The 115,343-nt window shown below is 44.4% G+C and carries 69 protein-coding genes (2 of these 69 running past the window's edge); 66 read left to right on the top strand and 3 right to left on the bottom strand.

From position 1 onward, the window contains the following. From H8B17_RS03355 to H8B17_RS03565, 43 genes are all read left to right on the top strand, one after another. Positions 1–1,288, top strand: the 3' portion of a protein-coding gene (locus H8B17_RS03355; RefSeq protein WP_190307736.1) for a SusC/RagA family TonB-linked outer membrane protein. 1,832 nt of this gene lie to the left of the window's left edge; 1,288 of the gene's 3,120 nt are visible here — the last part of the coding sequence; its start codon lies off the left edge, out of view; the stop codon is at positions 1,286–1,288. Positions 1,289–1,327: 39 nt separating this feature from the next. Beyond that, complete coding sequence (locus H8B17_RS03360; protein ID WP_190307737.1) at positions 1,328–3,211, top strand: RagB/SusD family nutrient uptake outer membrane protein; 1,884 nt, start codon at positions 1,328–1,330, stop codon at positions 3,209–3,211. A gap of 108 nt (positions 3,212–3,319) precedes the next feature. Next, a complete protein-coding gene (locus tag H8B17_RS03365; RefSeq protein ID WP_190307738.1) occupies positions 3,320–4,873 on the top strand; it encodes a pectate lyase family protein in 1,554 nt (517 codons plus the stop codon). A 395-nt stretch (positions 4,874–5,268) separates the two neighbouring features. Next, positions 5,269–8,478, top strand: coding sequence for a SusC/RagA family TonB-linked outer membrane protein (locus H8B17_RS03370; RefSeq protein WP_223816334.1), 3,210 nt, complete (start codon positions 5,269–5,271; stop codon positions 8,476–8,478). Between the two features lie 17 nt (positions 8,479–8,495). After that, on the top strand, positions 8,496–10,559 hold the full coding sequence (locus tag H8B17_RS03375; RefSeq protein WP_190307739.1) for a RagB/SusD family nutrient uptake outer membrane protein: 2,064 nt from the start codon (positions 8,496–8,498) through the stop codon (positions 10,557–10,559). A gap of 211 nt (positions 10,560–10,770) precedes the next feature. Then, positions 10,771–13,902 carry a DUF6298 domain-containing protein gene (locus tag H8B17_RS03380; protein WP_223816335.1) on the top strand — a complete coding sequence of 1,044 codons (3,132 nt, stop codon included), beginning with the start codon at positions 10,771–10,773 and terminating at the stop codon, positions 13,900–13,902. A 1-nt stretch (position 13,903) separates the two neighbouring features. Then, entirely contained in the window at positions 13,904–15,322 is a 1,419-nt protein-coding gene (locus H8B17_RS03385) for a glycoside hydrolase family 140 protein (protein ID WP_190307740.1), read from the top strand. 4 nt (positions 15,323–15,326) lie between these two features. After that, entirely contained in the window at positions 15,327–16,247 is a 921-nt protein-coding gene (locus tag H8B17_RS03390; protein WP_190307741.1) for a glycoside hydrolase family 43 protein, read from the top strand. A gap of 7 nt (positions 16,248–16,254) precedes the next feature. Then, the gene (locus H8B17_RS03395) at positions 16,255–18,078 is read left to right on the top strand and encodes an exo-alpha-sialidase (RefSeq protein WP_190307742.1); all 1,824 of its coding nucleotides are present in this window, start codon (positions 16,255–16,257) and stop codon (positions 18,076–18,078) included. A 20-nt stretch (positions 18,079–18,098) separates the two neighbouring features. Then, complete coding sequence (locus H8B17_RS03400) at positions 18,099–20,876, top strand: glycoside hydrolase family 2 protein (RefSeq protein WP_190308332.1); 2,778 nt, start codon at positions 18,099–18,101, stop codon at positions 20,874–20,876. A 74-nt stretch (positions 20,877–20,950) separates the two neighbouring features. Next, positions 20,951–23,680, top strand: coding sequence for an alpha-L-rhamnosidase (locus H8B17_RS03405; protein WP_223816336.1), 2,730 nt, complete (start codon positions 20,951–20,953; stop codon positions 23,678–23,680). A gap of 23 nt (positions 23,681–23,703) precedes the next feature. Next, positions 23,704–24,348, top strand: coding sequence for a DUF3826 domain-containing protein (locus tag H8B17_RS03410; protein WP_190307744.1), 645 nt, complete (start codon positions 23,704–23,706; stop codon positions 24,346–24,348). Next, positions 24,338–25,492 carry a sialidase family protein gene (locus tag H8B17_RS03415; RefSeq protein ID WP_190307745.1) on the top strand — a complete coding sequence of 385 codons (1,155 nt, stop codon included), beginning with the start codon at positions 24,338–24,340 and terminating at the stop codon, positions 25,490–25,492. The genes H8B17_RS03410 and H8B17_RS03415 overlap by 11 nt, the downstream gene beginning before the upstream one ends. Before the next feature lie 20 nt (positions 25,493–25,512). Beyond that, positions 25,513–26,664, top strand: coding sequence for an iron-containing alcohol dehydrogenase (locus tag H8B17_RS03420; protein WP_190307746.1), 1,152 nt, complete (start codon positions 25,513–25,515; stop codon positions 26,662–26,664). Next, positions 26,665–27,603, top strand: a complete 939-nt coding sequence (locus H8B17_RS03425; protein WP_190307747.1) for a dihydrodipicolinate synthase family protein — start codon at positions 26,665–26,667, stop codon at positions 27,601–27,603. Further along, complete coding sequence (gene pdxA, locus H8B17_RS03430; RefSeq protein ID WP_190307748.1) at positions 27,596–28,621, top strand: 4-hydroxythreonine-4-phosphate dehydrogenase PdxA; 1,026 nt, start codon at positions 27,596–27,598, stop codon at positions 28,619–28,621. The genes H8B17_RS03425 and pdxA overlap by 8 nt, the downstream gene beginning before the upstream one ends. A 5-nt stretch (positions 28,622–28,626) precedes the next feature. Then, positions 28,627–29,736 carry a four-carbon acid sugar kinase family protein gene (locus tag H8B17_RS03435; protein ID WP_190307749.1) on the top strand — a complete coding sequence of 370 codons (1,110 nt, stop codon included), beginning with the start codon at positions 28,627–28,629 and terminating at the stop codon, positions 29,734–29,736. A gap of 39 nt (positions 29,737–29,775) precedes the next feature. Continuing rightward, a complete protein-coding gene (locus H8B17_RS03440; protein ID WP_190307750.1) occupies positions 29,776–31,338 on the top strand; it encodes a sodium:solute symporter in 1,563 nt (520 codons plus the stop codon). Further along, complete coding sequence (locus tag H8B17_RS03445) at positions 31,335–32,723, top strand: alpha/beta hydrolase family protein (protein ID WP_190307751.1); 1,389 nt, start codon at positions 31,335–31,337, stop codon at positions 32,721–32,723. The genes H8B17_RS03440 and H8B17_RS03445 overlap by 4 nt, the downstream gene beginning before the upstream one ends. 1 nt (position 32,724) lies before the next feature. Beyond that, the gene (locus tag H8B17_RS03450; RefSeq protein WP_190307752.1) at positions 32,725–33,621 is read left to right on the top strand and encodes a sugar phosphate isomerase/epimerase family protein; all 897 of its coding nucleotides are present in this window, start codon (positions 32,725–32,727) and stop codon (positions 33,619–33,621) included. A 32-nt stretch (positions 33,622–33,653) separates the two neighbouring features. After that, positions 33,654–35,108: a glycoside hydrolase family 28 protein gene (locus tag H8B17_RS03455; protein WP_190307753.1), complete on the top strand. Its 1,455-nt coding sequence runs from the start codon at positions 33,654–33,656 to the stop codon at positions 35,106–35,108. Positions 35,109–35,250: 142 nt separating this feature from the next. Further along, a complete protein-coding gene (locus H8B17_RS03460; RefSeq protein WP_190307754.1) occupies positions 35,251–36,018 on the top strand; it encodes a DeoR/GlpR family DNA-binding transcription regulator in 768 nt (255 codons plus the stop codon). A 50-nt stretch (positions 36,019–36,068) separates the two neighbouring features. After that, on the top strand, positions 36,069–37,481 hold the full coding sequence (locus H8B17_RS03465) for an L-fucose/L-arabinose isomerase family protein (RefSeq protein ID WP_190307755.1): 1,413 nt from the start codon (positions 36,069–36,071) through the stop codon (positions 37,479–37,481). Beyond that, positions 37,481–38,302 (top strand): transketolase, encoded by an 822-nt coding sequence (locus H8B17_RS03470; RefSeq protein WP_190307756.1) that lies wholly within the window; start codon positions 37,481–37,483, stop codon positions 38,300–38,302. Before H8B17_RS03465 ends, H8B17_RS03470 begins: the two co-directional genes overlap by 1 nt. A gap of 19 nt (positions 38,303–38,321) precedes the next feature. After that, on the top strand, positions 38,322–39,284 hold the full coding sequence (locus H8B17_RS03475; protein ID WP_223816337.1) for a transketolase family protein: 963 nt from the start codon (positions 38,322–38,324) through the stop codon (positions 39,282–39,284). Between the two features lie 78 nt (positions 39,285–39,362). Then, the gene (locus H8B17_RS03480; RefSeq protein ID WP_223816338.1) at positions 39,363–40,283 is read left to right on the top strand and encodes a D-ribose ABC transporter substrate-binding protein; all 921 of its coding nucleotides are present in this window, start codon (positions 39,363–39,365) and stop codon (positions 40,281–40,283) included. Then, a complete protein-coding gene (locus H8B17_RS03485; RefSeq protein ID WP_190307758.1) occupies positions 40,270–40,926 on the top strand; it encodes a DUF2291 family protein in 657 nt (218 codons plus the stop codon). Before H8B17_RS03480 ends, H8B17_RS03485 begins: the two co-directional genes overlap by 14 nt. 10 nt (positions 40,927–40,936) lie before the next feature. Beyond that, the gene (locus tag H8B17_RS03490) at positions 40,937–42,439 is read left to right on the top strand and encodes a sugar ABC transporter ATP-binding protein (RefSeq protein ID WP_190307759.1); all 1,503 of its coding nucleotides are present in this window, start codon (positions 40,937–40,939) and stop codon (positions 42,437–42,439) included. A gap of 10 nt (positions 42,440–42,449) precedes the next feature. Continuing rightward, positions 42,450–43,433 (top strand): ABC transporter permease, encoded by a 984-nt coding sequence (locus H8B17_RS03495; RefSeq protein ID WP_190307760.1) that lies wholly within the window; start codon positions 42,450–42,452, stop codon positions 43,431–43,433. A 1-nt stretch (position 43,434) separates the two neighbouring features. Then, positions 43,435–44,925: an FGGY family carbohydrate kinase gene (locus tag H8B17_RS03500; protein ID WP_190307761.1), complete on the top strand. Its 1,491-nt coding sequence runs from the start codon at positions 43,435–43,437 to the stop codon at positions 44,923–44,925. Between the two features lie 32 nt (positions 44,926–44,957). Next, the gene (locus tag H8B17_RS03505) at positions 44,958–45,620 is read left to right on the top strand and encodes an aspartate/glutamate racemase family protein (RefSeq protein WP_190307762.1); all 663 of its coding nucleotides are present in this window, start codon (positions 44,958–44,960) and stop codon (positions 45,618–45,620) included. A gap of 19 nt (positions 45,621–45,639) precedes the next feature. Further along, a complete protein-coding gene (locus tag H8B17_RS03510) occupies positions 45,640–46,983 on the top strand; it encodes a bile acid:sodium symporter family protein (RefSeq protein ID WP_190307763.1) in 1,344 nt (447 codons plus the stop codon). Then, entirely contained in the window at positions 46,970–48,223 is a 1,254-nt protein-coding gene (locus tag H8B17_RS03515) for a ribulose-bisphosphate carboxylase large subunit family protein (protein ID WP_190307764.1), read from the top strand. Before H8B17_RS03510 ends, H8B17_RS03515 begins: the two co-directional genes overlap by 14 nt. A 41-nt stretch (positions 48,224–48,264) precedes the next feature. Continuing rightward, complete coding sequence (locus H8B17_RS03520; protein ID WP_190307765.1) at positions 48,265–49,638, top strand: four-carbon acid sugar kinase family protein; 1,374 nt, start codon at positions 48,265–48,267, stop codon at positions 49,636–49,638. Positions 49,639–49,773: 135 nt separating this feature from the next. Next, entirely contained in the window at positions 49,774–52,515 is a 2,742-nt protein-coding gene (locus H8B17_RS03525; protein ID WP_190307766.1) for a family 78 glycoside hydrolase catalytic domain, read from the top strand. A gap of 7 nt (positions 52,516–52,522) precedes the next feature. Next, a complete protein-coding gene (locus H8B17_RS03530) occupies positions 52,523–53,623 on the top strand; it encodes a glycoside hydrolase family protein (RefSeq protein ID WP_190307767.1) in 1,101 nt (366 codons plus the stop codon). 19 nt (positions 53,624–53,642) lie between these two features. Beyond that, positions 53,643–56,036 (top strand): glycoside hydrolase family 2 TIM barrel-domain containing protein, encoded by a 2,394-nt coding sequence (locus H8B17_RS03535; protein ID WP_190307768.1) that lies wholly within the window; start codon positions 53,643–53,645, stop codon positions 56,034–56,036. 25 nt (positions 56,037–56,061) lie between these two features. Beyond that, on the top strand, positions 56,062–59,181 hold the full coding sequence (locus H8B17_RS03540) for a SusC/RagA family TonB-linked outer membrane protein (protein WP_190307769.1): 3,120 nt from the start codon (positions 56,062–56,064) through the stop codon (positions 59,179–59,181). 13 nt (positions 59,182–59,194) lie between these two features. Beyond that, the gene (locus H8B17_RS03545) at positions 59,195–60,943 is read left to right on the top strand and encodes a RagB/SusD family nutrient uptake outer membrane protein (RefSeq protein WP_190307770.1); all 1,749 of its coding nucleotides are present in this window, start codon (positions 59,195–59,197) and stop codon (positions 60,941–60,943) included. A gap of 8 nt (positions 60,944–60,951) precedes the next feature. After that, entirely contained in the window at positions 60,952–63,459 is a 2,508-nt protein-coding gene (locus H8B17_RS03550) for an L-rhamnose mutarotase (RefSeq protein WP_190307771.1), read from the top strand. Between the two features lie 8 nt (positions 63,460–63,467). Next, on the top strand, positions 63,468–64,541 hold the full coding sequence (locus H8B17_RS03555; protein WP_190307772.1) for a Gfo/Idh/MocA family protein: 1,074 nt from the start codon (positions 63,468–63,470) through the stop codon (positions 64,539–64,541). An 8-nt stretch (positions 64,542–64,549) separates the two neighbouring features. Continuing rightward, positions 64,550–66,130, top strand: coding sequence for a sodium:solute symporter family transporter (locus tag H8B17_RS03560; protein WP_190307773.1), 1,581 nt, complete (start codon positions 64,550–64,552; stop codon positions 66,128–66,130). 50 nt (positions 66,131–66,180) lie between these two features. Further along, positions 66,181–67,539: a glycoside hydrolase family 88/105 protein gene (locus tag H8B17_RS03565; protein WP_190307774.1), complete on the top strand. Its 1,359-nt coding sequence runs from the start codon at positions 66,181–66,183 to the stop codon at positions 67,537–67,539. Between the two features lie 20 nt (positions 67,540–67,559). On the opposite strand, the gene H8B17_RS03570 is transcribed toward H8B17_RS03565, so the two are convergent. After that, positions 67,560–68,357, bottom strand: a complete 798-nt coding sequence (locus tag H8B17_RS03570; RefSeq protein ID WP_190307775.1) for an IclR family transcriptional regulator — start codon at positions 68,355–68,357, stop codon at positions 67,560–67,562. A gap of 415 nt (positions 68,358–68,772) precedes the next feature. Here H8B17_RS03570 and H8B17_RS03575 point away from each other — a divergent pair, with 415 nt between their 5' ends. The 19 genes from H8B17_RS03575 to H8B17_RS03665 all read left to right on the top strand — a co-directional run bounded on the left by H8B17_RS03575 (position 68,773) and on the right by H8B17_RS03665 (position 102,540). Further along, on the top strand, positions 68,773–71,895 hold the full coding sequence (locus tag H8B17_RS03575; protein ID WP_190307776.1) for a SusC/RagA family TonB-linked outer membrane protein: 3,123 nt from the start codon (positions 68,773–68,775) through the stop codon (positions 71,893–71,895). Positions 71,896–71,934: 39 nt separating this feature from the next. Then, positions 71,935–73,491 (top strand): RagB/SusD family nutrient uptake outer membrane protein, encoded by a 1,557-nt coding sequence (locus H8B17_RS03580; protein WP_190307777.1) that lies wholly within the window; start codon positions 71,935–71,937, stop codon positions 73,489–73,491. A gap of 42 nt (positions 73,492–73,533) precedes the next feature. Beyond that, positions 73,534–74,706 carry an ABC transporter substrate-binding protein gene (locus H8B17_RS03585; RefSeq protein ID WP_190307778.1) on the top strand — a complete coding sequence of 391 codons (1,173 nt, stop codon included), beginning with the start codon at positions 73,534–73,536 and terminating at the stop codon, positions 74,704–74,706. Continuing rightward, entirely contained in the window at positions 74,699–75,850 is a 1,152-nt protein-coding gene (locus H8B17_RS03590; RefSeq protein WP_190307779.1) for a CaiB/BaiF CoA transferase family protein, read from the top strand. Before H8B17_RS03585 ends, H8B17_RS03590 begins: the two co-directional genes overlap by 8 nt. Before the next feature lies 1 nt (position 75,851). After that, entirely contained in the window at positions 75,852–76,994 is a 1,143-nt protein-coding gene (locus H8B17_RS03595; RefSeq protein WP_190307780.1) for a CaiB/BaiF CoA transferase family protein, read from the top strand. Continuing rightward, positions 76,987–78,210: an extracellular solute-binding protein gene (locus H8B17_RS03600; protein WP_190307781.1), complete on the top strand. Its 1,224-nt coding sequence runs from the start codon at positions 76,987–76,989 to the stop codon at positions 78,208–78,210. Before H8B17_RS03595 ends, H8B17_RS03600 begins: the two co-directional genes overlap by 8 nt. Next, entirely contained in the window at positions 78,207–79,289 is a 1,083-nt protein-coding gene (locus tag H8B17_RS03605; protein WP_223816340.1) for a Gfo/Idh/MocA family protein, read from the top strand. Before H8B17_RS03600 ends, H8B17_RS03605 begins: the two co-directional genes overlap by 4 nt. A gap of 45 nt (positions 79,290–79,334) precedes the next feature. Next, positions 79,335–79,796: a MaoC/PaaZ C-terminal domain-containing protein gene (locus H8B17_RS03610; protein WP_190307782.1), complete on the top strand. Its 462-nt coding sequence runs from the start codon at positions 79,335–79,337 to the stop codon at positions 79,794–79,796. A 3-nt stretch (positions 79,797–79,799) separates the two neighbouring features. Beyond that, on the top strand, positions 79,800–81,092 hold the full coding sequence (fucP, locus tag H8B17_RS03615; RefSeq protein ID WP_190307783.1) for an L-fucose:H+ symporter permease: 1,293 nt from the start codon (positions 79,800–79,802) through the stop codon (positions 81,090–81,092). Between the two features lie 189 nt (positions 81,093–81,281). Beyond that, positions 81,282–83,441, top strand: coding sequence for an alpha-L-rhamnosidase-related protein (locus H8B17_RS03620; RefSeq protein WP_190307784.1), 2,160 nt, complete (start codon positions 81,282–81,284; stop codon positions 83,439–83,441). Then, positions 83,419–86,736, top strand: coding sequence for a glycoside hydrolase family 2 TIM barrel-domain containing protein (locus H8B17_RS03625; RefSeq protein WP_190307785.1), 3,318 nt, complete (start codon positions 83,419–83,421; stop codon positions 86,734–86,736). The genes H8B17_RS03620 and H8B17_RS03625 overlap by 23 nt, the downstream gene beginning before the upstream one ends. A 2-nt stretch (positions 86,737–86,738) precedes the next feature. After that, positions 86,739–90,131, top strand: a complete 3,393-nt coding sequence (locus tag H8B17_RS03630) for a glycosyl hydrolase (protein ID WP_190307786.1) — start codon at positions 86,739–86,741, stop codon at positions 90,129–90,131. 5 nt (positions 90,132–90,136) lie between these two features. Then, entirely contained in the window at positions 90,137–92,155 is a 2,019-nt protein-coding gene (locus tag H8B17_RS03635) for an aceric acid hydrolase (protein ID WP_190307787.1), read from the top strand. A gap of 58 nt (positions 92,156–92,213) precedes the next feature. Continuing rightward, on the top strand, positions 92,214–93,632 hold the full coding sequence (locus H8B17_RS03640; protein WP_190307788.1) for a sialate O-acetylesterase: 1,419 nt from the start codon (positions 92,214–92,216) through the stop codon (positions 93,630–93,632). 513 nt (positions 93,633–94,145) lie between these two features. After that, positions 94,146–96,476, top strand: coding sequence for a DUF5703 domain-containing protein (locus tag H8B17_RS03645; RefSeq protein ID WP_190307789.1), 2,331 nt, complete (start codon positions 94,146–94,148; stop codon positions 96,474–96,476). 134 nt (positions 96,477–96,610) lie between these two features. Then, a complete protein-coding gene (rhaT, locus tag H8B17_RS03650; RefSeq protein ID WP_190307790.1) occupies positions 96,611–97,684 on the top strand; it encodes an L-rhamnose/proton symporter RhaT in 1,074 nt (357 codons plus the stop codon). A 23-nt stretch (positions 97,685–97,707) separates the two neighbouring features. After that, a complete protein-coding gene (locus H8B17_RS03655; RefSeq protein ID WP_190307791.1) occupies positions 97,708–99,816 on the top strand; it encodes a bifunctional aldolase/short-chain dehydrogenase in 2,109 nt (702 codons plus the stop codon). Between the two features lie 23 nt (positions 99,817–99,839). Further along, entirely contained in the window at positions 99,840–101,114 is a 1,275-nt protein-coding gene (locus tag H8B17_RS03660) for a TIM barrel protein (RefSeq protein ID WP_190307792.1), read from the top strand. A gap of 79 nt (positions 101,115–101,193) precedes the next feature. Next, positions 101,194–102,540, top strand: coding sequence for an FGGY-family carbohydrate kinase (locus tag H8B17_RS03665; protein WP_190307793.1), 1,347 nt, complete (start codon positions 101,194–101,196; stop codon positions 102,538–102,540). Positions 102,541–102,677: 137 nt separating this feature from the next. Here the strand turns inward: H8B17_RS03665 and H8B17_RS03670 are convergent, their stop codons facing one another. Next, positions 102,678–104,114: a glycoside hydrolase family 28 protein gene (locus H8B17_RS03670; RefSeq protein WP_223816341.1), complete on the bottom strand. Its 1,437-nt coding sequence runs from the start codon at positions 104,112–104,114 to the stop codon at positions 102,678–102,680. Between the two features lie 54 nt (positions 104,115–104,168). After that, on the bottom strand, positions 104,169–107,909 hold the full coding sequence (locus H8B17_RS03675) for a hybrid sensor histidine kinase/response regulator transcription factor (RefSeq protein WP_223816342.1): 3,741 nt from the start codon (positions 107,907–107,909) through the stop codon (positions 104,169–104,171). Between the two features lie 241 nt (positions 107,910–108,150). On the opposite strand from H8B17_RS03675, the gene H8B17_RS03680 reads away from it, so the two are divergent. The 4 genes from H8B17_RS03680 to H8B17_RS03695 all read left to right on the top strand — a co-directional run. Then, positions 108,151–109,215 (top strand): GntR family transcriptional regulator, encoded by a 1,065-nt coding sequence (locus H8B17_RS03680; RefSeq protein WP_223816343.1) that lies wholly within the window; start codon positions 108,151–108,153, stop codon positions 109,213–109,215. 93 nt (positions 109,216–109,308) lie between these two features. Then, positions 109,309–112,188 (top strand): glycoside hydrolase family 2 protein, encoded by a 2,880-nt coding sequence (locus H8B17_RS03685; protein WP_223816344.1) that lies wholly within the window; start codon positions 109,309–109,311, stop codon positions 112,186–112,188. 365 nt (positions 112,189–112,553) lie between these two features. Continuing rightward, complete coding sequence (locus tag H8B17_RS03690) at positions 112,554–113,885, top strand: rhamnogalacturonidase (RefSeq protein ID WP_190307795.1); 1,332 nt, start codon at positions 112,554–112,556, stop codon at positions 113,883–113,885. Positions 113,886–113,902: 17 nt separating this feature from the next. Continuing rightward, positions 113,903–115,343 carry the 5' portion of a rhamnogalacturonan lyase gene (locus H8B17_RS03695; RefSeq protein ID WP_190307796.1) on the top strand. The gene runs 440 nt beyond the window's last position, so 1,441 of the gene's 1,881 nt are visible here — the first part of the coding sequence; the start codon lies at positions 113,903–113,905; its stop codon lies beyond the right edge, outside the window.

Below are 115,343 nucleotides of genomic sequence, written 5' to 3' on the forward strand. Positions count from 1 at the left end.
CTTAGCCGCGGCCGGAGCGTGGCGGATTAGTGATGAGAACTTTATGGAAGGGACGCGGGATGTGCTCAGCGATTTGAAGCTTCGGGTATCCTATGGTGTTTCCGGTAACTCGGGCATCGATCCATATTCCACGCGGACAGAGGTAACCAGTTCTGGATTAGACCAGATCAACTTGGGTGGGGGTGTTTTGCCGGTAGCTGTGTTGACGCAAGCGGTTGGTAATCCGGATCTGACTTGGGAAAAGTCTTATAACTTCAATGTAGGGTTAGACTTTGGTTTTTTCAATAATCGTATAACGGGTGCTGTAGAATGGTATGATACCGATACCCGGGATGTGTTATACGCACGTGACTTACCGTTTTCTAGCGGCGGTTTTACCCCCAAATTGCCGTATAAGATGACAGCCAATTTGGCGCGTATGAACAACCGTGGAATGGAGGTAACACTGACAGGGAATAATATCCTGAACGGAGATGCATTTAGATGGAACTCGACGGTAACTTTTGCACACAACAGAGAGCAGGTGCGCTCCATTGATTTAGGTAGTGGTATTTCGGTTGATGACCTGATTTCTTTGGGGTTATTTATGGGTAGACCGAGCAATACCTTATACGGGTATAAGAAAATCGGGATTTGGCAAGAAGGAGAAGCTGCTGATGCCGCGGCATTCGGCTTACTGCCAGGGGATGTGAAAACGCAATCCAACTTAACCAAGACCAGCGATGGAGTTTGGGTGGACGGAGAGGGCGTAGAATACTCTGCGGATAATCCGTATTCCATTTCGCCTGATGATCGGGTCATATTAGGACAAGGGAGCCCTAAATGGACAGCCGGTTGGCAAAACACGTTTAATTATAAAGGGTTTGACTTGAATATTTTCACCATCGCTCGCTGGGGACATCATATTGATGCGGAATTGTTGGGTTATTTTGATTATAGGTCGATTAACATACCATCGGCTTATAACTACTGGACACCGGAAAATCCAACCAATGATTATCCGAGACCTTATCTAAATAGGACAGCGAATCATTCTAACCCGCTGTTGGGGATGAATACGGTCGATGCGTCTTTTATTAAAATTAAGAACATTTCTCTAGGGTATACGCTTCCCGAATCCATTACCAACAGAATAAAGCTGTCGAATTGCCGTATATATGCAACGATGTACAACCCCATTATCTTTACGAGAAGTCATTTGCTGGAAGGTATGGATCCCGAGACGGGTGCATCGGACTCGTTTCCGCTATATAGACAGATGGTATTTGGTGTTAATCTTTCATTCTAACGAATCATAGTGCGTAGTTTGAAAATAAAAAAGAAACAAATGAAAACAATAGGTTATAAAATAGTCCTCGGTCTTTTTTTGGCTACCGGCGTAAGCTCCTGTGCTTTGGACGAATGGAATCCTTCTACGGTTGACGTAGAGACGGCTTATAAATATAAAGATGGATACGAGAGCCTGATCAATTACTGTTACGATGGGATGTATTATTTCTATGGTAAAATAGATGGTATTGGCGCGATGGAGATGGGGACGGATCTTTGGATTAATGTGGCAAATAGCGAATCGGGATTTACCCTTTATAATAGTGATATGAACCCTGATTTGGGTACGCTTAGAGTGTTCTGGCGTGGGATGTATGCGACCGTGAATTACTGCAATACGGCTATTTACTATGCTGATCAGGTAGAAGGTTATGAATCGGAAGAAGCAAAGAATGCGAAGGTTGCGGAAGCCTACTTCTTGCGCGGATGGGCAAATTGGCACTTAGTAGAGCAATTTGGAGGTGTGTCGTTGACGACATTGCCGTTAACGGAAACCGGAGCAGTAAATAATCCGGTCCGGAGCAGCGAACAGGATTTTTATGATTTGATTATATCAGATTTGAAATTCGCGACGGAGAATCTGCCAACAAAGTCGGACGGAGAAAGAGGGCGTGTAACAAAAAAAGCAGCTTATGCGATGTTGGCGAAAGCCTACCTGCAACGGACGCGTTTAGGCGATGTGCAGGAAAATGCCCGTCTGGCGTTAGAGACAGCGGAGGAGCTGATCGACAATCAGAGTGAGTATGGCATTGCCTTATATCAAAGTGATGCAGAAAAATCGGGCTTTGCCAAACTTTGGGATGGCACCAATAATAAAAACAACACAGAGTTTCTGTTTTTAGAAGCGATAGATGCCATCGACGGCCGAAATCCCGAAAATTGGAATCGTGGAAGAACACGACAATATTATTTAATGGATACGCGTACCACTGGCGCACCTTGGGGAACGCAGGAAAGCGAGACGTGGACAGGGCGTTCTAACAGTCGTAGTTTTAAACCGACGAAATACTTGTTGACCGAAGTGTTTGAACCGGTAGCGGATCCTGCAGATACCCGCTTTAAGGAGTCCTTTTTTATGGAGCATTATAATTCCAAATGGGAAGATGTAACGATTAGCCAAGCTATGGTGAATCAGTATGGCAAAAACCCGAACCTGGTAGGTCATGTCATCAAAAATACGGCAGCAGGCGACGAAACGTTAGTACGGGGCGGTTTATCGACTTGGCGTATGGGTGTCACGAATATGGTAGATGATAACGACGATGGCTGGCTGGATGGCTTATCGATTTTGACGCCAAACTGGGTCATGTCGGCAGCGGACAAAAGAGATCTTCCGTTTTGGATCGTCGATCCCTCCGATCAGTTCCAGGTGGATGGAAAATGGGTGCAGCCGGGAAGTAACGCCATGGCGACCTATACACGTGAGATTTATCCTTCTTTAAAGAAATTTTCGAGTTGGGAATATATTTTGGATCGACAACAGTGGTTAGGTGATGTACCGATCATTCGCTTGGGTGAAGTGTATCTGATCGCAGCTGAAGCAGCGTTGCTTGCTAATGGTGATGCTAATAAAGCGCGGGGGTATGTCAACGAGATCCGGAAAAGAGCGGCTGTGACGTCAAGACAAACCGAAATGGAGGTCGCTGTTGGCGATGTAACGCTAGATTTTATCTTAGCCGAAAGAGGCCGTGAATTGGCCGGCGAGCAGACACGTTGGTATGATTTAAAGCGCATGGGGAAACTTACCGATACATACCTGCAGGCGACCAATCCGGATATTCTTTTCTTTGACGAGAGTAAACATACAGTTCGTCCAATTCCACAATCGTTCTTGGATGCTATTGCCAATCCGCAAGAATTTGGGCAGAATCCGAATTACTAGGGTCAGCCGCTAACATGATACAAGAGCCGGAGAATATGTTATAAGTACGCTTCGGCTCTTTTACTTAGATTTGTTTAGTGTAAATGAAGTATAAAAAATAAATAGTATATGATGACCAATAAAACATTTTCACATAAATCGTTGAAAAAAAGTCTGCTTTTTATAGCGCTTTTGTTGGCGGGAACGGGTGTTGACGCACAGCAAACACAACCGGAGCGTGGACAGATTCCACCTCATCCACCGCGATTGCCCGAAGGTGCTATCCCCGCATTTCCGGGAGCCTGGGGAGGTGGTATGTTCACCACCGGCGGACGCGGAGGTAAAGTGATAGCGGTGACTAATCTGAACGACAGCGGCGAGGGTAGTTTACGTGCCGCTTTAGAAGCGAAAGGACCGCGTATAGTTATATTCCGCGTAGCAGGCACAATCGATATTGAGGGCGATCTAAATATCAACCACCCCGATATTACCATAGCAGGACAATCCGCGCCAGGAGATGGTATCTGTATAGCTGGAACACTGAATATCAATACCCATAACGTCATTGTTCGACATGTGCGTGTACGTCGAGGTGTTCCGGAAGGGGGGCAGGGTGATGATAATATCGGTGGAAATCCACATCACCACATTATCATCGACCATTGTTCGACGAGCTGGGGAATGGATGAAAATATTTCGTTATATAGACACATGCGACCATCACTCGACGGAACGACGCAGATAAAAGACCCTGCAGAGAATATCACCATCCAATGGACGATTTCCAGTGAAGCATTGGATGCCAGAGGACACGCATTTGGTGGTACTTGGGGAGGAAATCCATCGACATTCCACCACAACCTCTTTGCGAGCAATACCGCACGGAACCCGTCTATAGGTATGTCAGGACCATTTGATTTCCGGAATAACGTGGTTTTTAACTGGCGCCACCGTTCAATGGATGGAGGCGATGAGACATCGCAAGTCAACGTGATTAACAATTATTATAAACCAGGACCAGCGACGAACGATAATATACGCGACGTATTTGCCCGTATTGAGCAACGCAGTATGTATTCACCCGGTAACGCCTGGAAAGAAGGAGATTGGTACCAGAAAGAAGCTAACCGTCCCGGTAAGTGGTATGTAGCAGGTAACATCATGCACGATAATGCGGAGTTAACCCAGAATAATTGGGCCGGTATGCGTGTCAAAGACGATGGTTCTACCGCAGAACAAGCCAAAAGTATTGCGGGCGTGAATACGCCATTTGTCGGCTGGCCAGTAGCTCCCCATCATACTGCAGAAGAAGCTTTCGAGGCTGTATTGGCGAAAGCCGGAGCGACATTACCAAAACGTGACGCGGTGGATACCCGTGTGGTAGAAATGGTACGCACCGGAAAACCGACGACTGAAACGGGTATCATTAAGGAGATTTCCGAAGTAGGCGGTTATCCTGAATTGACTTACAATAAAGCACAGGTGCCTGTAGATAGCGATGGTGATGGTATGCCGGACGAATGGGAGAAAAAATATGGTTTTGATCCAAACGATCCTACCGATGGCGCTAAAGACGCTGACGGCGATGGCTACACGAATGTGGAGGAATATTTGAATGGAACAAATCCAAAGGAGAAAATAGATTACCGAAATCTTGGTAACAACGTAGATACGATTAGTTAATCGAAGCTTATTTTCCGAATAAGAGGAAGCGTAAATTCAAACAGCAAATTATCCGAGTGTGTTAATAACATGCTCGGATTTTTTATTTTTATTCTATGGATAAAGATATAGAAAATGGTAATATTGTATATTACTCCGCTAATTCTATATAGTATTTCATGTTGTTTTTTCTTCTTCTTTGTCTTAGAAACTAACGGTGCCTTACTCATGGTAGACGCAGTTATAAACAAATAGTTAGTTAGATTGGTGGACAATTAGATGTTTTCGATTTCGTTGTGAAGGCGTTTTGTAGCTTGTAAACGGGGTCGCATATAACGTCTAGACAATATGGAAAGTAAGTTTGAGTGTAGAATATTATCTAACAGCTAGCTTAGGGATTATAAACAATTTCAATTATGTTAAGATTTACAAAAAAGCGTTTTTTGTATGCAACATGTGCTTCGGTTTTGGTCTTTACGTGGCCGATGCCAAGTATGGCGTATGCAGCAACGGAACATCCACAACAATCTATTCAGGTGAGTGGACAAGTGCGGTCGTCTGAGGGAGAGGCAATCGCCGGGGTTACCGTCCGTTACGACGGTGCAGAAGCATCTACAGATCAAAATGGCAGGTTCTCCATTCGGTTAGCAGCAGCCGGAGATGTTGTTTTTTCTGCGGTGGGGTATGCCTCCAATACGGTACATGTTTCGAAAGATACGGTACTGGATATCGTGCTGGAAACCGGCGAATCGACTTTGGATGAAGTTGTTGTCATCGGTTTTGGTACGGTAAAGAGACGCGATCTGACGGGGTCCGTCGTATCGGTAAAAAGCGAGGAAATTACGGCGAGGCCTGGGCCAAACCCGATGGAATCCTTGCAGGGAAGGGTAGCTGGTTTAGATATCACACGATCATCCGGACAACCTGGAGAAGGAGTGGATATGCAGCTGCGTGGTTCTCGATCATTCAGTGCTACTGGTACTCCATTATTTATTATCAATGGCTTGCCAGGTGATTATGCTACGCTAAACCCTTATGATATTGAATCGATAGAGATATTGAAGGACGCAGCTTCCACCGCGGTATATGGATCTGCTGGAGCAAACGGCGTTATTATCATTACCACAAAAAGTGGAAAGGCTGGGAAACTAAATATTGATTTGAATGCGTATTATGGTTATAATGGATGGTCTATTACACCCAAAATGCGTACGGGCGATGCTTATTTACAAGCTAAGCGAGACGCTTATAAGTACATTTGGGACGAAGCCAACCAAAAATGGACCACAGAAGGAGCGCTATGGCAATCCGAGGCTGATGATGAGATTATCTTTGGTGAAGATAGATATGCCACCTTTCAGCAAGGTAATTTTGTTAATTGGACGGATGAGTTTTTACAAAAAAGTGCGGCAACACAGAACTACAGTTTGAGCGTATCGGGGGGTAATGAAAAAACGACCGGCTATCTGTCTTTTAATTACACGAACGAAGAAGGACAGTATAGAGGAGATGGCTATAATCTGCTTTCGACGAGTATGCGGTTAAACCATAAAATAAGAGATTGGATCTCGATCGGTAGTGATCTTCAGGCATCCTACGTTATTCGGAATAAGGCACAAGATAAACTAGAGAATGCGTTAGTTACCGATCCACTGGTACAGCTTTATAGGGAAGACGGCTCTTTAAATCCGGATTTGGGTAATAACGTATATAACCTACTGCTGGATTATCAACCGGGTGTATATGCGAATAAAGATAATAATCTTAAACTATACGTAAACCCTTATCTGGAGATCAAACCGCTAAAAGGATTGACTTTATTGTCCAGAATAGGTACTTGGCTAACCTACTCCAATGGCTATCGGTTTGATGGGATAGGATCGGTAAGCTATACGTATAATAATGCGGGGATCGCAAAAGCGTCGATTAATCAGAATCGCTCGATAGGCTACCAGTGGGAAAATATACTAACGTATAATTTCCAGGTGGCAGATGATCATGACTTTACGTTAACCGGCGTAACCACTTGGCATGATAACCAAAATAATGAGACCGAAATGCTCCAAAGCAATATTTTGTCCAATAATTTTCAATGGCATAAGTTTATGGGCGATGCAAATACAACGGCAACTTCGACTTATGATATGGCTAAAACCTTTGGTGTCATCGGGCGGGTAAACTACTCGTATCTGGGAAAATACCTGGCCTCTGCCTCTATACGTAGAGATGGTGCATCAGTTTTATATAGAACGAATCGTTGGAACACATTCCCCGCAGCATCCGCAGGCTGGCGGATTTCCGAAGAATCCTTCATGAACGGGACAAAAAATTGGTTAGACGATTTGAAGGTCCGTGTAGGTTGGGGGGTCACTGGATCTGCAAAAATCGATCCGTACAGCTCCGTGGCAAATTTAGAAAATGCGAATATGTCGTTAGGTGGCATGACGCAGCTGATTTATCGGAATTCCCAATTTATTACGAATCCGCTTTTGGGGTGGGAGAAGTCCTATAACACCAATATTGGTTTAGATGTATCCATGTTCAAAAATAGAGTCGACCTTGCTTTAGAGTATTATACGACAAAAACGGATGGTGTGATCTGGAATTTAACGTCGCCAATTATCTATGGTACTTATGTGCCGGGTACCCAATATCAAACTTATGTTAATATTGCACGGACACAAAACCGAGGTTTCGAATTCACGGTCAACTCGCGTAACATCGTTTCTGAAAATTTTGAATGGAGTACGTCCGCGGCTTTCGCATACAATAAGGAGCGGATTTTAAAGCTGACCGATGGCGTCGCAAACAATATTATAAATGATGTATATAGCCTTAGTATAGGAGAACCGCTCAATTCATTCCGCAATTATAAATTGGATGGTGTTTGGCAAATTGGTGAAGAGGCGGATGCGGCGGTATTTGGTAAGCGTCCCGGCGATTTAAAGGTGAACGTTCCGAATATGACGAAAGTAGCAGACGGTGTATTTATGAAAGAGAATGTAGATGGTACAACGTCTTATTACTATACGGACTTGGCCACGGCGCAGCAATACAATGGTAACCTTACAGAAGCAACGTCAAGATACAACTATAGTGCAAACGATTATCAGATTTTAGGACGCAATTCTCCAGATTGGTCTTTGGGTATTCAAAATACATTCAAATACAAAAATATAGACCTTGGGATATATTCGTATTTCCGTTGGGGACAAATGATCCATTACAATATGTTAGGGTGGTACCAGCCTAACGGATTAGCGGCGAATGCCAGTCCCTCCAGAACAATTCCGGAATATTTTGACTATTGGACACCGGAAAATCCAACAAATGATTTCCCCGTTATGCAATATCAGGCGACAGCCTCGACGATGACTGGTTTCTCAGGACTAAACTATGTGGACGGATCCTTCTTTAAAATCAAGAATATCACCCTCGGTTATACCATGCCGAAAGGTGTGGCGGAGAAACTTTCTTTGGGCAAGCTACGTATATATGGTACGATGACGAACCCGTTAATCGTCGCCAAAAGTCACTTGATCAAACAGTATGATCCGGAAATGAATGGTGAATTAGCCTATCCTTTAACCAAGCAACTGGTGTTTGGCTTGAATATGACCTTTTAATATGTAAACGACAGATCATGAAAACAAATAAATTAAAAAGAATATTATACACGATCGGGCTGGGATTCTCTACCGCAGTAGCGATCAGCTCTTGTAGTTTAGATGAGTACAATCCCGTCGTCCTGTCTGAAGAAGATGTCTTGACCAATTTCGAAGGTTGGAAAGCCTATCAGTCTAATTGTTATACAGGGCTATGGGGGCCGCTCATTGGTATGCCTTATGGGATCGTATCGGAAGGAGGGACCGATTTGTGGACATTCCCCTATGGAAATCACAATCAATACCGGGACCTTCTTGCTTATGAAGAGTTTACTATAAATTCTAATGTTGTAAGAAATACATGGGATTACGCCTGGGGATCGATCAATCATTGTAATAAAGCCATCGATCTTGCTCCTGCTTTAGCCGATGGTAATCCAGAGGATATTGCGGTTTTGGTGGCTGAGACACGGCTTTTGAGAGGATATTTTTACTCCGTTTTAGTCGCGCAATTCGGAGAGCTTCCATTGGTATTGACGAATGACCCGGTGAAAAACTTAAGCCCCCAACGAAATGGCATCCCAGAAATTTATACGCAGATTATTTCCGATCTGAGAGCCGCATTTAATGATCTTCCGGTTACGCCGTATGATGGAAATCCAGCTCGGGTCACGAAAAAGGCAGCTTTGGGCCTTCTTGCTCGTGTGTATGCACAAGGGGCAGGAGAGGATTTACAGGAAGGTGATAAAACTTATTGGATGCGTGCAAAAGAAGTTGCTGACAGCCTGATCAATATGAAAGGAGAATACGGAGCGGTGTTATACGATGATTTTGCAGACGTATTTGCTTCGGACAACAATAGAAATAATGAAGAGGCGCTTTTTACCGCATATGGTTTAAACCCCTACGACGAATCCTATGATTACTTCACTGGCGGTTCCAAACCAAATCTCTATCTCCACTACTATCCGAAATTGGACGATGCTTTCGGGACATCAGATATTTTCAAAAGAGGGGTTAATTCCAATACTTCGAATGCTTACTATGGCCGCTTAAACCAACAATTCATCGCACCTACAAGATATTTGATAAATTGTTTTGATGCGAGATACGATAAACGTTGGGAGAACACATTTGTAACTGCTTTTACAAACTATTCGGGGGTGCAGGCGATAGGTAGCTTGGGAACGGGCGCTCCTACTCCGGCAAACGTTACCTATGATGCGGCGACTGTTACCCTCACAGCTGCCATGTGTGCAAAATATGGTATAGATCCTAGCCATGTCGGAAAAAAGATCTATCCTTACGTGGATGTTAATGCGAGTCTGGCTTCTCGAAATGCGACTTGGCAATATATTCCGAAAATCTGGGAAAAAGAGGCGTATAATGGGTCAACTTCAGATTTAGAAACGATACCGAACGCGAATGTACACCCTTATCCTTTAGCGGCAGACGAAGATCGGTTTTTTGCCTATTTGAGTAAAGAAAGCCTGAGTACGGATGATAAAAAAACACGAGGGTATGTGACCGTTAATATAGATGAATTGTTTGACCTGACGGTTGACCCTACGGGTAGTACATACAAAGGTGTGACCTCGAATAATAATTTAACACCGTCAAGCTTGGCGAATCTTTTTCCGGCGATGATGAAATTTAATACGAACTTCGACGGAGGATGGCTCGGCGGAAACTTTCAGCAGAAACTGGGTAATATCATGATCATGCGGATGGCGGAAGCCTATTTAATCGCTGCGGAGGCTACTCTTCATGTAAATGGTGACGGTGCTGCGGCGGCGGGGTATTTGAACGAACTACGCAAGCGTGCATGTAGAGACGCGGCAGATTTCAACACGGCTACCGGCATGCAATTAACCACGGCGACGATGGACGATGTTTTTGATGAGTATGCAAGGGAACTTTGTGGGGAATTTAATCGGTGGGCCCTGTTGAAGCGCAATAAAGCGTTTGAAACCAGGCTAGCCGCTTATAATAAAACGGCGGCAGCCAATTTTATTCCAGGTAGACATTATAAGCGCCCTATTCCGTTTAATTTCTTAAATCAGATTAATAACGCGGATGAATTTGGCTCTAACGGCTATTAGATTCCTTGTCAAGATAAGTTATTTTATGGAATATTGTCCGCGACAAAATAATACAATAGCTAGAGAAAATACTACAAACATAGCTATACCCTTATAGCTATGTTTGTATAGCGAGATATGTAGGCCAAGTTACCTGTTGTTAACGTTAGCGGAGTTGAATATAACTTCTTTATTTTGAGCTTAATAAATCTTTTTTTAAATTGTATTGGTATTGAATAGTAAACGTACATATTGTCGATTGGTTCCAGTGAAATACACGTGGGTACTCGGCCTGTTTTTTTTGAGCTATTTTGTAGGATATGCGCAAGAAGGGTTTAAGCCCTTAGCTTGGAACGATGGAAAGTTAATTTACCAACCAGATTCCTTAGGCAATCGTATTCCCGATTTTTCGCATGCAGGTTATGCAGGCGGCAACAAAGCTATCCCCGAAGTACCGGTGAAAATTGTGGTACCGATACAAGAAGGTGACGCTACAGCGCGTCTTCAAGCGGCTATAGATTATGTGTCGCAATTGCCTGTGGATAAACAAGGTGTGCGTGGAACGGTACTGTTGCAACCCGGACAATACACGTTGTCCGGTTCCTTGAAACTCCACACCTCGGGGGTGGTATTACGAGGTGCGGGTTTTACAGAAAATGGTACAGTATTAGTCGGCGGGGGGACAGGCAGGGAAACGTTAATCCGCATAGCGGGTGTGCAGGATGTAGTACGGGAGGAGCAACGAAATGTACAAGATGATTATGTGCCTGTGAATGCGACGACGTTTCAACTCGATAATGTGCATGGTCTTCAGGTGGGAGATCGTATCCTGATTACGCGACCTTCCACTGCGGAATGGATTAAGGTATTACAGGCAGAAGACTTTGGTGGAGAAATGTCTTTTTTAGGATGGAAACCGGGGTTTTGGAACACCACCTGGGACCGAGAGATTGTACGCTTAGATGGAAATTTGGTCGAGGTAGACGTGCCTATTACAACGGCATTGGATCGACGGTACGGCGGAGCAACGGTCGAGAAATATACATGGAATGGTAGAATTGAGCAGGTCGGTATCGAAAATATACAATTGGAATCGGCTTTCGATGAAAATAATCCAAAAGATGAAGATCATCGATGGATGGCCATTACGGTGGAGAATGCGCAGAATGTATGGATTCGACGAATGCAATTTAGATATTTTGCAGGATCGGCTGTGTATGCAAAAGAGACAGCTAGCAAACTGACCGTTGAAGATTGTATTTCCCGCGATCCGATTTCTGAAATCGGTGGGCAGCGAAGATATACGTTTTATACCCGAGGTCAACAGACATTATTTCAACGACTGTATTCCGAAAAAGGGTATCATGATTTTGCTGTTGGGTTTACAGCCGCAGGACCGAATGCTTTCGTACAGTGCCAAGCAGTAGAACCATATAGCTTTAGTGGCACGATTGATAGCTGGGCTTCTGGTGTATTGTTTGATATTGTAGACATCGATGCACAAGCGCTGAGCTACAAAAACCGTGGACAGGATGGGAAAGGTGCGGGATGGACAGCTGCAAATAGTGTGTTCTGGCAATCCACTGCGGCACTGATCGAGAGTGATCAACCTCCTACTGCGCAAAATTGGGGTTTCGGCCTTTGGGCACAGTTCCAGGGAAATGCCTACTGGACAGAATCTAATAGCCATATAAACCCGCGAAGCCTGTATTATGCGCAGTTGGAAAACAGAATAGGAGAAAGTGCTGCTGTAAGAAAAATTTTGTTGCCGGTTCCTACGGAAGCATCTACCAGCCCGACGATAGAGGCGGCAGAAGAGTTGACAAGGATAGCGGAGAAACCGGCACCTCAACTCAAAGATCTTATAACAGAAGTATCACAACGTGCTCCTTTAGCGACCGGTGTACAGGGAATAAAGATCCTAACAGATCAGGATGTACCGCAGAAAGTAAAAACAACTAAGGTGGCGGACATGACCATCTTAAATGGCTGGCTCGTGCGGGGACAAAAAGTGCTGACCGGTCGGAAACATGATGTGCCCTGGTGGAACGGAAATATTAAACCGCGCGGATTGAAAGATGCTAAACCGCATATAACACGTTACGTTCCAGGAGAAATAGGAACTGGTTTAACCGATGACCTTCAAGAAGTGGCAGATAATATGGTCGCAAAGAACGTATTGAGTATCGACCATAATTATGGTTTATGGTATGATAGACGGAGAGATGATCACGAGCGTATTCGTCGTATGGATGGCGAAGTCTGGCCGCCGTTTTACGAGTTACCTTTTGCACGAAGCGGACAGGGATTGGCGTACGATGGCCTGTCAAAATATGATTTGACAAAATATAATCGTTTTTATTGGAATCGACTGAAGCAATTTGCGGATTTAGCGGACGAGAAAGGATTGGTGTTGCTGCATCAGAATTATTTCCAACATAATATTTTAGAAGCAGGAGGTCATTATACAGACTTTCCTTGGCGTACGGCCAACAACATCAATAATGTCGGCTTTCCGGAGCCTGTACCGTATGCGGGTGATAAGCGGATTTTTATGGCGGAACAGTTTTATGATGTCACCCACCCGGTAAGACGGGAATTGCACCGCGCATATATTCGTCAGTGTCTGGAGAACTTTAAAGATAATACGGGCGTTATTCAGCTTATCAGTGCGGAATATACCGGACCGCTGCACTTTGTGGAGTTTTGGATTGATGTGATTAAAGAATGGAAAGCAGAAACCGGTCTTCATCCGATAATTGGTCTTAGCGCGACGAAAGATGTGCAGGACGCTATTTTAGCGGATACGGACAGAGCAAAGGAAATTCAGGTAATTGATATTCGTTATTGGTATTATCAAAAAAATGGAGAACCTTACGCTCCGGAAGGAGGAAGGAATCTTGCACCACGCCAACACGCACGTAAGATGAAATCCAGTGGTACCTCGCCTGAGCAGGTATATCATGCGGTTTCTGAATACCGTGCCAAATTTCCCGAAAAAGCTGTTGTTTACCACAGTAGCAGTTATCCAGAATATGCTTGGGCAGTGTTTATGGCAGGTGGATCCATGGCTGGTATACCAAAAGTGCAACATGCAGGATTCACTAGAGAAGCCTCGGATATGCAGGCGATGACGCAAGACGATATCTGGCGCCTAGAAGGTCCGGAATCTGCCATCTTCTATAATACCGATAAGACGACGTTCCAAGTGGATGTACCTGCTTGGAAAGGAAATTACAAAGCGTACCATATTGACGTAAAAACGGGAGCGGTCCTTCGTTCTGAGCGTATTAAAACGGGGCAACGTATCACCTTAAAAAAATATAAAAACACCCCAGAAGTAGTCTGGATAACCAAGAAGTAATATGATATCTATTTGCAAAAAACTATTACCATTAGCGTTTGCAGGAGCTCTTTTTTCCTGTACCTCTACTACCTCAGATGAAGGGAGACTTTCCTCGACGATGAGTGCGCTGAACGTGTCTGAAAACGGCAGATATTTAATGACCGACGATGGCAGGCCTTTCTTTTGGCTTGGCGACACGGGCTGGTTGCTGTTTAATAAATTAGATCGCGAGGGAGCAGAACAGTATTTGGAAAACCGTAAACAAAAAGGATTTAACGTCGTCCAGGCGATGGTTCTGCATACTGTGCCATCTGTCAATGTGTACGGCGATTCATCCATGGTAAACAAAGATATTGCGCGTCCGCTTGTGACAGAGGGAAATAACCCAGAAGTAGCAGAAGAGTACGATTACTGGGATCATATCGATTATATTATTGATCAGGCAGCAGAGAAAGGGATTTATATGGCCCTTGTTCCTGTATGGGGATCGCCGGTAAAAGATGGTAAAGTGTCGGTCGAACAAACCACGAAATATGCAACGTTTCTTGCCGAACGATGGAAAGATAAACCGAATATTATCTGGTTGAATGGGGGAGATATTCCCGCTTCTGACTCTACGGCTGTGTGGTTGGAAATGGGGAAAACCATTAAAGCGATCGATCCAGATCACTTGATGACCTATCACCCACGGGGTAGAACAGCTTCTTCGGATTGGTTTCACAATGAACCTTGGTTGGATTTCAACATGGTACAGTCGGGACACAGAAGATATGACCAGGACACTTCGAGCAATGAAAAGAAACATTACGGCGAAGATAATTGGAAATTTATGGAAGTAGACTGGGCGTTAAGTCCGGTGAAGCCGACGATCGACGGAGAACCTTCCTATGAGGGTATTCCGCAGGGTTTGCACGATACGAAAGAACCTGTTTGGCAAGACCATGATGTGCGTCGGTACGGCTATTGGTCGGTGTTTGCAGGTGCTTTTGGATATACATATGGGCAAAACTCGGTTATGCAGATGCATTCTGCAAGCGACTCCACGACAGCTTACGGATCAACAACGTTGTGGACAGAAGCCATGGATGCGCCAGGAGCAGGGCAAATGCAGTATTTGAAAAAGCTTATGTTGTCTAGAGATGGTTATTTTGATCGTGTGCCCGATCAGAGCCTGATAGCCGAAAATGGAGAAAAATATAATCGACTATTGGCAACGCGGACGGATCAGTATGCATTTATCTACAACTATAATGGTCGGGAAATGAAGGTGAACATGGGGAAAATTAACGGAGACAAAGTGAAAGCGTCTTGGTACGATCCGCGTACGGGTGAGTCGACGGTGATAGGAGAAGTAGAAAATACAGGTGTACAGACGTTCAAGCCTGAAGGAGGAGAGAAAGATGGAAATGATTGGGTATTGATTTTAGACAGCATATAGTAACATGAAAGGTCGGTTAAATATTTTAGTTGTTGTGTTTATAGCATCCCTCTTGGCGTCATGCCAAAGGGATGTTTATATGTACACATCGTTTCGTGAACCTGCCGATGGAGGTTTGCAGTACCTTTATAGTGATGATGGTTATTCTTGGACGGCTATCGACGGCATTTTTCTAAAACCTGAACTAGGAGAGCAAAAGATCATGCGGGATCCCTCGATGGTGCGTGGGAAAGATGGGGTGTATCATTTGGTATGGACCATCGGCTGGCAAGGAAATGAAGGTATTGGATACGCTTCTTCGAAAGATTTGATCCATTGGGAAAACAAGAAAGTCGTGCCGGTCATGAAGCATGAGGAAACGACTGTAAATGTATGGGCACCAGAGTTGTTCTATGACGAGGACGACGACCGCTTTATTATTATATGGGCATCCACTATTCCTGAGCGTTTCCCAAAGGGAGAAGAGGAAGAGCGAAATAACCACCGGATGTACTATACGACCACAGAAGATTTTGAAACGTTTACGGAAACGAAACTATTCTCCGATCCGGGTTTCAGTATTATTGATGCGGTCATCGTAAAAAAAGATAAGAACGATTATGTGCTTGTTTTGAAAGACAATACACGGCCGAACCGAAATTTGAAAGTTGCTTTTTCGAATAACCCGTTAGGGCCTTATGAAAATGTATCGGAGCCTTATTCTGGTTTTAAGACCGAAGGCCCGTCGGTGGTGAAGCTGGATGGCGAGTGGCTTATTTATTTTGATTCCTATGGTACGATGAGCTATGAGGCAGTATCGACTACGGATTTTAAAACGTTTAAGAACGCCAACCATAAAATTTCTGTTCCAAAAGGACACAAGCATGGAACGATTTTCAAAGCATCCAAATCAGACCTGGAGCGATTGTTAAAAGCGCAAAAATAAAAAACAGATGAGATCAACACTATTAGGTATTGCCTTGTTATGTACGACACAGTATGTGGCAGCTCAAGATACGATGACCTATGTCGGCAAAACCTTGTCGAATGTGGACTATCACCACGGACAATTAAAACCTGCTGTGGGAACGCACAATATACAAACCTTTCGGGCAAACAGAGCCTATCCTGAGCGTGCGGGGGGATTAAATTTCACCTATAATCATCAGCCTTTTTTGGCGTATTGGAATAATACCTACTACCTCCAGTTTTTGAGCAACCCGATAGGCGAGCATGTGGCTGAAGGGAAAACTTCCCTCCAGACCTCCAAAGATGGCTATACTTGGTCGGATCCGGAGGAATTGTTTCCGCCTTATCTCGTACCGGAAGGGTTTACAAAACCTGGACGTTCGGATAAAGCGGGGAAAGACCTGTATGCGATTATGCACCAACGCATGGGGTTCTATACCGCGTCTAACGGTAAGTTGCTGACCATTGGTTACTATGGTGTAGCGCTCGATGCAAAAGATGATCCCAATGATGGTAATGGTATTGGGCGTGTCGTCCGGGAAATAAAAAAAGACGGCTCTTTCGGTCCGATTTATTTTATCCGTTTTAACGCGTCATTTGACCAGAAGTTAGCGAAATTTCCATTTTATACCAAAAGTAAGGACAAGGCATTTGTGGCAGCCTGTAAGGAGCTGATGGATAAACCACTGCAGATGCAGCAATGGGTCGAAGAAGCTGATCGCGACGATCCGTTAGTTCCGTTTAAACGTCCGCTAAAAGCATTTGCTTATTATACGCTTGATAATGGAGATGTGGTCGGTATGTGGAAACACGCCTTGACATCGGTCAGTAAAGATAAGGGCAAAACATGGGGGTACAATCCACTACGTGCACCGGGTTTTGTGAATAGCAACGCTAAAATATGGGGCCAACGTACATCTGACAATCGTTTTGCCACCGTTTACAACCCGTCGGAGTTTCGTTGGCCTTTAGCGCTATCAACAAGTGATGATGGCCTGACCTATACGGATCTACTGTTAATTAATGGCGAGATTACCACGATGCGCTATGGAGGGAACTATAAATCGTACGGCCCACAGTACCCCAGAGGCATACAAGAGGGAAATGGTTTGCCACCCGACAACAATATGTGGGTGACGTATAGTATGAATAAGGAAGATATGTGGGTCTCGAAGGTACCCGTTCCGGTTACCGCAGCTGTAGAAGGTAATGTAAACGACGACTTCTCTCAGCATGCTGTAGAAACATTCAATCGATGGAATATTTATAGTCCGCTTTGGGCACCGGTTCAGGTAGAAAATAATGCACTGGTATTAAAAGACAAAGATCCCTTTGATTATGCAAAAGCCGAGCGCGTGATCGTATCGTCGAACAAAGCTAAAATCGTGTTTACTGTCACGCCGAAGCAAGCGGATCATGGTAATTTGCAGATTGAATTGGTCAATGACCTAGGGCAAGCAGCTGCTCGTATTGTATTTGATGCAGAAGGACAAATTTTGAATAAAGCGGGATACCGTATGGCGTCGTTACAATCTTACGAAGCTGGAAAAACCTATCGTATCGAGTTGACGGCAAATGTGCAAACCCGCTCTTATGATATCAATATCAACGGAACCGATAAGGGAACGCGTCTGTTTTTTCAGCCGGTAAGTGAGATTAGCCGCGTAGCGTTCCGTACTGGAGATGTCCGTCGATATCCAGATGCCGATACGCCAACCGACCAGAATTTTGATGTGGATGATGCGGATGGAATGGACAACGAAGCAGCATACGCTATTTCGTCATTCCAGGCCGAAAAATTGAATTAATGATTAACCGAAAGTTTGATATGAAGCGTAGTTTTAGGAGTGTATGGGTCATTTGCCTGTGGTTTGTGGGATTGTCTTTTTCTAACGCCCAAACCAAAACTGTGAAGTATTTGTCGGGTACAGGAAATGATGACACAGTGCTCTGGGATTTTACCGTAACGGGTGGTATGCGTGCGGGGGAGCAGACAAAAATCCCGGTACCATCCAATTGGGAGCTGCACGGTTTTGGTCAATATAACTATGGTTTTGATAAGGAGGAGAAAAAGGGGAAAGAAGAAGGGCTGTATAAGTATACTTTTCAAGTAGATAAAGCTTGGAAGGGATCCGTGGTGAACTTGGTATTCGAAGGGGTCATGACCGATGCCGAAGTTAAAGTAAATGGAAAATCTGCCGGTGCAATCCACCAAGGGGCTTTTTATGTCTTCAAATACGATATTTCTAAGCTGTTAAATTATACAGGTAAAAACTTACTGGAGGTGACGGTTGCCAAACATTCGGCGAACAAATCTGTCAATGCCGCTGAAAGGGAAGGTGATTTCTGGGTATTTGGCGGTATTTTTCGCCCGGTTTATCTGGAAGCATTTCCGCAAGATCACATCCAGCGAGTGTCCATTGATGCGAAAGCTGACGGGCAGTTTCGTAGCATCATCAAGAAGCAGGGCAAAGCCGATGCGGTGCAGGTGCAGCTGCACGATGCCGCGGGGCGGTCGTATGGCGAGGTGCTTCGCGCTGACTTTGAGGGTGATCAAGCCGAACTCAAGGGCACATTTTCGGACCCTGCATTATGGTCTTCGGAATTTCCGAATCTGTATCAAGCACATATTTCTTTATTCCAAAATGGTAAAAAGGTACACGAAATGCGTCAAAAGTTCGGCTTCCGTACCGTGGAGGTCAAGGAAAGAGATGGCGTTTATGTAAATGGCGTTAAAATCAAATTTAAAGGGGTTAACAGGCACTCTTTTACACCCGAATCTGGACGTACCACCAGTAAGGCGGTCAGTATCCATGATGTAAATTTGATCAAGGAGATGAATATGAACGCTGTGCGTATGGCGCATTACCCACCTGACAACCACTTTTTGGAAGTCTGTGATTCGTTGGGCTTATATGTAATGAATGAATTGGGGGGATGGCACGGATATTACGATACGCCTACAGGTACCAAGTTGACAGAGGAAATGATGATTGCATCGGAAAATCATCCGTCGATTATTTTCTGGGCCAACGGAAATGAAGGGGGGCATAACCCCGAACTCGATAGTGTATTTTTTGCCAACGATATCCAGAAGAGACCGCTGATCTACCCTTGGGCGGTATACGGCGGCTTCGAAACCACGCATTACCGCGAATATAATTATGGTATCGGAACCTATGACCATGGACATAATATTGTGATGCCTACGGAGTTTCTGCATGGTATGTTTGACGGCGGTCACGGTGCCGGAATTGAAGATTATTGGAAGGCGATGTGGGCGAACCCATTGTCGGCCGGCGGCTTCCTCTGGGATTTTCAAGATCAGGGAGTTATACGTACGGATAAAAATAACTTCGTGGATACCAAAGGTAATCTAGGTGCCGATGGTATTGTTGGGCCTCATTATGAGAAGGAAGGTAGCTTTTATACCATCAAAGAGGTATGGAGTCCAATTTTCTTCGAGAAAAGAGAAATGACAGCCGGTTTTGACGGGACTTTTCATATTGAAAACAGATACGCATTTACCAATATCAACCAATGTTCGTTTAGCTATGAACTGAAAAAATTAGGGCAATATGGCGAAGATAAGGGTAGCCGTACCGGAACGATTACTGCACCGGATATTGCGCCTTACGATAAGGGGATTTTAAAATTGGATTTTCCAGCGGAGTGGCGAGATTATGATGCTTTATATATCACCGCAAAAGATAGGAATGGTCTGGAAATTTTCACGTGGAGTTTTCCGATTAGTCTGCCGAATAAAGTGGCACAGAACTTTATCCGTAAGGGCAATGCGGCCATCGAAACTTCGGAGTCAGATTCCAGTTATTTAGTGGCTGCAAATGGAATCACCCTGAAATTTAACAAGAGAAGTGGTTTTTTGGAAGAAGTCAAAAACGCCAACGGTGTTATTCCTTTTAACAATGGACCACAGGTTGAAGAAGCGGTGACCAATTACAAGAATTTTACGCTGCGAAGGGACGGAGACACCGTGGTTATTGCCTCTACCTTTGATAAAAAAGAAAGCTACAATACACTGACTTGGACGGTTTATCCTTCGGGACAGCTGAAAATGCATGTGCAATATTTCCCAAAAGAATACTTCACCAAATATGTGGGTGTGAATTTCTCTTTTCCGGAAGACAAGATCAAAGGCGTGGAATATATGGGGAATGGCCCGTACCGGGTGTGGAAAAACCGCATGAAAGGAAATCAATTTGGCGTATGGAAGAAAGATTATAACGATGTAGCTACCGGAGAGGTGCCTTTTATCTATCCGGAGTTTAAAGGCTATCATAGCCATATGTATTGGACAAAATTTATGACCGATGAACAGTCGTTTCTGGTGTTCACCGATCGGGAAGATGTGTTTCTACGCCTATTTACACCGAAAGAACAGCAGGATACGGATTGGAAGAATATGGAGCCGACCTTTCCGAGTGGCGACATCTCCTTCATGAACGGTATATCGGCTATCGGCACGAAAACACAGAAGCCGGAGACAACCGGTCCAATGGGTATGAAGCATGTATATTACGATTTCGAAAAGGAGCCCATCCGTGCATTGCACATGGTACTTTATTTTGATTTCTCCGGGCAGTAATGGGGGATGAAAGGAAGCCGTAAAAAAGAATAGGATGTCTTGAATATACATAATAAGAGAAGATAATGAAAGAAATGGCGAAGATACTATCGGTGATGTTAGGCTTATGTTTTAGTCTAACAGCAATTGCCCAGCCTCATGCTGAGCATCTACTTGTAGAGCTGCTTCGCAACCCGTTAGGAATCGATAAAGCGAGTCCTCGTCTGAGCTGGCGGATTTTGAGCGAAGAACGGAATGTGAAACAAACGGCGTACCGCGTTCTCGTGGCCTCCTCCTTCGCGAAACTCGATCGGGATGAGGGTGATCTTTGGGATTCAGGGCAGGTTTTTTCGGATAATTCCATTTCGGTTTTTTACGACGGTAAAGCCCTGAAGAGTGATGCCGAGGTCTTCTGGAAAGTTAAAGTATATACCAATAAAGGAGAATGTGATTGGTCTGCTCCCGCACGTTGGCAGGTTGGTCTATTGTACTATAAAGACTGGGATAAGCGATGGATTGGATTCGATAGGTATTTTAACACCGATGATCACCAGGCCGGTTATCTATCGGCGCGCTATTTCCGAAAAGAGATTTCGTTATCTAAAAAAGTGGCGAAAGCTACGGCCTATATTATAGGTCTGGGATTGTACGAATTTTATATTGATGGGAAGAAAATAGGTGATCAGGTGCTGGCTCCGGGGTTGACGGACTACACGCAAAATGTGATGTACAATACCTTTGATGTGACCGAGCAACTCAGCGGGAACAACCATGCATTGGGCGTGACTTTAGGAAATGGACGCTATTATGCGGTCCGCCAGGAAAAGCCCTATAAAGTCAAGGATTTTGGTTTCCCGAAGATGCAACTGCAGATTCGGATTACCTATACCGATGGCTCTAAACAGACGTTGTACACCGATAATACTTGGAAAGGAACGACCGACGGACCCATCCGCTCCAATAACGAATACGACGGCGAAGTATATGATGCGCGAAAAGAACTGCAAGGTTGGGCATCGCTTGGCTATGATGACACCGCTTGGATACCGGCGGAATACGTGCAGGAGCCCGGGGGGAAATATGAATCCCAGATCAACCGTAACATGAAGGTGATGCAGGATATCAAACCGGTATCGATAACGTCGGAAGACGGAAAATATATACTCGATTTTGGACAGAATTTTTCGGGTTGGGTGAAGATGCGCGTACAAGGCGCCCGTGGTACGGAAGTTACATTACGTTTTGCGGAAGCACTACAGGAGGATGGTACGTTGTCCAGGGATAATCTACGCGCGGCGAAAGCGACGGATACATATATCTTAAAAGGGGATGAGGAAGAAGTGTGGGAACCGAGATTCACCTACCATGGGTTTCGTTACGTGGAAGTGTCAGGGTATCCCGGCGAGGCAGACATAGACGATTTTATGGGACGTTTCGTGTACGACGAAATGGAGACCGTAGGCGAATTCAGTTCTTCCAATCCGCTATTGAACCAGATACATAAAAATGCTTGGTGGGGTATAGCCTCCAATTATAAAAGTATTCCGGTTGACTGTCCGCAACGTAACGAACGTCAAGCTTGGTTAGGCGACCGTCCGACGAGTGCCTACGGTGAAAATTTCCTGTTCGATAACGCGAACTTCTATGTCAAGTGGTTGGAAGATATTCGCCTGTCCCAAAAAACGGATGGCGCCATCCCAGATGTCGCGCCGGCCTTTTGGCGCTACTATAGCGATAACATGACCTGGCCTAGCGCTTACCCTATGATTGCCGATATGCTGTTTCGGCATACGGGGGATGTGCGGGTATTGCAAGACCACTATCCATCCATGAAGAAATGGATGGATTATATGCGCGCGCGGTATATGAACGATAAGGGTATCATCACCAAGGATAGCTACGGTGACTGGTGTGCACCGCCTGCGACCATTGAGGCGGGACGGGGGAAAAGCGCGGACAAGAAATATCCGAATCCGGTGCTATCAACGGCTTATTATTACTACTTATTGCAGCTTATGGCTGATTTTTCAGTACACCTGGGAAATGAACGGGATCGCGCCGATTTTCTGCAGCAGGCTACGCAGATACGAAAGGACTTCAACTTGCAATTTTATAATCAGAACGGTGGATATGGCAACAATACGCTAACGGAAAACTTACTGGCCATGTATTTTGGCTTGGTGGAAGAGGGTGAAAAGGTTAAGTTGGCCGATCGCATTGTCGAGATTATCGAGGAGGAAAACGACGGACACTTAAGTACGGGCGTCGTCGGGACGCAATGGATCATGCGTACACTGACCGATATGGGACGGTCCGACCTGGCTTTCAAGTTAACTACAAACAAGACTTATCCTTCGTGGGGATATATGATCGAACACGGGGCGACGACAATTTGGGAGCTTTGGAACGGGAATACCGCGCATCCGCAGATGAACTCCGAAAACCATGTCATGATGTTGGGCGATTTGCTCGTGTGGTCTTACGAAAATCTCGCAGGTATCAAGTCCAAGGAAAATGGGTTTCAAACGATCCGGATGAAACCGGAAATGATTGAAGGACTGGATAGTGTTAACGCGAGTTACCATAGTCTGTATGGTGAGATCGCGTCAAACTGGTCAAAGAGCAAGTCTGCACTTGAATGGACAGTGTCTATTCCCGCAAACGCAAAAGCAGAAATATACCTGCCGACGAAAAATTTATCAGCCGTAACAGAGAAAAATAAAAAATTACAAGATCACAAAGATATCGAAGTGTTGTCGGAAGAAGCAGGTAAGGTGAAAATCTTGGCAGGATCAGGAGTTTATCATTTTAAGATAAAACTTTAAAAAAACAATAAAGAATAAATTATATGAAAAACATAGTCATTATTATTCTGACGAGCTTCTTAGCTGCGAGTGTTACAGCACAGGATAATGTCGGGGAACAAAAAAAGGCGACCGAGTGGAGTGCCTCGCTTCAACTAAATGATGCTGAAAAAGAAGCACAAGTAAAAACCTTAATATATAATCACCTCATTGCAGTGAAAGACTGGCATAATAGCCATCCTGCTAGTACGGTTCCTGCCGGAATTAACCCTTTAACGGGGCAGAAATTAAGTGAACTAGACAGAACGATCATAGCGGATTCTGCTATGCCGGAAACCGTCCATCAAACCTTAATGGGTGGTTTAAGAGAAGAATTGGATGCTGCTCAGGTAGCCTTTATATTGGATAAATATACGATTGGGAAAGTTGATTTTACGATGCAGGGTTATAAAGCCATTGTTCCAGATTTAACTGCGGAAGAAGAAAAGGTAATCCGAACGCATTTAGAAGAAGCACGGGAAATGGCTATTGACTACAAAAATATGAAACAGATCTCTGCTATTTTCGAGATATATAAAACCAAATCAGAGCAGTATTTGAATGCCAATGGTAGAAGTTGGAGACAGCTATATAAAGATTACGTCAATAAAGTTAGAGCCGAAAAAGTGAAAAAATCAAATGAAAAATAAGATAGGTTTAACCGTTATTCTCAGTTTTTTGTTCCTTTTTGAGACACAAGCACAACCAAAAAACGCTTTAGATAAGTGGCAAAAGGGGATTGTAAAAGATGAATTTATCTACGATAAAGCCACTTTCCCTTCTTGTCATTCCGCGAGCATTGCGGAAACGACTGCCGGAAATTTGGTATACACTTTTTTCGGAGGAACGAGAGAACGCAACCCAGATGTCGAGATTTATATTTGTAGGTATGAAAATGGAGCATGGACGCCTCCTACGTCTGTTGCAGATGGTGTGCTGGAAGATGGAAGCAGACTGCCGACTTGGAATCCCGTACTATATCAGGTTCCTAACGGTGATCTACTATTGTTCTACAAAATTGGCCCTAAACCATCCGAATGGTGGGGCATGTTAAAGCGTTCTACAGACGACGGAAAAACGTGGTCGGCTGCCGAAAAACTTCCCGAAGGATATCTGGGACCGGTTAAGAACAAACCTGTTTTATTGAGCAATGGTAATTTAATTTGTCCGACGAGTACCGAAGGGGACGGCTGGAATATCCACTTTGAAATTACACCCGATTTCGGGAAAACCTGGCGTAAGGTAGGTCCAATTGCGACGGGTGAAGATAATCTCCAAGGGATTCAACCTAGTGTGTTAGACCATGGTAATGGTACATTACAGATCTTAGCCAGAAGCCGTAATTGGGCACTGGTTGAATCATGGTCATATGATAATGGCGAAACCTGGACACCGTTGCATAAAACAACACTGCCTAATAATAACTCGGGCACGGATGCGGTTACCATGGATAATGGTATGCATGTTCTGGTATACAACCACGTTTTACCGGGGCCCGAAAATCCAAAAGGACCACGTACACCACTGAATGTGGCGATCTCTACAGATGGTAAAAAGTGGCATGCCGTGTTGATTTTGGAAGATTCTCCTATTAGCCAGTATTCCTACCCAGCCGTTATACAAACGAAGGATGGCTTATTGCATTTCGCTTATACATGGCGGCGGCAAAAGATGAAGCATGTCGTGGTGAACCCTAAGAAATTAAAGAAAAGAGTGATAAAAGATGGTGTTTGGCCAACGGTGAAAGGCTACGAACTGCCTACTTTAGAAACTTACAAAGCAGAAGAAGAATAAATAGATTATCGAATAAAAATATGTCAATAGATCGGATATTAAAGGTTAGCTTTCCGGGGAAGTTGGTTTTTGGAAATGGTGTGCTGAAACAGCTGGCCGAGGATGTCGTAGCGCAGGGATATAAGGCGGTCGTTATTATGACAATTAAGCCGTTATTAGATCAATTAGCGGATTTGACGGCCGTATTGGAAAAAAATAATATAGCACTGCAGATGGATACCAGTGTGGAGCAGGAGCCTTCTTTTTCCGATGTGAAAAGCGTGTTGCAACAGCTTTCATCGTTTTCCGCAGATGCGGTCATCGGTATCGGTGGTGGCAGCGTATTGGACGTCGCTAAAATAATTGCGGCTCAGTTGGACAACACGCAACCCCTAGAAGAGATTGTTGGAAATGGGATGTTAACGGGGCGAAATAAGGCTCTCCTTTGCGTGCCAACGACGGCGGGGACAGGAAGTGAGATGTCTCCAAATGCTATTTTAGTGGATGACGAAAATCAGAAAAAAGGTATCATCAGCCCTTTTTTGGTTCCAGATAAAGTCTATATAGACCCGCTGCTGACAATCGGTGTACCACCCGCTGTAACTGCAGCTACTGGCTTGGATGCGCTAACGCACTGTTTGGAAGCCTATACGAATAAGTTTTCACAGCCTTTTATAGATATGTATGCTTATGAGGGCATGCGGCTGATAGCCGCGAATCTGGAAGAGGCGGTACATAACGGGACAAATGAAGAGGCACGGTATCATGTAGCGATGGGAAGTATGCTGGGGGGTGTTTGTCTCGGACCCGTTAACACGGCGGCAGTCCATGCGCTATCGTACCCTTTGGGAAGTCTATTCCATTTAGCACACGGCCTTTCCAATGCCTTACTATTACCTTATGTGATGGAGTATAACTATGTAGCTTCTCCCAAAAAATATGCGGAAGTGGCTGTTGCTTTAGGATGTGACCGCTTAACTACAGACGAAGAAACAGCCCGTGCCGGTATTGCGAAAATTAGAGCGCTGATCAGCGCTTGTGGTATCCCTGCTCGTTTACGCGATGTAGAAATACCTCGAGAGGCCATTCCGCAAATGGCGGAGGATGCGATGAAGATTACCCGCCTATTGGTCAACAACCCGAGAGAGATTACCTTACACGATGCCGTAACTATATTTAATGCTGCTTACTAAATGAAAGAAATAAAAACAAAAAAAGAAACTATTGTACCAGTGGTTGCTCCACTGAAACAAGATTTGAATTTGGACCATGATGCAGTGGCCCGTATATTCTCGTATTTGTATACCAATGGAGCCACACCGTTTATCTTAGGTACCACAGGCGAATCAGCGTCGCTCTCGAATGCGTTTAAAGAAGCCTATCTTAGAACGGCTGTGGCCAATAGACCGAAGGGTGAGAAACTATATGTGGGGATTTCGTCAAATATTCTCGAGGATTCCATTTCCTTCGCTAACTTAGCATTCGACTTAGGCGTTTCTCAAGTAGCGGCGACATTACCTACTTATTATAAATTGTCGGATGCACAGATGGAAAAATACTATCTGGATTTAGCCGAGGCGATTACACCTGATCTGATTGTCTACAATATCCCTGCAACCACCCATATGTCGATCCCACTGAATCTTTTGGATAGGCTAAGTCATCACCCCAAGATTGTGGCTGTAAAGGACTCCGAGCGTAATATGGAGCGGTTGGATCAGTCGCTTGAGTTATGGAGAGATCGAACAGATTTTAAGCATTATATGGGCTGGGCAGGGGCATGTGCTCATTCGTTAATAAACGGTGGTGATGGAGTTGTACCGAGTTCCGCAAATTTCGCTCCTGCCATATATCGGGATATGTGCTTAGCGGTAGAACAAGGAGATCTGGAAAGTGCTTACGCGTTACAAAAACAATCAGACGACTTAGGTGCTTTGTATCAATCCAACAAATCGTTGGGAGAATCCTTATGGGCACTGAAAATATTGATGAAGCAGTTGGGTTTATGCGAATCGCATATGATGCCACCCTTGTATACTTTAGGAAAACAAGAAGAAGAACATATTGTGAAAGCCTATCAAACGTTGATAGCAAAGGATAACATTAAACTGAATTTAGTTAGTCATGTATAAACCGATTATTGGTATTACCATGGGGGATCCGGCGAGTATCGGTCCCGAAATAGCATTGAAAGCATTATTGGATACGCGTGTGCAAGCTATTTGCAAACCTATTTTGGTTGGGGACGCGGCAGTTTTTCAGCAAATAGCATCGCTGTTGCATATCCCGATACGTATCCACGCTGTAGAACAGGTTTCAGAAGCCCAGTTTATAGCTGGAGAAGCAGATGTATTGGACTTGAAAAATACAAATCTCTCTAAAGTAACCTTCGGAGAGATATCAGCGGAGGCCGGCAATGCCTCGTTCGAAGCGGTTACTAAGGTGATAGACTTAGCATTAAACGGAGCGGTAAATGCCACCGTAACAGGACCAATAAATAAGAAGTCAGTTAACGAGGCAGGACATCATTTTGCAGGACATACAGAAATTTACGCGCATTATACACAAACAAAAAAGTATGCGATGCTTCTCGTGGAAGAAAACATGAAGGTTATTCATGTGTCTACACATGTGTCGTTACGGCAGGCTTGCGACCTTGTCAAAAAGGACCGGATTGTGGAAGTGACAGAACTATTGCATCAGGGTTTGGTGAGTTTGGGAGAAACTAATCTAAAAATAGGGATAGCGGGTTTGAATCCGCATGCAGGTGATTCGGGGTTATTCGGTACAGAAGACGATGAAGAGATTGTACCCGCAGTAGAAGAGGCTCGTAGACGTGGATACGATGTAGAAGGCCCTGTTCCTGCGGATACCTTGTTTTCGAAAGCTGCGACAGGTTATTACGGCGGTATTGTCGCCATGTATCACGACCAGGGGCATATTCCATTTAAGTTGACAGGTTTTAAGTGGAACGCCGAGAAAAAGCAAATGGATAGTGTAAAGGGTGTGAATATTACGATGGGTTTGCCGATTATCCGGACATCCGTAGATCATGGTACGGCCTTTGAAATTGCTGGAAAAGGTGTGGCAAGTCCAGATGCAATGATATTGGCGATTGAATCTGCGGTGCAATTGGCATCAAATAAATAATACGTATGACGATATTGGTAATTGCGGATGACTTGACAGGTGCTGCTGAAATAGGCGGGATAGCTTTGCGCAACGGATTATCGGTAGAAATTGTACATACGTTGGCAAAGCCAACAAATAAAGATGTCCAGATACTGAACACGAATACACGTTCTATGAGAGCAGACGATGTGATTATACATCTGAGGAAGCTTTTTGCTGCTGACTTTTCGTATTGTTGGGACTGGATCTATCTCAAGTTTGATTCTGCTTTACGTGGGCATATTGTTGCGGAGATCTCGTTTTATCGTGAGGTTCTTCAAAAAGATCGTGTTGTTTTTTGCCCTGTAAATCCCGCGTTGGGGCGCGTGATTGCAGACGGTTTGTATTGGGTGGAAGGAAAGCCTATTGCGGAAACGGATTTTGCACGTGATCCAGAGTTTCCGATTCGGAAAAGTGGCGTATTGGCGGCAATTGGTGCAGAGTCGTGGGTACTTGCAAAAGATGTACCGACAGCCCCCAACGGAGATATACCTTACACGGTTGCCGCTGTCGGGGATGTGGATGATCTGAATCGATGGGCAGCGTCTCCAGCGTTTTTTGGAATTTATGCAGGAGCAGCAGCTTTTTTCGAAGCGTTGCTGCATCACCGTGTGCCTGCTTTTTCAAAAGATGTAGCGGATGAATCTCTTCCAATCCCACCTCTTCTCTACGTTTGTGGATCCAATCATGAACAGAGCACAAAGCGGGTGAGGAGCTTAGATTTTGATGAAGTCGTATATTGGCGACATACAGGGCAGGAACAAACATTAGCCCGGACTATATGTCAGAAAATCGAGAAGAGAGGGATAATCGTATTTGCTGTGGATCCTTTAGAACGTGTAGGAGCATCTACTATTCGTACATCTATGGCACAGGTGGTGGCACTGGTGCAGCGGGATTGTGCGGTGCACGAGTTGTTGATTGAGGGCGGAGCGACAGCCAGAGCGGTGTTGGAAGCTTTACATATCGATACGCTTTGGCCAATAGGCGTACACGGATTGGGTGTGATTCGGAACCATGTGCCGGGAACCACATGGACAGTAACATTGAAACCGGGGAGTTATCCTTGGACTGATAAATTATGGGTATTTTAGCCCAATCGATGTAACATCGAGTAATGATAGTTAAACCTTATGTTAAGCATATTTGATTACGGAATAATAATAGCAGTTTTATTGATCACCTTATATTTCGGTCTTCGATACGCTAAAAATCAAAAATCGACCGAGGCGTATTTTTCCGCTAAAGGACGTGTCCCTTCTTGGGCAATTGGGATGTCACTTTTGGCGACCCTAATTAGTAGTGTTACTTTTCTGGGGTATCCAGCAGAGGGCTTTTCAAACAACTGGATATTACTTGTGCAAGGTCTTATGGTGCCGATTGTATTGTTGGGTACCGTGTGGTTCATTGTACCGTTGTACCGAAAAGTAATCGGATTGAGCACCTACGAGTACTTCGAGAAGCGTTTTGGCAATTTTGCACGCTATTATAGTTCCATCGCATTCGTCTTGCGCCAGTTCTCTGGCATGGGAACTGTTTTGTACCTGTTGGCCGTTGCCCTATCGAGTATGACCGATATAAATACCTATTGGATTATACTTGTGGTGGGAAGCATTATTGTGATCGTTAATCTGCTTGGCGGTATCGAGGCGGTCATCTGGCTGGATGTATTTCAAGGCTTTATGCTCTTTGCCAGTGGAATTCTTTGTTTGTTGGTCGTTATTTTCTCCGTGAATGGTGGACTCCCAGAAGTATGGCGTGTTGCATCAGAAAATGGACGAACGGGATTTGGACCATATGATCTGGATTTTACTCGATTGACCTTTGTGGTAATGGCGATCAATGGAATGTTTTACGCTATCCAAAAGTATGGTACCGACCAAACGGTGATTCAGCGCTACCTAACGGCACGCTCGGACAGGTCGGCTATCCGTGCTTCCTTGATGGGTATTTTGCTGACGGTTCCGGTATGGTCACTTTTTATGTTTATCGGCACGGCTCTTTTCGTGTATTATACACAGCAACCGTTACCTGATGATGTGGGCCCCAATAGCGTATTCCCTTATTTTATCATGACACAGCTCCCGGTAGGTGTAGTCGGTTTTATATTAGCGGCCATGATCTCTGCAGCTATATGTAGTTTAAGTGCAGACCTTAATTCGTTGGCGGCTGTAGGTATTGAAGATTATTATAAAAAGCTTCGTCCAGAAAAGGTGGATAACGAATATTTGAGAGCGAGCAGGTGGATGGTTGCCATTGCGGGAATCCTATCAATGTTGATCGGGTTTATCTATGTAGAATTGGGCAGCGAAAGTATTCTTGGTATTATTTTTACACTGTATGCCATTTTTTCGGGGGGGATTGTGGGTGTCTTCTTATTGGGGATTTTTACGGAACGTGCGAATCGTCAGGGAATAAATATAGCTATTGTGGTATGTGTGCTCTTTACGGCGTATGCGTTTTTAACCAGTACCGAGATCGAATTTAATGGAAAGTCGTTCGTCCTGCTTGATCTCGGCGAATTTAATTTTACACATAATAAAATGATGCTTGGGGTGTATAGCCACTTGGTCGTTATCGTTGTGGGATATGTTGCCAGCTTATTCTTTCCAAAGCCGGAGCTGGATCCAAATTTATATTATAGAGGCTGGAAGGCAAACCGCAAATTGGATAGAGAAAGGGGAATAGAATCATGAAAAGAATTTTAATGATCGTGGGATTATGTTGGTGCTGTTGGACGGGAGCGGTGCAGGCTCAAAATTCGGATGATAAGTACCGGGTACCCTTGAAAGATGTTATTGACATGTTAGAAGCGCGATACGACATCCAAATTAAATATGATGAAAGCCAAGTCAAAGATAAATGGCTGAATTACGCGAAATGGCGTTTCCGACCCGATGTAGATGAAACGCTTCGAAATGTACTGGGGCCCTTAGATATGAAAGTGAATAAAGAGGGTGAGCGGAAGTATAAATTAAAAGAATACGAATATTACCGTTGGGAGCCACAGGATGGATGGGATTACCTCGATTACCTCGCTGCCCAATATCAGGACAAGGCGAGTTGGGAGAGTCGAAAACAGGAGATCCGTGCAGACCTATACAAGGCCTTGAAACTCTCGCCTCTGCCGAGCCTTCCGGAATCGGTACCCTTAGTTACAAAAAAAAGAAAGTTTACAGATTATACTGTTGAGAATTTTGCATTGGAGATTCTGCCAGGGGTCTATATCAATGGCTCTATTTATCGTCCGTTGAATTCGAAAGGGGGAGTACCTTTGGTGATGAGTCCCGATGGACATTGGTTCGGGCATCGCTTTCGGAAAGATGCGCAGATTCGCTGCGCTATGCTCGCGAAAATGGGAGCCGTTGCCGTGAGTTATGATCTCTTTGCCTGGGGAGAATCAGGATTGCAGTTTGATTATAGTGACCACCGCAGAAGCTTAGCAGTGACGATACAAACTTTAGGCGCGTTACGGATATTGGATTGGATGTTGGCTGATCAACAAATAGACGAGGAACGTGTGGGGATTTGTGGTGGATCCGGTGGCGGAAGCCAATCGGTACTCTTAACTGCGCTGGATGATCGGATTAAACTGAGTGTGCCTGTAGTATCTCTTTCCTCGTATCACTTTGGTGGATGCCCTTGTGAAAGCGGGATGCCTATACACGCTGCTGCACGAGGTACAAATAACGTAGAGTTGGCAGCGATGGCGGCTCCGAGGCCGCAACTGCTTATCTCGGATGGTCACGATTGGACCGCACAGATGCCGGAACACGACTTTCCGTATCTCCAAAAGATATATGCGTACTATGGAAAAGCAGACTACGTAGAAAATGTACATCTTCCGGAGGATGGACACGATTTCGGCTACTCGAAACGGAAGCCGGTCTACGATTTTATCACGAAGCATTTTAGACTCGACACGCGGGGGCTAAAAAATGCAGCAGGCGATTATGATGAATCTCGCTGTGTGATTGAAGAAGAAACAGCCTTATATGCATTTGGGCCGAATGGGGAAAATCTGCCCTCAAACGCGATAAAAGGCTATGAAAATTTAGAAAAACTCTTTAAAGATCAATAACATGGAATCATTAAATAGAAGAGCATTTATAACAACGGCTGTCCTTGGTGCGACGGCGTTGATGTTGCCAAGTACAGGATGGCCACTTGAACGGAATAAACAACGCTATAAGGTGGCGGTTATCGATTTGATGATCTTGAAAAGGCAAAAGCTTAGTGCCGTGAAATTGACCAGTGAAATTGGCGCAGACGGTCTGGAAGTTGATATGGGTGGATTGGGTAATCGCGATACATTTGATAATAATTTTTTCAATGAAGAGTTTCGTACAAATTATATGAACGAATTAAAGGAATATGGCATCGAAATAGCTTCGGTCGCGATGACCGGTTTTTACGCACAATCTTTTGCAACGCGGCCTACATACCAACAAATGGTAGGCGACTGTCTGAAGACTTGCCAGCTATTGGGAGCGAAGATAGCCTTTTTACCACTGGGGGTACAGGGCGATTTAGTGCAAAATCCAGAACTGCGTCCGGCGATTGTAGAACGGTTGAAAGAAGTGGGAAAGATGGCAAAAAAGGCAGGTGTTATCGTTGGAATAGAAACGGCCCTCGATGCGCGGGGAGATGTGGAATTGTTAAAAGAGATTGGATCGAAGAATGTCCAGATCTATTTTAATTTTTCCAATCCGTTAAAAGAAGGACGGGATTTAATAGAAGAACTCCAGATCTTAGGTAAGAAGCGTATTTGCCAAATTCATTGTACAGATGAAGACGGTGTATGGTTGGAAAACAATACACGCCTAAACATGCCCAAAGTGAAAGAAACCTTAGATAAGATGGGGTGGAAGGGCTGGTTAGTGATCGAGCGCTCCAGAGATGCGAGCTTGTCGCCTCGGATGGTGAAAGAGAACTTCGGGGCAAATACACGGTATGTAAAATCTGTTTTTCAAAAATAAAGGCCTTATCGCCGGTTAAAAACTATCATTGTATGAAAACGATATGGATTGGTTTAATAGCGCTTTTGTGTGCGGCTTGTGCCTCGACCTCTTTGCAGGAAAGATTAGATAGCAACTTACTGCAATATGACGAAGTGGGAGCTGCTGTAATGCCAGATAGTATTGCAGCAATTCAGTCACCTTTTTTCGAATACGGCTTCAAACGTCCCACCTTTCCGGAACGTATCGATTCGCTGTCTCCTAGCGAGGACGTTATTCAGGAAGGTATCGATCAATTGGCATCCGCAGGAGGTGGAACATTGGTATTGACCGAAGGCGACTATCTGTCAGGGAGAATAGAATTAAAATCGAATATCAACCTACATTTACAAGAGGGAGCGGTGATCACGTTCAAAAGTGAGATTGCCGATTTCTTGCCGGTGGTATATACACGAAATGAGGGAATAGAGTTATACTCGTTAGGGGCATGTATCTATGCGAACGACGCTGTGAATATTGCCATTACTGGCAAGGGGAAATTGGTAGGTCCAGGGGAGGGATCCATACGCGAGCAGACGATGACGCACGACGTAATCGAAAATATCGTGCGCAGCGACACACCGATAGAAGAGCGTATATACGATGGTAAAACGACAGAATTTATTTTTCCGCCAGCGATGATTGCGCCGATCAACTGTAAACAAGTTTTTATTGAAGGGCTTACTTTAGAGCGCTCTGCTTTTTGGAATGTCGTGCCGACATTTTGCGAGGATGTGATTATCCGGGGAGTACAGGTGCATTCTAAGGGTATTCCCCGTGGTGATGGGATAGATATTGAATCGTCCAAAAATGTACTAGTCGAGTATTGTAGTCTGTATACGGGCGACGACTGTATCGCCATAAAAGCAGGTAGGGGATATGACGGGCTTCGTGCAGCCAAGCCTTCAGAAAATATTGTGGTACGTTACTGCTTAGCCGGCGAAGGGCATGGTGGTATCACTTTGGGCAGTGAAACAGCGGGTATGATTAAAAATTTATACGTCCACGACTGTGCCTTTGATGGAACGGATGTGGGGATACGCTTTAAAACACGCCGTCCACGCGGTGGTGGCGGGCAAAATATAGCCTTCGAAAATATCCGGATGAATACGGGGAAATCTGCGTTACGCTGGGATATGTTGGGAAGTTCGCAACACGTAGGTGCGCAGGCCAGCCGTGACTTCACAGTGGAAGTCAATGCCCTGACACCGAGATTTTCGGATGTAACCATTAATAACGTGCTCATCGAATCAGCTCGGGAGTGTATTCATGTAGAAGGAATTCCCGAATCGAGGTTGGAAAATGTGATGATTTCTAACATGCACGCTACAGGAAAACGCTATTTGGCGATCAAGGATGCGAAAAATTTTGTGATAAAAGACAGTGAGATACATTGTGACGACTGTGGGGTGGACAGTGTGCATGTCACGGGGTTAGTGCAGGAGAATGTAACGACGACTACTCCGTAACCTGTTTGATTGCAGGGGATTCCCGCGGATTATTTGAGGTGCTTTACATAAAAATATTTTTTCGTTTATTTGTTTTTTTCTTTGTTTATTGCGTTTTATTTTCGATATTTAACATTAGTAAACTTTACCTTGTTAAATAATTATGCTGCCAATACAACGAAGGGAGAAAATATTAGGCTTGCTGAAAGAAGATGGTGCAGCCAAAGTGATAGACTTAGCGAATCTTTTTAAGGTCACTGAAGCAACCATTCGTCAAGATCTGGAGAAACTGGAAAAGGAAGGTCTTATTTCGCGAGATCATGGAGGTGCCTATCTCCGTAACATAGAAGATCAGGTTCGAAATTTTTCGCTTTCACATCAAAACGAAAATATAAACAAAAAAGAGCAAATCGCCGTAAAATGTGTCGAACTGATTGAGAACGGCGATACGATCATTCTCGATTCGGGCTCCACCACCACCGAGATTGCTCGTAAAATAAAAGGTCTGAAGAACCTGACCGTGATTACCAATGCGTTGAATATCGCCCTGATGCTGGGTGCAGAACCGGGCATAGAGGTGATCATGACCGGAGGAGAGTTTAAGCCGCCTACCTTGTCACTTACCGGGCAAAAAGCAGCTGATTTTTTTAAGGGCATTAATGTGCAGAAGCTTTTTTTGGCCACGGCAGGTGTATCCTTGAAGGCCGGACTGACTTATCCTAGTATCAGCGATATCGTCGTTAAAAAGGCAATGGTCGAGGCCGCAGAGCTGACCTATCTGGTGGCAGATTCCACGAAGTTGGGGAAAACATCGTTCGCCAGTTTGGGTGCCATGTCGCTTATTGATTATTTGGTTACGGATGCAGGTATACAGGAGACACATAAAAAGATGTTTAAGGATCATGAAATTGAGATTATCATAGCGAATTGAGGGGCGCTGGGATAAAAAGTTAAATATAAATCACATAGAGAGAGAAACAAATGAATACAGGAGTGCTAGGTGTAATTTTTGGAAACAGGGATTTTTTTCCAGACCATTTGGTAGGAACTGCGCGCAACGAGGTGATGCGGTCCTTGGATACGGCAGGGTTGAGCTATAAGATGTTGCAGGAATCCGATACGGAAATGGGAGGGGTGAAGACCTTTGCAGACGCTCAGAAATGTGCGAACCTTTTTAAGGCGAGCCGGGAAGAGATTATGGGAATCTTAGTGGTGCTGCCCAACTTTGGAGATGAAAGGGGGATTGCGGAGGCGATCAGTCTATCAGGGTTAGATGTGCCCGTGCTCGTGCAGGCTTATCCAGACGATCTAGATAAACTGGATGTCGCTCGTCGACGTGACGCTTGGTGTGGCAAGATCTCTGTCTGTAATAATTTATACCAATACGGCATTAAATATAGTCTCACAGATCAGCACGTTATCCGCCCAGATGACGAGGGGTTTGTGCAGGAGCTGAAAGATTTTGCGGCTGTTTGTCGGGTGGTTCGCGGATTGAAAGGTATGCGGATCGGTGCGATCGGTGCCAGACCGGGTGGTTTTAATACGGTACGATACAGTGAAAAAATACTGCAAAGAAATGGCATTACGGTTGTAACTGCTGACCTTTCTGAAATTTTGGGACGTGCTAATCGTATCAAAGACGGAGATACGAAGGTGAAAGAACATATAGAAACCATCACCAATTACGCGAAACGGGGACTGACCCCAGATGAGTCGCTGGTGCAAATGGCGAAGCTGGATATTGTACTCAAAGAGTTTGTAGAAGAACATGCGTTAGATGCTACGGCCTTGCAGTGCTGGACATCGTTACAGCAAAATTATGGCTGTAACGTATGTACCTCCATGAGTATGATGAGTGAGAATATGTTGCCGAGTGCTTGCGAGGTGGATGTAACGGGTACATTGACGATGTATGCTATGCAGTTGGCATCCGGCACGCCAAGTGCTTTGGTAGATTGGAATAATAACTACGCCGACGATCCCAATAAAACGGTTTTGTTCCACTGTGGGAACTGGGCAAAGGCATTCCTGCCGGAAATTGAAATTAGTAATGCACCAATTCTGGGCTCATCCTTGGGCGTAGAAAATACATGGGGAGCGCTGGATGGAAGGACACCGGCATCGCCATTGACCTACGGCCGGATCAGTACAGATGATGTGCAAGGTAAAATAAAAGTATACCTAGGCGAAGGAGAACTCACAGACGACGAATTGAATACGTTTGGCAACCGGGCGGTTGCGCAAATTCCCGATCTGCAGGGGCTTATGCAATATGTCTGTCGAAATGGTTTTGAGCATCATGTGGTCATGAATGCATCTAAGACTGGCAAGATACTCGAAGAGGCATTAGGTAACTACTTCTCTTGGGAGGTATATAATCATGATAACAAGTAATGAAAGAATCGTTAGCAAAAAAATCTATTGAATACCGTAAACGTATCTTAAAATACATTTACAAAGCAAAAGCGGGGCATACGGGAGGGAGCTTATCTTGCGTAGACGTGTTGAACGTGCTGTACAATAGGATTATGAATGTAGGACCCTCCAATTTCGATAGTCCGGATAGGGACCGTTACGTCCAGAGTAAAGGGCATTGCGTAGAAGCTTTGTTTGTCGTATTAGCCGACCAAGGGTTTTTCCCGGAATCGGAGCTGGAAACGCTGTGCCAATATAATTCTCATTTTATTGGGCACCCCACACGGAAGGTGCCTGGTGTGGAGCAAAATACCGGAGCCTTAGGGCATGGTCTTTCGCTAAGTGTAGGAATGGCTATCGCGGCTAAGCTGGATAAGAAAGATTATCAGGTATTTACTTTAATGGGTGACGGTGAATTAGCGGAAGGTTCCAACTGGGAAGCTGCGTTGACAGCTTCACACTATAAACTAGATAATCTTTGTGCCATTGTGGACTATAACCGCCTGCAGATTTCGGCACCGACCCGGGATGTGTGCAATACGGATCCGGTGGCGGACAAGTTTAGAAGTTTTGGTTGGGAGGTTGTGGAGGTTGACGGGCATGATTTGGATGCGCTGGAAGCTACATTTCGCAAGCTTCCATTTGCGGCGGGGAAACCCTCTTTGGTGATTGCGCATACCGTGAAGGGCAAGGGGATCAGTTATATGGAGAATGTGCTGAAATGGCATCATGGGGTGCCAAGTGAAGATCAGTATGAACAGGCACAAAAAGAATTGGATAGCGCCCTTTTAGCGCTTTAATATAGAACAGGCTTTGGATATGGATAGAGAGATAAACATGGGAAAGGCAAATTTAGAGGTTTTTTCAGAAACCTTGCAGCATATTGCCGAGAGCAACCGCGATCTATTAGTGGTTACGAGCGATTCCAGAGGATCAGGTAAATTGGTGCCTTTTGCACAACGTTTTCCAGATCAGCTGGTCGAGGTAGGCATTGCAGAACAGAATTTGGTTGGTATATCAGCAGGCTTAGCCTCCGCGGGGAAACAGGTATTTGCCGTTTCGCCGGCTTGTTTTCTGACTGCGAGATCGCTGGAACAGATAAAAAATGATGTGACCTATTCGGACAACGCGGTGACCGTGGTCGGGATCAGTGCAGGAGTGAGTTACGGAGCGTTGGGCTCAACACATCACAGTTTGCACGACTATGCCGTATTACGGGCTATTCACAATATCATTGTTTGTGCGCCGGCGGATAATTTTGAAACGGAGGAAGCTGTTCGACAGGCGGCTGCATTAAACCAGCCGGTGTACCTGCGGTTTGGCAAACGCCCGATGCCCTTACTGCGTAAGGACGTACCTTTTGTGTTAGGAAAGGGACGCGTCCTGCAAGAAGGTAAAGATCTGGCTATTGTTGCGACGGGCGAAATGGTACACCCCGCGTTGGAAGCGGCTGCTTTGCTGAACGAATCCGCAGATATAGAGGTGACGGTGATTAGCATGCATACCGTAAAACCCTTGGATACGGAATTGTTAATACAAGTGGCTGCTACAGGTATGCCGATATTGACGGTGGAAGAGCATAGTGTGTATGGCGGTATGGGAGAAGCTTGTGCTTCATTCCTGTTGCAAGAAGGCTTCCATAACCGTTTCCAGGTGATGGGTATTCCGGATGAATACACCGTAACCGGCTCCCAGCAAGAAATATTTGATCATTATGGTCTGAACGGCCAGGGAATAATGGAAGTTGCCCAACAGCTATTGGGTGTTTCCCAAGAAAAGTAATAGGGTGTATCCCACCCCTAATTATAAACAGATAAATAAACCGATTTTATTATGCGTATCGTAAACAGGTGTCTATGGATGGGAATACTGTTATCGTTATTGATCGCTTGTGGTCGCGGGGAAGCAGACAAAACGCAACAGAAACAGATCGCTATTATTGTTTCCACGCTAAACAATCCCTGGTTTGTATTCTTGGCCGAAACGGCCAGGGAGGAGGCGGAAAGCCGAGGCTATGTGGCCCGGATTTTCGACTCGCAGAACAACACGTCGCTCGAGTCAGATCATTTTGAAAATGCCGTCGCATTGGGTTATGATGCGATTCTGTTGAATGCAACGGATTCGGATGGCTCTGTGGCGAATGCTCGAAAGGCGATAGAGGCGGGTATTCCCGTTTTCTGTATGGACAGAGAGCTAAACAACCCGAATGCGGCCACCTCACAGATCGTATCAGATAGTTATTCGGGCTGTGTGGAATTGGGCGGGCTCTTTGTTCGGTCGCTTGGACAAAAAGGTAAATATGTGGAGCTGCTTGGTTTAGTAGGCGACAATAACACGTGGAACCGGTCGAAAGGATTCCATTATGTAGTCGATCATTTTCCGGAAATCAAGATGGTGGCGCAGCAAAGTGCGGATTTTGACCGAAATAAAGCGATGGAGGTACTGGAGTCTATTTTGCAGGCACATCCCGATATAGATGCTGTGTTCTGCGGTAACGACGCGATGGCTATGGGCGCTTATCAAGCGTTGGTGGCGGCGGGTAAAGATAAAAAGATCCAAGTGTTTGGATTTGATGGTTCGGAAGATGCGGTGAGCTCTATCCAATCTGATGGTCTCGCCGCTACCGTGATGCAATTTCCTCAAAAAATTGCAGAAACGGCCGTTGCTTTCTCGGGAGAATATTTTGAAGGAAAAACCAGTTTCCCCCAAAAAACACTAGTCGATGTCGAATTGGTGACACCTGCAAACGTAAGTATATATTCGAGCTATGGTAAAGAATGATAAAAACATACCGTCTAAAAAACGTAGGGCGCTTAAATATGGACTGATTGGATTAATAGCTGTTTTTTTAATCTATCATTCTTTTGATGTCGTGTCCTTGGATTCGCGTAAGAAGGGTGGCGATGAGGAGGACGTTACTCAATTAGCAGATGCATACTTCCTGCAAAGTTTGCCGAAGGTATTGGCAGATGCGCCCGAACCTTGCACCTTGCTGGCAGCGTTATCGCAAAAAGATCAAGATTGGGCAAGCTACGGAAAGCAGACGAACATCGGGAACCGCTATTACTTTCTCATCCGGGGCGAAGGTAATATACAGGAAATAAAAGACAGCTATGTGCGGGTGGCTTTTGGTGAGGGTGAACAAGCTTGTTCTTTGCGCATCGCAACCGTATACATTTTCGGAAACGAAATTCGCGATGCCTCGGGTAAACTGGCGTTAGCGGATGTGGGTGAATTGACAAAGTTTAATGCGATCTCCGAAAAGCTCAATAAAAGGGTTCGGGAGGAAATTATACCCGAATTTCTGGAAAAGGTACAAGTAGGTCAAAAAATACAAATAACAGGCGCCTTTGCCTTGAATCGCCGTCTCGGTGTCACCGATGATTTTGAAGTTATGCCTGTACAGTTGCAAATCGTGGATTAAGAAAAGAATCGTGGTCTCATTAAGAAATATAACAAAACAATTTAACGGTGTATATGCCCTTCGGGATGTAAACATCGAGTTTCCGGCAGCCAAGGTCATCGCTTTAGTTGGCGAGAACGGCGCTGGTAAATCGACCTTGATGAATATATTGAGCGGCGTGTATCCCGATTACGAAGGAGAATTGCTGTATAAGGGAGAAGTGGTGCAGTTTCAAGGTCCGCGCGACGCGCAAGACCGCGGCATTACGATTATCCATCAGGAGCTCAATTTGATTCCGTATCTCAGTGTGGTCGAGAATATTTTTTTAGGTAGAGAACGGATGACTGCTTGGGGCGCTTTGGATACACCGAAGATGAAGAGCGTAGCTAAAGAACTGCTTTCGCGCCTGAAATTGGAACTTGATCTGGACGTACCTGTGTCGCAATTGAAGGTGGGCGAATGTCAATTGATCGAAATTGCGAAAGCGTTGTTGGTAGAGAGTGAGGTGGTGATTATGGATGAGCCTACGTCGGCCATCAGTGAATCGGAGGTATGCGCGTTGTATGATATTATTGCCGACCTGAAAGCGTCGGGAAAAACGGTCGTTTATATATCGCACAAAATGAAGGAATTGTTTACACTGGCTGACGAATATGTCGTGTTACGCGACGGCCAGGTCGTGAAACAAGGGCCGATGGCTGAGGTGGATGAACAGCAACTGGTTAATATGATGGTGGGCAGGGCACTGGCGGAGCGTGTAAAATGCCAAGATCGGGTTACCGATGCGACGGTCTTGCAGGTGGATAACCTATCGCTTCCACATCCCGTAAAGGAGGGGCTGTTGTTGGAGAACCTGTCTTTTGACCTCTGTAAAGGCGAAATATTGGGTGTTTTCGGTTTGATGGGCGCCGGAAGGACGGAGTTATTGGAAACATTATTTGGACTACGAGGAAAACCGAGCTCAGGTCGCTTTACTTTTGACGAGCAGGAGATATCTTTTTTTACATCACCTAACCAAGCGCTTCGATACGGGCTGGCATTGGTGCCTGAAGACCGAAAGGGCGATGGATTGGTGTTAGGCATGAATGTACGCGCTAACTTATCGCTTTCGGTATTGTCGAGTCTAGAGAACTTAGGCGTGCTGGCGGATGTACAAGAAAAAGAACTTTGTCAGCAGTATGTAGAGCGCCTGCGTATCAAAACGGCTACGGATCAGCAGTACGTGGGTAACCTGAGCGGTGGAAACCAACAGAAAGTTGTGTTAGCCAAATACTTGGCCACAAAGCCAAAAGTGTTGATGCTGGACGAGCCGACGCGGGGTATAGATGTCTATGCCAAACAAGAGATTTATGATTTGATACGGGAGCAGGCAGCCTTGGGCTTAGGCGTTATGGTGGTCTCCTCCGAATTACCGGAGTTATTTGCCATTGCCGATCGGATTCTGGTGATGTGCGATGGCCGTATCACCAAACAATTTAAAACGGAAGAAGCTACCGAAGAAACGATATTACAGGCGGCATTGCCTGATCAATAAAGTATGATATATGAACATGAGTATTACATCCTATAAAAAACAGCTACAGCAACTGCAACCATTAATTGCGTTGTTTTTGTTGTGTCTGATTATCGCCATTTTTTCCGATCGTTTCATGACGGTAACCAACCTCTGGAACGTGATGCGGCAAATATCGGTCAATATCTGTATAGCGGTAGGCATGACGTTGGTCATCATCTCGGCAGGGATAGACTTATCCGTAGGATCTGTGCTTGCTTTTGCGGGAGCGGTTACGGCTTCTTTCCTCAGTATGGGGGTGGAACTGCCTTTTTTCGGCGTGTATGTAGGTTTTACAACTTTAGGCGCTATCCTGATGGGAATTACTATGGGGGGAGTCCTAGGCTTGGTAAACGGCTGGGTCATTACCTATTTCAAGGTGCAACCCTTCGTGGCCACTTTAGCCATGTTGACGATTGCGCGCGGGCTCACTATGCTCTGGACGCAAGGATACCCAATTAGTTCACTCGGAGCACCATTCGCGCATCTGGGTACCGGTTGGTTTTTAGGCGTGCCAATTCCGGTATGGATTGCCGCTATTGTTACCGTTCTAGCCGTTTTTGTGATGCGAAAGACCCGTTTTGGCCGCTATATCTACGCTATAGGAGGAAACGAGCGCGCTGCACGCTTGTCGGGTATCAAGGTAAACCAGGTAAAAACATTGGTCTACATGTTGGCAGGAATGCTGGCAGCTGTGGGAGGTATATTGGTAACTTCCCGTCTAGACTCGGCACAGCCCAATGCGGGGATGGGGTATGAGCTGGATGCGATTGCAGCTGTCGTGATAGGTGGCACCTCCTTATCGGGTGGGCGGGGTTTGATTATGGGGACGGTACTTGGTGCGGTGATCATAGGCGTGCTGAACAACGGTTTAGTGCTTTTGGGTGTTTCGCCTTTCTGGCAACAGGTAGTGAAAGGCATGGTGATTTTGATTGCGGTTATTATTGACCGCTCACAGCATAAAGAGAAAAAGTAACATGAGTAGCAAACCGTATATTTTAGCGATAGACCAAGGAACGAGCAGCACAAAAACGCTGGTGTTTGACGAATCGGGAAATGTAGCCGCCAAAGGAACGGCGAAGCTGGGCATTCGTTACGAGCATCACTTTGTTGAACAATCTCCGGAAGAGATATACAGCAGCGTGTTGCAAGCGGTGAAAGCCTGCCGCGACGATATGGCACGGCAAGGGATACAACCCAACCAGATTGCAGGGGTGGGCTTAACCAATCAACGGGAGACCTTTGTGCTCTGGGATGCAGAAGGGAAGCTGTTGTATAATGCGATATCTTGGCAATGTAAGCGCTCTTCGGCGATATGTGACCGTTTAAAGGACGCTGGCAAGGAAGCTTTGGTGAAAGAGAAAACCGGCCTCCCTATAGATCCTTATTTTTCGGCTACGAAATTGATATGGTTGATCGAAAATGTTCCGTCGATTGCAGCAGAACTGGAGCGTGGCAATGTGTTTTTTGGTACGGTAGATACCTGGATACTGTATAAATTGACGGACGGGGAATGCTATATGACCGACCATACGAATGCATCTCGGACGATGCTTTTCAATATTTACGAACTAACCTGGGATAACGTGTTGTTGGATGAACTGGGCTTGCGTGGGCTGAAACTGCCGGAGGTGCGCCCTTCGGCTTATGCATATGCCAGCTCTACGTTTGAAGGGACGTTTGCCGAACCGTTGACGATCTGTGCTGTGGTCGGCGATTCGCAGGCAGCGGCTTTGGGAGCAGGTTGTTTTCAAAGCGGGGAGGCGAAAGCCACATTGGGTACAGGTAGTTCGATTATGATGGCCGTAGGAAAGGATTTACGCTATAAAGGCCAGGATACTGTCGATGCCATCTATTATAGTACGGAGAAAGGAGTGGTTTATGCAGCTGAAGGGATTATTGTCTCTTGCGGTGCGACCCTCACGTGGATGAGAGACCAACTAGGGCTCTTTGCAGAAGAAGCAGCGTTGGAACAACTGGCGAAAGGCGTTCCGGCAAACCACGGTGTGACCGTTATACCGGCTTTTAGTGGAATGGGTACGCCTTATTGGAAAAAGGACGCCAAAGCGACCATTACGGGTTTGACGTTTGCGAGCGATCGCTCACATCTGATTCGCGCAGCACTAGAATCGGTATGTTTCCAGATAAAGGATGTGATCACGGCGACAGAAACCGAACATCAATTAACGCTATCTCAATTGCACGTGAACGGAGGTATGTCCGAAAACGCCTTCGTTGTTCAGTTTCTAGCGAATGTGTTAAATAAACCTGTATTGTGTAGTGCCATGCCAGATGCATCGGCGTTAGGATGCGCGCGTTTGGCGGCAGTAACGCTGCAGCCCGCTCCATTGGAAACACGATTACCACAACATCATGTAGCGGTCCAGCAATATCTCCCGAACGTAGATCTGGAAGTGGTACAATCAAGCTACCATAACTGGCTTGAACACATTGATCGTATGCTTTAAATAAGATATAAAAAATAAATAACGCAATAGATATGAAGAAAGTAGGACTTATACATACCTCAGCAACACTCGTTCCGGTATTTCAACAGTTGTTCAGTGAGAAATCCGTGCAGGCTGAAGTTTTTAATATTGTGGATGATAGTCTGATCAAAGACGTGATTCAGAAAGGACGGCTGGAAGATAAGACAGCACAGCGTGTTATAAACTATGTGACATCCGCAGAAGAAGCCGGTGCCGATCTGATTATGGTGACCTGCTCATCCATTGGTCGAGCCGTAGAACAGGCAGCAGAAAAGGCAGGTGTACCGGTGCTTCGTGTAGATCAACCGATGGCAGACCATGCTGTTGCAGCAGGAACACGTATCGGTGTGGTTGCCACATTGCCCACCACTTTGGAGCCGACGGGTGATCTCGTTTTGCGCCGGGCGCAAAAAGCCGGAAAAGAGGTGGAGTTGGTTAGCCGATTATGTGAGGGTGCTTTTGAGGCTCTTATGGGGGGAGATGCAGCGAAGCACGATGAAATGGTGAAACAGGCGCTTCAAGAATTGTCAGAACAAGTTGATGTGATTTTGTTGGCACAGGCGTCGATGGCACGTGTCGTCAGTCAAATGTCGGAAAGCGATCGTAAGGTACCTATCTTAAGTAGCCCTGGAATCGCCGTGGATCATGTGGCAGGACTATGCCAAACGTCATAACCCTATAAACCGAGACACTATGGGCAAATGGAAACTATACAGTTTATACTTAGCAGCGATTGCTTTTGCAATCGCCGGTATAGGACTTGTCGTAGATGCATTTCCTTACTTCCGCCAGGCATTGTTGGCAGGAAGTATTCTAGGAGCATTAGGCTTGGGAGCCTTTGAGAAAACGAAAGGCTACCAATACACGATGTGGATTGTTGTGGCGGTAGTTGCCGGTATGACTTTTCCCGAACGCATTTTGCATGTCGGCGAGTTTGATATGCGGAATAAATGGCTTATTCTCGTGATTATCCAGCTGGTCATGTTTGGCATGGGGATACAGATGAAAGTACAGGATTTTACGCGGATCGGGGCTTCCGGCAAAGGGGTGGCGATTGGATTGGCTACACAATTTACCATTATGCCCTTAATTGGCTTTTTGTTGACGAAAGTGTTTGATTTCGAGCCGGAAATAGCAGCAGGTGTTATTTTGATCGGCTGTTGTTCCAGCGGATTAGCATCGAATGTAATGGCCTATATTGCGAAAGCTAATTTGGTGTTATCTGTGACGGTAACCGCGATGACCACTATTGTCGCGCCGATTATGACCCCTTTCATGATGAAAATGTATGCCGGTACAATGGTGGAGGTCGGTTTTATGGCGATGGCCATGGAAATCATCAAGATCATGATCGTACCTATTGGAGCGGGCCTGTTGCACGACTATTTAAAAACGGCTCCGCGTGTTGTCTATAAATTCATAGGACGTGCATCTATTATCATTGCATTGTTGCTGGCCATATCAATTGGTGGTTTTTGGACGTTTTTTACGGGTTCATTTACAGCCGACGGAATGACGGTAGTAGAAGCATGTTGTTTTGTGTTAGGGGCGATACCGGTAGGTTTCGGCTATCATCTGTTAACAAAAAAGCTCCCGTCGTTGGATAAGCGGATGCCCTATTTTTCGATGTTTGGCATTATATACTTTACGGCCGTAACCACGGCTGCTGGTCAGCAATATTTGCTCGAGATAGGGGCGGTATTGTTTCTGGCTGCGGTCATCCATAATGGAGCAGGGTACTTCTTTGGCTATTGGTTTAGTAAACTATTTGGATTGAATGAATATTCCGCACGGGCAATGGCCTTAGAGATTGGGTTGCAAAACGGCGGTATGGCGAGTGGATTGGCGGGCAGTATGGGGAAGTTGGGCACCGTAGGTCTCGCAGCAGCCGTATTTAGCCCCTGGATGAATATTTCGGGGTCGATATTAGCGAATTATTGGAGGAGAAAACAAGAAAAAGAAGATCGGTTGAATAATATCGTCAATGAAAACCGAGGTCGAGATAAAAAAGTAAATGAAGAATATGGAGAGAATTGAAGCGACTTATTATGTAGAGACGCCATACCCCCTAGCGGATGCGGCGGCGGTGATGGCAGGAGAACAGTCGTCAGGTACATTTGTAGCCATACCAGGCGAAACAGAAGAATTAAAAATACAATATGCCGCTCGTGTCGAGCATATCGAGGCGTTAGAAACGGTAACACAGCCATCATTAGCGGGTGAACAGCTACATTTCGAAAAGTATTACCGGGGCAATATTACGATTTCATGGTCTCTTGCCAATTTTGGAACAAACCTGCCGGTGCTTTGTTCGACGCTTATGGGTAACTTATACGAGTTGCGCCAGTTTACAGGTATTAAGTTGATCGATATTCAGTTACCCGACAGCTATACGGCACATTTCCGTGGGCCGAAATTCGGTATTGAAGGAACCGCGAAGTTGATTTCACCTCAGGCGAAAACACCGTTGGTGGGAACGATTATCAAGCCAAGTGTAGGTTTAACGATCGAGGATACGGCCGATCTGGTACGACGACTGGCAGAGGCTGGAATTGATTTTATTAAGGATGACGAGCTCATGGGGTCTGCACAGAACTCTCCTTTTGAAAAACGTGTGGATGCGATTATGGGGGTGCTGAATAGGCATCAGGATAAGACAGGGAAAAAGGTGATGTATGCGTTCAACATCAGCGATGAAATGGATAATATGCTTCGTCATTACGAGCACGTAGTCAAAGCAGGAGGAAGCTGTGCGATGATCAGCCTGTATAGCGTGGGGCTAACGGCGGTAAAGCGTATAGCCGATATCGGACAGCTGACTATCCATGGGCACCGTAATGGTTGGGGAATGCTAAACCGACATCCTTTATTAGGTGTTACGTTCGCTGCTTATCAGAAATTGTGGCGATTGGCAGGTGTCGATCAATTGCACGTAAACGGTATCCGCAATAAATTCTGGGAATCTGACGAATCGGTTGTAAACTCGATAAAAGCATGCTTAACCTCTATGGAGGGCGTGCTACCTGCATTACCCGTTCTTTCTTCTGGGCAGTGGGGAGGTCAAGCCATAGATACGTATAAACTGACGCAGACGACCGATTATCTATACCTCGCTGGTGGCGGAATTATGGCACATCCGGGAGGTATCAGCGGAGGAGTAAATGGGATTAAACAGGCGTGGGAAGCGGCCGTAACGGGATTGACGTTGGAAGAAGCAACGCAAAAGTATCCGGCCGTAAAACAAGCTGTAGAGAAATTTGGAAACCTGGCGAAGTAAACTCGTCAAAGCTTAATCCAAACAATGGTAAGGTAAGAATTATGGCATATAAAATAGCTTTTTATGGAGATGACTTTACAGGTTCTACCGATGCATTAGAGACATTGGAGGAGATGGGGCTGGATACCATATTGTTTACGGAAGTTCCCACATTAGAGCAACTGACGGCTTTCGGAGATAAACGGGCCATCGGTATCGCGGGGATGACGCGTACGCTGCCGACAGGTAAAATAGAACAGCAGCTAAAAAAGGTATTTGAGCTCTTCTCGGCGATAGACGTAAAGCATATCCATTATAAGGTGTGTTCCACGTTTGATTCATCGCCCGAAGTGGGCAGTATAGGAAAAGCGGTCGATGTGGGAGCGGCAGCCTTTTCGGCACAGCTTATTCCCCTGGTCGTGGGAGCACCTTATCTGGGAAGGTTTTGTGCTTTTGGAAATCTGTTTGCACGGATGGGCACAGGGCAAGAAGGTGAGGTTTTTCGTTTGGATAGGCATCCCAGTATGTCGAAGCACCCGGTTACGCCGGCTGAGGAAAGTGATCTTCGACGCCATTTAGCACAGCAAACGCATAAAAAAATCGGCTTGGTGGATGTCACGCAATTGGACCGCTTAGACGCACCGGCTATTATTCGGGAGATGGACGAAAGAGAGCAAACGGAAGTTGTGTTATTTGATGCGACGACCGAGCCGCATTTAGAGCGGATAGGGGAAGTGTTGGATGGATTATCTATCCGGCATCAGCCTCTTTTTTCTGTAGGATCATCAGCGGTGTCAAAAGCGCTGTGTGCTGCATGGAAGAAGGCCGGTGTCTTGTCGCCCCGCACGGAGTGGCCGTCACTTAGACCGGCTAAACCTTTATTGGTCCTTTCGGGTAGCGGCTCTGTTGTGACAGGAAGACAGATAGCATACGCGATGACAAATGGATTTAAAGGGGTAGCTATTGACGGTGTGGAATTAGCGACTAATCCCGATACGTATGATATTTCCGCGATTACAGAAGAGGTATTGCGGCATATGCAGGAGGGGCACAGCGTGATTATCCATACCAGTATTGGTCCGGACGATTCCCGAATGAAAAAAACACAACAGGTCCTACGGAAACGGGGATTGACCGCACTCGAAATCAGTGGCTATACGGCGAGTTTGTATGGTAAAACCCTCGCCCAGATTGCAGACCAAGTGATACAAGCTAGCCGGGTAGAACGGCTGGTGATTGCAGGAGGAGATACGTCAAGTCTGTTTGCACGCCATTTAGGTATTGAGGCGGTCGAAATGGTAGCTCCGGTGGTGCCGGGTGCCCCGCTCTGTCGTATACATGCCAAAAAAACACATATCCAGGGTATGACGATCAATTTTAAAGGTGGACAGGTGGGCGGTTTGGATTATTTTTTAAGAATGGAAAGAGGGAGTTGAGTTTATGTAGAAAACAGGACACTACAGGACGGTGGTTTAGTTGCGTTTTAATAGTTTCACCAGAAACTGACGTTTATTTTCCTTGTATTCGGAAAGCGTGATAACATGATATAAATAAATGAAAATTTCATATAAATGAAAGGGCTTAAAATTTATCAACACCTGTTTTGTTACCTCTTTGTTACGTCGATTTTAATCGGATTATCGAGCTGTTCCGCCGTAGAAAAATTACGTATTGAAAAGGTCTTGATCGAAGGCCGGGAAAATCCGTTGGGAATAAATACGCTGACCCCCTCCTTTAGCTGGAAACTCCGGAGCGAAGGTCACCATGTTATGCAGACGGCGTATAGAATCACTGTTAGCACCAATGCAGATTTATCAAAACAACAAGATCTTCTGTGGGATTCGGACTGGGTGTCTACGGATGAATCTTTATATAACGTTTATCAAGGACAAGATCTTCAAGCAGGGACAACTTATTATGCACGCGTAGAAGTAAAAGATAATCAAGGCAATCTCGCGGAGAGTATTGTACAAAGTTTTCATACAGGTCTGTTAGCCGAAGCAGATTGGGATGACGCACAATGGATTGCCAAAGAGGAGCTCCCCGACTCTTTAGTGAATCCGTTGCCCTTAAGCTCGAGTAAACTCCGTATCGATAAAAATTATGAACTACCGGTATTTCGAAAGAATCTGGAAATCCCAAAAAAAGTGGTATCCTCTATTGGTTACATTTCCGGATTAGGGCATTACGAGCTCTTGCTTAACGGTCAACCGGTAGACAGCGCGGTGCTGCAACCAGGTTGGACAAAATACGATAAAGAAGCGTACTATGTGGTGTACGACTTAACCGAGCATTGGCATAAAGGGAAGAATACAATCGGTGTCATGCTCGGTAATGGCTTTTATTATATCCCACCTATCAAGGGACGGTACCAAAAGCATAAAGTAGCCTTTGGATTACCAAAAATGAAAATGAAAGTCGTGAACCGATACGATGACGGTACAGAAGAAACAATCGTCAGTGACGGGAGTTGGAAAGTACACCGCTCGCCGCTTACGTTTTCCAGCATGTATGGTGGGGAGGACTATGATGAACATGTGCTGCCTAAGAACTGGGGAACGCCGGATTATAGCGATACAACATGGGATAATGCTTTATTGGTAGACGGTCCGGCGCTCCGTGTACAGGAAGCGGAACCCGTTCGCATTATGGAACGCTTTACCTCACAATCGGTAAATCAAATCGAGAAGGACATAAACGTGTATGATTTTGGCCAGAATGCGTCGGGTATCGTGCATGTTACCATGAAAGGTCATCAGGGTGATACCGTTCGGATCTATCCGGCAGAACTGCTTACGGATAAAGGCCGAGCAAACCAAAAGCATTCCGGTAGTCCGTACTATTACCAATATATTTTTGCGCAAGATGGAGAAGTAAGCTGGCGTCCACGATTTACCTATTATGGCTTTCGATACGCTGAAGTACGATCCATGCCTGCTGGAGAGCAAGATATCGAAATACAGGAAATCACGGCCGAACACATTCGTAACGGCGCCCGCCAGATCGGCAGTTTTCAATCATCGGATACATTATTTAATCAAGTACATACGCTGATCAATTGGGGTATAAAGAGCAATATGGTGAGCGTATTTACTGATTGTCCGCACCGGGAGAAATTGGGATGGCTGGAGCAACTGCATCTCATGGGGCCTTCTGTTCAATATAATTTTGATGTGGAGCGCTTGTTTGCCAAATCATTGAGCGATATGCGCCAATCCCAAACGGAAGAAGGCCTCGTGCCGGAAACGGCGCCAGAGTATGTGCATTTTGATTGGGGAGGCGACGTGTTTCGTGATTCACCGGAATGGGGATCGAGTTCGATTTTGCTGGCTTGGTACGCCTACCAATGGTACGGCAATAAAGCGCTTTTAGTTGATAACTATGCGATGATGAAAAAATATATGCATTATCTGCAAGGGAAAGCGAAAGACAATGTCCTTTACCACGGACTGGGTGATTGGTACGATTTGGGTCCCGAACGTCCGGGTTTTTCCCAGTTAACGACACCTGGAATTACCGCAACGGCGATATACTATTATAATCTGAAGACGATGAGTCAAATTGCGGATCTGTTGGAAGATAGCACTTACAAAATTTATGCTGATTCGCTGCAACAGGAAGTATATCGGGCCTTCAATGACACATTCTACAACGAGCATACCGGTATATACGGCTCGGGAAGTCAAACGGCGTTAGCTATGCCATTATACGTGGGGCTGGTTGATGAATCAAACAAGGGTAAAGTATTAGCGAACCTAGTCAAGGACATTGTGGATAGAGATACGAGCTTTACCGCGGGAGATATCGGGCATCGTTATCTCTTACAGGTGCTGCAGCAGGCAGGGCGTGATGATTTGATCTATGCCATGCATAAAGACGATACCCGGCCGGGATATGGCTACCAGATTCGCCAAGGGGCTACAGCACTGACCGAATCCTGGGCCGCTTTACCGACTGTTTCGAATAACCACTTTATGTTAGGGCACCTTATGGAATGGTTCCATACAAGGTTAGGCGGTCTCGGGCAGGAAGAAGGATCTATCGCCTATAAGCATATACGCATAGCTCCTAAACTACTTGACGTCGTGAAGCAAAGAGCGGTAACTTACGAAAGCCCCTATGGGGTGGTGAAGTTCGAACGGAAGGAAGGTGGTTTTCATATCGAAGTTCCGGTGAACAGTAGATGCACTTTGGTTCTTCCAGTATCTTCGGATTACCGGATCAACAGAGAAGAATTAGGTGTTTATGAACATGTGTCTACAGATGCCGGGGTAGAAATCCAATTGGGTTCAGGAAAATATGATATAAAATAACAAGGTGATGAAAAAAGTATGGCTACTGTGGTGCCTAATATGGATCGGAAAAATGGGGATGGCACAACCCGCCGCGATCTCCGAAGCGGAAATGGAACGGATCTACCAAGAAGTAAAAACACCCTTTAAATATGGTTTGGTATTAACTCCAGATCAAAAAGGAGACCTGATGGATTGTCCAAGTGTATATCGCGTAGGGAAGAAATGGTTCATGACGTATCTTGTTTTTGATGGAGAAGGATATGAAACTTGGTTGGCGGAAAGTGAAGATTTATTGAAATGGATACCGCTGGGTAAGCAAATGTCAAAAGAGCCAGGCAATAAATGGGACAGTAAACAACGAGCCGGATATAATGCCCTAATCGATACGAAATGGGGAGGAAGCTATAAGTTGCATACCTATGACGGAAAATATTGGATGTCCTATTTCGGAGGAGCATCGGTGGGATACGAACCGGAGCCGTTGGCGATCGGTATGGCTTATACGACCGAGAAGCCATCTAAACCAACGGAATGGCAGCGATTAGACAACCCGGTTCTAACAAGCGATGACGCCGATGTGCGTTGGTGGGAAAACCGACATAAGCTGTTTAAAAGCTATGTGATCGAAGACAAAGATAGAAATACGGGACACCGTTTTATTATGTACTATAATGCGGTGGGCGACTCCTTGGAAAATAATAAGCCTACCCGCTGGTACGAAAGGATTGGTATGGCTGTTTCGGATGACATGCAGAACTGGAAACGCTATTTAAAAGATCCAGTGGTGCATCATCCTGTTGGGATTACAGGTGACCCCATGATTCAGCGGATCAATAATACTTGGGTCATGTTTTATTTCGGAGCGTTCTGGAAGGATCGGGAAGGGGCGTTCAACAGGTTTGCTGCTTCTAAAGACTTGATTCATTGGACGGATTGGCAGGGTGACAACCTTATTGAGTCTTCGAAAGACTTCGATAGCCAGTATGCCCATAAATCTTTTGTCATCAAGCATAAAGGGACTGTTTACCACTATTATTGTGCCGTTGATAAGGACGGAAATAGGGGAATAGCCTTGGCGACCTCAAAGGATAAAGGAAAAAGTAACGTAAAATTTGAATTGAAATAATAAAAATCACATGATAACCATGTTTAATAAATTAGTGTCTTTCTTTATTCTGTTCGCTATGGTTATGACAGCTATTGCGCAACCACGGCAAACCATTAATTTTAATGAAGATTGGTCTTTTACGCTGGAAGATGATTTGCAGTTTAGACGAACGGATTTCTCTCCAGTAAACTGGAAAAAAATTTCCTTGCCACACGATTGGAGCATTGGTTTTGATTTCGGAGAAGAATACCCAGCCGGAAATGCGGGAGGAGCACTTCCCGGAGGAGTGGGCTGGTATAGAAAAACCTTTCCATTGTCAGCAAAGGACAAAGGAAGCCATTATACGCTACACTTTGGCGGTGTGTACCGTTATGCGGAAGTTTGGATTAACGGAAAATATTTAGGTAAAAATATAAACGGATACCTCTCTTTTGAACATGACCTGACATCCCACTTACACTATGGAAACGAGGAGAACGTCATTGCAGTACGCGTAGACAACAGTTTGCAGCCGAACTCTCGTTGGTATACTGGTTCCGGTATTTACAGGGATGTACGATTGGAGAAGCGTTCGCCGATTCATCTGCTACGCGCAGAAACCTTTATCACGACGCCTGAAGTATCAGCCGATAGAAGTACACTGCGTGTGCAGACAGCGCTTAACCAAGCCATGTCAGGTAAGACCGGCAAACTGCAGTTAAAATTGCATGATAAAAACAAGAAGCTCATCGCAGAGCAGACTTTAGCTTTTTCGGGTAGTCAGTTCGAGGAGGGGTTATCGTTAGGCCGTGTTGATCTATGGTCGCCTGATAGTCCGACTTTGTATGATTTGAGCATTAGCTTATTGGACAGTAGCGATGAGGTAATAGACCATTTGCAGTACGCTGTCGGCTTTCGTCACTTCCATTTCGATGAGCACAAAGGATTTTTCCTAAATGGACAGTCGTTTAAATTATTTGGTGTTTGTTTACACCACGATCTAGGAGCTTTAGGCGCAGCATTCAACAAATCGGCGGCTAAAAGGCAGCTCTTGATCATGAAAGATATGGGGGTCAATGCGATCCGTACCGCGCATAATCCGCCGGCAGAGGAATTCTTGGATTTATGTGATGAATTAGGCTTTTTGGTACAAAATGAATCCTATGATATGTGGGCAAAGCGCAAGAATAAATTTGATTATCATATTGATTTTAAAGAACATCATATCGCAGACCTGATTAGTTTAGTAAAGCGTGACCGTAATCATCCTTCCATTTTTATGTGGAGCATAGGAAACGAGATACGCGAACAGTTTGATAGTACCGGGATTGCCCTGACGAAAAATATGGCGGAGGTGGTGAAGGCACTTGACCCCACTCGTCCGGTGACCGCTGCACTAACGGAAACGAATTTTGATAAAAACTTTATTGCTCAAGCTGAGGCACTCGATGTGTTGGGCTTTAATTATAAATACTTTGACTACGATAAGTTACCGACGGAATTTAAGGGATATCCTTTAATCGCATCAGAGACGACTTCTGCGTTGCAAACCAGAGGCGTATATGATCCGCTACAGGATACGATCCAATTGTGGCCAGCTTCTTCTAAAGACAAATTTGTAACGAATGGCAATCCAGATTTTACCGTTTCTGCTTACGATAACGTAGCAGCTTATTGGGGAACAAGTCATGAGCGGGCCTGGTTAGAAGTGAAAAAACGAGATTTCTTAGGTGGTATCTTTGTATGGACAGGTTTTGATTACTTGGGAGAACCTGTACCCTATCCCTACCCTGCGCGTAGTTCTTATTACGGTGTTGTTGATTTAGCCGGATTACCGAAAGATGTGTATTATATGTACCAATCGGAATGGACGGATACGGAGGTTCTGCATCTTTTGCCACATTGGAACTGGAAAGAAGGCGATCTTGTAGATGTATGGTGTTACTATAACAATGCCGATGAAGTGGAGCTATTCTTAAACGGCCGCAGTCTCGGCCGCCAATCTAAAACCGATGATCAATTGCATGCGGCGTGGAAAGTGCCGTTCGAAGCTGGCGAACTGAAAGCCGTAAAAATAAAGAACGGTACGACAGTACAAGAGGTCGCAAAGAAAACGGCCGGAAATCCGGTTGATATCGTCGTTGATGTGGAGCATGAGCGTTATGCCGTCGATGGAGCGACAGATTTATATTTTCTGACGGTGTCCCTCGTAGATGAAAAAGGCACCATCGTGCCGAATAGTGATGTGGAGCTGTCATTTATCCCTCAAGAAAATATCACCATTGTGGGTACTGATAACGGTTATCAGGCCGACCTTAATTCTTTAAGTAACCCTAAAAGGAATACGTATAAGGGCCTAGCTGTAGGGATGGTGAAAAAGGGAGATCTGGACAAAGCCGGGAAAATATTGATTAAGACAAATATAGTAGAGAAAGAAATAACGATTAAATAGGTTTTTGAAGCTAACCTGAAATTCTATGATGAACCTACATTTTACTCCAATCACATGGAGATTGAACAAGCGAACAATCTCCATGTTGCTCATTATGCTAGGGTGCGTAATGTTGTCTCCTGTTCAGTATGTCTTTTCGGCAACTCAACCCCAATTCGTTGTAAGCGGCGTGGTATTAGATGAGACTGGAAATCCACTGGAAGGTGTGACAGTGGCTCTAACAAATTCTACCGTCAGTACATTGACAGCGGAAGACGGAACATTTTCTATTCGTCTCGTCGGTTCTACAGGCACACTCCTGTTTACAGCTATTGGTTATTTAGATCGTCCGCAAGAGGTGAAAGCTGGTGAGGACATTCAAGTCGCCCTTACGGTTGACGACCAGCAATTGGATGAAGTTATCGTGATTGGATACGGGACGGTAAGAAAGCGTGATTTAACAGGTTCCGTAACTTCCGTTAAACCCGAAGATGTCGTTCGTTCGCCAGCAAGTAACCCGTTAGAAGCTATTCAAGGGCAGGTACCTGGATTAGATATTACGCGTACCTCGGGAAGTGCGACGTCGGGCGTCAACATGACTATCCGGGGGAAAAGATCCCTGTCGACAGCAGAAGACGAGTATGGAAATGCGATTGCTAATAATCCCTTGGTAATTATCGATGGTATGCAGGGAGGAAACATTAGTGATATCCATCCCCAGGATATAGAGTCTATTGATGTCTTGAAGGATGCTTCCTCTACGGCAATTTATGGTTCCCAAGGAGCTAATGGGGTTATTATCGTAACGACCAAAAGAGGGAAAACCGGGGCGCCTAAGATTAACTTTAATACCTATATCGGTGTAAATGGTTGGGCACAATATCCCGAGATGCGTATAGGTGATGACTATATACAGTTACGACGCGAAGCAGCTAAAGCGGCAGGACAGTGGGAGGGACCTAAAGACGATCAGACGTTGTTTACCGCTGGGGAGTGGACTGCCCTGCAAAACAATCAATGGGTTAATTGGAAAGACGAAGTCTTTAAAAATGGTGTTGTACAAAACCACCAATTGTCCATTAGTGGCGGAACAGATAATACAACCGCATTATTGTCTGGAGGCTATTATCGGGAATTAGGTTCCTTTAAAGACGACGCGTTAGACAAATTTAATCTGCGCTTGAATGTGGATCAGAATATTGGAAGTTTTGTGAAAGTAGGAACCTCCAGCCAAGTAACACACTACGACGGTAGTGAACGGGCAGATAATGTACTTTGGCGGGCGTCGACTAATGTGCCGTTGGGCATACCTTATGACGATCAAGGAAACGTTGTTTTATGGCCGGTTGGTCGAGAAGGCAAAGTGAGTCCGCTAGCCGATGAGGCGACACCTTATACGGCACAGCATCGCATCGCAAATACGAACCTGATTACAAACGGGTTTGCCGAGATCAAACCGTTCAAGGGGTTTTCTTTCCGCTCGAATTTAGGTGTGAATTTATTCTATCATAAAAACAATGACTTCGAGAGCGAGAATTCTATCGATCGGGCCGGTGAATTTCCCAATTCCCTCGCCTCTATTCTAAACACGAATAAATCATTTCTCTCTTGGGACAATATCATCAACTACAATTTTGATGCGGGTCAACACAACTTTGCGCTGACCGCACTATCCTCTTGGACACAGTCAAAATTTAATTCTTCTTACATGGAAGGAACAGGTCAACTTGTGCCAGAACAATTATGGCATAATATAGGGGCTAATGATAAAGATTCTTATATCATTCGTTCGAGTTATATACAAAACCAGACGATGTCATACGCTTTTCGTGCCAACTACTCCTACCAAGGTAAATATTTATTGACCGTATCTAATCGTTGGGATGGAGCTTCTCGCCTTTCTGTTGGCAATAAGTGGGCGATGTTTCCCTCCGTGGCAGCTGCGTGGCGCATGAGTGATGAAAGCTGGTTCAGCTTACCACAGGTAGATGATTTCAAAATCCGCTTAAGCTATGGACAAACAGGTAATTCCGGTATCAGTCCCTATGGTACACAATCGGGGTTGACCTCATACGCTAACGCCGGTTTCCAAGATCAAGGCTTTACGTATTATGCCTATAATACCTTGATCGGAAACCGAGATTTGGGATGGGAGCGATCGGCATCGTGGAACCTTGGAGCAGACCTCCGCTTATTTGCGAATCGGATTAATCTCGTCGTGGATTTATATGATACGAAAACGACGGATATATTACTGCCCAGAACATTGCCAACGTCCATGGGATCGGGTAATAATACGCCTTTTCAGATTTACCAGAATATCGGAAGCTCGCGAAATCGTGGGGTTGAAGTGGTCCTAAATACCAAAAATATTGATAAGACATTCAAATGGAGCAGCGACTTCACTTTTGGTGCCAACAAGGAGGAGATCCTAGACTTAATTGACGGCAGAGATATCATCGGTGCCACGACCCGTGAAACAGAAAGTCTGTTGATCGGTAGACCGCTGCAATCTTTTTATACCTTCAAGCGGCTTGGCATCTGGCAAGCTGATGAAGCCGCCGAAGCCGCTACTTATTTTAAGGATGCTGCTAAAACGCAACCGTTCAAGCCGGGGGATATTAAGTTGGCCGATCTCAATGGAGATAACGTTATCGACGATCTGAACGACGTTACCTATATCGGTACTACCTCACCGCGTTGGACGCTAGGTTTTAATAATAACTTTTCTTATAAAAATTTCGATATCAATATATACGCCATTGCCCGTTGGGGACAGATGATGGAGTATGATTTTACGGCGTCTTACGATCCGCAAGGAAGAGGAAACCATCCGGCTTATTTAGATTACTGGACGGAGGAAAATCCATCAAATGATTTTCCGCGGCCGGGTATGACGAACTTCTACAATTATCTTGGCTACCAATCTTATAATTATGTAGACGGTTCGTACATCAAATTGAAGACGGTTACGGTAGGTTACCGCTTGCCAAAATCTTTTACAGATCGGGCAGGTCTAAATGGTGCTAGGCTTTACGTGAGCGGCAACAACCTGTTCTCTTGGGCAAAAAGTGATTTTGTACAGCATTACGATGCGGAACGAGGAGGCTCGGCAAAAAGCCCGTTATTGCGTCAATTTGTGTTTGGTATCAATCTAGATTTATAAGGAGGAATTTATCATGAAACATGTGTATAAATATATAATAGGAATAGGTTTAGCGGGTACATTAGCAGGGTGTAGTTTAGAGGAACATAATCCCGGAGGAGCCACAGCCGAAGTCGTTTTTTCGACTGAAAATGGAATCAATGCCTTGGTTAATTCCGCCTACGTGAACTTCGCGTCACAGTTTTACGGACGGGAGGATATATTAATGTTGACCGAGGGTGGAACGGATCTTTGGATTAATATTGCCAATTCGGGTTATGGTAGACAGATGACTAAATACGAGGAATTGGTAGCTACTACGGGACAAATACGGAACACCTGGAATAGGCTTTACGAAATTGTCAATTATTGTAACGCAGGTCTGGAGCGTATCGTCGATGTATCTTTTACAAATGAGGAGGAAAAGAATGCGCGCATTGGAGAGTTATCTTTTTTGCGGGCTTATGCTTATTGGCATTTGGTCGAACAGTATGGTGATATAGATTTACGCACAGAAGAGACGAAGACAGCGGTACTTACCGCTCAACGTTCTCCTGCCACCGCATTTTATGATTTGATGTTGAGCGATTTGGATGTAGCGATAGCGAACTTACCCGTTCAACCGATCCCGGCAACGGATCAGGGGCGTGCAACAAAAAAAGCTGCTTATGGCCTGAAAGCTCGGGTAGCATTAACGAGGGTGGCTTATGAATCATCGACATCAGAAAAAGATAAATATTATAAGATAGCCTCAGATGCAGCTCAATATGTGATCAACAACCAAGCGGAGTTGCAAGTCAGTTTGTATGACACGCCGGAAGAGGTTTTTCGGCCGGCAAATAATAAAAATAATAAAGAAGCCATGTTCTTTATTACGCATTCGACGATCAATTCTTTGAATCCCCGACCTAATGACCCTAACCGATTGCATATTTGGTTTAAAGCGAAATACTCTGCCAAAGCCGGTATGGTCGTGGATTTGCCGTATGGAGCAGACCGTAATTCAAAATCTGGAAGTATGTGTTTTATGCCGACAAGACATTTGTTGGAACTTTACGATGAAGAAATGGACAGACGGTATGGTGATTGGTTTCGGGAGGAATACTATTTGAATGTCAATAGCTATACCTGGACGGCGGATGATTTAGCCGCTTTTGAGAAACCGGTAAGTATGGCGGGAAAAACAACGTTGAACCGTGGGGATCTAGCTCTTTTGTTTACAAAGAAAAAAGTAAGTGGAGAAAAGAGGAACCTGCCTTATGCTTTAGTGGATATTGATGATACCTATGATGGTGACCGTGTATCCACAAATGCCCGTTTTAATGTGCACTTTCCGGCATTGATGAAACATGATGACCCGGATTTACCGGAAGCTAATTCGCAAGCAGGTTCTAAAGATGTTATTGTGATGCGGTTAGCTGAAATGTACCTCATTGCAGCGGAAGCAGAAACATTGATGAGCGGAGGAAACAAAACACTGGCGAAGGATATGGTGAATGTGCTACGCGAAAGAGCGGCTGTGCCGGGAAAAGAAAGCGATATGTTGATAACAGAGAGCGACTTGGATGTTGATTTCTTATTGGAAGAGCGTGGCAGAGAGTTGTGTGGCGAACATATCCGATGGTTCGACTTAAAACGTACGGGTAAATTGTACAGTTATGTCCAAGCGTATAATAAAGATATTACGACGATGCAACCGTATCACGTGAATCGACCTATTCCGCAACAGTTTTTAGATGTGATCACCAACCCGCAAGAGTTTGGTCAAAATGATGGATATTAAAATAAAATATGAAGATTAGTAAGAAGATCGTTTGGTTGATAAGTATGCTCTGCGTCGTGGTTTCGGTTAGCGCTGCAGATATCTATGTCGGGAAGAATAGTAGAAACGGTTCGCGAGATGGTTCGATAGAGAACCCCTATGGTTCTTTGGAAGATGCGATCCGCCATGCCCGGGAGCTTCGTCGGCTGAACGATCCGAGTATTTCGGAAGGTATCAATATCTGGGTTAAGGGGGGAACATATTATCCTCATCAAACTATTCGACTTCGTCCGGAAGATAGTGGTACAGCGGCAAGCCCGACAAGGATACGTTCGTTGGATGGCGAGGTGATATTCTCAGGGGGCAGATCGATAAACGGTTGGAAAAAACTTCGGAACCGTCGGAATATTCCGACGTCGGTGGCACGACACATCTATGTAGCAGATGCCCCGAAAGTCGGCGGGAAACGTGTTCACTTTCGTCAACTCTGGATAAATAATAACAAAGCTATCCGTGCGGAAAGTCACGGCGATTTGGAACTTCCTCGTATCTTGAATTGGAACTTTGATAAACAGACGGCTATTATTCCGAACGTATTCAACGGATTTCAGTTTACAGAGGGGATGGAGTTTTTTATCCATCAATGGTGGGCCATCGCCCAACTACGTGTTAAAGACGCGGTAGTGTATAAAGACAGTATTGAAGTGTTTTTTCACCAGCCCGAGAGCAAAATACAAAGCGAACATCCTTGGCCGAAGCCTTGGCTGTCGAAAGAATCGGGTAATTCCGCTTTTCGGTTAGTCAATGCGCTACAATTCTTGGATAAACCAGGTGAGTGGTTTTTGGATGAAGAAGAAGGGAGGGTCTATTATTACAAGCGTAGCGGAGAAGATCTCGAACAAGCGGATGTGGTATTTCCTTACTTGGAAACCATTTTGGAAATCGAGGGAACCCGAGAAAACCCGGTTGCCCATGTACAAATTGAGGGATTGTCTTTTGAGCATGCGGCGTGGTTTAGACCCAATACTCATGGACATGTGGCTTTGCAAGCTGGAATGTATTTCCATGAAGCTTATAAATTAGATAAACCGGGTACGTCCGATAAGAAAGGGCTGGAAAATCAGGCATGGGTAGGGCGACCAGCGAGTGCAGTTGTACTCGCAAACACAGCGCATGTTCGTTTTCAGCATTGCACATTTAGCCATTTAGCGTCCACTGGATTCGATTTTTATGGTGGAAATTTCCAAGATCGCCTAGAAGGCAATGTCTTTTATGATATCGGCGGTAATGCCGTGTTGATCGGTACTTTTTCCGAGGACCAAGTGGAGGCGCATCTGCCGTTTCATCCGCAAGATGAACGGGAGTTGTCCAGAGAAATTGTTGTTCGAAACAACCTCATTCATCATACAGCGAATGAAGATTGGGGAGCGGTGGGAATCGGAGCGGGCTTTGTACAGGGTGTGGACATTTCTCATAACGATATAAGCGACATAGCGTATTCGGGAATTAGCTTGGGTTGGGGTTGGACACCCACGGTGAACATCATGAAGAACAATACCGTAGAACGGAATCGGATTACACGCTATGGTAAGTTTATGTATGATGTGGCCGGAGTATATACTCTTTCGGCACAACCCGGTACGAAGATTCGTCAAAACGAGATCGATAGTATCTATGTATCGCCCTACGCCCATATTCCAGATCATTGGTTCTATCTATATACCGATGAAGGATCAGCCTATATGGATGTCTCCGATAATTGGTTCCCCGAAAATAAAATTTTGAAAAATGCCAATGGTCCAGGTGTCATTTGGAAAAATAATGGGCCAGAAACGGATAAAACAGTACTTAATGCTGGCTTAGAAGAACCTTATCGGGACTTGTTGCGGTGGAAGCGGCCGGTTCCAGAAGGTTATACGTTTAATCAGCATATCCCTTTTACCAAACCTGTATTTGTACAAGTATATGATCCGAAAAGTACCTTGTCTGAGGAAGCTTTTGCTGCCTTTGCGCGTGGTCAAGGAATCGACAAACCACAAATTTATCAGTGGGGGCATTACCTACTGCTGATGACTGATGATAACATGGCTAAGAAACTGACAAGTGCTTTATTTGCCAATTTTCCGAAGTTTGAAGTAAAGATGTTTAATGACGTATTTTATACCTTTGATCAGGAAAACTGTGCTGTGACTAAGAAGGCTGATGAAGTCGATTTTGTACTGTTGACAGCCCAGTTGGTGGATGATGAATCGAAACAACAGGCGTACTTTGAGCATCATAAAACGCAACTCGAGGAGTGGCCGGAGGTTGCCTCGGGCTTTTGTCGCGCACGTTTTCAAGAGGTGCTGCTTTATCGAAACGGACGACAGTTATTACTGTATATCTCCTTTCCTAAAGGAAAAGATTTTGCGGAGATTGATGCTTTAACGACCAAAGATAACCCGAGAGTGACGAAGTGGAATCAGCTGATGAGTACTTATCAGGAAGGAATTCCGGGGACAGCTGCAAACGAAACATGGATTTTTTATAAGCGATAATAGATAAAATGGAGAAATTAAGATTAGGTATTCTGGGACTTGGTGAAGGCAGAAGTACGATGTCAGGAGCTTTGCAAAGCGAATACGTGGAGCTGGTGCAGATTTGTGATCTGAATGAAGATTTAGGGCACAAGCGGATGAAAGAGTTCGATTTTCATGCGTATACCCAACGGTATGAAGACCTCTTGGAGAATTCGAATATTGAAGCTATAGCTATTTATACGCCCGATCACCTGCATGCCACGCATATTAAACAAGCGTTGGAACATGGTAAGCATGTAATCTGTACGAAACCCTTTATCGATAACCTAGCAGATGCGAATGATTTACTCCGCCTAGCCGAGCAAACTGGAAAGCGGGTATTCGTGGGGCAGAGTTCCCGCTTTTTTGAACCGATGAAAAAGCAGCGGACAGACTTTGAAGCGGGCTTAATTGGAGACTTAATCACCATCGAAGGCTATTATCACGCGGATCACCGTTGGTTTTTGGAAAAACCTTGGTCGCTACAGTCCTCATTTAAATGGTTGTATGGTGGGTTGAGCCATCCGGTAGATTTTATTCGCTGGTACCTGCCTAATATAGAGGAAGTCATGGGGTACGGGATGCTCAGTGCAAATGGGCGTAAAGGAGGTTTACAAAATGTGGACACCATGCATTTTATATTGAAAGCAGAAGATGGTCGTGTAGCTCGTGTGAGCGGAGCCTATACCGGACCCGTGCAGCCCGTTACGCGCGATAGCGAGATGAGTTGTATTCTGCGTGGTACAGAAGGATGTAGCCAAGCAGATTATATGGATTTACGTTATGCCATCACGGATCATACAGGCGAAGAAAGAATGTTGACCTGGGAACACAAACTGAAACATTATTTCCGTTTTGAGGGCAAAAGTCACCACGCCGGCGAATATCAGAATTATCTCGAACACTTTGCCAAAGCTATTCGGGAAGATACACCGGCATTCCCGGATATGAAAGAGGGAATCGGAACAATTGCATTATTACAGGCGATGGATGAATCATTGACTACGGGTAAACCCGTTCGTCCTGGCGACTTATTATCCAAATACAGCGTAAACTTGTAAAAGGGGACATGAACAACCTGTTAGACAAATTGACGATATACGATTATGTAATCGTAGTCGTATACCTGATCGCTTTAATTGTCATAGGCCTTGTTTCATCCCGAAAGAATGCAGAAGGGGCGGAGCATTTCCTCGCTGGAAAGTCTTTAAGCTGGTATAGTATTGGCTTCAATATGTGGGCGACGAACGTCGGTCCGTCTATGCTGCTAGCTTTCGCTACGGTGGGTTATACAACTGGTATTGTCGCCGTGAATTTTGATTGGTACGCTTTTGTATACCTCTTTTTATTAGCTATCGTTTTTGCGCCGCGCTATTTGTCTTCTGGAGTGCGTACGCTTCCAGAGTTTATGGGGAAGCGATATGGACCGGATACACAAACGATTTTAGCTTGGTACTCCCTGGTTAAGATGATGATTTCTTGGTTGTCTTTGGGGCTGTTTGCCGGAGGTTTTCTGGTACGACAAATATTGGGTATTCCTATGTGGCAATCCGTTATAGTACTAGTCGCCTTAGCGGGCTTGTTTGCTTATACAGGTGGATTACGGACGGTAGCGAAGATTAACATTTTCCAGATGATTCTGTTGATAGCTGTTTCCGCGTTACTAACATTTTTAGGGCTATCGAAAATAGGAGGCGCAGGGGCTTTGTTCGATAGCACGCCTGAAGGATATTGGTCATTGATCAAACCAGCCGACGATCCGGATTATCCTTGGTATGCGATCGCGCTGGGTTATCCTGTCGCTGCTATTGCATTTTTCTGTACGGACCAAGCGATGGTGCAATCCGTTTTAGGGGCAAGAAATTTGGAACAGGGGCAATTGGGCGTAAATTTTATTGCTTGGTTAAAAATTCTTTCTTTACCACTTTTTATCTTAACAGGTATTATCTGTTATATCCTGTTCCCGGGACTGGATGATCCCTCCCTGGCTTATATGACGATGGTTACCAACCTCTTCCCTACAGGCTTAAATGGTTTAGTTATTGTTGTGCTAATTGCCGTGCTGGTTGGTACGATCGGCTCATCACTCAATTCGCTGAGTACGGTCTACACAATGGATATCTATTTGAAACATATCAACCCCAAAGCAGACGGTCGTAAAGTAACACAGATTGGGCGTTATACAATTATTGTAGGCTGCTTGATTTCCGTGTTGGTGGCTGTTGCTATTGATCAGATAAAAGGCCTGAACCTCTTTGATGTATTTCAGTCAATTTTAGGTTTTATAGCACCGCCGCTTGCTGTCATCTTTTTGATGGCTGTCTTGTGGAAACGTACGAATAAAGCTGCGGTCAACACACTGTTGACTTTCGGGGCAGTATTGAGTCTTGGAACAGGTGTGTGTTATTTGTGGGTATTTCCAAAAGATGTGTATACCTTTTGGCCACATTATCTGATGCTTTCTTTTTATTTGTTTTTAGCCTTGCTGATCTTAGGGGTAATCATATCCTTAGTAATCCCTAAATCGACTTACGAAAAAGAAAATGAAATGGCGTTTCGTTTTCAGATAGAGAAACCCACAGCGCGTGTAAAATGGGCATGGGGAACACTTTTTGTGGTTATGCTGCTGCTGTATATCGTCTTTAGATGATGTCTGGCGAATTATTGTATTTTAACGAAAGATTTGATAAGAAGAATAAAATGAAAAAATATTTAATATTGACTGTACTGCCTTTCCTATTGGTGGCTTGTAGTCAACAACAGGATAATGATGCGGTAATCTGGTCACAAAGGATGGTTGAGTCACACGGGTTAGGAGATTTTTATTGCAACAGACACTATCAATCCAAATTGGATTCTACGGGTTGGGACTACGTGTCGGGCTTAGTGGCAGGTGCTGTTTTGGAAACATGGGAACAGTATCCGGAGAAAACAGAATATTACGAATCGGTAAAAGCCTTTGCGGATTTGAATCTAAATGAAGATGGAAGCATGATCCTCAACAGCAAGGGTGGTTCCGCACTTCGTCCCAGTAATATTGATGATCTTCCGGCTGGACGTATCTACTTCACTTTGTATAAAGAGGAATTACAGAAAGGCAACACCAAGGATGCTGCGCGATATCGTAAAGCTGTGGATCTGATAAGGAACACCTTAAAATATAACCACTCGCGGATTGCAGAGGGGCTACCGGGAGCGGGAGGCTTTTTTCATAAGGCGATTTACCCCAATCAGATGTGGCTGGATGGATTGTATATGGGCTCACCGATATACGCGCAGTGGGAGAGTACATTTGGTAAAGACAATTCTGTAGAATATAGTGCGAGTTGGGATGATATTGCCTTGCAATTTAAAACCATTCATCAGAAAACATATGATCCAGAAAAGCAATTAAATTACCATGCATGGTCAGCCACTCCGGCAGACTCCAATTCTTTCTGGACCAATAAACAAGAACCGTTCGTGGGCTGTAGCCAAGAATTTTGGGCACGTGGTATGGGATGGTATTTTGCTGCATTGGTTGATGTGCTCGAATTTATGCCCCGGGATCATTCCTCCTATGCGGATATGTTAAAGATAACAAACCAGGTTGCTGCAGGCCTGAAGCGATGGCAGGATGATGAATCGGGTCTTTGGTATCAACTGTTGCAGTATGATGCCAACATGACCGCTGATGGCCAGGGAGACCATATTGCTGGAGAGATCTATAATATAGGGGATGAAGCAAACTATCTTGAATCTTCGGCATCTTGTATTTTCACTTACGCCTACCTAAAAGGCACACGATTGGGGATTTTAGACAAGGAATCCTATCGTCCTGTTGCGGAGAAAGCCTATCAAGGAATTCTGAAAGAATTTTTGAGAGAGAATCCAGATGGAGACCGAATCGATATTGTGAAGAGCTGTGCCTCGGCAGGACTCGGCCCGGCCAAAGATCCCTCCCGAACGGGAACAATCAATTATTATCTCGCCGGGAAGGATGTCACGGTTGTTGAAAATGAAGGAAAGGCAATAGGTACCTTTATTTTAGCTTCGTTAGAATATGAACAATTGAAATAAATCTTTATTTCAATTGTTCTTCAATCTTTGGCAAGGGAAGCCAAGCCAAGGTTTCTTTCTATTTCCTTTTTGCAAGCGAGTAATTCTTGAATAATCTCTTCGTGTGAAGGATTACTTTCGTCTTGTAACAGTAGTAGTTTTGAAACCGTGAGACAAGCGGTGATATCACCAGGGGTATCACCGTCACCTATCGGTACGGAAAAATCAACAACTCCTTGCGCATACGAACTCGGCATCTCGATATAACCTTGTTTTTTTATGTGTATAAGCTCCCGCTCGAAGTTCTGTTTCTGGATTTTGGAGAGCTTTTGAAACTGCGGGTCTCCCCCTAAAACTTGGGACCTACTCGTCTCATCTAAAAAGCTAAGTAGCGTTTTTCCTGAAGCCGTAGTTGACGTTTGGTGTAAATTCCCTTCCTCAATCATCACTGCAATAGGGCGGGGGCTTTTGCTATAGGCGACTACAAGAACCTTATCATTGAATAATACCGCAAGATGGCAAGGTTGCTGTATAGTAGCAGAGACCTGTTTCATCGGTTGCAAGGCTGCCGAACGTAACTTTTCGACAAAAGAATGGCGATGAGATAAATAATAAAGTTTAAGCGTAAGCGAATATTTCGAGGAAACGGAATCTCGCTGTATGTATCCTCTGGTCTCTAAAGAAGCGAGCATTCGATATATCTCATTTGGACTTTTATCCAGCCCGATGGCAATTTCCGCCTGCGATTGGGCGGTAGGTTGGAGTGCCAGATATTCGATAATAGCCAGCCCTTTTTCAAGAGCAGGCGCTTTATATTTATCCGAATAGTTTAAAGACATACTATCTATATTTAATTGTACGACTGATGACGCTAAAGATATAAAAACTATGGCAAGCGTCAACTTAGTTGTTCACGACTTATTTCTTTAATTTAATCTTAGACAAAGATGATTCGTAATTAAATCGGACTTTTATCGACTTTATCCGAATAAAGTCCGAAGAATGTCCGAACAAGCTCCGAATAAACTCCCAATAAAAATAGAATTATTATTTAATCGAAAAATAATTCTATTCCATCGGTAAGCAGAGATAAAAACTAAAGAGGTGGATAAAAATTCTTTTTTCTAGAAAGAGGAAAACATAATTGTTTTTATATACAAATATTGTATTTATATTTGAATGATATAGACCATGTTTTTCAGTGCGTATTAGCATGGGGAAGAAAGATGGGGAGAAATTATAAACAATTTAATTATGGTAATATCAACAAAAAGATGGGTTTTTTATGCGGTGTGCGCCGCAGCGTGGTGCTTTGCCAGTCCTGTAGCGAGAGCAGTGGGAACGCCCATAGCACAGACACAAGATGTTATTCATCTAAGTGGACAGGTGCTGTCATCGGAAGGCGGGCCGGTAGCGGGGGCGACCATTCATTATGGCGGGGCGGAGGCATCCGCTGATCAAAATGGACGGTTTACAATGCAATTAGCGACCGCAGGCAATGTCGTTTTTTCGGCGATCGGACACACGTCCAAAACACTACGGGTTACGCAAGATACGGTGTTGACCGTCGTATTGGATACGGACGAATCCCAGCTCGAGGAAATCGTCGTCGTCGGATATGGTGTACAACGCCGGTCGAATGTTTCGGGCGCACTGGCTACAGTTGATGGAAAAACACTGAATGAACGTCCTGTCCCAAACGCAGCCAATATGTTGCAAGGTAGGATTCCGGGATTGCAGGTAACCCAACCATCCGGAGAACCGGGGCGGGATAATCCCAATTTATTGATTCGGGGAAAAGGTACTTTTGGCAACAATACCGGCCCGTTGGTTCTAATTGACGGAGTAACTGGTTCATTGGATGCAATTTCTCCTGGAGACATCGAGAATGTGACGGTTTTGAAAGACGCATCTTCAGCAGCGATATATGGATCCAGAGCGGCGAATGGCGTAATCTTAGTGACCACGAAAGGTGGAAAAAAAGGGGCGACGACAGTTAATTATCGTGTGAATGTTGGTCGGCATACACCAACAGCTTTACCCGATTTTATTACCAATTCCGCAGAGTATATGGACATGTATAATGCAGCGGCAAAACGATCGGGCATTGCGTTTGAGTTTAAGCCGGAACAGATCGACGCTTACCGCAATGCGACAGATCGAGAACAATATCCAAATTTTGATGCGGTAGATTATTACATCAATCCGGCGACCGTGCACAATCATAATTTATCCATAAGCGGCGGTGATGAAAAAAGCACCTTTAATTTATCGCTTGGCTATCTTGATCAAAAAGCCATGATCAAAGGCTATGATTTTAAACGCTATAATGCATTGCTGAACTATACGAATGAGCTTTCAGACTACGTGAAAGTGGGGACGATCGTGAATGCCACATATCGAGACAGACAGGAACCTCCTTTCACCGGCGAAAATATGGCATTGGCAATTTATGCGTCAGGGCCTTTGTACGGTCCGTTTCTACCTGATGGAAGTGGAAGAGTGGTTTCTAAAGCTTATGAAGGGGAAGGCAGAAACCGTAATCCACAGGAGTATTACGCGATGGGGAATCAATATACGAAGGATTATAGGGTGAATGCGCAGGCGTTTATTGACATTACGCCGTTCAAGGATTTGACCTGGACCACGAAATTTGCCTTGAATTATGAGGATCAGTATTATAAAATGCACCAAGTTCCTTATGATGCCTTTTTGTTGCAAGAACGCGACCCGGCAACTGGAGACTACAAGCGCTCCACATTCGGTCCCGATATTGTGGGCGTGACCGATCAATATGCGAAGACATTGACCCCGACGATTTACTCTGTTTTAAATTATAATACACAGTTTGGTAGTGATCATAATTTCTCGGCCTTGGCTGGATACGAGCAGGTATCTTATCGTACACAAAGTCTGCGTGGACGTAGAACGTCCAGTGTTTATCCTGAGTTGCAGGATCTAACCGGATATTTGCCTTCAGGAGAGACGTTGTATTTTAACCACCCACGGCTGCCTGGAGTGATTGCACCGACCGAATGGGCTTTACAATCTGTTTTTGGACGTGTGGGTTATAATTACAAAGAGAAATATTTTATAGAATCGAATATCCGTTATGACGGAACCTCTAAAGTGTCTCCTGAATATCGTTGGGGAGTATTCCCTTCTTTCTCAGGGGCGTGGATGGCATCTAAAGAGGACTTTTTTCAAGAAGCATTGCCTTGGATCTCGCAATTGAAGTTGCGCACTTCTTATGGCATTCTTGGCAATCAGGATATTGGCGCTTATGCTTACCACAATAATCTCGATCTTCGTGATATTTATTATTCGTTTGATAACGAGCAATTAAGTTCGGGTGCCGTGCTGAATAAGTTTAGTGACCAAAGCTTACGTTGGGAATCAACCAGTATATTTAACGTAGGTTTTGATTTGGCGTTGAAAAATCGCTTGCTCGAAGTGAACTTTGATTGGTTTAACAAAACGTCGTATGACATCTTGGCAGCACAACCGGTTCCGGCAAGTTTAGGTCTAAAAGAGCCAACAACCAATGATGGAAAATTACGCAATAAAGGTATAGAACTTGCCTTGTCGCACCACAATCGTATTGGTAGCGTGACGTACAGTGTAAACGGGATGATTTCTACGGCGCGCAATGAATTGTTACATATTCGGGTGCCAGAATATAAGACCCGTATAAAAGAAGTTGGACAAGCCTATGATGCACACTACCTGTATGTGTGGGACGGAATCTTTCAGGAAGAAGACGTTTTGCCGGGATCGACTGTTCCAACACATGAATTAAATCCGAACCCACAAGCAGGTGATCTGAAAATGAAAGATGTTAACGGCGACGGCGTCGTCAATGCGGACGACCGTGTCGTGACAAAGGGCGCTTATCCAAACTATATGTATTCGTTCGGCGTGAATGTGGGTTATAAGAATTTCAATTTAAGTGCCTTTTTTCAAGGTGTGGACGGATTGAAAAACCGAGTGGAAAACTGGGGGATGGATCCGTTTATGCAAGGCACACCGCCGACGACAGAGTGGAGAAATGCCTGGACGCCAGAAAATCGAAGTAACGAACTGCCAGGTGTATATGTTGCCGGTTATCAAGGTGTTGCTAACTATAAAGGCTCGACGTACTATTTACGCGACGCTTCATACCTGCGGTTAAAGAACATTATGCTTTCCTATGATGTACCAACAAACTGGATAGAGTCCGCAAAGCTAAAAGGCGCACAGGTATATATATCGGCGGATAATCTTTTTACGATTACCGATTACAAAGGATCCGATCCGGAACGTGCATCGACATCTGGAAATTATGCGCAATATCCGCAGGCGAGAATTTTTAATATTGGAGCTAGCATTAGATTTTAAGCGCTACAAAGCGTAAATTTTATTTAAAGAAATTGTACCATGAAAGGTTTTAAAATATTAACATGTGCAGCGGCTGCCTCGCTTATATTATTAGGCGGAAGTTGCAATAAGGATTTTCTAGATAGAAATCCGGAGAACAGTGTGTCGGGCGAAATTTTTTGGAAGAGTCAGGCCGATGTGGAAACAGCGTTGGCAGGGGTCTATTACCGGCTGCAGGAGAATTTTATGGGCTACGAACGGGTCTACTTTGACGCGCTGACAGATAATGCATTTCCGGATCCGGGAAATAACACACAACCGAATTTAGGTGCGATGACGATTGGAGCTATTTCACCTGGTTTGGGTGGTGTCCTAGAGCATTTATATGAAACACCTTACAAACTAATATCCAGTGCAAATTATTTTTTAGACAATGTGGATAAAGCGGAAATAGATGAACAAACCGTTAACGTCTATAAAGCAGAAATCCGTTTCCTACGTGCACTGGCGTATTTTGATCTCGTGCAATCGTTTGGTGGGGTCGTGATCTATCGTAATTTTTTGTCGAAAGTTGAGGATGCTCGTATTCCACAATCTTCCGAGGAGGAAGTTTATGCCTTTATCCATGAGGATTTGGACTTTGCAATAGAACATCTGTCAGCAACAGCCTATACTGGCCATGCCGTGAAAGGTAGTGCGCAGGGAATCAAAGCACGCGTCTACATGACGCAGCAAAATTGGTCTGCCGCCCGCACCCTATTAGCGGAAATTATCAGTGATAATACGTTTGCGTTAGCCGATAATTATGAAGATCTTTTTACGACTACAGGTCAGGCAAAAGCCTCTGTGAATCGCGAAATTATTTTTGCAACGCAATATCTGGCACCCAATAGTGTACACCGTCTTACCCCAGGAGCAGGAGGGCTAGATATCGAGTTGGGCTGGTATGCGTTGATGCAGCCCTACAAAAATCTGGTAGACGACTATGAGATGCGGGATGGTAAGCGTCCAGCCGAATCCGACCTGTACGAAGCAGATAAGCCTTATGAAAATAGGGACCCCAGACTTTATGCCACGGTAAGGCTTCCGGGCGATGTCTGGACTAACCCCGTGACCGGAGAAGTTTGGGATGCGACGTATAATACCTATACAGGCTTTCACACAAAGAAATGGGTGGATTTGAGACGTTTACCTATTACTACCGCTACAGCGGCACAATCAGATCAGGATTATATCCATCTTCGTTATGCCGATATATTGTTGATGTATGCAGAAGCTGTTAACGAATTAGATGGGCCGGTCGATTTGGTATACAATCAGCTTAATTTAGTTCGCGGAAGAACGAGCGTAGACTTGCCCGATGTAGATCGATCAATATACGATACAAAAGATAAGCTTCGGGAGTATATCCGCCACGAACGGCGTATAGAATTTGCTTTGGAGGGACATCGGTATAATGACTTAAAGCGTTGGAGAATTGCGCATACGCTGTTGCCGACAGTGAAGACGCCATCGGGTGTTTCATACGTGTTTAAGGAGCACAATTACCGTCTACCGTTTAGTATCACAGAATTAGATAATAATCCGCAACTAGAACAAAATGAGGGGTATAGGTGATATCCCGTTGTAATACGAGAAAAAAAACAATAATTTTAATACATGAAGAAAGAGAAAATCCAACTGAAAGGGATTACATGGGGGCATACAAGGGGATTTGTGCCGATGGTTGCAACAGCGCAACGTTATGAAGAGTTACACCCGGAAATCGAAATCGTTTGGACGAAGCGTACATTGCAGGAGTTTGCAGACAAGTCGGTTACGGATTTAGCGAAGGAATATGATTTGTTGGTCATTGACCATCCATGGACGGGGCATGCAGCGGCGCAAAAAATGGTCATTCCTTTTGATGATTTTCTGCCGGAAGTGTTTTTGGCAGATCAGCAAGAAAACAGTGTGGGCCAATCGTATGCCAGCTACAACTTTGAAGGAAAGCAGTGGGCATTACCTATTGATGCGGCAACGCCTGTGGCAGCGAGCCGTCCAGATCTTTTAAAAGAACTTGGTGCGGAACTTCCCCGTACCTTTGAAGATCTTCTAGCCTTAGCCAAAAAAGGACGTGTTGGATTTTCTCTCTTGCCAATTGATGTATTAATGAGTTTCTATATGTTCTGTTGTTCATCGGGGGAAGCCCCATGTCAGAACGATGAGGAGGTTGTAAGTGAAGAAACAGGCGTTTTCGTTCTGAAACTTTTCAAGTCACTAGCAGATCATATCGATACGCGTTTTTATGAAAAAAATCCCTTTAAGGTATTTGAAGATATGACGCAACAAGATGAAATTGCGTATTGTCCGTTTGCTTACGGGTATTCTAATTATTCGAAGGTTGGCTATGCCCGGAAGCTCCTACATTTCCATGATTTGGTAGCTTTGAAAGCAGGTGATGAACCAATGAAGAGTACATTGGGAGGCGCAGGCTTAGCTGTTTCTTCCCAGGGTAAACATATTGATGTTGCGGTGGATTATGCCCGTTTTGTGGCATCGCCGGAAATACAGGAAACCTTATATGTGGAAAATGGTGGACAGCCGGGGCATTTAAAAGCCTGGGAAAATGTACAAGTCAACGCAGCCACAGCTGATTATTTTAAGAATACGTTGCCGACATTGCAGCGAGCATATCTCCGTCCACGATACGACGGGCATCTACATTTTCAGGACCACGCTGGTGATGTTGTCGTGAATTATTTGAAAAATGGCGGAGATGAACATGCTGTGTTGCGTGAACTAAATAATATGTATCGGAACTCATTAACATGGGAAAGTAAGAATGGATAACAAACCTTTAGACGGCCTATTGGTACTAGAGTTCTCCCAATTTATGGCAGGACCTACTGCTGGACTGCGATTAGCGGATCTGGGGGCTCGTGTGGTGAAAATTGAACGTCCCGTTAAGGGGGAAGGAGGACGCCAAATTGCGATTAAAAACATCTTTGTCGACGATAGTAGCTTAGTCTTTCACACGATAAATCGGAATAAGGAGTCCTATGCCGCGGATTTAAAAAACGAAAAGGATCTAGCGGATATCAAAGCCTTGATACAAAAAGCGGATGTCATTACCCATAATTTTCGTCCGGGTGTAATGGAAAAAATCGGCTTGGATTACGAAAGTGTCAAAGCGCTAAATCCAAAGATTATATACGCCACCGTGACCGGCTATGGAAACGAAGGCCCTTGGGCGAAAAAGCCCGGACAGGATCTGCTAGTGCAGTCCATGTCTGGACTTTCTTGGTTATCCGGAAGTGAAGGGGATGGGCCGGTACCTTTCGGCTTGGCCGTAATCGATATGTATTGTGCTACCCATCTTACCCAAGGTATATTAGCTGCTCTATTAAAACGCTCCCGTACCGAGGAAGGTGTGTTGGTAGAAGTTAGTTTGCTTGAATCGGCATTGGATATGCAGTTTGAAGTGTTAACGACTTATTTTAATGATGGAAGAAAGCTGCCGAAACGATCTGCGGTTCGTGGGGGAGGCCATGCGTATTTAAGCGCACCATACGGATTGTACCAAACAGCGAATGGCTATCTGGCGCTCGCTATGGGTGATTTGCAGAAGATAGCCGTTGTTATTGGACTGTCGGAAGAGCGCTATCAGGATCAGTCGATGTGGTTCTCTCAGCGAGATACCATCATGCGAGAACTGGGGCAGGCACTCCGCGAAAAAACAACCCAGGAATGGGTAACCTTATTGGAGAAAGCGGGCATCTGGTGTGGATCGGTGCATGATTACCATACCTTTTTGCAGGAAGAGAGCTTCGTACAAACAGGGATGTTGCAAGAAATCGCGCTGCACGACGGAACCGCACTGCGGACAACCCGGAGTGTGTATGGCATCGACGGGCATTATTTGTATTCGAACAAGCCTGCTCCGAAAGTAGGGGATGATAATGAAAAGATTGTGGAAGATTATTTAATACGTTGATATGTTACCCTTAGCAGGTTTTACAGTAATAGATTTTAGTCAATTTCTATCCGGTCCATTAACGAGCCTTCGTTTGGCCGATTTGGGTGCTCGGGTTATTAAAATAGAAAAGCCGGGCACGGGCGATATATGTCGACAATTATATACCTCCGAGATCGTATTAAATGGGACATCTACCGTTTTTCATGCAATTAACCGGAATAAGGAAAGTATCATACTGGATATAAAAAGTGAGGCGGATTGTCGCGTTATCCGGGACTTGATTGCTCAAGCGGATGTAGTGATGCATAATTTTCGACCGGGTGTCATGGAACGTTTAGGTTTTGATTATGCGCGCGTTCGGGAAATCAACCCGACGGTTATTTATGGAGAGATTTCCGGATACGGAAAAGAAGGCACATGGGCGGCTAAGCCTGGGCAAGATTTATTGTTACAATCACTCACGGGCATGACCTGGCTCAGTGGCGACGCCACAAATGGGCCTGTTCCCATGGGCTTATCTATTGTAGATATGTTTGCCGGAGGCAACTTGTGTAGCGCTATTTTGGCTTGTTTATACCGTCGGGCGATACAAAAAGTCGGTGCACACGTACACGTTAGTATGCTCGATTCAGCGGTAGACATACAGTTTGAAACCGTTACGACCTATTTTCGGGACGGTCAATTACTGCCGCAACGGAGTGAAGTGAGTAATGCACACGCCTATTTGGCCGCTCCATATGGGGTATATCGTACAGCAGACGGCTTTCTAGCCTTGGCGATGGGATCTATCCCGCAATTGAGACAATTATTGGATTGTCGGGAATTGGAAAACTTTACCGATGGCGAACAAGCATTTAAAGAGCGGGATGCTATTAAAAAGATTTTGATGCAGCATTTAATAACCAAGTCTACCGCTCATTGGCTTGGTATTTTGGAAGCTGCAGATATATGGTGTGCGGATGTGTTGGATTGGCATCGATTGACGGAACATGATGGTTTTAAAATATTAGATATGGTGCAACAGGTAACGATGGGCGATGGATTTACGTATGAAACAACCCGCTGTCCGATCCGAATAGATGGAGAGCTATTGATCTCTTCAAAAGGTTCTCCGAAATTAGGGGAGCATACCACTAAAATATTGGAGGAATTATATGGATAAGTTACGTTTTGCGGTTCGGAAGTTCGACCCTTTCGAAAGAACCCTGGAAAAATGTTGGTCCGCCTATCAAAATTTGTACCCTTCGGACGTACAAATGGAATTCGTACCCTTGGATCTAGAACAGCTAACAGATGCTTTCTTCGAACGGAAAGGTCTTTGTAATGGTGATTGGGACATCGTACATATCAATACGGATTGGGTAACACGAGCATTTGAAACAGACGGGTTGTTCGCGTTGGATGACTTTGTTCAAACAGCTCCCCCAGAAGATTACCCGAATATTTGGTCGAATAGCTTAACGGGTTTACAAAATTTTAACGGAAATCTATATGGGCTTCCTTTTCACGACGGACCGGAGTGCCTTGTGCTTAGGAAAGACTTATTTGAAAATAAAGAAGAGCAGCGGCGTTTTCAAGAACGCTATGGCAAAGCACTGGAGGTTCCCAAAACTTGGGATGATTTTTTAAAGGTAGCCGATTTCTTTACCAGACCGGAAGACAATCTCTACGGGACGGTCTTCGCAGGATATCCGGATGGACATAATGCCGTGTTTGACTTTTGTATACAGCTCTGGTCTCGCGGTGCGGAGCTTTCTGTTGGTGATAAACCTATTCAGCTGGATCAACCGGTAGCGGTAGCATCTTTGGATTTCTATAGAGCCTTATTTCAAAAACAAACTTGTCTGCATCCGCAATCGGCAACCTATGAATCTGTCCAAGCAGGTCAAGCCTTTGCACGTGGAGAGGTCGCGATGATGGTCAATTGGTTTGGCTTTGCATCATGGGCACAAATAGATGATGCGTCTGCCGTGAAAGGAAAGGTAGACGTGGCACCTATTCCGGCGGTTAAAACAGCCGTGTCCCCGTCGCTAAATGTCTATTGGCTGTATGCTATCCCGGCAGGTAGCCGGCATAAAGAACTCGCTTACGATTTTATCCGCTTTGCCGTGAGCAAAGCGAACGATAAACTTTTGACATTGGAGGGAGGCGTTGGTTGTCGTTATTCAACCTGGCATGATGTGGATATAAATGAAACTATTCCTTTTTATAACAAACTCGCGGAATTGCACGAGACTGCACGTACGTTGCCGAGATTGGCAAACTGGCCACAGATTGCACATATTATCGACGAGACGGTTACGGGCGCAATTCAAACGGATCGAAGTAGCCATGGGCTATTAATGGAGGCACAGGAGAAAATAAATAAATGGATATGATACCTATTGATTATAAAGCGATTTTGCCAAAGCAACCCTTGCCCATTGTTATTATTGGCGCAGGTGGTATTGTAAAAGATGCCCATCTGCCGGCTTATCGTAAGGCCGGTTTTGAGGTGCATGGCATGGTGAACCGGACAAAAGCGAAGGCAGAAGCTTTGGCGCAGGAGTTTGGTATTCCGCATGTCTACGATTCGGTCGCCGATGCGGTAGCACAAGCGCCGGAAAATGCGGTGTACGACATTACGATTATGCCCAATAAATTTATCGAAACCTTGGAGGCCTTGCCTGATGGAGCAGCCGTTTTGATTCAAAAACCCATGGGCGATTATTACCCCGAAAGCGAAGCTATTTTGGAGGTTTGCCAACGGAAAGGTTTAGTGGCGGCGATCAATTGCCAACTTCGTCAAGCGCCATTCGTTAACGCGGCACGTTGGCTCATTGAACAGGGGTATATCGGTGAGGTTTATGATATGGAGGTACGTGTAAACTTACATACACCTTGGCAACTTTTTCCACACGTGATGGTACATCCACGTTTGGAAATTCTCTATCACAGTGTACATTATATTGATTTGATCCGCTCGTTTTTGGGGAATCCACACTCGGTATATGCGAAGACGTTGAGGCACCCCGCAAAAGATCTATCGTCGAGCCGAACGACACTTTTATTTGATTATGGCGATACATTACACGCCGTTGTCAATACCAATCACGATCATGATTTCGGGCCAAAACACCAAGAAAGCTACATCAAATGGGAAGGGACAAAAGGTGCCATAAAAACCACCATGGGCGTATTAATGGACTATCCGCATGGTGTCCCCGATGTATTTGAATATTGCATTAAACCAACGGACGGAAGTGCACCACAATGGGTGGAATATCCGGTCGAAGGCACCTGGTTTCCCGATGCATTCATTGGGAGCATGGGCAGTTTAATGCGGTATAAACTTGGTGAAATAGCCGTGCTGCCCGCAGCTGTAGAGGATGTTATCCATACCATGGCAGTGGTGGAAGCCGCCTATAAGAGCAGTGCACAAGGTGGTCAACCTATCGATTACAATCAACAAGGATAAAGGAATCTCTAATTACTCATAATTTATCACGCACAATTTTAAGACATGCATTTCGAATCTATTTTTTTTGAAGATTATATATTAAACGATAAGCGGACGACCCTAGGTCGTACGATTACAGAAACCGATTTCGTCGTACACGCGGGTCACACGGGTGATTTCTTTCCGCACCATATGGATGCGGAATGGTGTAAGACACAACCGTTCGGACAGCGAATTGCCCACGGTACGATGATATTTGCGATTGGCATTGGACTCACTGCGTCGATCATCAATCCCGAAGCATTTTCCAAAGGCTATGACCGCTTGCGGTTTGTGAAACCTGTATTTATTGGTGACACGATACATGCGGAAGTGACGATTTCCGAAAAGTCTGACGCGAAAAAGCCTGAATTTGGAACTGTCGTGGAACATGTAAAAATGATAAATCAGCATGGGGAGGTGGTTTTGGTAGCAGATCATATTTTGCTTGCTAAACGTAAGGAGATAACAACTCAATCTATTTAACGCATGGAAATTGGCACAAAAGACAATATCACATTAACCAATGGAGGAGCTAAAGGTTATCTTTTCCCATTTATTCTAATTGTCAGTTTATTTTTTTTGTGGGGGATGGCGCACAATTTAAATGGCGTTTTGATTCCACATTTGAAAAAGGCCTGTCAGTTGGACAATAGTCAATCGGCACTAGTCGATACGTCAGTCTTTCTGGCGTATTTCATCATGGCGCTTCCTGCAGGTTATTTACTCCGACGTTGGGGATATAAGTTATCGATTATCATGGGATTGATCGCCTTTTCGATAGGTGCCTTCTTATTTATTCCTGCTGCAGACTATCGCATGTATGAACTGTTTCTGCTGGCGCTGTTTATTATCGGTTGTGGTTTAGCGATGTTGGAAACGGCTGCGAATCCCTATGCGGCTATTTTGGGGAAACCAGAAGCAGCAACACATCGGCTTAACCTTGCTGCATCGTTCAATGGGTTGGCAGCAATGGTCGCACCGATTGTCGGAACGATGTTTATTTTATCTGGTAAAAGCTATACGGAACCGGAGCTGAATGCGATGGCCGAGGTAGATCGATTATCGTACCTTATGGGGGAAGCTGCATCTGTCAAAACACCTTATTTGGTACTAGGTCTCGTGCTATTGCTCGTGGCCGTTGTGTTTATGTTTGTTAAGTTGCCAGAAATAAAGGAAGAAGGACCGGATACCGACGAAAACTCGAAAACAGGTCTTTTCTCCGTCCTGCGACATAAACATTTGGCGTTTGCTGTCATTGCACAGTTTTTCTACATTGGTGCGCAGGTTTGTGTAACGAGTTTTTTTATTCGAATGGCACAGCAAGGTGCGGGCGTCGATGAGAAAACAGCGGGTTATTATCTAGGCGTATATGGATTGCTTTTTATGGTAGGACGATTTGTTGGAACGTTCTTGCTACGCTATACGACAGCTAACCGTTTATTAGCATTATATGCAGTCGTTTGCACCGTATTGGCAGCGATTGCCGTGCTTGGTTCGGGCATGGTCGTATTGTATGCACTAGGCGGTTTAGGTTTTTTTATGTCGATTATGTTTCCGACGATATTCTCCTTAGGAATTACCGGCTTGGGTAAAGAGACCAAGCAAGCTTCTTCCTGGTTGATCATGGCGATTGTCGGCGGTGCGATCTTTCCCTATATAACGGGCGGGATCATTGATATGGCCGGCGATAATACGCAGATGGGATATGTAGTGCCTTTTGTATGCTATCTCGTTATTCTGTGGTTTGCACAGAAAGGATATAAACCCGTCCATCTGTAATGGGTGTGGCAACATAATATAATAGCTGGAGAAAATATCATAAGGTCTTGGTTTACTTTTGCGGTATGTTTGTAATTGGTGCAAAATACGCCAAAAGACAAAGGTATTTTTATAAGAAATAGCAATATATAATATTATTCCTTATACAATATTAGCATAAACACGTTTTCAACCATTATGAAAAATAGGATGAAGAAATTACTTCTAGTTGTAGGTTGTTTAGTTGCAACAGCTACATCATTTGCGCAACAGACGAGTACCTGGATTTGGTATCCGGGAGATTTTGAAGTTTGGTTAAGTAATGATATGCAAAATCGCCGAACGGAAAGGGGAACTTTCTTTCCTCCCTTTTGGAAAATGGATAGCCATTATGTTCTGGTGGAGTTTAACAAAGCCTTCGATTTGCCGGAACCAGATGAGATAACTATCCATACGGAAGGCCAGTATAATGTAAAGGTAAATGGCAAAATGTTGCCTGGTATGCCTTCCAAAGTAAAACTTGGAAAAGGAAAACAACAGATTAATATTAAAGTATATAACCAGGCGCACGTGCCTGCGTTGTATGTCACAGGTAAATTCGTCCAGACGAATAAAGATTGGTTGGTCACTTTTGAAGATAAGGAATGGATCGATGAAACGGGTAAAGCTTCTGATCAATCGGGAACGACTTATGTCAAAGCTGGTTATTGGAACATGGACAATCCGAATGAAAAACCTTCCCAATTCAGACTACCTACCCGTCCAGAAAGATCTGTAAGTAAAGCCGCTCATAACAAGGGTTTCTTAGTAGACTTTGGGAAGAATACGTTCGGTTTTCTCACGTTGCATAAATTACAGGGAGAAGGAGACCTAGCGATTTACTACGGCGAGTCTAAAGAAGAAGCCTTGGCAACAGAAACCTGTGAGACTTTGGATTTGCTCGACGTGTCAACATCTTCTGCCCGAGACAGTACGTTGGAACTTTCGAAGGCGTTTCGTTATGTCTACATCGAGCCAAAGGGTAATGTACAATTCGATGAAGTCTCTATGCAATATGAGTATTTGCCTGTAGAAGATCGGGGGATGTTCCGAAGTTCGGATGAAGAATTAAATAATATATGGGAAGTTGCCAAATACACCATGGAGCTGACTTCCAGAGAATTTTATATCGACGGGATTAAACGTGACCGTTGGATATGGAGTGGCGATGCCTACCAATCGTACGCCATGAACTATTACCTCGGTTTCGATTCGGAAACGGTAAAACGGACTATTCTGGCCTTACGGGGTAAAGAACCTACCATCACACATATCAATACCATTATGGACTATACGTTCTACTGGTTTTTGAGTATATACGATTACTATCGGTATACCGGGGATAAAGAATTTATCGAATCCATCTATCCCCGCATGCAAACGTTGATGGAATTTTGCTTGGACAGACGTAACAAGGATGGTTTGATGGAAGGGTTGTCCGGAGATTGGGTGTTTATTGATTGGGCAGAAGGACTGAGTAAAAAAGGCGAAGTTAGTTTTGAGCAATTACTCCTGTGCCGCAGTCTGGAAACCATGGCGTTGTGTGCCGATTTGCTGCAAATCCCCGAAGACCAAGATTTTTATGCGAAAGAAGCTAAAAATCTAAAAGATAAGTTTTTTGACTTTTACTGGAACGATCAGAAAACGGCATTTGTGCATAGTCGCATTGACGGTCAACAAAGTGATGAAGTGACACGCTACACGAATATGTTTGCTATCTTTTTTGATTACCTATCTGCCGATCAACAGCAAGGTGTGAAGAAAAATGTATTGCTAAACGATAACGTCAAGAAGATTATGACACCCTATATGCGTTATTATGAACTGGAAGCACTTTGTGCCCTGGGAGAAAAGGACTATGTGATGAATGAGATAAAAAGCTATTGGGGAGGTATGTTAAAGCTCGGTGCAACAACCTTTTGGGAAGAATATAATCCTGAAAAAGAAGGCGCTGAACACTACACGATGTATGGTCGGGAATTTGGTAAAAGTCTTTGTCATTCCTGGGGCGCCAGTCCGATTTATTTACTTGGTAAATACTATTTAGGCGTAGAGCCTACATCGGCAGGTTACGAAACCTATACGGTCGATCCTTATTTGGCTTCTCAGGAATGGATGGAAGGAAAGATTCCAACACCGGGTGGCGAAATTGAGCTTTTTGTGTCTAAAAAGAAGATCAAGGTAAAATCGCCTATCGGAAAAGGAAAGCTAAAGATTAGCAGCCAATCTTTGCCACGTACAAATCATGGAAAGATTACCAAAGTGTCTGAGAATACCTATACGCTAGAATTGGAAAACGGAATCGACTATGAAGTGGAATATACGGGATAAGAAATATACAGACGTGAAAAAATCAACGGTTATCTTTGGTCTATTATTCGGGTTGTCGTCTTTATCGGTGCAAGGGCAGACAGTAGATGGAAAGCCTGCAGTTATTCCGCAGATTCCTGATGGAAAGATTGCTACAGCATGGGAAGATCCTACGATAACAGCCATCAATCGGGAACCGGCCCGTGCCACGGCCTATTCCTATGCTTCAGTGGAGGAAGCGTTGAAAAACGACCGTGAAGCAAACAAACGTCTTTTATTCCTAAATGGCGAATGGAACTTCAAATTCGCGAGCAAGCCTTCGGATGCACCGAAGGATTTTCATCTTTCGGAAGTAAGTGGTTGGGATAAGATTTCGGTGCCGTCAAATTGGGAAATGCAGGGATATGACATCCCGATTTACCGTTCGGCGGTATATCCGTTTCTACCGATTGATCCACCACATATACCCACCGATTACAATGCGGTTGGTTCCTATCAGCGGATCTTTGATTTGCCGACAGACTGGGATGGTATGAACGTCACGCTACACTTTGGTGCGGTTTCTTCCGCTTATCATCTATGGATAAACGATCGATATGTTGGTTATGCCGAGGATTCCCATCTGCCATCAGAGTTTAATGCTACGCCCTATTTACAAGCTGGGAAGAACCGCATCTCCGTACAGGTTATTCGTTGGAGCGATGCATCTTATTTAGAGGATCAAGACCACTGGCGTATGAGCGGTATACATCGCGATGTATTCTTAATGGCGGAACCTACTGTGCGGATTGCAGACTTTCATTGGCAGGCGACATTAGATTCGGCATATCAAGATGTCAAGTTTTCTTTGCGGCCTAAGATTGATAACTTTTCGGGAGATAGCATAAACGGATTTACCGTGAAAGCGCAGTTATACGACGATGATCTTAACCCTATTTTACCGAAAGCGCTGGCACGTAGCGCAGGGGAGATTTTTGACGAGATATATCCTCGTTTGGACAATGTAAAATTTGGTCTGCTCGAAACACATATTTCCAACCCGAAGAAATGGTCGGCTGAAAACCCTAACCTGTATCGGTTGGTGGTTACGCTTTATGATCAGCAAGGGCGATTGCTGGAGGCTAAGACTACTCAGGTAGGTTTCCGAAGCATCGAAATTTCCAAAGAAACGGGTGCCTTTTTGATCAACGGAAAGCCGACGAAGCTCTACGGTGTCAACCGACATGACCATCATCCCGAACGTGGTAAAGCGTTAACGCGGGAAGATATGGAAGCCGATATCCGGCAGATCAAACAGTTTAATTTTAATGCGATACGGACCTCGCATTATCCGAACGACCCTTATATATATGAGCTTTGTGACCGTTATGGCATCATGGTTATGGACGAGGCGAACCTCGAAACCCATGGGCTGGGCGGAAAGCTGATGAATGATCCGTCTTGGTTGGCCGCACATATGGAGCGGATCATCCGTATGGTAGAACGTGATAAAAACCACCCATCGGTGGTTATCTGGTCACTGGGTAATGAATCGGGTAGAGGCCCTACGACTGCGGCCATGGCGGCATGGGTGCATGATTTTGATATCACGCGTCCTGTACATTACGAACCGGCCATGGGAAGCCATCAGCTGCCGGGCTATATCGATCCTTCCGATCCGAGGTATCCCAAATCCAATGCGCATGCGTATCGCTTACAAAACATACGCGATCAATATTATGTCGATATGGTATCGCGCTTCTATCCCGGTATTTTTACACCACAGTTATTGCTGGAGCAGGATAACGGGGATAACCGCCCGATTCTTTTTGTAGAGTATTCCCATTCGATGGGAAATTCTACCGGCAACATGAAAGATTTCTGGGATATTTTCCGTTCGCACTCACGTTTAATTGGTGGTTTTATCTGGGATTATAAAGACCAGGCATTGGTGCGGCAGGATTCGATATACGGTAAAGTCTTGGCGTATGGAGGTGACTTTGGCGAAAAAATCCATAATGGCGCGTTCAGTTTGAACGGTATTGTGGATGCCTGGAACCGACCAAAGGCTGCGATGTATGATAATAAAAGGATTTATCAGCCGGCCGAAATTACGTTAGTAGATTCGAAAGCAGTCCGTATGAAGATAAAGAACAGAGCCGTAGAGCAGAATCTCGATCATTACCAACCGATCATGATGATCAAAGAGAACGGGAAGGTGGTGAGAGAAGTAGCGTTGCCGAGCATCGATTTGGCTGCTGGTGATTCGACCGAGATCGATTTGCTTTCCTATATAGCCGTTAAGCCTAAAAAGGGAAAAGAATATCAACTCGATATACAGTTTCGCTTGAAATCGGCAACACAATGGGCGCCGAAAGGCTTTGTCGTATCCGCATCGCAGGTGCGCTGGCAGGAAATGGAAAGCTTATGGAAACCATTAAAGGCTGCCGGAAAATCGTTGAAGGTTGTAGAAAATGATAGGGAATATCGCGTTGCAGGGGCAGGATTCGAGACGGTTTTTGATAAATCGACCGGGGCTTTACAGCAGTTTGTATATCAAGGACAGGAAGTTGTCAAGGGTGCTGTATTACCAAACTTTGTACGGCCGGCAACGGAAAATGATCGTAGAGGATGGAAGCCAGATAGAAAATTGAAATACTGGTACGGCGATGCAAAACTGACAGAAACAAAAATGTCAGAAGAAGCGGACGGCGTACATGTCCTGTCAGGTTATACGCTGCGCGGAGATTCTGCTCGAATCCTTGTTCGTTATGTCGTGAAGCCACAAGGAATAGTATCTGTCAATTATGATTTGCAGGTGAAGGATGGATTGCCCAATATTCCAAAAGTAGGTTTGCAGATGGGGATTAACCCAAGTTTCGATCAGATACAGTATTATGGGCTCGGAGCCATGGAAAATTACCCGGATAGAGCCTATGGGTTTGATTTAGGCGTCTATGCCATGGATATTGACACGTTTATGGAACCGTATTTGGTACCACAGGAAAATGGTAACCGTATGGATGTGCGCTGGTTCCTTCTTCAGAATAAAAAGAAAGCAGGCCTTCTGGTTGTCGGTGACCAGCCTCTTTATATGAGTGCATGGCCGTTTTCTCAAAAAGCAATAGAAGAAAGTAAACATTGGTTTAAACTCGAAAAAGAGGATAAAATAACATTGAATGTTGATTTGTTACAAATGGGTATTGGCGGGAATGACAGTTGGACAGATGTTTCGGCACCGTTAGAAAAATACCAGGTACCTGCGAAAAATTATAGTTATTCGTTTCATCTGGTCCCGATGGACGCTAAATCGACCGTAGAGCAGTATATACAGTAAACATGACATTAAGATATTACATCAGTATTGGGATATTGTGGTGCTGCTTGGTGGGGCAGGCACAGATAAAAGGTATTCCGACGCACATCGTGCCACTTGCGGCAGATTCTTATGAAAAAGCAAAGCCTTGGGTGGTGTGGTATTTTATGCATGCCAGCTATTCGAAAGAAGGCATTACCGCTGATTTGAAAGCAATGGCCGAAAATAATATTGCAGGGGCGTATTTTACACCCATCAAGGCAAAAACAGATCCACCGTTGTTTGAGCCCACCGCGGAAACTTTGACACCCGAATGGTGGGAGATGTTTCGCCATTTGGTAGCAGAAGCTAAAAAATACGGCATACAGATCGCGATGTTTCCCAATGACGGTTTTGCTACGGCAGGTGGTCCTTGGATTACACCGGAAACATCCATGCAGAAAGTGGTTTATGCGGATACGACTATAACCCTCGAGCGCAGCGGCAAAGTCAACATTCGTTTGCCACAACCGGAAAAGCTATATAACTATTACGAGGATATTCAGCTTTTTGCAATACCCGTTGCCCAAAAATATCGACGTAGCGATGAAGAGCCTCCGAAGGTAACCAGCAGCTACGACGAAGATTTACAGCGATTAGCGCAGAAGGGTAATGAACAGCGTTTTACCACATCTCAACCGGGATGGATACAATATGCTTTTGAGCAGCCTTTTCCAAGCAATGCCCTGAAGGTGGAGCGCCGGGCGAATAATTATGGAGCGAATAGGTTGAAGATATTGGTGAGTAATGACGGTGTCAACTTTGATGAGTTAACGCAATTATCATCTCCCCGAACAGGTTGGCTTGATTGGGATAATGGGGTGACACATACCATACCGTATACGACCGCTAAATACTATCGATTTGTATTCGACCCTGCGAATTTTGAACCGGGTGCGGAAGATTTAGATGCGGCAAAATGGAAACCATCCATCAATATTTTAGGGATCACCTTGTACGAAGAACCGCGCGTTCATCAGTTTGAAGGGAAGATTGGTGAAATCTGGCGAGTTTCGTTGCCAACCGATAAAGAAGACGTTAATTCTGCTTATATTATCGACAGTAAAAAAACGATTGCGCTAAATCCGACAGTTGTCCGAGGAGAGGAGTTGACGACCGAGCTGCCAGCGGGTGCCTGGAAGATCTTGCGGATCGGGCATACGACCACCGGACATAAAAATGAAACGGCAGGAGCGGGGAAAGGTTTAGAATGTGACAAATTAAATGCCGAAACAGTTGCTTTCCAATTCGAGCAATGGTTTGGAAAAGCATACGAAATGGTGGGCCGGGAACTGGCAAAAGATGTTCTTACTGTCTATCATATCGATTCTTGGGAATCGGGTAGCCAAAATTGGACAAAGCAGATGCCGCAGGAGTTTAGCACAAGGAGAGGATATGATCTTACGACCTATCTCCCTGTATTAGCCGGATATATTGTTAATAGTGTCGAAGAATCCGAAGCTTTCCTGCACGACTTCCGCGAGACGATCGCTGATCTGTTGCAGGAGAAGGGTTATCAAACGCTCCGCCAGAAGTCGGATGAATATGGAGTGGAATTTACGGCGGAGATGACGGCTCCCGTCATGTTGAGCGACGGTATGGAACATTTCGGCTGGACAGACAGGCCGATGGGTGAGTTTTGGTTCAGGAGTCCGTCGCATGATAAACCTAATGATATCTTAGACGCGATCTCCGGCGGACACATCTATGGAAAGAATAACATTATGGCAGAGGCGTTTACGCAGATCCGCATGGAATGGGATGAGCATCCGCGCTTGTTAAAATCGCTTCAAGATCGAAACTTTGCATTAGGTATCAATAGTTTAGTTTATCATGTTTATGTGCATAATCCTTGGATGGATCGTAAACCGGGAATGACATTAGACGGTATAGGACTTTATTTTCAGCGCGATCAGACTTGGTGGAAGCCCGGAAAAGCGTGGGTCGACTACGCCATACGTGCACAGCAATTATTGCAGGTAGGTAAACCGCAACGGGATATCGCCGTATTTATAGGGGAAGAAATGCCCCGAAGATCACTGCTGCCAGACCGGTTGACAACAACGCTGCCGGGGATTATTGGGCAGTTCCGGGTGAAACGGACAGACTCCTTGATGCTTAACGAAGGCTGGCCTACACAGAAGATCGCCAGTGTGACCACCAGTGCGAATATGTATAATCCGGCAGATTGGGTGGATCCGTTACGGGGATATGCCTACGATTCGTTTAACCCGGATGTTTTACTGAACCAAGCGAAAGTGGTGGATGGCAACGTTATATTTGCCGATCATATTGCCTATCGTTTGCTGGTGGTACCTGGGCAACATCTTTTGAATCCTACACCAAACCATTTCTCACTGCCCGTACTACAGAAGTTTGCGGATTTAGCGGAACAGGGAGCAAGCCTGTTGTTTAAGGAAAAACCTATGCATATACATGGTATTGCTGCTAAACAAGATTCTATCGCTTTTCAAGAGATAGTCGATAAACTCTTTAATGATATGCAGATGACGGATGGTTTACACTATAAATCCGTCGGAAAAGGTAAGGTTTATCTGGGTGTATATCATGCGGATAGTTTTGGTCCGTTGGGCATAAAAGAGGATGTGATCATTGATAACAAAAATAATGCATCCATTTCTTGGAACCACCGACATTTTGAAGGAGGAGATAGCTATTTCATAGCCAATCAAGATAGTCTACAGCGGGAAGCTTCTTTATCGTTTAGAGCAACTGCATCATATATTTATTTGTATGATGTTCTACAGGATAGATTATTGCCCGTTTCTTCGGTACAAAAAGATAATCGTACCGAGCTAAATATAGCATTTGAGCCGTTCCAGTCATTTTTTGTATTATTTAGCGAAAGCCAGCTAAATCTTCCAGATTGGGAGGTCGCGAAAGTAGAGACATTAAAAGGCGAATGGGATTTACAGCTGGCGGGTGTGAAACACGAACCCATAAAGCAACAACAGCCAGATTTCTGGACGACATCGGCAGTGGATGATGTGCGTTATCATTCCGGGATGGGCAGCTACTCCTTAACCTTCGATCAGCCTAAGAAAATCGGTAAACAACGCGTAACCTTGAAACTAGAAAGAGTGGAAAGCCTTGCAGAGATCGTGTTGAACGGGAAAGAGGTCGGTGTTATATGGACAAACCCGTTGGAGATTGATGTAACGGACTATTTGACACGTGGGAAAAATAAACTGGAGGTGCGCGTATATAATACTTGGGGTAACCGTTTTGGCTATGAAAGCCGTCATGAACCGGCAGAAAGACTTATTCAAACGATAGCAACACCGAAATATTTGAAAGACTTGCAGGAATCTGGATTGCAGGGAGATATCCAATTGATATGGTATCATAAAAAATGAACAACATGAAAGCAAAAAACAATCTACTTATACTTGCTTTGTCTGGTTTGCTAACCGGACAGTTATATGCGCAAGAAAAAGCGATTACAAATACGGGAGAAAGTCCTTTCGCCGTACAAAATGCCGTAAATATGGGGGATGTGTCTTGGACAAAAGGTTTCTGGGCAGAACGTACGAGCGTTTGTTACGAGCGTATGGTACCCCACCTTTGGGATGTATACACGAGTGCAGATATCAGCCACGCTTACCGTAACTTTGAAATCGCTGCGGGCCTAGCGGAAGGAGAACATAAAGGGCCTTCGTTTCATGATGGCGATTTTTATAAAACATTAGAGGCCGTTTGTGCATTATACGCGCAGACGAAAGACGAGCGTTTGCTGCAAATGATTGATGAAGTGACACCCGTGATCGCAAAATCGCAACGCGAAGATGGATATATCTACACAAAAGCAACCATCGACCAACGTAATTCTGGTGAGAATATCGAATTTCAGGATCGTTTAAGCTTTGAAGCCTATAACATCGGACATTTGATGACCGCCGGATGCATACACTACCGGGTAACGGGAAACAAGAACCTCTTGAATATCGCGGTTAAGGCGGCCGATTATCTCTACGGTTTCTATAAAAAATCGAATCCTACCTTAGCACGAAATGCTATCTGCCCATCGCATTACATGGGGACAATCGAGCTGTATCGCACGACGAAAGATCCTAAATATTTAGAATTGGCACAACACCTGGTCGATATTAAAGGGGAAATTGAAGACGGTACAGATGACAACCAAGATCGTATTCCGTTTCGTCAGCAGAATAAAGCCATGGGGCACGCGGTGAGAGCAAGCTATCTTTACGCCGGGGTAACCGATTTGGTTACAGAGATACAGGATACCACGTTGAGCAATCGTCTTTTTGCCATATGGGATGATGTCGTTAAGCACAAAATGTATATTACCGGAGGCTTGGGTTCCCTGTATGATGGAACATCACCGGATGGTACTTCTTACAACCCCACCGATGTACAGAAAATACACCAGGCTTTTGGGCGAGACTATCAACTGCCGAATTTAACAGCACATAATGAAACCTGCGCGAATATAGGCAATATGCTCTGGAACTGGCGGATGGCAGGCTTGACAGGCGATGCGAAATATATTGATGTACTCGAGTTAGCACTTTACAATAGTGTTTTGTCGGGCATCAGTTTAGATGGTGATAAGTTTTTATATACCAATCCGTTAAGCTATTCGTCTAACCTGCCTTTTCAGCAACGTTGGTCTAAAAAGCGCGTGCCTTATATTTCCTTGTCTAATTGCTGTCCGCCGAATGTGGTACGTACGATTGCGGAGGTTAGCAGTTATGCCTACAGTGTGTCCGATGACGCGGTATGGGTGAACCTGTTTGGTGGAAATATCCTCGATACCGAATATAAAGGCCAAAAAATTAAAATTTCACAAGAGTCGAACTATCCATGGGATGGTGACGCGTCGTTTGTTGTGGAGGAATTGCCCGCAAATTACGTTTTAAAATTACGTATACCGGGTTGGGCAGATGATGCCAAGATTATGAAAAACAATAAGGAGGTTGCCTTTCAGACAGAAAAGGGGTACGCGATATTGTCTGCCGGACTAAAAAAAGGAGACCGCATCACCCTTCAGCTACCCATGAACGTGACATTTATGGAAGCAAATCCATTGGTAGAGGAAGCACGAAACCAAGTAGCCGTAATGCGTGGACCGGTAGTTTACTGCCTTGAAAAAGCGGATGTTCCGGAAAATGCAGATATATTTGATTTGAAGATTAATGCATCGAGTAGCTTTGAGCCCGTAGAGGAATCGGTTCTTGGACAATCGATTGTATTCTTACAAGGCAATGCTTACACCGATAATACCGAAAAGTGGAACACACTATATAGGAAAGTATCAGCCGACGAACAAGAAGCTGTGTCGGTAAAGCTTGTTCCGTATTTCGCATGGGGAAACCGTACATTCGGTGATATGGCCGTTTGGTTGCCGCGCAAGTAGTGATGAATTATAAGTGGTAAGTGACTGTTTAACTTTCTCACTTTTTTAAGATAAAAAAATGAAACATTTAATTCTCGCACTGCTAGTATTCGCCTTCCTCGGTTCGCATGCCGAGGTGCGTCTTTCTGCCATTTTTACAGATGGTATGGTCTTGCAGCAGAAAAAGAGTGTCCCGATTTGGGGATGGGCAGGTAAGGCTGCTACGATAAAAGTGAAAACCTCCTGGGATAAGAAAGAATATCAGGTAAAGGCCAATGAAAAAGGTGTGTGGCGTGTGTTCATCCAAACACCGGAAGCAGGGGGGCCATATAGCCTGACAGTTTCGGAAGAGAATACGATCGTACTGGACGATGTATTGATCGGCGAGGTATGGTTGTGTTCTGGACAATCCAATATGGAGATGCCATTGAAGGGGTATCCCGCACAACCGATTATCGGTAGTACCGATGCTATTTTGGGGTCTAAAGATGAACAGTTGCGATTATATACGGTGCCACGCAACCCTCAACTAAAGCCGGCGGACGACAGCAAACCTTCTGTATGGAAGAAAGCTAATCCTCAAAACGTGGCTAATTTTAGTGCAACGGCTTATTTCTTCGGACGGAGATTACGAGATGTCTTGGATGTACCTGTTGGGCTTGTTCACAGTAGCTATGGTGGTTCGAATATAGAAGCCTGGATGGATGCCGCTTGGTTGCAAGACATCGAAGGGGTCGAAATTCCACAACAAGAAGAAGGACTTAAAGATAAAAACCGTGTACCTACTATGCTGTACAACGGCATGATCCATCCATTGGTAGAATATGGGATTAAAGGTATGATTTGGTACCAGGGCGAATCAAACTACGAAACAGCAGATCGATATGAAATCTTGTTTCCGCGCATGGTGGCGAAATATCGCGCGTTGTGGAAAGATGATATGTTGCCCTTTTATTTTACACAGATTGCCCCGTTTGATTATGCGTCTTTACCACCATATTACGTTGGCGGAAAATATAATTCGGCATTTATACGGGATGCGCAACGAAAATCCTTGGAAAAGATGCCGGAATCTGGCATGGCCGTTACGATGGATATAGGGGAGAAGAATTGTATCCATCCCGCGCATAAGAAAGAAGGAGGTGATCGCTTAGCTTTATTGGCCCTAGGTGATGCTTATCATATAGAAGGGCTAAACCATAGGAGTCCAGTTTACGATAGCATTGCTATTGACGGTAGCACGGTAGTCGTATATTTTAAGGATGCACCATTAGGGTTGACATCCTTCGGAAAGGATATCAAAAGCTTTGAAATTGCGGGAGAAAATAAAGTTTTCTACCCTGCTAGTGCGATTGTACAGGGTAAAACGATCGTTGTGTCGTCTCCACGTGTAGCCCATCCCGTTGCTGTGCGCTATGCGTTTAAAGATTTTGTGTTGGGAGACTTGTTTGGTGTTAACGGACTGCCTGTGGGTTCGTTCCGAACGGATGATTGGTAATCTTTTTTCCACTTTATCCATTAGAGTTTGTTTTTAACGGAATGGATGAGCACTTCGTGGTTTGACCGCAAAAGTGGAGCAAAACTCGTCACTTCGGATATTTGACAGGGAGGGACAGTACTAAGGATGAGTTTGTGCAGTCGTCAAATATCCGGAGGTGACTTTAGGTGTTAATTAGGGATAGTACAATTTGTATAGTCTGTTAATTTTTGTTTCTACGGTATTTAATAAACAAGAATAAAAAAGGATGTAGACACCCACGCACGCGGTACGCGGGCAAAAAGGGCCTAGCATTGTTCCGCGGCCAGCTTTACGCCGGCTATTCCGTTAAAAACAGCATGCTGTCTGACCGAAGGGAGTTGCATGCTGTTTCGGAATAGACAAGTAAAGGTAGCGGAACGATGCAAGTCTTGACTTTTTTTGCTTCGTTTTTTGTGTCAAGACAAAAAATGAAGGGAGTACAATTTGTGATGTCTGACAGTAGAGCGAACAGACGCAAAAAATGAAATAAGGATGAATAGATTAGCCTATATTGCTATCGTATTATTGATCGGCTGTGTGCAGCTTAGCGCTACGGTATATGCACAGGAATTTAATTGGGAAGATTATTATATCACCTGGGATAAACCGAGTAAACATTCCGGAGAGTCCATGCCATTGGGGGGAGGGGATATAGGTCTGAATGTATGGGTAGAAAATGGCGACATTCTTTTCTATTTAGGTAAATCGGGCGCTTTTGATGAAAATAACACCCTATTGAAACTCGGTCGGGTACGTCTAAAACTTTATCCTAACCCGTTTGAAGGTACCGTATTTAAGCAACAGTTGCAGGTGGATAAGGGGCAGGTTATTATTTCGGGAGAACATCATGGTATAAAGGCGGAAGTGTCTTTGTGGGTCGACGTGGAGCGTCCAAATGTTTACGTGGATATTCAGGCGAATAAAAAAATGGCGGTGGAAGCCGCTTACGAAAGTTGGCGTTATAAAGAGCGCTTTCCTAAAAAGAGAGAAAATAATGCCAACTCGTGGAAATGGGCTCCTCCACATGAGGTGGTGACAAAACGGGATAGCATTTATACGCGAGATGATAAAGTGGTGTTTTTCCACCAGAATTCGGATAGTAGCGTATTTGATATTGTCGTGCGACAGCAAGGGATGGAATCGGTGAAGGATTCTTTATACAATCCACTCGACGGGTTGATCTCGGGCGGAATGTTGCAAAGTCAGGATTTTACCTTCGTCGAACAGCGTTCGGGTAAATATATGGATACCGACTATCAAGCTTGGGTGCTGAAAAGCAAAAAGCCTGCTGCCAAACACGCCTTGCAGGTGTCATTACATGTAGCGGGGCCGGTTTCGTTAGCCGATTGGCAGCAACAGCTAAAGGATTTGGCCTATTCGAAGGAATCAAAATCCCGCACGAAGAGCCGGAATCTGGAATGGTGGCGCAACTTCTGGGATAGAAGCTATATTCGCATACAACCCACTACACCAGATGAGCATAATGAGCGTTGGCAAGTGGGCCGTAACTATCAGCTTTTCCGCTTTATGTTGGCCGCAAATGCCTATGGTGAATATCCGACAAAATTTAATGGTGGATTGTTCACGTACGATCCATCATCTATTGACAGCACAATGAATTTTACACCTGACTTCCGCAATTGGGGAGGAGGAACCCACACGGCGCAAAACCAACGTTTGGTATATTGGCCTATGCTAAAAAGTGGCGACTTTGATATGATGCCAGCGCAGTTCAAGTTTTACCAACGGATACAGCGCAACGCGGAATGGCGATCGAAAGTATATTGGGGTCACGATGGTGCGAGCTTTACTGAGCAGATTGAGAATTTTGGGTTGCCGAACCCGGCAGAATATAATTGGAAACGACCCGAAGATTATGATAAGGGCGTTGAATATAATGCTTGGTTGGAGCATCAGTGGGATACGGTACTGGAATTCTGTATGATGATGCTGGAAACAGCTCATTACAACGATGCCGATATCCGTCCTTATATTCCTTTTATAGAAAGCTGTTTGCGATTCTTCGACGAGCACTATCAATATCAGGCAAAAAAACTTGGAAGTAAGGTTTTAGATCAAAACGGGCATTTGGTTTTCTATCCCGGTTCTTCGGCAGAAACATATAAAATGGCCTACAATGCATCGACGACGGTAGCCGCATTGCAAGAAGTTACCCGAAGGATGTTGTCACTTTCCGCAGCAGTGGTAAATGATTCATTACGAACTTATCTGGAGGAATTCCAGCAAAAGATACCGCCTTTACCCACTAGAGTACTAAATGGGAAGAAAATGTTGGCACCGGCTGAAATATGGGCTCGAATTAATAATACAGAAGCACCACAGCTATATGGTGTATATCCTTGGGGGATATATGGCGTGGGAAGACCGGATATGGACGTCGCGTTAAATACCTTTCATGACGATCCCGATGTGTTAAAATTCAGGAGTCATGTTGGCTGGAAACAGGATAATATTTTTGCCGCACGCCTAGGACTAACAGCAGAAGCTAAAAAATTTACCACCCTTAAATTAAAAAATGCGGATCGACGTTTTCCGACCTTTTGGGGGCCTGGTTTTGATTGGGTTCCAGATCATAATTGGGGAGGGTCAGGCATGATTGGCCTACAAGAAATGTTATTGCAGGCAGTGGACGATAAACTCTACCTTTTCCCGGCTTGGCCAGTAGAATGGGACGTAGATTTCAAGCTTCATGCCCCCCATCAAACAACGGTAGAAGGCAAATTACGTAACGGGAAGCTCGTCGATCTACGGGTATTACCAGAGAAGCGAACAGCGGATGTTATCAATATGCTTGGACGATAATCGATAACACACGTTACCCATGGAAAACAAATTGAACGACGGGATACATGACAGAACATAACAGTTTTCTCTATTATTCCTTTTACCTTGGAACGTTCTTATGAAGAATCGATATATTATTTAATACATAATTTATGAATGCATTAGCTGGAGTTTTATTCCACTTTATAGGCGGTTTTGCGTCTGGTAGCTTCTATGTTCCTTACAAGAAAGTAAGAGGATGGTCATGGGAAGCAATGTGGATTCTCGGGGGACTCTTTTCTTGGATTATTGTGCCACCCATCGCGGCTTGGCTTACGATCCCGAATTTTGGAGATATCATCCGGGAAGCGGATGCGTCAACCTTAGGTTACACGTATTTATTTGGGCTCTTATGGGGTATCGGTGGCCTGACCTATGGTTTGGGCGTACGTTATCTTGGGGTGTCGTTAGGTAGTAGTGTCATGTTGGGCTTGAGTATGGTATTTGGCTCGTTAATGCCCGCTATTTACTATTTTTTCAACCAATCGCCCGGTAAACAAGGTATCGATTATTTCTTTACCACAAACGCAGGAATCTGTGTAATGATAGGGCTTTTGGTCTGTATAGTGGGAATATATCTCTGTGGACGTGCAGGGATCTTAAAAGAAAGAAGTTTAGCCTCCCTGTCAGCAGAAGCAAAGTTGGGGTACAATTTCGGAGTAGGAATTGTCGTGGCGATTGTATCCGGCGTGTTGAGTGCCTGCTTTAACTTTGGTATCGAAGCCGGAAAACCACTGGCGGATGTTGCGAATCAACTCTGGAAGGCAGCAAATCCTAATCAGGGCGAATTCCTGTATCAAAATAACGTGAGTTACGTCGTCATCCTATGGGGAGGATTCACAACGAATGTGATCTGGTGCCTTTATTTATTGACAAAAAACAAAACATTTTCTGATTATACGAATAAAACAGCTCCGCTGCGGAAGAACCTTTTGCTATGTGCATTGGGAGGAACGACTTGGTATCTACAGTTTTTCTTCTACGGTATGGGCGAAAGCCGTCTCGGAAACGGAGCGAGCTCCTGGATTCTCCATATGGCGTTTATCATTTTGATCGCCAATGCTTGGGGTGTTATCTTAAAAGAATGGAAAGGGGTGAATAAATCGACCTATACCTCTATTATAGCTGGTATTGCGACGATTATCCTGTCTATTTGTATTGTTGGATTAGCAAAAACATTAGAATAATAAAATATCAAATTTAAATAGCCGTGAAAGAATACAAACATGTAAACTATCTATGGGACGAACAAAAAGCAAAATCACTAGAAGGTGATGAAGTTGCTTTATTGTTATATCGCTCCAATTTGTTGGGGTCAGATTTGCGCATTACAAATTATGGCGGTGGAAATACATCGTGTAAAACAATTGATAAAGATCCATTGACGGGTGAAGAGGTGGAAGTGATGTGGATCAAAGGATCTGGTGGTGATATCGGTACACTGAAGAAGTCGGGCTTGGCGGCGTTATATGTAGAGCGCCTGCGCAACTTGGAGAATGTATACCGTGGTATTGAACACGAAGATGAAATGGTGGAATTGTTCAACCACTGTATCTTTGATTTGGCTTCAAAAGCTCCGTCGATTGATACGCCGTTACATGGTTTCCTCCCGTTCAAACATATTGACCACTTGCATCCAGATGCTGCCATTGCGATTGCGGCAGCGAAAGATGGAAAAAAAATTACGCAAGAGCTTTTTAACGGTACGATCGGATGGGTGGAATGGCAGAAGCCAGGATTTGATCTTGGATTGCAATTGCGAGCTTGTCTGGAAGAAAATCCAGGTATTCGTGGAATTATGTTGGGGTCGCATGGGCTATTTACATGGGGGGATACGGCCTATGAAAGCTATGTGAATTCATTAGATGTTATCGAAACCTGTGCGGAGTATTTAGCACAGAACTATGGTAAGACAAGACCCGTGTTTGGTGGTCAAAAAGTAGACAGTCTACCGGCTGATGCACGGAAGGAACAAGCAGCTGCGCTAGCCCCGATTTTGAGAGGTTTCTGTTCGAGCGAACGCCATATGATCGGTCATTTTACGGATGATGAAAAAGTGCTCGAATATATCAATTCAAACGATTTGGAGCGTCTAGCTCCGTTAGGGACGAGCTGTCCGGATCACTTTTTACGGACAAAAATACAACCCCTTATCTTAAACTTAGATAAAGGTGCAGATTTGAGCGATGTAGAAGCTGTGAAGGCGCAATTAGTACCCCTTTTCGAAGACTACCGGGCGATGTATACCGAGTATTACGAGACTTGTAAGCACCCAAATAGTCCGGCTATTCGCGATCGGAACCCAGTTATTATCTTGTATCCAGGTGTAGGTATGTTTGCCTTTGCAAAAGATAAGCAAACGGCACGGGTAGCAGCGGAATTCTACATCAACGCGATCAATGTGATGAAAGGATCTGAAGCTGTCAGTGAATATACGTCATTACCTAGACAAGAAGCCTTTAATATCGAGTATTGGTTGTTAGAAGAAGCGAAACTTCAGCGGATGCCGAAGCCGAAAGCACTATCTGGTAGAATCGCATTGGTTACTGGAAGTGCCGGGGGGATTGGTAAAGCGATAGCGAAGAAATTTGCGCAGGAAGGCGCTGTTGTATTGTTGAACGACTTGAACGCTGAACGTCTTGCGGGTGCGGAACAAGAATTTATCGAACTATTTGGCAAAGATGCCGTAGCAACGGCTATATTAGATGTGACCAACCAAGAGCAAATAGAAGAAGCATTGAAGAAAGCTGCATTAGCTTTTGGTGGTATAGATATTATCGTAAACAACGCGGGCTTGTCGATTTCTAAATCCATTGAAGACCATACGCAAAAAGATTGGAACTTACTATATGACGTTTTGGTGAAGGGACAGTTCCTCGTGACCCAAGGAGCAACACACGTATTGAAAGCGCAACATATTGGTGGTGATATTGTCAATATCGTGAGTAAGAATGCCCTAGTAAGTGGTCCTAACAATGCGGGCTACGGTAGTGCGAAAGCCGCGCAACTTCACCTTAGCCGTTTGAATGCTGCGGAATTGGGCGCAGCTCGGATTCGTGTCAATGTGGTAAATCCGGATGCGGTAATTTCCGATAGTAATATTTGGGCTGGTGGATGGGCCGAAGGTCGTGCCAAAGCTTATGGTATTACGGTAGAGGAATTGCCAGCTTATTACGCGAAGCGTACACTGCTAAACGAAATTATTTTACCGGATGATATCGCAAATGCATGCTTTGCATTTGTTGGTGGAAATCTAAATAAATCGACCGGAAACGTACTAAACGTAGATGGTGGCGTTGCCATGGCCTTCGTACGTTAGTTTTTTTACTTAAATTTAAACAGATGAAGCTAGATAATCAAACGATAGAACAACATAATCGTGAATTCGTGGAGAAGCACCAACGTGCTTTCTCCTACACGACCGAAAACATCGCGAATGCCGAAGAAATAATGGATAAGTTGCAACAATTCAATATTGCTATTCCAAGTTGGGCATTGGGTACCGGTGGAACTCGTTTTGGCCGCTTTTCGGGTAAGGGTGAGCCAGGAACGTTAGAGCAGAAGATTGAAGATGTTGGATTATTGCACGCACTGAACCGTTCTAGCGGGGCTATTTCACTCCATATTCCATGGGATATTCCGCAAGATGCCGAAAAGATAAAAGCACTTGCAGCTTCCCACGGTTTGGGTTTTGATGCAGTAAACTCCAATACGTTTCAAGATCAGCCTGGCCAAGAGCACAGTTACAAGTTTGGCTCTTTGCACCATGTTGATCCAAAAGTTCGTAAACAAGCGGTCGATCATAATATCGAAGTGATCAAACATGGTATAGCATTAGGATCAAAAGCATTGACCGTTTGGTTGGCTGACGGTTCTTCCTTTCCGGGCCAGCTCAATTTTCGCGAGGCTTTCCAAAATACGTTAGAAAGTTTGAAAGAGATTTATAAACATTTACCAGAAGATTGGAAAATGTTTGTCGAATACAAAGCCTTTGAACCAAACTTCTATTCGACAACGATAGCAGACTGGGGACAATCGCTGTTACTCGCTAGCAAATTGGGCGATAAAGCCTATACTTTAGTGGATTTGGGACATCATTTGCCGAATGCGAATATTGAGCAGATCGTTTCTTTATTGCTGATGGAAGGTAAGTTGGGTGGTTTCCATTTCAACGACAGTAAATATGCAGACGATGACTTAACGGCAGGAAGTATCAAGCCGTATCAGTTATTCCTAATTTTTAGTGAACTGGTCGATGGAATGGACGCACGAGGAATCGACCATGCGACAGGCCTGGGATGGATGATTGATGCATCACACAACTTAAAAGATCCATTAGTAGACCTATTGCAATCGGTAGAAGCGATTAAGATTGCTTATGCACAGGCGCTGTTAGTGGATCGCAAAGCGTTAAAAGAAGCCCAACAACAAAATGACGTTGTGCGTGCACAAGAGATTTTGCAAGATGTATTCCGTACGGACGTACGGTCATTGGTTGCCGAGGCGCGCTTGCGCCAAGGAGGTGCCTTAAACCCTGTAACGTTGTTTAACGAATTAGGTATCAGAAATAGCCTAATCGAAGAACGCGGCAGCAATACCGTAGCGACGGGATTGTAGCCACAAAGAGTAAGACACAATTTTTTCAATTGATCCGCCTTATTGGCGGATCATTTTTAGCTAATTTTAAATTTTCAAAATGCGTACACCAGTTGTCGCTATTTTCGATGTAGGGAAGACGAACAAAAAATTGTTTTTGTTTGATGAGCGTTATAATATTGTTTTTGAACGCTCAGCTCGGTTTTTGGAGACTGTAGACGAAGATGGAGACCCATGTGAAAATCTCGAAAGTTTACGTCTCTCCGTATTCGACTCGCTTCATGAAGTTTTTCGTTTGGACGAGTTTGATATCAAAGCGATCAACTTCACTTCGTATGGTGCCAGTTTTGTCTATTTAGATGAAAGCGGGCGACCATTGACCCCTTTGTATAATTATCTCAAAACCTATCCGAAAGCTTTAGAAGATCAATTGTACCATAACTATGGTGGAGTAGAAGACTTCTCGTTAAAGACAGCATCGCCAGCGTTGGGCAGCTTGAACTCGGGACTTCAGGTATATCGTTTGCAACAGGAAAAGCCGGAAGTATACGAAAAAATGAAATATGCGGTACATCTACCACAATACCTTAGTTTTTTAGTTTCCGGACAGATATATTCGGATATGACCAGTATCGGCTGTCATACTGCATTATGGGATTTTGATAAGAATGATTATCACCAATGGGTGAAAGATACAGGCATCGAACAGAAACTAGCACCCGTTGTCAAAGGAGAAGAAGTGTTTTCGGCTGCTTTTCCAGGAAGCACTTATAAGGTGGGTGTAGGGCTGCATGATAGCTCTTCGGCATTAATTCCGTACCTGCTAAATTTCCATGAACCTTTTATTCTGATTTCTACGGGCACTTGGTGTATTTCACTAAATCCGTTTAATGACGAGGGATTAACCAAAGAGCAGTTAGAAAAAGATTGTCTGTTTTACATGACCTACGCCGGTACGCCGGTGAAAGCCTCTCGTTTGTTTGCTGGTTATGAGCATGACGTGCAGACAAAACGTATTGCGGAGCACTTTCAGGTAACGACGGGCCGCTTTAAGCAAATTGAAATTGATTGGTCATTAATAGATAAACTTAGTGTAGGGAAGGAAATTCCATCTAGTCTGGATGCTTTTGGACAAGTTGATTTGGATAACTTTGAGGATTACGTAGAGGCGTACCATGCATTTATGCTATACCTCGTCGAAGCACAAGTGGCTTCTACCCGTCTTATATTAGCAGAAAAGAGGATCAAACGGATTTTCGTAGATGGTGGTTTTAGTAAGAATAATATCTTTATGAACTTACTGGCCAGAACGTTCGGTAATATCGAGTTATATGCCGCATCGATGGCGCAGGCTACGGCTATCGGCGCTGCCTTAGTGATTCATGACCAATGGAATAGACAATCCGTTCCGAGCGACATTATCGAATTACGCTATTATCGCGCGTAGATCAAGACTTTTATTATACAGTGTTTATTTTAAAAGCGTGTAGATGTAAAGTCTACGCGCTTTTTTTCTGAAAGTCTCTGTTTTCAAAAGACATCAAGAGCCTTTATGCTGTTGATGATTCAAGTGACCATGAAGTTTTATAACGAGATGCCGGTTGTATGCTCTTTTGCTATCGTCGAACCATCTTCACTTACAAGGTTGAAATCTTGTATATCCCAGTTTTTACTGTAACGGATTTTGCCAGCTTCTTTGGCTTCGATAGATACACGCTGCAGGGTGATACCTTCTACCCAAGAGGAAGGAAGCCCCTCTACGTTGATGGCTCTGCTAGCTCCCTTGATATGTACATTACGCATCGTGATGTCCCGAAAAGTTGGGATGCCCCGCTCAGCAGGTTCCACGGGTTGTAACAACTTTTTCCAATGTATTGGGATTTTTTCATAATCATATCCTTCCGGCAGTGTAGAATAGCTGTACGTCGGATTCCAGTTCATGTTTATCTGCAAGGCAACGCCTACACTGTCCATTTTGACATTTTCCAGTACGATATGTTCTACCGTCCCGCCACGGGTTATTGCCGACTTGATATTCAGACAGTTTTTGGTGCCCGAACCTTGGATATTGGAGGCATAAACATGGCGGATACTGCCAGAGGTTTCGCTACCCAAGGTGAGTAATCCACCTCCACGACGGGCAAAGCAATCCCGAATAACAATGTATTCAGCCGGTCTGTTTACACGTAAACCGTCAGCATCACGACCTGCTTTGATACAAAAATTATCATCGTTGCAATCAATATCCGTGTTCTGCACTAAAATCCAGGACGAGGAGTCAATATCGATGCCATCCGTACTTGGTCCATGGCCGTCCACGTTGTTATTGATCGTTAAACCATCCACAGTGACATAGGAGGAATATAAAATCTGTACCGTCCAAAAGCCTGCTTGTTGTATTTCCAGATCTTTTAAGGTTATATTTTTTGCATCTGATACGAGGATGGTACGTGGACGGCGTGCGTCGTAATCTACAATCCAGCGTAAACCTTTCGGTTCGTATTCTTCTGTTCTCATCCGCCAATATTGCTCCCAAAAGGGTTTGCCCTGTGCATGAATGAGTCCTCTCCCGCTAATAACGGCATTCTCCTGATGGAGGATATTAATTAACGCTGCCGGCCATTCCATCTCAATACCAGCTACACGTGTATCAATTACCTTATAATCGTCGATGTCTTGGCTTCCTAGTAACGTAACACCACTGTCTATACGCAGGTGGACATTACTTTTTACAAATATAGAACCGGTAAGATAAGCGCCTGACTGAAAGCGAACGAGACCGCCTCCTTCTTTGGCACAGGCATCGATAGCCGATTGAATAGCATTTGTGTTTAATGTTATGCCGTCGTTTTTAGCCCCATAATCGTTAACGATAAATTCTTTGATTTTTGTCGGTTGTGATTGCGCGCCGACTTTGGTACGCCAGTCTTCCGTAAGGGGTTTTTCTTGGCAACAAACTCGCGAAAGAGAAAGGCAGATAGCCAAAAAGGATAAAAAAATAAGATGCGCAGGTTTCATCATAACGATATACAATAAGTTGACCCTGCAATTTATAGGATTATTTGTGTAAAGGCGTTATGTGCTGTCCTGCGATACATCAGACGAAGATGTTTGGCATTGTTTGGCATACGCACTGGGCGAACATCCGATTTTTGTTTTAAACGTTTTTCGGAAATACTCCGGATCATTGAACCCGACCATATACGCGACTTCATTGATTTGAAATTTATTGTCTTTAAGGAGCTGTTGCGCGCGTTTTAAGCGAATCTCTTTAATTAAATCATTCATCGTGTAGCCCGTCAACGCTTTCATTTTTCGGTAAAGTTGCGCTCTGCTAAGTCCGATTGCGCGACACACGTCTTCGATTTTTAAATCAGAGTCTTGTATATGTTTATCGATATAAGCCAATACTTTTTGTAATAAGACTTCGTCAGGCGATTGTGGGGTTGTTTTTGTTGGTTCGATAGCGATAACCTGTTGTTTAAACTTTTCCTGTATATGAAAACGGGTTAGGAGCTGATTTCGTACTTTTAGCGCGAGTACAGGTAAATAGAAAGGTTTAACCATATAGTCGTCTGCTCCGGTTTCTAACCCTTCTAACTCATACTCAACCCAGGTCCGTGCAGTCAGTAGAATAACGGGAATATGACGGAGCAATACATCCGATTTTACTTGACGGGTAAAAGATATACCGTCGATTTTGGGCATCATGACATCACTGATAATCAAATCAGGTACATGTTTTCGTGCTAGTGTTAATCCCTGTTCACCATTTGACGCTTCGAGTATATGGTAGCTACTGCGGAAGAATTGAGCCAGATAGCTCCGCATTTGATCGTTGTCCTCTACTAAAAGCAAGGTGCACTGTCGTGGAAGCGAAGGGAGCTCTTCGGGGATCTCGGCAGGCGAGACATTTGTCGACGAAACAGGGGTATCTTGTAGCGTTTCCAACTCGTCGTAGGGTCCTGCGACCTTTGGTGTCTGCGGTAATACAATGCGAAATAAGGTCAGCTTATTCCGTTTCGTATTCGTACGGCTTTCCACTGTCAGTTTTCCGCCGTGCATTTCGATGAGCGTCTTGCTATAACTCAGGCCAAGGCCGGTGCCGCCCGGTACGGTAGATTTACCTTGCAGAAAAGGTTTAAAAATACGGTCGAGATCTTCCGGCGAAATACCTTTTCCATTGTCGATGACGTCTATGTATAAATGCGCTTCCTGTTGCTGGATACGAACTTTGATCATACCGCCGCTGTCTGTGAACTTAAGCGCATTCGATAATAGATTGTACAAGACTTTCTCTATTTTATCCGCATCTAATGTCACATAAATGGCCGGTTTCGATGACGCGAGTTTAAGATGTATCTTCTTCTGGCGAGCTTGTTGCGTAAAAGAGTCAACAACCTGCTGTATCAGGGAGATTAATTCCGTTTGCTCCATATGGAGTTCTTCATTCCCCGTCTCAAAACGTCGTATATCTAATAATTGATTTACGGTTTTTAAAAGATGTTGGCCATTGTTTTCCATCGTTTTAAGTTGCTCTTGTACCCGTAAATCTTGTCCTCCCCATGTTTTCAACTGTTGTATAGGTGAGAGGATTAAGGTAAGTGGTGTTTTTATCTCATGAGAAATATTGGTGAAAAACTGAACCTTACTTTCGTGGAGCTCCCGCTCTTTTTCATGTAGAATAGCTTCGTAATTAAGCTTTGATTTGAGCTTGGTATAGCGGGTTATGTAATAATAGAATGCGTATAGTAACAGGAGAAAAATAAGCGTATAGAGGCTATAAGCTCCTTGACTCGCCCAAAAAGCAGGAGCGACAGAGATCGACAGTTCGGTGGGTACGGTTGCCCATATCCCATCGCTATTAGAAGCTTTTACTTTGAACGTATAGTTGCCGGGAGCAAGATTAGAGTAACTGGCAACGCGTTTATTAGCATCTCCATATATCCAGTCCTTGTCAAAACCTTCCAACATATAGGCATATTGATTGCCTGCTGGATTGACGAAGTGCAGGGCAGCAAACTCAATACTAATACTTTTATCTTCATGCGTTAGCCCTATAGAAGAACTTAGGTACAGCGGACGCTGTAATACCACCCTGTTATTTATCTGTTGATTCACTTCCACAGGTTGATTGAGAATTCGGAGTTCGGTTAGTACAACTTTCGGAGCTATTTTATTTGTCCGGATACTATCCGGACAGAAATGGTTTATCCCCTTGTTCCCTCCAAAATAAAGTCTATTCGCACGGGTACTCCGGTACACCGCACCATCGGCAAATTCGTTGCTCTGCAAACCGTCTTGTTTTGAAAAGGTACGGATATCTAGCGTTTTTTTGTTTATTCGTGAAATACCCTGTTTATGACTAGCCCAAATAAAACCATTATCATCTTCGGTAATGCCAGCAATGGTACCCTTGGGCCACGCATCGCCAAGGAGAGAGAGTTGTTTTACTTGGTTCGTCTGCGGATCATAGCAATCTAGACCATTCCCTGTTCCAATCCAAACTCGGTTTTCGCTATCCTCAAACATGCTGTATATTCTATTATCACTTATAGAAGTAGTCGTTGGATTGCCATGATGCAGTGTCCGTAGAAGGGCTAGCCGACCGTCATTGGATTCTTTAAAAATAAAGACTCCTCCGCCTTCTGTTCCGGCCCATATTTGTTTTTTATAATCAACGAAAATACTCCATACATGCTGTTGCGTAAGCACATTGCTTAGATCAAAGGTTTCTACGCTTTGGCGGTGACGATCGAACTTAGAGATACCATTCCAAGTCGCTAACCAGATATCCCCATCAGAATCTTCCGCCATACCGTACACACCGATATTCACTATCGCGGAATCTCGGATGCGTTCGATAAAACCCAAACGTGGGTTGTAACGATCTAAACCATTTTGGCTTCCAATCCAAGTATAACCTTCCGTATCACAAAAAACCTTCTTAATATAGTTATTCTGAATGGAATGCTGGGTCTGTGGATCGTGTTGGAAATGTTGATATTCTCCATTTTTTTTGACGAGTGTAACTCCCTTACTTCGTGTGCCGACCCATAGATTTCCATCTTTGTCTTCGGAAATGGAACGAACGATATTCTCGGCAAGAGAATTCGGTCGATCTGGATAATGATAAAGATAATGAAAAGGACTAGCGTCCAGATAGGCGCGATTAATGCCATTGCTGTAGGTTCCGAGCCAGATAACATGTTGTTCGTCTAGGAAAATGTCGCTAACGTATCCATCGTTTATCGACCACGGATTCCCGGCATCAACGGTATATGTTTTTTGCTTTCCGGACGGAAGATGCGTTTCCACCAAAGTTGTTGAAAGGTTGTCTAAATGCCATCTTGTTTGTTCATAGCTAACATTCACTTGAAGGCGGTGGTTCCGTCGGTTTATTTTATCTTTTAGTTCGGGAGGGCAATCTTCCAAGGAGAGACGATCAAAATCATCTGTTTCATAGTTATAACGGCATAACGTTTGTTCGTCGAATGTGGATATCCATAAATCTCCTTTGTTGTCAGCGAGAATATTATGTATACGGCTATTTATTAGACTTCTGCTATTTAATGCGTCATACCGATAAACACGTATATTATAGCCGTCGTATCGACAAAGTCCAGACCAGGTGCCGAACCACATAAAGCCATACTTATCTTTTGCTATACCGTGTATGGTACTTTGGGGTAAGCCATTTTCAGATGTAATATGATCAAATTTGAGTTGCAGGAACTGACCACGAGTATGTAATCCTATGCTCGTTAGCAGCACAAGAAACATGGTTATGATTGTTGTTTTTTTTTCGATTAGCATAGCCCCTGACATAATGATCTAAAATACAAAAAAAGCTTGATAGTGCTGTCCCGTTCCATCCTGATAAATCAAATTCGGCAGGGTTGAGACGTTTTTACAGGGAATTTGAGCATTTTTTACTGGCTAAGGTTTGTTGTTCGGAATAGCTTTGTAAAACGCTGATCACGCTATATAAACAACGGATTCAATATCATGGAGATAAAATAACAAGATTTGTTAACCAACCTTAAATTATAGTAACATGGAAACTTTATATATTTCCTCACGTGCACGCGGTACCATAAATGCCGCACTGATTAAGATGATTAAGATCAACGATTTTTCTGCGACCCCTAAATACGTACAGGTAGCTGATGCAATTGTGGAGGCGATTAAGCAAAAGGTCGTTGAAATCGGTGATGCACTTCCGTCTATTAATGATCTAAGTTACCAATTGCAAATTGCACGGGATACGGTGGAGAAAGGATATCGTAAATTACGTCAGGAGGAGATTATTAAGTCTTCTCCGGGGAAAGGTTATTTTGTTGCGAAGGAACACTCCTTTCGCTTGCGAACGGCTGTATTCTTAAACAAGTTAAGTGCACATAAGAAGATTGTTTACGATGCATTAGCAGCGAAGTTAGGCGGCGAGGCTTCCATAGACCTTTTTGTATACAATAGTGATATTACCCAGCTACGCACGCTACTACAAAATTTGTCTCAGCCCTACGATTATTATGTTGTCTTTCCCTACTTTAAGGAAGGAAGAGAAAAAGCGGCAGAAGTACTGTCTGTTATCCCAACCGACAAGCTGTTGTTGTTGGGACGTGATGTGGATGGCGTACATGGAGATTTTCCGATTGTATGTGAAAACCATGAGAAAGATATATACGAAGCATTGGAGTCTATCCGGGAGCCACTCTCCAAATACAGTATGCTCAAATTGGTTTTTCCGGATAATAGCGATTATCCAAAAACCATTATCAAGGGTTTCTATAAATTTTGCCAGGAATATGCTTTTGATCATTTGTTGGTTGGTGATCTGGATGAAGAACCTATAGAAAAAGAAACCTGTTATATTAACCTAGCGGAAGACGACTTATTTCGGCTGTTGGATAAAGTGAGTGTAAAAGGGCTGGAAATTGGACGAGATATTGGGGTAATCTCCTACAACGAAACTCCGCTTAAAAAATTTATATTAAACGGTATCACAACCATTTCTACAGATTTCCGCCTGATGGGCGAATATGCAGCTACCAGTATTCTGGATGGATTGAAAAGTCGTTTAGAAGTACCTTTTTATACTGTTTTGCGTGCCTCGGTATAAGCGAGTGTACATCGCTTATACCGCGAAGTGACAGGACGCCGCAGGATGCAAAACCGTATTTTGTTTTGTAGTTTAGCCCTGCTTTTAAAAACAATGAACAAACCTATGTTTTCACATAAAATAAACATATATATCATTTGTATACTTCTTCTGTGCATTGTCGTGCCTGGTTACGCGCAGGTTGCAAAAGAAGTGCAATATTTATCGGGTACTGATAACGAGCACACCGTGGCGTGGGATTTTTGGATCACCGGAGGGAGGAAAGCAGGGGAGTGGTCAAAAATTGCAGTACCTAGTCATTGGGAACAACAGGGCTTTGGATCCTATAATTATGGTCGCGACTATGTAACCTACGGTAAGAATTTTCGTTTTCATGAAGAAAAAGGTATTTATCGGCATGCATTTAAGGTTCCTGCAGATTGGAAAGACAAAAAGATTTCTATCGTCTTCGAAGGGTCGATGACGGATACCGAGGTGAAGATTAATGGAGAATTGGCTGGCGATATCCATCAGGGTTCTTTCTATCGGTTTTCGTATGATATTACAGACAAGGTTCATTTCGGCAAGGAGAATACACTGGAGGCAACGGTCTCCAAAATGTCGAAAGACAATACGGTGAATAATGCGGAACGCTTGGCCGACTATTGGATTTTTGGCGGGATATACCGACCCGTATATTTGGAAGCTACGCCTAAAGCCCATATTGCATGGACAGCTATTGATGCAAAAGCCGATGGTTCGTTTAAGAGCAATGTTTATCTAGAGAATATTCAAGAAAATTCAGCCTTACGTGTAGATTTGAAGGATAGAGAAGGAAGTGTTGTCGCAACGACACGTGTCAAGTTACAAGCGTCTGATTCGGTGAGACTAGTATCCTTAGCTGTAAAGAACCCCAACTTATGGACAGCAGAGACGCCTCATCTATATCATGCCGTTTTTACGTTAGAAAATGACCGCGTGGAAAACTATCAAACAACAGAACGTTTCGGGTTTCGTACGGTTGAGGTACGCCAGGGAGATGGGCTATATGTGAACGGTGTGAAAGTGAAAATGAAAGGCGTAAACCGCCATGTGTGGTGGCCTGAAACAGGTCGTTCCGTAAACCCAAGATTAGATTTGAACGATGTGAAGCTTATCAAAGAGATGAATATGAATGCCGTTCGTTGTTCGCACTATCCGCCCGACAAATCGTTTCTAGATTACTGCGACTCCTTAGGACTATATGTGCTGGATGAACTTGCTGGTTGGCAAAAAGCATACGGAACACCCGTCGGAAAGAAATTAGTAAAAGAGATGGTCATACGTGATGTGAACCATCCGTCAATCATCCTATGGAGCAACGGTAACGAGGGCGGTCATAATAAAGAATTAGTAGACGAATACGCGAAATATGATTTATCCGCACGCACCGTGATTCATGCTCACCATCGGCCGGGAAATGCCATTAACGGTATAGACGGCAATCACTATGAAGATTATTATTCTACAAAAAAAATACTGGAAGGACCAAATATCTACATGACGACAGAATTCCTACATGCACAAGATGACGGTGGTGCAGCGGCCGGATTAGCCGATATTTGGGAATTGCATTGGGAGGCTAAACTTGGAGGGGGAGGTTTTATATGGAACTTTGCAGACGAAGGCATCGTACGGACAGACTTTAATGGCACTATCGATGTCAATCGGGTAAATGCACCTGACGGCATTTTAGGGCCATATCGTCAAAAGGAGGGGAGTTTCTTTGCGATAAAAGAGATTTTCTCTCCAGTTCATATCAAGCTGAAAAAGCTGCCGGCTGATTTCGATGGAAACATCGAGGTCGAAAATCGTTATCATCATACGGACCTTTCCGCCTGTTCGTTTGCCTATAAGCTGGTTCGCTATCAACTACCCTATGCAGATGCTAAAGGGATACGGACAGAAAAAGAATACGGCCTGAGCGCGCCGGCGATAAAGCCGACCGAAAAGGGAATCTTAAAGCTTCAACTGCCGGACGACTGGAAAGTTTATGACGCGTTATTGTTAACAGCCACTGATCCTCATGGCGAAGAAATATATACCTGGTCTTGGCGGGTTCGGGATAATGCGGCTATTACGAAGGATATCTTACCTGTCAAGACGGCGACTACGGTAGAGCTGACAGAGGATAGCGTACACTATATGTTGAAAGCCAATGGTATTACTGCCTTTATAGCAAAGGAAACAGGTTTGTTGGCTGATTTAGCAAATGATTATAGTATGAAGCTCGCTTTCCGAGATGGACCGCTTTTGATTGACGGAGAATACACCCTGAAGGATGTAAAGACGAATTCGGTAGGCGAAAATAAGACCGTGGAGTTTACCTTTGACGGTCAGTTGGATTATATCCGGTGGACCATGCGACCTGATGGGTGGCTAAAATTAGATTATAGCTATGAGATGCGCGGCAAGCGTCCGTATGCTGGCGTAAGCTTTAATTTTCCGGAAAATTATATCATCACGGCAAAGTGGTTGGGTAACGGACCGTATCGTGTTTGGAAAAACCGACTACAAGGCGTTACCCTAAATACGTGGGAAAATATGTATAACGACTCCAGAGCAGGTATTGGGCCTTGGGAATTTCCCGAGTTCAAGGGATATTTTTCCGATGTAAGCTGGGTACAATTTAATACGACACAAGGCAAGTTCCTCGTGGCCACTGAGCAGGACGATATGTATTTACGTTTGTTCGATTTCTATGGCATTTCTGGACCGCAACATTACCCCAAACTGCCCGAAGGCGATATTTCCTTTTTGGATGCTATCCCGGCTATCGGTACTAAATTGGCTATGGGTATCAATAACAGACCGGAAGTCAACGGTCCGGCCGGAGAAATGACAACACTGGATAAACCTGTATCCCGTACCCTCTACTTTTATTTTGGTACACCGAAAGGTGAAAAAGAAAATACACAGTTTGTGATGCCGAAAGAAAACATCTTGACCGATTAAGAATAGAACAGCCGAGTTTTGAAGATAATCGTTTAGTTTTTAGTTTAGTTAAGTTTAGCTTGGCTGGTCAACGGGGATTGTTGGCCAGCTTTTTTCATTTGTGCAAGTGGATACCATTATTTGCCCGTTATAACAAAGTTTTTACACGACACTATCGAACCTATATACGGGTTTTTTCTCAAAAAAGCGACTTAATACGCCTTTTTTAGCTGTGCAGACAGGACACTACAGGTTGCCTTTGCCGCTATTTGTTAATAGTTTAGAGATGATAAATAAAGAGTGAAACAATAATAGAGCTAGCGAGCTGACCGGAAGGTAGAGAAACCTATGTTTCAATTTAAAATTATAAAAGAAAAAATAAACAGATGAAAAGCAGAATCTTCATAGTAGCCATGTTATTTGTAGGCCTTACCTCTCTGAACCTGATAAAGGGGCAAGATCGATTTCCAGATGGAACGGCAGTCTCCGATTGGTTTAAAAAAGTAGAACCTACACGTATCGATAAATTGGGGAAATCCTATCGTATTACGGATTTTGGTGTTATTCAAGACAGTACGGTCCTACAGACAGAGAAAATTCAGGCCGTCATAGACAAGGCCTATGAAAGTGGAGGAGGAGTAATCGTTGTCCCGAAAGGTACATTTCTTAGTGGATCTTTATTTTTTAAACCAAAAACCCATTTACACTTAGAAGAGGATGCGGTCATAAAAGGAAGTGATGATATCAGCCATTTTGAATTATTGATGACGCGTATAGAAGGAGAAACAGTGAAGTATTTTGCGGCATTGATCAATGCAGACAAAGTAGATGGTTTTACGGTATCGGGGAAGGGGGCGTTAGATGGAAATGGACTCCGGTATTGGAAAGCTTTTTGGCTTCGACGCGGATTTAATCCAAACTGTACAAATAAAGATGAAATGCGCCCACGAGTATTGTATGTGTCGAACAGCAAAGACGTGCAGATTTCGGGGATACACCTAAGGAATTCACCATTTTGGACATCACATTACTACCGGTGCGAAAACTTAAAACTTGTTGATCTGCGTATCACAGCGCCAGAGAAACCTGTTAAAGCGCCGAGCTCTGATGCTATAGATTTAGATGACTGCCATAATGTATTGGTTAAAAATTGTTACATGTCGGTGAACGATGATGCTATTGCGTTAAAAGGAGGAAAAGGACCGCAAGCCGATAAAGACCCTAATAATGGCCCGAACTATAATATTATTATTGAAGATTGTACGTTTGGATTCTGTCATAGTACATTAACCTGTGGTAGTGAATCGATCCATAGCTATAACATTATTTATCGGAATAATACGCTAAATGGCGCGAAAAGAATGCTACAATTGAAGATGCGGCCTGATACACCACAGGAGTACGAACATATTCTTGTTGAAAATGTCAAGGGAACCGCTGATATCATGCTGTTTATCCGCCCTTGGACACAGTTTTTTAACTTGAAGGGAGAAGAAGGTATTAAACTTTCCTATGCGCGGAATATCCGCCTACGTAATATCGATTTGGAATGTAATGTATTGTTTGATGTAAGTAACTCCGATCAGTATCAGTTGTCCAATTTTATATTTGAAAACATGAATATCAAAGCGAAAAGACCACATATCAATCAGGACTATATTGAGAATTTTACATTAAACAATGTCGTCGTGAACGGTAAAGAAATTGTTCAGAAATAAGCCAAAATAATAAAGATATGGTACGCACTACAACCCCACAGAACTTCTTGATAAACCTCCTGTTCGTCATATCTGCCGTGTTTCTGGCAACACCTCTTTCGGCCCAACGTTATATGGAATATTTAGACCGTGGATTGATTGCGGTTAAAACGGGCGATAATAGCGCATTTCTCAGTTGGCGTCTGCTCGCAACGGATGCGTATAATCTTCCTTTTCACCTTTATCGACAATACGGAGGAGAGGAAAAGGTGCGCCTTACCGATCAACCGTTGATGAAAGGAACAAACTTCGAAGATAAACAAGTCAATTTAACGAAAGACGTAACCTATACGTTGGTTAGTGTGCAAAACCAACAGGAAAACTTCGAAGCCGAGCTGAAACTGGCAAAGAATACACCTGTAAGGCAGTATTTGGAGATTCCACTACAAATCCCGGCAGGTTATACGCCGGGAGATGCATCTGTAGGGGATTTAGATGGCGATGGCATATATGAAATTATCATACATCAAACGGGAAAGGGACATGACAATGCGCATAATGGTATCACGACCGATCCTATTTTTCAGGCATATAAACTTGATGGCACTTTTCTTTGGGAAATTAACCTCGGAAAAAATATTCGGGAGGGTGCTCACTACACACAATTTATGGTGTACGATTTGGATGGAGACGGATTTGCAGAGTTCGTATGTAAAACGGCAGACGGTACAAAAGACGGCCTCGGAAAGATAATAGGCGATGCCGATGCGGATTGGCGGGATACCGACAGCAACTCGTCTACCTATGGTCGTATTTTAGAGGGGCCAGAATACTTGACTGTTTTTGACGGACGTACAGGTGCGGCGGTCAGCACCGTGGATTATCTTCCGGAAAGAGGTGATCTTCGCAGTTGGGGAGATACTCGAGCGAATCGCTCCGAACGTTATCTGGCAGCGATTGCTTATTTAGATGGAACGAATCCTAGTCTTGTCATGACACGAGGTTATTATGAACGGACGACACTAGCCGCTTGGGATTTTAAAGATGGAAAATTAGTGAGCCGTTGGGTTTTTGATACGAAAACGGGTAAACATCCCTATGCGGGACAAGGCTATCATAGTCTATCGGTGGCTGACGTAGACCAAGATGGAAAAGACGAAATCATATTCGGTGCGATGTGCATCGATGATGACGGTACTGGATTATATACAACAGGTTTAGGACATGGCGATGCATTGCATGTAACCGATTTAGATCCGGACCGTCCGGGCTTGGAGGCGTTTGGTATACATGAATTGAAAGGTGGACGTAAAGGTGTAGGAGCGGCACTTCGCGATGCAAGAACGGGGGAAGTGCTCTTTAAAGGTGCCATTGATCAGGACGTAGGAAGAGGAGTAGCGGCCAATATAGATCCTAATTATCGCGGCGCCTATATGTGGTGGCTGGGTTCAAAAGGCGTGTACGATATGAAAGGAAACC

Origin of the sequence: Sphingobacterium arenae (assembly GCF_014692505.1) — a bacterium.
In the GTDB taxonomy this organism is placed as follows: Bacteria; Bacteroidota; Bacteroidia; order Sphingobacteriales; family Sphingobacteriaceae; genus Sphingobacterium; species Sphingobacterium arenae.

Excerpts from the sequence above, each read along its gene's own strand:
- H8B17_RS03360 (WP_190307737.1), top strand. The coding sequence starts at position 1,328 with ATGAAAACAATAGGTTATAAAATAGTCCTCGGTCTTTTTTTGGCTACC.
- H8B17_RS03365 (WP_190307738.1), top strand. The coding sequence starts at position 3,320 with ATGATGACCAATAAAACATTTTCACATAAATCGTTGAAAAAAAGTCTG.
- H8B17_RS03370 (WP_223816334.1), top strand. The coding sequence starts at position 5,269 with ATGTTAAGATTTACAAAAAAGCGTTTTTTGTATGCAACATGTGCTTCG.
- H8B17_RS03375 (WP_190307739.1), top strand. The coding sequence starts at position 8,496 with ATGAAAACAAATAAATTAAAAAGAATATTATACACGATCGGGCTGGGA.
- H8B17_RS03385 (WP_190307740.1), top strand. The coding sequence starts at position 13,904 with ATGATATCTATTTGCAAAAAACTATTACCATTAGCGTTTGCAGGAGCT.
- H8B17_RS03390 (WP_190307741.1), top strand. The coding sequence starts at position 15,327 with ATGAAAGGTCGGTTAAATATTTTAGTTGTTGTGTTTATAGCATCCCTC.
- H8B17_RS03395 (WP_190307742.1), top strand. The coding sequence starts at position 16,255 with ATGAGATCAACACTATTAGGTATTGCCTTGTTATGTACGACACAGTAT.
- H8B17_RS03400 (WP_190308332.1), top strand. The coding sequence starts at position 18,099 with ATGAAGCGTAGTTTTAGGAGTGTATGGGTCATTTGCCTGTGGTTTGTG.
- H8B17_RS03405 (WP_223816336.1), top strand. The coding sequence starts at position 20,951 with ATGGCGAAGATACTATCGGTGATGTTAGGCTTATGTTTTAGTCTAACA.
- H8B17_RS03410 (WP_190307744.1), top strand. The coding sequence starts at position 23,704 with ATGAAAAACATAGTCATTATTATTCTGACGAGCTTCTTAGCTGCGAGT.
- H8B17_RS03415 (WP_190307745.1), top strand. The coding sequence starts at position 24,338 with ATGAAAAATAAGATAGGTTTAACCGTTATTCTCAGTTTTTTGTTCCTT.
- H8B17_RS03420 (WP_190307746.1), top strand. The coding sequence starts at position 25,513 with ATGTCAATAGATCGGATATTAAAGGTTAGCTTTCCGGGGAAGTTGGTT.
- H8B17_RS03425 (WP_190307747.1), top strand. The coding sequence starts at position 26,665 with ATGAAAGAAATAAAAACAAAAAAAGAAACTATTGTACCAGTGGTTGCT.
- pdxA (WP_190307748.1), top strand. The coding sequence starts at position 27,596 with ATGTATAAACCGATTATTGGTATTACCATGGGGGATCCGGCGAGTATC.
- H8B17_RS03435 (WP_190307749.1), top strand. The coding sequence starts at position 28,627 with ATGACGATATTGGTAATTGCGGATGACTTGACAGGTGCTGCTGAAATA.
- H8B17_RS03440 (WP_190307750.1), top strand. The coding sequence starts at position 29,776 with ATGTTAAGCATATTTGATTACGGAATAATAATAGCAGTTTTATTGATC.
- H8B17_RS03445 (WP_190307751.1), top strand. The coding sequence starts at position 31,335 with ATGAAAAGAATTTTAATGATCGTGGGATTATGTTGGTGCTGTTGGACG.
- H8B17_RS03450 (WP_190307752.1), top strand. The coding sequence starts at position 32,725 with ATGGAATCATTAAATAGAAGAGCATTTATAACAACGGCTGTCCTTGGT.
- H8B17_RS03455 (WP_190307753.1), top strand. The coding sequence starts at position 33,654 with ATGAAAACGATATGGATTGGTTTAATAGCGCTTTTGTGTGCGGCTTGT.
- H8B17_RS03460 (WP_190307754.1), top strand. The coding sequence starts at position 35,251 with ATGCTGCCAATACAACGAAGGGAGAAAATATTAGGCTTGCTGAAAGAA.
- H8B17_RS03465 (WP_190307755.1), top strand. The coding sequence starts at position 36,069 with ATGAATACAGGAGTGCTAGGTGTAATTTTTGGAAACAGGGATTTTTTT.
- H8B17_RS03470 (WP_190307756.1), top strand. The coding sequence starts at position 37,481 with ATGAAAGAATCGTTAGCAAAAAAATCTATTGAATACCGTAAACGTATC.
- H8B17_RS03475 (WP_223816337.1), top strand. The coding sequence starts at position 38,322 with ATGGATAGAGAGATAAACATGGGAAAGGCAAATTTAGAGGTTTTTTCA.
- H8B17_RS03480 (WP_223816338.1), top strand. The coding sequence starts at position 39,363 with ATGGGAATACTGTTATCGTTATTGATCGCTTGTGGTCGCGGGGAAGCA.
- H8B17_RS03485 (WP_190307758.1), top strand. The coding sequence starts at position 40,270 with ATGGTAAAGAATGATAAAAACATACCGTCTAAAAAACGTAGGGCGCTT.
- H8B17_RS03495 (WP_190307760.1), top strand. The coding sequence starts at position 42,450 with ATGAACATGAGTATTACATCCTATAAAAAACAGCTACAGCAACTGCAA.
- H8B17_RS03500 (WP_190307761.1), top strand. The coding sequence starts at position 43,435 with ATGAGTAGCAAACCGTATATTTTAGCGATAGACCAAGGAACGAGCAGC.
- H8B17_RS03505 (WP_190307762.1), top strand. The coding sequence starts at position 44,958 with ATGAAGAAAGTAGGACTTATACATACCTCAGCAACACTCGTTCCGGTA.
- H8B17_RS03510 (WP_190307763.1), top strand. The coding sequence starts at position 45,640 with ATGGGCAAATGGAAACTATACAGTTTATACTTAGCAGCGATTGCTTTT.
- H8B17_RS03515 (WP_190307764.1), top strand. The coding sequence starts at position 46,970 with ATGGAGAGAATTGAAGCGACTTATTATGTAGAGACGCCATACCCCCTA.
- H8B17_RS03520 (WP_190307765.1), top strand. The coding sequence starts at position 48,265 with ATGGCATATAAAATAGCTTTTTATGGAGATGACTTTACAGGTTCTACC.
- H8B17_RS03525 (WP_190307766.1), top strand. The coding sequence starts at position 49,774 with ATGAAAGGGCTTAAAATTTATCAACACCTGTTTTGTTACCTCTTTGTT.
- H8B17_RS03530 (WP_190307767.1), top strand. The coding sequence starts at position 52,523 with ATGAAAAAAGTATGGCTACTGTGGTGCCTAATATGGATCGGAAAAATG.
- H8B17_RS03535 (WP_190307768.1), top strand. The coding sequence starts at position 53,643 with ATGTTTAATAAATTAGTGTCTTTCTTTATTCTGTTCGCTATGGTTATG.
- H8B17_RS03540 (WP_190307769.1), top strand. The coding sequence starts at position 56,062 with ATGATGAACCTACATTTTACTCCAATCACATGGAGATTGAACAAGCGA.
- H8B17_RS03545 (WP_190307770.1), top strand. The coding sequence starts at position 59,195 with ATGAAACATGTGTATAAATATATAATAGGAATAGGTTTAGCGGGTACA.
- H8B17_RS03550 (WP_190307771.1), top strand. The coding sequence starts at position 60,952 with ATGAAGATTAGTAAGAAGATCGTTTGGTTGATAAGTATGCTCTGCGTC.
- H8B17_RS03555 (WP_190307772.1), top strand. The coding sequence starts at position 63,468 with ATGGAGAAATTAAGATTAGGTATTCTGGGACTTGGTGAAGGCAGAAGT.
- H8B17_RS03560 (WP_190307773.1), top strand. The coding sequence starts at position 64,550 with ATGAACAACCTGTTAGACAAATTGACGATATACGATTATGTAATCGTA.
- H8B17_RS03565 (WP_190307774.1), top strand. The coding sequence starts at position 66,181 with ATGAAAAAATATTTAATATTGACTGTACTGCCTTTCCTATTGGTGGCT.
- H8B17_RS03570 (WP_190307775.1), bottom strand. The coding sequence starts at position 68,357 with ATGTCTTTAAACTATTCGGATAAATATAAAGCGCCTGCTCTTGAAAAA.
- H8B17_RS03575 (WP_190307776.1), top strand. The coding sequence starts at position 68,773 with ATGGTAATATCAACAAAAAGATGGGTTTTTTATGCGGTGTGCGCCGCA.
- H8B17_RS03580 (WP_190307777.1), top strand. The coding sequence starts at position 71,935 with ATGAAAGGTTTTAAAATATTAACATGTGCAGCGGCTGCCTCGCTTATA.
- H8B17_RS03585 (WP_190307778.1), top strand. The coding sequence starts at position 73,534 with ATGAAGAAAGAGAAAATCCAACTGAAAGGGATTACATGGGGGCATACA.
- H8B17_RS03590 (WP_190307779.1), top strand. The coding sequence starts at position 74,699 with ATGGATAACAAACCTTTAGACGGCCTATTGGTACTAGAGTTCTCCCAA.
- H8B17_RS03595 (WP_190307780.1), top strand. The coding sequence starts at position 75,852 with ATGTTACCCTTAGCAGGTTTTACAGTAATAGATTTTAGTCAATTTCTA.
- H8B17_RS03600 (WP_190307781.1), top strand. The coding sequence starts at position 76,987 with ATGGATAAGTTACGTTTTGCGGTTCGGAAGTTCGACCCTTTCGAAAGA.
- H8B17_RS03605 (WP_223816340.1), top strand. The coding sequence starts at position 78,207 with ATGATACCTATTGATTATAAAGCGATTTTGCCAAAGCAACCCTTGCCC.
- H8B17_RS03610 (WP_190307782.1), top strand. The coding sequence starts at position 79,335 with ATGCATTTCGAATCTATTTTTTTTGAAGATTATATATTAAACGATAAG.
- fucP (WP_190307783.1), top strand. The coding sequence starts at position 79,800 with ATGGAAATTGGCACAAAAGACAATATCACATTAACCAATGGAGGAGCT.
- H8B17_RS03620 (WP_190307784.1), top strand. The coding sequence starts at position 81,282 with ATGAAGAAATTACTTCTAGTTGTAGGTTGTTTAGTTGCAACAGCTACA.
- H8B17_RS03625 (WP_190307785.1), top strand. The coding sequence starts at position 83,419 with ATGAAGTGGAATATACGGGATAAGAAATATACAGACGTGAAAAAATCA.
- H8B17_RS03630 (WP_190307786.1), top strand. The coding sequence starts at position 86,739 with ATGACATTAAGATATTACATCAGTATTGGGATATTGTGGTGCTGCTTG.
- H8B17_RS03635 (WP_190307787.1), top strand. The coding sequence starts at position 90,137 with ATGAAAGCAAAAAACAATCTACTTATACTTGCTTTGTCTGGTTTGCTA.
- H8B17_RS03640 (WP_190307788.1), top strand. The coding sequence starts at position 92,214 with ATGAAACATTTAATTCTCGCACTGCTAGTATTCGCCTTCCTCGGTTCG.
- H8B17_RS03645 (WP_190307789.1), top strand. The coding sequence starts at position 94,146 with ATGAATAGATTAGCCTATATTGCTATCGTATTATTGATCGGCTGTGTG.
- rhaT (WP_190307790.1), top strand. The coding sequence starts at position 96,611 with ATGAATGCATTAGCTGGAGTTTTATTCCACTTTATAGGCGGTTTTGCG.
- H8B17_RS03660 (WP_190307792.1), top strand. The coding sequence starts at position 99,840 with ATGAAGCTAGATAATCAAACGATAGAACAACATAATCGTGAATTCGTG.
- H8B17_RS03665 (WP_190307793.1), top strand. The coding sequence starts at position 101,194 with ATGCGTACACCAGTTGTCGCTATTTTCGATGTAGGGAAGACGAACAAA.
- H8B17_RS03670 (WP_223816341.1), bottom strand. The coding sequence starts at position 104,114 with ATGATGAAACCTGCGCATCTTATTTTTTTATCCTTTTTGGCTATCTGC.
- H8B17_RS03675 (WP_223816342.1), bottom strand. The coding sequence starts at position 107,909 with ATGCTAATCGAAAAAAAAACAACAATCATAACCATGTTTCTTGTGCTG.
- H8B17_RS03680 (WP_223816343.1), top strand. The coding sequence starts at position 108,151 with ATGGAAACTTTATATATTTCCTCACGTGCACGCGGTACCATAAATGCC.
- H8B17_RS03685 (WP_223816344.1), top strand. The coding sequence starts at position 109,309 with ATGAACAAACCTATGTTTTCACATAAAATAAACATATATATCATTTGT.
- H8B17_RS03690 (WP_190307795.1), top strand. The coding sequence starts at position 112,554 with ATGAAAAGCAGAATCTTCATAGTAGCCATGTTATTTGTAGGCCTTACC.